At 70.5% G+C, this 115,343-nt stretch carries 108 protein-coding genes and 8 tRNA genes (2 of these 116 cut by a window edge); 30 read left to right on the top strand and 86 right to left on the bottom strand.

From position 1 onward, the window contains the following. The 5 genes in view from tkt to pgl are tightly spaced (at most 5 nt apart) and all read left to right on the top strand, a layout consistent with a single transcriptional unit that may run on beyond the window. Positions 1–1,039 carry the final stretch of a transketolase gene (gene tkt, locus HCA44_RS00260; protein WP_169646544.1) on the top strand. The gene continues 1,070 nt to the left of window position 1, outside the view, so the window shows 1,039 of its 2,109 coding nt (coding positions 1,071–2,109); its start codon lies beyond the left edge, outside the window; it ends in the stop codon at positions 1,037–1,039. A 5-nt stretch (positions 1,040–1,044) separates the two neighbouring features. Further along, positions 1,045–2,169 (top strand): transaldolase, encoded by a 1,125-nt coding sequence (gene tal, locus HCA44_RS00265; protein ID WP_169646545.1) that lies wholly within the window; start codon positions 1,045–1,047, stop codon positions 2,167–2,169. Between the two features lie 3 nt (positions 2,170–2,172). Further along, the gene (zwf, locus tag HCA44_RS00270) at positions 2,173–3,717 is read left to right on the top strand and encodes a glucose-6-phosphate dehydrogenase (protein ID WP_169646546.1); all 1,545 of its coding nucleotides are present in this window, start codon (positions 2,173–2,175) and stop codon (positions 3,715–3,717) included. Beyond that, positions 3,714–4,661: a glucose-6-phosphate dehydrogenase assembly protein OpcA gene (gene opcA / locus HCA44_RS00275; RefSeq protein ID WP_346764499.1), complete on the top strand. Its 948-nt coding sequence runs from the start codon at positions 3,714–3,716 to the stop codon at positions 4,659–4,661. The genes zwf and opcA overlap by 4 nt, the downstream gene beginning before the upstream one ends. Further along, positions 4,658–5,410 carry a 6-phosphogluconolactonase gene (gene pgl / locus HCA44_RS00280; RefSeq protein WP_169646548.1) on the top strand — a complete coding sequence of 251 codons (753 nt, stop codon included), beginning with the start codon at positions 4,658–4,660 and terminating at the stop codon, positions 5,408–5,410. The genes opcA and pgl overlap by 4 nt, the downstream gene beginning before the upstream one ends. A 10-nt stretch (positions 5,411–5,420) precedes the next feature. Here pgl and HCA44_RS00285 read toward each other — a convergent pair whose 3' ends face one another. From HCA44_RS00285 to HCA44_RS00375, 19 genes are all read right to left on the bottom strand, one after another. Further along, positions 5,421–5,594, bottom strand: a complete 174-nt coding sequence (locus HCA44_RS00285; RefSeq protein WP_169646549.1) for a hypothetical protein — start codon at positions 5,592–5,594, stop codon at positions 5,421–5,423. 136 nt (positions 5,595–5,730) lie between these two features. Further along, a complete protein-coding gene (ppc, locus tag HCA44_RS00290) occupies positions 5,731–8,487 on the bottom strand; it encodes a phosphoenolpyruvate carboxylase (protein WP_169646550.1) in 2,757 nt (918 codons plus the stop codon). Positions 8,488–8,585: 98 nt separating this feature from the next. Next, entirely contained in the window at positions 8,586–8,819 is a 234-nt protein-coding gene (gene secG, locus HCA44_RS00295; protein ID WP_169646551.1) for a preprotein translocase subunit SecG, read from the bottom strand. 199 nt (positions 8,820–9,018) lie between these two features. Next, complete coding sequence (tpiA, locus tag HCA44_RS00300; protein ID WP_169646552.1) at positions 9,019–9,804, bottom strand: triose-phosphate isomerase; 786 nt, start codon at positions 9,802–9,804, stop codon at positions 9,019–9,021. Further along, positions 9,794–11,023: a phosphoglycerate kinase gene (locus HCA44_RS00305; RefSeq protein WP_169646553.1), complete on the bottom strand. Its 1,230-nt coding sequence runs from the start codon at positions 11,021–11,023 to the stop codon at positions 9,794–9,796. The genes tpiA and HCA44_RS00305 overlap by 11 nt, the downstream gene beginning before the upstream one ends. Before the next feature lie 60 nt (positions 11,024–11,083). Beyond that, on the bottom strand, positions 11,084–12,100 hold the full coding sequence (gap, locus tag HCA44_RS00310; protein WP_169646554.1) for a type I glyceraldehyde-3-phosphate dehydrogenase: 1,017 nt from the start codon (positions 12,098–12,100) through the stop codon (positions 11,084–11,086). A 209-nt stretch (positions 12,101–12,309) separates the two neighbouring features. Continuing rightward, entirely contained in the window at positions 12,310–13,287 is a 978-nt protein-coding gene (gene whiA, locus HCA44_RS00315; RefSeq protein ID WP_206037522.1) for a DNA-binding protein WhiA, read from the bottom strand. After that, positions 13,284–14,363 carry a uridine diphosphate-N-acetylglucosamine-binding protein YvcK gene (gene yvcK / locus HCA44_RS00320; RefSeq protein WP_169646556.1) on the bottom strand — a complete coding sequence of 360 codons (1,080 nt, stop codon included), beginning with the start codon at positions 14,361–14,363 and terminating at the stop codon, positions 13,284–13,286. Before yvcK ends, whiA begins: the two co-directional genes overlap by 4 nt. Further along, on the bottom strand, positions 14,360–15,226 hold the full coding sequence (rapZ, locus tag HCA44_RS00325; protein WP_169646876.1) for an RNase adapter RapZ: 867 nt from the start codon (positions 15,224–15,226) through the stop codon (positions 14,360–14,362). Before rapZ ends, yvcK begins: the two co-directional genes overlap by 4 nt. A 44-nt stretch (positions 15,227–15,270) precedes the next feature. Beyond that, positions 15,271–17,598: an excinuclease ABC subunit UvrC gene (gene uvrC / locus HCA44_RS00330; protein ID WP_169646557.1), complete on the bottom strand. Its 2,328-nt coding sequence runs from the start codon at positions 17,596–17,598 to the stop codon at positions 15,271–15,273. Between the two features lie 80 nt (positions 17,599–17,678). After that, a complete protein-coding gene (locus tag HCA44_RS00335) occupies positions 17,679–18,146 on the bottom strand; it encodes a PH domain-containing protein (RefSeq protein WP_169646558.1) in 468 nt (155 codons plus the stop codon). A gap of 4 nt (positions 18,147–18,150) precedes the next feature. Beyond that, positions 18,151–18,645: a 6,7-dimethyl-8-ribityllumazine synthase gene (gene ribH / locus HCA44_RS00340; RefSeq protein WP_169646559.1), complete on the bottom strand. Its 495-nt coding sequence runs from the start codon at positions 18,643–18,645 to the stop codon at positions 18,151–18,153. Continuing rightward, positions 18,642–19,925 (bottom strand): bifunctional 3,4-dihydroxy-2-butanone-4-phosphate synthase/GTP cyclohydrolase II, encoded by a 1,284-nt coding sequence (locus HCA44_RS00345; RefSeq protein WP_169646560.1) that lies wholly within the window; start codon positions 19,923–19,925, stop codon positions 18,642–18,644. Before HCA44_RS00345 ends, ribH begins: the two co-directional genes overlap by 4 nt. Positions 19,926–19,988: 63 nt before the next feature. Next, a complete protein-coding gene (locus tag HCA44_RS00350; RefSeq protein ID WP_169646561.1) occupies positions 19,989–20,612 on the bottom strand; it encodes a riboflavin synthase in 624 nt (207 codons plus the stop codon). 3 nt (positions 20,613–20,615) lie between these two features. Next, complete coding sequence (gene ribD / locus HCA44_RS00355) at positions 20,616–21,665, bottom strand: bifunctional diaminohydroxyphosphoribosylaminopyrimidine deaminase/5-amino-6-(5-phosphoribosylamino)uracil reductase RibD (protein WP_169646877.1); 1,050 nt, start codon at positions 21,663–21,665, stop codon at positions 20,616–20,618. Between the two features lie 62 nt (positions 21,666–21,727). After that, on the bottom strand, positions 21,728–22,411 hold the full coding sequence (rpe, locus tag HCA44_RS00360) for a ribulose-phosphate 3-epimerase (protein ID WP_169646562.1): 684 nt from the start codon (positions 22,409–22,411) through the stop codon (positions 21,728–21,730). Between the two features lie 72 nt (positions 22,412–22,483). Further along, the gene (locus HCA44_RS00365; protein WP_169646563.1) at positions 22,484–23,533 is read right to left on the bottom strand and encodes a biotin/lipoate A/B protein ligase family protein; all 1,050 of its coding nucleotides are present in this window, start codon (positions 23,531–23,533) and stop codon (positions 22,484–22,486) included. A gap of 80 nt (positions 23,534–23,613) precedes the next feature. After that, on the bottom strand, positions 23,614–23,961 hold the full coding sequence (locus HCA44_RS00370; RefSeq protein ID WP_169646564.1) for a nitroreductase/quinone reductase family protein: 348 nt from the start codon (positions 23,959–23,961) through the stop codon (positions 23,614–23,616). Positions 23,962–24,001: 40 nt separating this feature from the next. Next, positions 24,002–24,577: a TetR/AcrR family transcriptional regulator gene (locus HCA44_RS00375; RefSeq protein ID WP_169646565.1), complete on the bottom strand. Its 576-nt coding sequence runs from the start codon at positions 24,575–24,577 to the stop codon at positions 24,002–24,004. 76 nt (positions 24,578–24,653) lie between these two features. On the opposite strand from HCA44_RS00375, the gene HCA44_RS00380 reads away from it, so the two are divergent. Then, complete coding sequence (locus tag HCA44_RS00380) at positions 24,654–25,061, top strand: VOC family protein (RefSeq protein WP_169646566.1); 408 nt, start codon at positions 24,654–24,656, stop codon at positions 25,059–25,061. Positions 25,062–25,068: 7 nt separating this feature from the next. On the opposite strand, the gene HCA44_RS00385 is transcribed toward HCA44_RS00380, so the two are convergent. From HCA44_RS00385 to HCA44_RS00480, 20 genes are all read right to left on the bottom strand, one after another. Continuing rightward, a complete protein-coding gene (locus tag HCA44_RS00385; RefSeq protein ID WP_169646567.1) occupies positions 25,069–26,496 on the bottom strand; it encodes a transcription antitermination factor NusB in 1,428 nt (475 codons plus the stop codon). Next, on the bottom strand, positions 26,493–27,416 hold the full coding sequence (gene fmt / locus HCA44_RS00390; RefSeq protein ID WP_169646568.1) for a methionyl-tRNA formyltransferase: 924 nt from the start codon (positions 27,414–27,416) through the stop codon (positions 26,493–26,495). Before fmt ends, HCA44_RS00385 begins: the two co-directional genes overlap by 4 nt. 193 nt (positions 27,417–27,609) lie before the next feature. Beyond that, the gene (locus HCA44_RS00395; RefSeq protein WP_346764530.1) at positions 27,610–28,575 is read right to left on the bottom strand and encodes an alpha/beta fold hydrolase; all 966 of its coding nucleotides are present in this window, start codon (positions 28,573–28,575) and stop codon (positions 27,610–27,612) included. Between the two features lie 124 nt (positions 28,576–28,699). Further along, positions 28,700–29,482: a PadR family transcriptional regulator gene (locus HCA44_RS00400; RefSeq protein WP_169646570.1), complete on the bottom strand. Its 783-nt coding sequence runs from the start codon at positions 29,480–29,482 to the stop codon at positions 28,700–28,702. A gap of 87 nt (positions 29,483–29,569) precedes the next feature. After that, a complete protein-coding gene (locus HCA44_RS00405) occupies positions 29,570–31,612 on the bottom strand; it encodes a primosomal protein N' (protein ID WP_346764500.1) in 2,043 nt (680 codons plus the stop codon). A 27-nt stretch (positions 31,613–31,639) separates the two neighbouring features. Beyond that, on the bottom strand, positions 31,640–32,854 hold the full coding sequence (gene metK / locus HCA44_RS00410) for a methionine adenosyltransferase (RefSeq protein WP_169646571.1): 1,215 nt from the start codon (positions 32,852–32,854) through the stop codon (positions 31,640–31,642). Positions 32,855–33,030: 176 nt separating this feature from the next. After that, a complete protein-coding gene (gene coaBC / locus HCA44_RS00415; protein ID WP_169646572.1) occupies positions 33,031–34,323 on the bottom strand; it encodes a bifunctional phosphopantothenoylcysteine decarboxylase/phosphopantothenate--cysteine ligase CoaBC in 1,293 nt (430 codons plus the stop codon). A 14-nt stretch (positions 34,324–34,337) separates the two neighbouring features. Beyond that, the gene (gene rpoZ / locus HCA44_RS00420) at positions 34,338–34,613 is read right to left on the bottom strand and encodes a DNA-directed RNA polymerase subunit omega (protein WP_346764531.1); all 276 of its coding nucleotides are present in this window, start codon (positions 34,611–34,613) and stop codon (positions 34,338–34,340) included. A 98-nt stretch (positions 34,614–34,711) separates the two neighbouring features. Beyond that, a complete protein-coding gene (gmk, locus tag HCA44_RS00425) occupies positions 34,712–35,344 on the bottom strand; it encodes a guanylate kinase (protein WP_346764501.1) in 633 nt (210 codons plus the stop codon). An 8-nt stretch (positions 35,345–35,352) separates the two neighbouring features. Further along, complete coding sequence (gene mihF, locus HCA44_RS00430) at positions 35,353–35,673, bottom strand: integration host factor, actinobacterial type (protein ID WP_169646575.1); 321 nt, start codon at positions 35,671–35,673, stop codon at positions 35,353–35,355. A 126-nt stretch (positions 35,674–35,799) separates the two neighbouring features. Beyond that, the gene (gene pyrF, locus HCA44_RS00435; RefSeq protein ID WP_169646576.1) at positions 35,800–36,621 is read right to left on the bottom strand and encodes an orotidine-5'-phosphate decarboxylase; all 822 of its coding nucleotides are present in this window, start codon (positions 36,619–36,621) and stop codon (positions 35,800–35,802) included. Continuing rightward, entirely contained in the window at positions 36,618–39,950 is a 3,333-nt protein-coding gene (carB, locus tag HCA44_RS00440) for a carbamoyl-phosphate synthase large subunit (protein WP_169646577.1), read from the bottom strand. Before carB ends, pyrF begins: the two co-directional genes overlap by 4 nt. Further along, positions 39,950–41,143 (bottom strand): glutamine-hydrolyzing carbamoyl-phosphate synthase small subunit, encoded by a 1,194-nt coding sequence (carA, locus tag HCA44_RS00445; RefSeq protein WP_169646578.1) that lies wholly within the window; start codon positions 41,141–41,143, stop codon positions 39,950–39,952. The genes carB and carA overlap by 1 nt, the downstream gene beginning before the upstream one ends. Continuing rightward, complete coding sequence (locus tag HCA44_RS00450; protein ID WP_169646579.1) at positions 41,140–41,739, bottom strand: transporter; 600 nt, start codon at positions 41,737–41,739, stop codon at positions 41,140–41,142. Before HCA44_RS00450 ends, carA begins: the two co-directional genes overlap by 4 nt. A 4-nt stretch (positions 41,740–41,743) precedes the next feature. Beyond that, positions 41,744–43,105 (bottom strand): dihydroorotase, encoded by a 1,362-nt coding sequence (locus HCA44_RS00455; protein ID WP_169646580.1) that lies wholly within the window; start codon positions 43,103–43,105, stop codon positions 41,744–41,746. Further along, entirely contained in the window at positions 43,102–44,052 is a 951-nt protein-coding gene (locus HCA44_RS00460) for an aspartate carbamoyltransferase catalytic subunit (RefSeq protein WP_169646581.1), read from the bottom strand. The genes HCA44_RS00455 and HCA44_RS00460 overlap by 4 nt, the downstream gene beginning before the upstream one ends. Beyond that, positions 44,049–44,702, bottom strand: coding sequence for a bifunctional pyr operon transcriptional regulator/uracil phosphoribosyltransferase PyrR (gene pyrR, locus HCA44_RS00465; protein ID WP_169646582.1), 654 nt, complete (start codon positions 44,700–44,702; stop codon positions 44,049–44,051). The genes HCA44_RS00460 and pyrR overlap by 4 nt, the downstream gene beginning before the upstream one ends. A gap of 173 nt (positions 44,703–44,875) precedes the next feature. Further along, on the bottom strand, positions 44,876–45,397 hold the full coding sequence (gene nusB, locus HCA44_RS00470; RefSeq protein WP_169646583.1) for a transcription antitermination factor NusB: 522 nt from the start codon (positions 45,395–45,397) through the stop codon (positions 44,876–44,878). Next, on the bottom strand, positions 45,398–45,961 hold the full coding sequence (efp, locus tag HCA44_RS00475; protein ID WP_169646584.1) for an elongation factor P: 564 nt from the start codon (positions 45,959–45,961) through the stop codon (positions 45,398–45,400). A 57-nt stretch (positions 45,962–46,018) separates the two neighbouring features. Then, complete coding sequence (locus HCA44_RS00480) at positions 46,019–47,119, bottom strand: Xaa-Pro peptidase family protein (RefSeq protein WP_169646585.1); 1,101 nt, start codon at positions 47,117–47,119, stop codon at positions 46,019–46,021. 135 nt (positions 47,120–47,254) lie between these two features. On the opposite strand from HCA44_RS00480, the gene HCA44_RS00485 reads away from it, so the two are divergent. Next, a complete protein-coding gene (locus HCA44_RS00485) occupies positions 47,255–47,923 on the top strand; it encodes a B-4DMT family transporter (protein ID WP_169646586.1) in 669 nt (222 codons plus the stop codon). Between the two features lie 48 nt (positions 47,924–47,971). Here HCA44_RS00485 and aroB read toward each other — a convergent pair whose 3' ends face one another. The 10 genes from aroB to HCA44_RS00535 form a co-directional block, all read right to left on the bottom strand. Beyond that, positions 47,972–49,081 (bottom strand): 3-dehydroquinate synthase, encoded by a 1,110-nt coding sequence (gene aroB / locus HCA44_RS00490; RefSeq protein ID WP_169646587.1) that lies wholly within the window; start codon positions 49,079–49,081, stop codon positions 47,972–47,974. Then, positions 49,078–49,686 carry a shikimate kinase gene (locus HCA44_RS00495; protein ID WP_169646588.1) on the bottom strand — a complete coding sequence of 203 codons (609 nt, stop codon included), beginning with the start codon at positions 49,684–49,686 and terminating at the stop codon, positions 49,078–49,080. The genes aroB and HCA44_RS00495 overlap by 4 nt, the downstream gene beginning before the upstream one ends. Before the next feature lie 11 nt (positions 49,687–49,697). Beyond that, a complete protein-coding gene (aroC, locus tag HCA44_RS00500) occupies positions 49,698–50,885 on the bottom strand; it encodes a chorismate synthase (protein WP_169646589.1) in 1,188 nt (395 codons plus the stop codon). A 42-nt stretch (positions 50,886–50,927) separates the two neighbouring features. Next, on the bottom strand, positions 50,928–51,554 hold the full coding sequence (locus HCA44_RS00505; protein ID WP_240945212.1) for an A24 family peptidase: 627 nt from the start codon (positions 51,552–51,554) through the stop codon (positions 50,928–50,930). Between the two features lie 88 nt (positions 51,555–51,642). Continuing rightward, a complete protein-coding gene (locus HCA44_RS00510) occupies positions 51,643–52,479 on the bottom strand; it encodes a shikimate dehydrogenase (RefSeq protein WP_206037480.1) in 837 nt (278 codons plus the stop codon). Between the two features lie 4 nt (positions 52,480–52,483). Continuing rightward, complete coding sequence (gene mltG / locus HCA44_RS20835) at positions 52,484–54,154, bottom strand: endolytic transglycosylase MltG (protein WP_169646880.1); 1,671 nt, start codon at positions 54,152–54,154, stop codon at positions 52,484–52,486. Between the two features lie 147 nt (positions 54,155–54,301). Beyond that, positions 54,302–54,838, bottom strand: coding sequence for a Holliday junction resolvase RuvX (ruvX, locus tag HCA44_RS00520; RefSeq protein WP_169646591.1), 537 nt, complete (start codon positions 54,836–54,838; stop codon positions 54,302–54,304). A 2-nt stretch (positions 54,839–54,840) separates the two neighbouring features. Then, positions 54,841–57,513, bottom strand: a complete 2,673-nt coding sequence (gene alaS / locus HCA44_RS00525; protein WP_169646592.1) for an alanine--tRNA ligase — start codon at positions 57,511–57,513, stop codon at positions 54,841–54,843. A gap of 206 nt (positions 57,514–57,719) precedes the next feature. Further along, positions 57,720–58,340, bottom strand: a complete 621-nt coding sequence (locus HCA44_RS00530; protein WP_169646593.1) for a maleylpyruvate isomerase N-terminal domain-containing protein — start codon at positions 58,338–58,340, stop codon at positions 57,720–57,722. A 52-nt stretch (positions 58,341–58,392) separates the two neighbouring features. Continuing rightward, a complete protein-coding gene (locus HCA44_RS00535) occupies positions 58,393–59,787 on the bottom strand; it encodes a replication-associated recombination protein A (protein ID WP_346764502.1) in 1,395 nt (464 codons plus the stop codon). Between the two features lie 151 nt (positions 59,788–59,938). Here HCA44_RS00535 and HCA44_RS00540 point away from each other — a divergent pair, with 151 nt between their 5' ends. Beyond that, positions 59,939–61,606 (top strand): alkaline phosphatase D family protein, encoded by a 1,668-nt coding sequence (locus tag HCA44_RS00540; RefSeq protein WP_346764503.1) that lies wholly within the window; start codon positions 59,939–59,941, stop codon positions 61,604–61,606. Positions 61,607–61,612: 6 nt separating this feature from the next. Here HCA44_RS00540 and HCA44_RS00545 read toward each other — a convergent pair whose 3' ends face one another. Together HCA44_RS00545 and aspS are read right to left on the bottom strand one after the other, a co-directional pair. Then, a complete protein-coding gene (locus HCA44_RS00545; RefSeq protein WP_169646595.1) occupies positions 61,613–62,737 on the bottom strand; it encodes a phosphotransferase in 1,125 nt (374 codons plus the stop codon). A 113-nt stretch (positions 62,738–62,850) separates the two neighbouring features. Beyond that, on the bottom strand, positions 62,851–64,671 hold the full coding sequence (gene aspS, locus HCA44_RS00550; protein WP_169646596.1) for an aspartate--tRNA ligase: 1,821 nt from the start codon (positions 64,669–64,671) through the stop codon (positions 62,851–62,853). Positions 64,672–64,820: 149 nt separating this feature from the next. On the opposite strand from aspS, the gene HCA44_RS00555 reads away from it, so the two are divergent. After that, positions 64,821–65,720 (top strand): neutral zinc metallopeptidase, encoded by a 900-nt coding sequence (locus tag HCA44_RS00555; RefSeq protein ID WP_169646597.1) that lies wholly within the window; start codon positions 64,821–64,823, stop codon positions 65,718–65,720. 6 nt (positions 65,721–65,726) lie between these two features. Here the strand turns inward: HCA44_RS00555 and HCA44_RS00560 are convergent, their stop codons facing one another. Both HCA44_RS00560 and HCA44_RS00565 read right to left on the bottom strand, forming a co-directional pair. Beyond that, positions 65,727–66,695: an ABC transporter substrate-binding protein gene (locus HCA44_RS00560; protein WP_169646598.1), complete on the bottom strand. Its 969-nt coding sequence runs from the start codon at positions 66,693–66,695 to the stop codon at positions 65,727–65,729. Between the two features lie 58 nt (positions 66,696–66,753). Next, entirely contained in the window at positions 66,754–67,782 is a 1,029-nt protein-coding gene (locus HCA44_RS00565; RefSeq protein WP_169646599.1) for an Rv2578c family radical SAM protein, read from the bottom strand. 135 nt (positions 67,783–67,917) lie between these two features. On the opposite strand from HCA44_RS00565, the gene HCA44_RS00570 reads away from it, so the two are divergent. Both HCA44_RS00570 and HCA44_RS00575 read left to right on the top strand, forming a co-directional pair. Further along, a complete protein-coding gene (locus HCA44_RS00570) occupies positions 67,918–68,247 on the top strand; it encodes a type VII secretion target (RefSeq protein ID WP_169646600.1) in 330 nt (109 codons plus the stop codon). Then, positions 68,244–69,605 (top strand): hypothetical protein, encoded by a 1,362-nt coding sequence (locus HCA44_RS00575; RefSeq protein ID WP_206037482.1) that lies wholly within the window; start codon positions 68,244–68,246, stop codon positions 69,603–69,605. Before HCA44_RS00570 ends, HCA44_RS00575 begins: the two co-directional genes overlap by 4 nt. A gap of 19 nt (positions 69,606–69,624) precedes the next feature. Here HCA44_RS00575 and HCA44_RS00580 read toward each other — a convergent pair whose 3' ends face one another. Genes HCA44_RS00580 through HCA44_RS00590 form a run of 3 tightly spaced genes read right to left on the bottom strand, consistent with a single transcriptional unit; the run spans position 69,625 to position 72,210 of the window. Beyond that, positions 69,625–70,257, bottom strand: coding sequence for a hypothetical protein (locus HCA44_RS00580; RefSeq protein ID WP_169646601.1), 633 nt, complete (start codon positions 70,255–70,257; stop codon positions 69,625–69,627). Beyond that, positions 70,247–71,518 (bottom strand): histidine--tRNA ligase, encoded by a 1,272-nt coding sequence (hisS, locus tag HCA44_RS00585; RefSeq protein WP_169646602.1) that lies wholly within the window; start codon positions 71,516–71,518, stop codon positions 70,247–70,249. Before hisS ends, HCA44_RS00580 begins: the two co-directional genes overlap by 11 nt. A gap of 14 nt (positions 71,519–71,532) precedes the next feature. Continuing rightward, positions 71,533–72,210, bottom strand: a complete 678-nt coding sequence (locus HCA44_RS00590; protein WP_169646603.1) for an MBL fold metallo-hydrolase — start codon at positions 72,208–72,210, stop codon at positions 71,533–71,535. Positions 72,211–72,406: 196 nt separating this feature from the next. On the opposite strand from HCA44_RS00590, the gene HCA44_RS00595 reads away from it, so the two are divergent. Genes HCA44_RS00595 through HCA44_RS00605 form a run of 3 tightly spaced genes read left to right on the top strand, consistent with a single transcriptional unit; the run spans position 72,407 to position 75,156 of the window. Continuing rightward, positions 72,407–73,264: a peptidylprolyl isomerase gene (locus HCA44_RS00595; protein ID WP_169646604.1), complete on the top strand. Its 858-nt coding sequence runs from the start codon at positions 72,407–72,409 to the stop codon at positions 73,262–73,264. Positions 73,265–73,312: 48 nt separating this feature from the next. Further along, entirely contained in the window at positions 73,313–74,107 is a 795-nt protein-coding gene (locus HCA44_RS00600) for a peptidylprolyl isomerase (RefSeq protein WP_169646605.1), read from the top strand. Positions 74,108–74,115: 8 nt separating this feature from the next. Further along, positions 74,116–75,156: a DUF4185 domain-containing protein gene (locus HCA44_RS00605; protein ID WP_169646606.1), complete on the top strand. Its 1,041-nt coding sequence runs from the start codon at positions 74,116–74,118 to the stop codon at positions 75,154–75,156. On the opposite strand, the gene HCA44_RS00610 is transcribed toward HCA44_RS00605, so the two are convergent. The 10 genes from HCA44_RS00610 to HCA44_RS00655 form a co-directional block, all read right to left on the bottom strand. Beyond that, a complete protein-coding gene (locus tag HCA44_RS00610; protein WP_169646607.1) occupies positions 75,132–77,546 on the bottom strand; it encodes a RelA/SpoT family protein in 2,415 nt (804 codons plus the stop codon). The genes HCA44_RS00605 and HCA44_RS00610 overlap by 25 nt on opposite strands. Before the next feature lie 97 nt (positions 77,547–77,643). Beyond that, on the bottom strand, positions 77,644–78,228 hold the full coding sequence (locus tag HCA44_RS00615) for an adenine phosphoribosyltransferase (RefSeq protein WP_240945213.1): 585 nt from the start codon (positions 78,226–78,228) through the stop codon (positions 77,644–77,646). Beyond that, on the bottom strand, positions 78,225–79,925 hold the full coding sequence (locus HCA44_RS00620) for an ABC transporter substrate-binding protein (protein ID WP_169646609.1): 1,701 nt from the start codon (positions 79,923–79,925) through the stop codon (positions 78,225–78,227). Before HCA44_RS00620 ends, HCA44_RS00615 begins: the two co-directional genes overlap by 4 nt. Positions 79,926–79,927: 2 nt before the next feature. Further along, entirely contained in the window at positions 79,928–81,127 is a 1,200-nt protein-coding gene (gene secF, locus HCA44_RS00625; protein WP_169646610.1) for a protein translocase subunit SecF, read from the bottom strand. Then, positions 81,124–82,905 (bottom strand): protein translocase subunit SecD, encoded by a 1,782-nt coding sequence (secD, locus tag HCA44_RS00630; protein ID WP_169646611.1) that lies wholly within the window; start codon positions 82,903–82,905, stop codon positions 81,124–81,126. The genes secF and secD overlap by 4 nt, the downstream gene beginning before the upstream one ends. A gap of 176 nt (positions 82,906–83,081) precedes the next feature. Next, positions 83,082–83,432 (bottom strand): preprotein translocase subunit YajC, encoded by a 351-nt coding sequence (gene yajC / locus HCA44_RS00635; RefSeq protein ID WP_169646612.1) that lies wholly within the window; start codon positions 83,430–83,432, stop codon positions 83,082–83,084. A gap of 123 nt (positions 83,433–83,555) precedes the next feature. After that, the gene (ruvB, locus tag HCA44_RS00640; RefSeq protein WP_169646613.1) at positions 83,556–84,683 is read right to left on the bottom strand and encodes a Holliday junction branch migration DNA helicase RuvB; all 1,128 of its coding nucleotides are present in this window, start codon (positions 84,681–84,683) and stop codon (positions 83,556–83,558) included. Next, entirely contained in the window at positions 84,680–85,279 is a 600-nt protein-coding gene (ruvA, locus tag HCA44_RS00645; RefSeq protein ID WP_169646614.1) for a Holliday junction branch migration protein RuvA, read from the bottom strand. Before ruvA ends, ruvB begins: the two co-directional genes overlap by 4 nt. Continuing rightward, positions 85,276–85,845 (bottom strand): crossover junction endodeoxyribonuclease RuvC, encoded by a 570-nt coding sequence (gene ruvC, locus HCA44_RS00650; RefSeq protein WP_169646615.1) that lies wholly within the window; start codon positions 85,843–85,845, stop codon positions 85,276–85,278. Before ruvC ends, ruvA begins: the two co-directional genes overlap by 4 nt. A gap of 99 nt (positions 85,846–85,944) precedes the next feature. Next, positions 85,945–86,697 carry a YebC/PmpR family DNA-binding transcriptional regulator gene (locus HCA44_RS00655; RefSeq protein WP_169646616.1) on the bottom strand — a complete coding sequence of 251 codons (753 nt, stop codon included), beginning with the start codon at positions 86,695–86,697 and terminating at the stop codon, positions 85,945–85,947. A 158-nt stretch (positions 86,698–86,855) separates the two neighbouring features. On the opposite strand from HCA44_RS00655, the gene HCA44_RS00660 reads away from it, so the two are divergent. After that, positions 86,856–87,251, top strand: a complete 396-nt coding sequence (locus tag HCA44_RS00660; RefSeq protein ID WP_169646617.1) for a GntR family transcriptional regulator — start codon at positions 86,856–86,858, stop codon at positions 87,249–87,251. Next, the gene (locus tag HCA44_RS00665) at positions 87,248–88,219 is read left to right on the top strand and encodes a hypothetical protein (RefSeq protein WP_169646618.1); all 972 of its coding nucleotides are present in this window, start codon (positions 87,248–87,250) and stop codon (positions 88,217–88,219) included. The genes HCA44_RS00660 and HCA44_RS00665 overlap by 4 nt, the downstream gene beginning before the upstream one ends. A 12-nt stretch (positions 88,220–88,231) precedes the next feature. Here HCA44_RS00665 and pdxT read toward each other — a convergent pair whose 3' ends face one another. After that, on the bottom strand, positions 88,232–88,855 hold the full coding sequence (gene pdxT / locus HCA44_RS00670; RefSeq protein WP_169646619.1) for a pyridoxal 5'-phosphate synthase glutaminase subunit PdxT: 624 nt from the start codon (positions 88,853–88,855) through the stop codon (positions 88,232–88,234). After that, a complete protein-coding gene (locus HCA44_RS00675) occupies positions 88,852–89,712 on the bottom strand; it encodes an acyl-CoA thioesterase II (RefSeq protein ID WP_169646620.1) in 861 nt (286 codons plus the stop codon). Before HCA44_RS00675 ends, pdxT begins: the two co-directional genes overlap by 4 nt. Positions 89,713–89,820: 108 nt before the next feature. On the opposite strand from HCA44_RS00675, the gene HCA44_RS00680 reads away from it, so the two are divergent. Then, entirely contained in the window at positions 89,821–90,426 is a 606-nt protein-coding gene (locus tag HCA44_RS00680; RefSeq protein ID WP_169646621.1) for a hypothetical protein, read from the top strand. 17 nt (positions 90,427–90,443) lie between these two features. Here the strand turns inward: HCA44_RS00680 and HCA44_RS00685 are convergent, their stop codons facing one another. The 11 genes from HCA44_RS00685 to HCA44_RS00735 all read right to left on the bottom strand — a co-directional run bounded on the left by HCA44_RS00685 (position 90,444) and on the right by HCA44_RS00735 (position 100,751). After that, positions 90,444–91,265 carry an acyl-CoA thioesterase II gene (locus HCA44_RS00685; protein WP_169646622.1) on the bottom strand — a complete coding sequence of 274 codons (822 nt, stop codon included), beginning with the start codon at positions 91,263–91,265 and terminating at the stop codon, positions 90,444–90,446. Positions 91,266–91,314: 49 nt separating this feature from the next. Beyond that, a complete protein-coding gene (gene pdxS / locus HCA44_RS00690; RefSeq protein ID WP_169646623.1) occupies positions 91,315–92,217 on the bottom strand; it encodes a pyridoxal 5'-phosphate synthase lyase subunit PdxS in 903 nt (300 codons plus the stop codon). A gap of 206 nt (positions 92,218–92,423) precedes the next feature. Next, positions 92,424–93,437, bottom strand: a complete 1,014-nt coding sequence (locus HCA44_RS00695; protein WP_169646624.1) for an NUDIX domain-containing protein — start codon at positions 93,435–93,437, stop codon at positions 92,424–92,426. Further along, positions 93,434–94,567: a glycosyltransferase family 4 protein gene (locus HCA44_RS00700; protein WP_169646625.1), complete on the bottom strand. Its 1,134-nt coding sequence runs from the start codon at positions 94,565–94,567 to the stop codon at positions 93,434–93,436. Before HCA44_RS00700 ends, HCA44_RS00695 begins: the two co-directional genes overlap by 4 nt. After that, positions 94,564–95,529: a phosphatidylinositol mannoside acyltransferase gene (locus HCA44_RS00705; RefSeq protein ID WP_169646626.1), complete on the bottom strand. Its 966-nt coding sequence runs from the start codon at positions 95,527–95,529 to the stop codon at positions 94,564–94,566. The genes HCA44_RS00700 and HCA44_RS00705 overlap by 4 nt, the downstream gene beginning before the upstream one ends. Further along, on the bottom strand, positions 95,526–96,239 hold the full coding sequence (gene pgsA / locus HCA44_RS00710) for a phosphatidylinositol phosphate synthase (protein WP_169646627.1): 714 nt from the start codon (positions 96,237–96,239) through the stop codon (positions 95,526–95,528). The genes HCA44_RS00705 and pgsA overlap by 4 nt, the downstream gene beginning before the upstream one ends. Before the next feature lie 43 nt (positions 96,240–96,282). After that, positions 96,283–96,906 carry an HIT domain-containing protein gene (locus HCA44_RS00715; protein WP_169646628.1) on the bottom strand — a complete coding sequence of 208 codons (624 nt, stop codon included), beginning with the start codon at positions 96,904–96,906 and terminating at the stop codon, positions 96,283–96,285. A 4-nt stretch (positions 96,907–96,910) separates the two neighbouring features. Continuing rightward, positions 96,911–98,974, bottom strand: coding sequence for a threonine--tRNA ligase (thrS, locus tag HCA44_RS00720; RefSeq protein ID WP_169646629.1), 2,064 nt, complete (start codon positions 98,972–98,974; stop codon positions 96,911–96,913). Positions 98,975–99,099: 125 nt separating this feature from the next. Further along, positions 99,100–99,852, bottom strand: a complete 753-nt coding sequence (locus HCA44_RS00725) for a DUF742 domain-containing protein (RefSeq protein ID WP_169646630.1) — start codon at positions 99,850–99,852, stop codon at positions 99,100–99,102. Positions 99,853–100,035: 183 nt separating this feature from the next. Further along, positions 100,036–100,506 (bottom strand): TIGR02611 family protein, encoded by a 471-nt coding sequence (locus HCA44_RS00730; protein WP_169646631.1) that lies wholly within the window; start codon positions 100,504–100,506, stop codon positions 100,036–100,038. 173 nt (positions 100,507–100,679) lie between these two features. Further along, positions 100,680–100,751: transfer RNA gene (locus tag HCA44_RS00735), tRNA-Val, on the bottom strand. 270 nt (positions 100,752–101,021) lie between these two features. Here HCA44_RS00735 and HCA44_RS00740 point away from each other — a divergent pair. The 7 genes from HCA44_RS00740 to HCA44_RS00770 all read left to right on the top strand — a co-directional run bounded on the left by HCA44_RS00740 (position 101,022) and on the right by HCA44_RS00770 (position 101,747). Further along, a tRNA-Gly gene (locus HCA44_RS00740) sits at positions 101,022–101,094 on the top strand. 24 nt (positions 101,095–101,118) lie between these two features. After that, positions 101,119–101,189: transfer RNA gene (locus tag HCA44_RS00745), tRNA-Cys, on the top strand. Between the two features lies 1 nt (position 101,190). Continuing rightward, positions 101,191–101,265, top strand: a tRNA-Val gene (locus HCA44_RS00750). Between the two features lie 42 nt (positions 101,266–101,307). Then, positions 101,308–101,383: transfer RNA gene (locus tag HCA44_RS00755), tRNA-Gly, on the top strand. A gap of 48 nt (positions 101,384–101,431) precedes the next feature. Next, a tRNA-Val gene (locus HCA44_RS00760) sits at positions 101,432–101,506 on the top strand. A gap of 42 nt (positions 101,507–101,548) precedes the next feature. After that, a tRNA-Gly gene (locus HCA44_RS00765) sits at positions 101,549–101,624 on the top strand. Between the two features lie 48 nt (positions 101,625–101,672). Beyond that, a tRNA-Val gene (locus tag HCA44_RS00770) sits at positions 101,673–101,747 on the top strand. A 108-nt stretch (positions 101,748–101,855) separates the two neighbouring features. Here HCA44_RS00770 and HCA44_RS00775 read toward each other — a convergent pair. Next, positions 101,856–102,446, bottom strand: coding sequence for a 2-isopropylmalate synthase (locus HCA44_RS00775; RefSeq protein ID WP_169646632.1), 591 nt, complete (start codon positions 102,444–102,446; stop codon positions 101,856–101,858). Between the two features lie 293 nt (positions 102,447–102,739). Between HCA44_RS00775 and HCA44_RS00780 the strand changes: the two genes are divergently transcribed. Then, entirely contained in the window at positions 102,740–104,026 is a 1,287-nt protein-coding gene (locus HCA44_RS00780; RefSeq protein WP_169646633.1) for an MFS transporter, read from the top strand. Continuing rightward, entirely contained in the window at positions 104,023–104,568 is a 546-nt protein-coding gene (locus HCA44_RS00785) for a GNAT family N-acetyltransferase (RefSeq protein ID WP_169646634.1), read from the top strand. The genes HCA44_RS00780 and HCA44_RS00785 overlap by 4 nt, the downstream gene beginning before the upstream one ends. Positions 104,569–104,574: 6 nt before the next feature. On the opposite strand, the gene zapE is transcribed toward HCA44_RS00785, so the two are convergent. Beyond that, the gene (zapE, locus tag HCA44_RS00790) at positions 104,575–105,591 is read right to left on the bottom strand and encodes a cell division protein ZapE (RefSeq protein WP_169646635.1); all 1,017 of its coding nucleotides are present in this window, start codon (positions 105,589–105,591) and stop codon (positions 104,575–104,577) included. Positions 105,592–105,635: 44 nt separating this feature from the next. Here zapE and HCA44_RS00795 point away from each other — a divergent pair, with 44 nt between their 5' ends. The 4 genes from HCA44_RS00795 to msrB are packed head-to-tail and all read left to right on the top strand — an operon-like array spanning position 105,636 to position 109,782. Further along, positions 105,636–106,442, top strand: coding sequence for a pyrimidine reductase family protein (locus tag HCA44_RS00795; protein ID WP_206037484.1), 807 nt, complete (start codon positions 105,636–105,638; stop codon positions 106,440–106,442). 4 nt (positions 106,443–106,446) lie between these two features. Beyond that, positions 106,447–107,988, top strand: a complete 1,542-nt coding sequence (locus HCA44_RS00800) for an alpha/beta fold hydrolase (RefSeq protein WP_169646637.1) — start codon at positions 106,447–106,449, stop codon at positions 107,986–107,988. 35 nt (positions 107,989–108,023) lie between these two features. Next, positions 108,024–109,319: a glycosyltransferase family 87 protein gene (locus HCA44_RS00805; protein ID WP_346764504.1), complete on the top strand. Its 1,296-nt coding sequence runs from the start codon at positions 108,024–108,026 to the stop codon at positions 109,317–109,319. A gap of 31 nt (positions 109,320–109,350) precedes the next feature. Beyond that, entirely contained in the window at positions 109,351–109,782 is a 432-nt protein-coding gene (msrB, locus tag HCA44_RS00810) for a peptide-methionine (R)-S-oxide reductase MsrB (RefSeq protein WP_169646638.1), read from the top strand. 45 nt (positions 109,783–109,827) lie between these two features. Here the strand turns inward: msrB and HCA44_RS00815 are convergent, their stop codons facing one another. The 5 genes from HCA44_RS00815 to hemE form a co-directional block, all read right to left on the bottom strand. After that, positions 109,828–110,289, bottom strand: a complete 462-nt coding sequence (locus HCA44_RS00815) for a MaoC family dehydratase (protein ID WP_169646639.1) — start codon at positions 110,287–110,289, stop codon at positions 109,828–109,830. Positions 110,290–110,420: 131 nt separating this feature from the next. After that, entirely contained in the window at positions 110,421–112,709 is a 2,289-nt protein-coding gene (locus tag HCA44_RS00820) for a molybdopterin-dependent oxidoreductase (protein WP_169646884.1), read from the bottom strand. A 53-nt stretch (positions 112,710–112,762) separates the two neighbouring features. Further along, positions 112,763–113,473, bottom strand: a complete 711-nt coding sequence (hemQ, locus tag HCA44_RS00825; RefSeq protein WP_169646640.1) for a hydrogen peroxide-dependent heme synthase — start codon at positions 113,471–113,473, stop codon at positions 112,763–112,765. Positions 113,474–113,532: 59 nt separating this feature from the next. Continuing rightward, positions 113,533–114,900, bottom strand: coding sequence for a protoporphyrinogen oxidase (locus HCA44_RS00830; protein WP_169646641.1), 1,368 nt, complete (start codon positions 114,898–114,900; stop codon positions 113,533–113,535). Then, on the bottom strand, positions 114,897–115,343 hold the final stretch of the coding sequence (gene hemE / locus HCA44_RS00835) for a uroporphyrinogen decarboxylase (protein WP_206037553.1). It continues 621 nt past the right edge of the window; 447 of the gene's 1,068 nt are visible here — the last part of the coding sequence; its start codon lies off the right edge, out of view; its stop codon occupies positions 114,897–114,899. Before hemE ends, HCA44_RS00830 begins: the two co-directional genes overlap by 4 nt.

The raw sequence follows: 115,343 nt of genomic DNA on the forward strand, positions 1-115,343 counted from the left end.
GCCCGACGGCTGGGCCGAGGGCCTGCCGAGCTACGAGACCGACCCGGGCGGTGTCGCGACCCGCAAGGCGTCGGGTGCGTTCCTGGCGGCCGCGGGCCAGGTGCTCCCCGAATTGTGGGGCGGCTCCGCGGATCTCGCGGAATCGAACAACACGACCATCAAGGGTGCCGACTCGTTCGGCCCCGAGTCGATCGCGACCGACATGTGGCGCGCACAGCCGTACGGCCGGACGCTGCACTTCGGCGTGCGCGAGCACGCGATGGGCTCGATCCTCAACGGCATCGCCCTGCACGGACCGACGCGTCCGTACGGCGGCACCTTCCTCGTCTTCAGCGACTACATGCGGCCCGCCGTACGCCTCGCGGCGCTGATGAAGACGCCGGTCACCTACGTGTGGACGCACGACTCGATCGGTCTCGGCGAGGACGGCCCGACGCACCAGCCGATCGAGCACCTCGCGGCGCTCCGCGGCATCCCGGGGCTGTCGGTCGTGCGTCCGGCCGACGGCAACGAGACCGTCCACGCGTGGCGCGCGGTGCTCGAGCGCGGCGCGCACGAGGCCACCCGTGGGCCTGCGGCGCTCGCGCTCACGCGGCAGAACGTGCCGGTGCTCGAGGGCACGAGCTACGAGGGCGTCACGCGCGGCGGCTACGTGCTCGCCGAGGCGTCGACCGGCGTCCCCGAGGTCGTCCTCATCGGCACCGGCTCCGAGGTCCAGCTCGCGGTGGCCGCGCGCGACACCCTCGAGCGCGACGGCATCCCGACCCGCGTCGTGTCGATGCCGTGTGTCGAGTGGTTCCAGGAACAGGAGGAGGCGTACCGCGACAGCGTGCTGCCGCCCACCGTCAAGGCCCGCGTCGCGGTCGAGGCAGGCATCTCGATGCCGTGGTACCGCTATGTCGGCGACAACGGCGAGATCGTGTCGATCGAGCACTTCGGCGCGTCCGCCGACTACAAGACCCTGTTCAGCAAGTTCGGTATCACCGCCGAGACCGTGACCGAAGCCGCGCAGCGCTCGCTCGGCCGAGTGAAGGGATGACTGACATGACCCAGAACGAGAACCTGAAGGCACTGTCCGACGCAGGGGTGTCGGTCTGGCTCGACGACCTGTCGCGCGAGCGCATCGAGTCGGGCAACCTCGCAGACCTGATCGCCACCCGATCGGTCGTCGGGGTCACCACCAATCCGGCGATCTTCCAGTCGGCGCTCAGCAAGGGGCACGCGTACGACGCGCAGGTGCGCGAGCTCGCCGCGCGAGGCGCCGACGTCGACGCCACGGTGCGCACCGTCACCACCGACGACGTGCGCGCGGCGTGCGACGTCCTCGCACCGGTGTACGAGGCGACCGGCGGCGTGGACGGTCGTGTGTCGATCGAGGTGGACCCGCGCATCGCGCACGACGCCGACAAGACGGTCGCCCAGGCCGTCGAACTGTGGAAGATCGTCGACCGACCCAATCTGTTCGTGAAGATCCCCGCCACCGAGGCGGGCGTCCCCGCGATCGCGAAGGTCCTCGGCGAGGGCGTGAGCGTCAACGTCACGCTCATCTTCTCGGTCGAGCGCTACGAGATGGTCATGTCCGCATACCTCGACGGACTGTCGGCCGCGAAGAAGGCCGGACACGATCTGTCGACGATCCACTCGGTCGCGTCGTTCTTCGTCTCGCGTGTCGACACCGAGATCGACAAGCGGCTCGACGCGATCGGCACGCCCGAAGCGCTCGCGCTGCGCGGCAAGGCGGGCCTCGCGAACGCCCGTCTCGCGTACGCGGCGTACGAGCAGGTCTTCGAGATCCAGCCGTGGTTCCCCACGCTCGCCGAGCAGGGAGCGCGACCGCAGCGTCCGTTGTGGGCGTCGACCGGCGTCAAGAACCCTGACTACCCGGACACGATGTACGTCACCGACCTCGTCGCACCGGGCACCGTCAACACGATGCCCGAGGCGACCCTCGACGCCGTCGCCGATCACGGCGCCGTCCACGGCGACACGGTGTCCGGCACGGCTGCCGCGTCGCAGGAGGTGTTCGACGCGCTGTCCGCGGTCGGCATCGACCTGCCGGACGTGTTCGACGTCCTCGAGCGGGAGGGCGTCGAGAAGTTCGAGGTGGCGTGGGGGCAGCTGCTCGACGCCACGGCGGAGCAGCTGCGCGAAGCGGCCCCGAAGGGCTGACACGTGAGCGCAACGGCATCGCCGGACGCCTACCACAACCCACTGCGCGACTCGCGGGACAAACGGCTCCCGCGGGTCGCGGGGCCGTGTGCGCTCGTCATCTTCGGGGTGACGGGCGATCTCGCGCGGCGCAAGCTGATGCCCGCGATCTACGACCTCGCGAACCGGGGGCTGCTGCCGCCCGGTTTCGCGTTGGTCGGTTTCGCGCGCCGCGAGTGGGCCGACGAGGATTTCACGCGCATCGTGCACGACGCGGTGCGCGCGAACGCTCGCACACCCTTCCGCGAGGACGTGTGGGATCGGCTCGCCGAGGGGCTGCGGTTCGTGCAGGGCACCTTCGACGATCCGGACGCGTACGACGCGCTGGCCGACACCCTGCACACGCTCGAACGCGAACGCGGCACCGGCGGCAATCACGGGTTCTACCTGGCGATTCCGCCCAATCTGTTCCCGGTCGTCCTCGAACGGCTCTCGGCGTCCGGTCTCGCACAGCACAACGACGACCACTGGGCACGCGTCGTCATCGAGAAGCCGTTCGGGCACGACCTGGAGAGCGCGCGCGAGCTGAACACACTGGTCAACACCGTCTTTCCCGAGGACACGGTCTTCCGCATCGACCACTATCTCGGCAAGGAGACGGTGCAGAACATCCTCGCGCTGCGCTTCGCGAACCAGTTCTTCGATCCGCTGTGGAACGCCCACTACGTCGACCACGTGCAGATCACGATGGCCGAGGACATCGGTCTCGGCGGGCGCGCCGGCTACTACGACGGCATCGGGGCCGCGCGCGACGTCATCCAGAACCACCTGCTGCAACTGCTCGCGTTCACCGCGATGGAGGAGCCGGTCAGCTTCGAGCCCGCCGAACTGCAGGCCGAGAAGATCAAGGTGTTCAAGTCGACGCGGCTCGTCGAACCGCTCGAACTGACCACCTCGCGCGGGCAGTACACGCGCGGCTGGCAGGGCGAGATTCCGGCCGTCGGGTTGCTCGAGGAGGAGGGTTTCGCGCACGACTCGGGCACCGAGACGTTCGCGGCGATCACCCTCGAAGTCGACACCCGCCGGTGGGCCGGGGTGCCGTTCTATCTCCGTACGGGCAAACGGCTCGGACGTCGGGTCACGGAGATCGCGGTCGTGTTCAAGAGGGTTCCGCGCTTGCCGTTCGACCAGACGATGACCGAGGAGCTCGGGCAGAACGCGCTCGTGATCCGGGTGCAGCCGGACGAGGGCGTCACGATGCGGTTCGGCTCGAAGGTGCCGGGGTCGAGTATGGAAGTGCGCGACGTCAGCATGGACTTCAGCTACGGGCAGGCGTTCACCACGTCGTCGCCCGAGGCGTACGAGCGGCTGATCCTGGACATGCTGCTCGGCGAGCCGTCGCTGTTCCCCGTCAACGACGAGGTGGAGCTCTCCTGGTCGATCCTCGATCCGGTGCTCGACTACTGGGCGTCGCACGGGCGTCCCGACGAGTACGAGGCGGGCACGTGGGGTCCCGCGTCCGCCGACGAGATGATGGCCCGCACCGGCCGCGAATGGAGGCGACCGTGATCGTCGACATGCCGGACACCACCACGCGCGACGTCAGCAAGCGGCTGGTCGCGATCCGCAAGACGGGCGGCGCGGTGACCCTCGGTCGCGTGCTCACCCTCGTCGTGTCGATCCGCGGCGAGAGCAGTGCCGTCGACGGCGGCACCGGCGACGGCGTGAGCACGGCGGAGGACGTGATCACTGCCGCCAACGAGGCGAGCCGCGAGCATCCGTGCCGCGTGATCGTGCTCGAACGCGGCGACGTCGACGCACAGCCGCGACTCGACGCGCAGATTCGGGTCGGCGGCGACGCGGGCGCGTCGGAGGTCGTCGTGCTTCGGCTGTCCGGCGAACTCGGCGAGCACGAGAGCAGCGTCGTCGTGCCGTTCCTGCTGCCCGACACCCCGGTGGTGGCATGGTGGCCGCACGACGCGCCGTCCGAGCCGGCGCGCGATCCTGTGGGCCGCCTCGCGATCCGGCGCATCACCGACGCGACGGGGCACGAGAATCCGCGCGCCGAGATCCGCAGCAGGCTTGCCGCCTACTCCCCCGGCGACACCGATCTCGCGTGGAGCCGCATCACGTCGTGGCGGGCGCTGCTGGTGTCGTCGCTCGACCAGCCGCCGCACGCGGCGATCGTCTCGGCCACGGTGTCGGGGCTCGAGGAGGAGCCCGCCGTCGACATGCTCGCGGGATGGCTCGCGAGTCGTGTCGACGTCCCGGTGCGGCGCACGAGCGGACCGTTGTTCGTCGAGCTCGTGCTGGACGACGGCTCGTCGCTCACGATCAGCAGGCCGCAGACCGGCACCACCGCGACGCTCGTGCGGAGCGGTTTCCCCGATTCGCTCGTCGCGCTCGGCCGCAGGCCCACGCACGACTGCCTCGCGGAGGAACTCCGGCGCCTGGACGCCGACGAGGTCTACGCCGCCGCCCTGGCCGGACTCGAGAAGGTGATCTACGAATGACCGTCCACATCGACGTGTACGACGACCTGGATGCGCTCACGACCGCCGCGGCGCGTCGACTCGCCGACACCCTGATCGCCGCACAGGCACAGCGCGGGTCGGCGTCGATCGTGCTCACCGGTGGCGGCGCGGGCATCGGCACATTGCGCGCGCTCCGTCGCCTCGCGGAGCACGCCGACGGCGCGGCGATCGACTGGCGCTCGATCGACATCTACTGGGGCGACGAACGTTTCGTCGCGCCCGACGATCCCGAACGCAACGAGCTGCAGGCGCGGGAGGCACTGCTCGACCATGTCGACGTCGACCCGGCACGGGTGCACCCGATCGCAGCGGTCGGCGGCGAATTCGCCGACGACGCCGACGCCGCGGCCCGCGCCTACGCCGGGGTTCTCTCCCGGCACGGACAGCCGGTTCCGGAATTCGACGTGCACCTGCTCGGCATCGGCGGCGAAGGCCACGTGAACTCGCTGTTCCCGCACACCGACGCGGTGCGCGAGCGTCACGCTCCGGTCGTCGCCGTGCTCGATTCGCCGAAGCCGCCGGCCGTGCGCGTCACCCTGACACTGCCCGCGGTGCGGGCGGCGCGCGAGGTGTGGCTGCTCGCGGCGGGAGCGGAGAAGGCCGATGCCGTCGCGGCGGCGGTGGGCGGCGCGGATCCCGACGACATCCCGGCCGCGGGCGCGGTCGGCTCGGCGGAGACTCGCTGGTTCCTCGACACGGCCGCCGCGGGCGCACTGCCCGAGAACTGAGGGCGGGCCCTCAGACGAGCGGCTGTTCGTCGTCGTCCGTCGCGTCCTCGGTGCGCACGCGGGTGGCCACGCACGGCCACATCACCCGTCCGCCCCGCGACGGTGCCCGCAGGCCTCGGCCGTAGCCACCGGGTCCGTGGTATCGGCCGCCGCCGTCGCCTGCTCGGTCTGCAGCACTGCTCATCCGTGCCTCGATTCGCCGGACCGGGCCCGTGGCCGGTCGTGGTGAACACATCTGTGCCTCTACCTTGTTCGACGCACGCGACGGCAAACGGTTCCCTTCCCGGCGAACAAATTTCGGCCGCAGTTTCGGCCGACCTTCAGCCGCTGTTACGCAGTGCGGTGGCGAGGCCGTTCATCGTGAGCAGGATTCCGCGTTGCACGCGATCGCTGTCGTCTCCCGAGCGGTACCTCCGCAGCAGCTCGACCTGCAGCAGGTTGAGCGGCTCGAGGTACGGGAAGCGATTGTGCACCGATCGTTCGAGCGCGGGATTGCCCGCGGTGAGGGTGTCGTTTCCGGTGATCCGTCGGTACATGCGCAGGGTGCGTTCGTGCTCGTGGGCGATGCGCCCGAACACGCGCGTGCGCAGCCTTTCGTCGGGCACGAGCCGCGAGTACATCTCGGCGATACCCATGTCGGACTTGGACATCACCATTGCCATGTTCGACAGCACGGTACGGAAGAACGGCCACTGCCGGTACAGCTCGCCGAGGCGCGCCAGTCGACTCTCGTCGTCGCCGACCCACTGCTCGAATGCGGTGCCTACGCCGTACCAGCCGGGGAGCATGACGCGCGACTGGGTCCACGCGAGGACCCACGGGATCGCGCGGAGGTCGGAGATCTCCTTGGTCGGCTTGCGGGAGACGGGGCGGCTGCCGATGTTGAGGTCGCCGATCTCACCGACGGGGGTGGACACCTCGAAGTACTCGACGAACCCTTCGGTGTCGTGGACGAGGTCGCTGTAGGCCCCGCGCGCGAGGGTCGCGAGTTCGTCGAACAGGGCGTACGCGTCGGCCGCGTCGTCGCCGAGCCCCTCGACGTCGAGGAGGGTGGACTCGAGTGTCGCGGCGACGAGAGTCTCGAGGTTGCGTCGCGCGAGGGCGGGGTCGGCGTACTTCGCGGCGATGATCTCACCCTGCTCGGTGATCCGGAGCGAGCCCTGAACGGCACCGGGTGGCTGCGCGAGGATCGCGTCGTAGCTGGGTCCGCCGCCGCGGCCGACCGTGCCGCCGCGGCCGTGGAACAGGCGCAGCCGCAGGTCGTTTCGGCGCGCACACTCGACGAGGTCGAGTTCCGCGCGGTAGAGCGCCCAGTTCGCGGCGAGATAGCCGCCGTCCTTGTTCGAATCGGAGTAGCCGAGCATCACCTCCTGCGAATGCCCGCGCGACGCGACGAGGTCGCGGTAGACGGGCAGCTGCAGGGCGGCGTCCAGGGTGGCCGCACCGTGACGCAGGTCGTCGATCGTCTCGAACAGGGGCACGATCCCGACGGGGCAGGTCGGGCCGGTGCCCGCTGCCGGGTCACCGGGATCGAACAGGCCGACCTCCTTGAGCAGGACGGCGACCTCGAGCAGGTCGCTGACCGAGGTGCACATGCTGATCACGTAGTTCGGCACTGCGCGTGGACCGAGCGTGCGCACGGCGTCCGCGGCGGCACGCACGATCGCGAGTTCCTTGGTGGTCTGCTCGCCGAACCGTGCCTCGGGCGAGGTCAGCGGGCGGCGGGTCGCCAGTTCGGCAGCGAGCAGCCGCACACGGTCGTCCTCCTCCAGGTCGAGATAGTCGGATGCGACGCCCGCCCACGCGAGCAACTCCGCGACCACCTGCTCGTGCACGTCGGAGTTCTGTCTCATGTCGAGGCTCGACAGGTGGAAGCCGAAGGTCGCCACCGATTCCCGCAATCGGACCGGGAGGTCGTCGGCGATGATGCCTGCCCCGCACGCACGCAAGGCGTCCTCGACGACCGCGAGGTCGGCGAGAAGGTCGTCCGGGCCGCCGTAGGCCTCACGCCCCTCGTCGAGGGCGTGTTGCGGGGCCGTTCCCAGGACCGCGATCGCCGTCGCGGTCAGCCGACCGCGGATGCCGCGCAGTGCCCGCCGGAACGGTTCGTCGCGCCGCGCTGGCGCGTCGTCCACGGCGGCGAGGGCCGCGAGGTCCGGCGGTGTCCCCACGATGCGCGCCGACATCGACAGATGCTGTTCGAGTTCGGCGAGCTGTTCGAGATGGTGTTCGAGCGCGAGACGGGCCGCGCTCCTGGTCGCCCGGTGCACGACCGCCGCCGTCACATTGGGGTTGCCGTCCCTGTCCCCGCCGATCCACGACCCCATCTGCACGATCGGCGCGGGCAGCACGTCGGTGCCGGGCCACCGTTCGAGCAGCGCGGCCCGCACCTGGGCACTCACTTCGGGAACGGCCTCGAACAGCGCGGCCGGATAGTAGCGCAGTCCGACGTCGATCTCGTCCTGGATACGGAGGCGTTCGAGCCGGATGAGCGCGGTGTCCCACAGCGTCAGGATGTGCCGTTGCAGTTTGCGCTCCACGTCGCGGGTCTCCTCCGGGGACAACGACGTGCGGTCGAGGAAGCGCATCAGATCCGAGATGCGCGCCTGGGTGTCGAAGATCGTGCGGCGACGCGTCTCGGTGGGGTGCGCGGTGATGACGGGTGCGACGAGTGCGCCCCGCAGGGCGTGTTCGACGGTGTCGGCGGTGAGCTGTGCGGCGTCGAGCTTGTCCCATGTCGCGGCGAGTGTGCTGTCCGGCGGGGCCTCGCCTGCGGCGACGTGGACGGTACGCCTGCGCTCGCGGTGTACGTCCTCCGCGACGTTCGCGAGCAGCGCGAAGTGACTGAAGGCCCGCACGATCTCGATCGCCTCGTCGCTGGGGATCTGCGTGAAGCGTGCCGCGAGTTCGTCTCGCCCCAGTTCCGAGCGGCGCACCCGGAACGATTCGACGCGCGCACGCTCGACCAGGTCGAAGACCGTCTGCCCCGCCTGGTCACGGACGATGTCGCCGAGGATTCCGCCGAGCAGTCGGATGTCGTCACGCAGCGGCTGGGTGGGATCGTCCGTGTCGTCCATGCACCCAGTATCGGTGCCGCACGCGACGCGTGCAGGGTGATGACGGCCGAGGCAGGCCTACCGGGCGGCGCCTCCCGAGTCAGGGTGTGCCTGCGGAGTCAGCCGAATTTGATCTCGAGACCGATGCCGATGATCGCGATGAGCCAGATGAGGGCGGTGAAGACGGTGAGGCGGTCGAGGTTCTTTTCGGCCACCGTCGAACCCGAGAGGTTGGACTGGACGCCGCCGCCGAACAAGCTGGACAAACCGCCGCCCTTGCCGCGGTGCAACAGCACCAGCAGGATGAGCAGCAAGCTGGTGACCACCAGCACGATATCCAGGAACAGTGACATATCCGCCTTCTGACGTCCTTTGCGCAACGAACTCCGGAGCAGCGCTCCCACTCGATCGACATGTGGGCGGCGCGGCGAGGCCGGGTACCACCCTACCGGTAGTGCGGTAGAACCCGAACCGCCCCTCCCACCGCGGGCGCGGTGGGAGGGGCGGGCTCAACGATTCCGCCGTGTCACGGCAGCGGCACGCCTGCCACGATCACGGCAGCGGCCCGCCTGCCGCGATCGCCGACAGGGTGGCGAACTCCTCCGCCTTGAGCGACGCGCCACCCACGAGCGCGCCGTCGACGTCGGCTTGCCCGACGATCTCGCCGACATTCTTCGCGTTGACGCTGCCGCCGTAGAGCACCCGCACCCCGGCCGCGACGTCGTCCGACGCGAGTTCGGCGATGGTGGCACGCACCGCGGCGCACACCTCCTGTGCGTCGGCCGCGCTCGCGACGCGGCCGGTGCCGATCGCCCACACCGGCTCGTACGCGACGACGATCTCGGCCAGCTCGTCGGCGGACAGGCCCGCGAGGGACGCGCGGAGCTGATCGACGCAGAACGACACGTGCTCGCCCGCCTCGCGGACGTCGAGACCTTCGCCGATGCACACGATGGGCGTGAGGCCGTGCTTCAGCGCGGCCTTCGCCTTCGCGAGCACGATGTCGTCGGTCTCGGCATGCAGCGAGCGGCGCTCGGAATGCCCCACGACGACATACGTGCACGACAACTTCGCGAGCATCGCGGCGCTGACCTCGCCGGTGTAGGCGCCCGACTCGTGCTGCGAGACATCCTGCGCACCGAAGGTGAGCAGCAGCTTGTCGCCCTCGACGAGCGTCTGAACGCTGCGGATGTCCGTGAACGGCGGGATGACCGTGACGTCCACCTTGTCGAAGTACTTCGCGGGCAACGCGAATGCGATCTTCTGAACCAGCGCGATGGCTTCGAGATGGTTCTGATTCATCTTCCAGTTGCCTGCGATGAGTGGCTTACGCGCCATCGACGAGCACCTCCAGTCCCGGGAGGGTCTTGCCCTCGAGATACTCGAGCGACGCGCCACCGCCGGTCGAGATGTGCGAGAACCCCTCTTCGCCGTCGGGCCCGCCCACCCCGAGCCGACGGACAGCGGCCGCGGAGTCGCCGCCGCCGACGACCGAGAACGCGCCCTTCGACGTGGCCTCGACGATCGCCTCGGCGACCCCCTTGGTGCCCTCGGAGAACTTCGCGAACTCGAACACGCCCATCGGCCCGTTCCAGAACACGGTGCGGGCACTCGTGAGAGTGGCCGCGAACCGACGCACCGACGACGGGCCGATGTCGAGACCCATCCAGCCGTCGGGAATCTCGTTGGCGGGCACCGTCTTCGAGTCGGCTTCTGCAGAGAAGGAATCGGCCACCACGACGTCCTGCGGGAGGTGGATGACGTCGGCGTACCGGTCGAGCAGGTCCTTGCAGGTGTCGATCATCGACTCCTCGCACAGCGAGTTGCCGACCGACAGCCCCTGCGCGGCGAGGAAGGTGTAGAACATGCCCCCGCCGATGACGAGAGTGTCGACCTTGGGCGCGAGCGCCTCGATCACGGCGAGCTTGTCGGACACCTTCGAGCCGCCGAGCACGACGGCATAGGGACGTGCCGGTTCCTTCGTGAGCTTCTCGAGGACCGACACCTCCTTCTCGACGAGATAGCCTGCGTAGTGCGGCAGCAGCTTCGCGACGTCGTACACCGACGCCTGCTTGCGATGCACGACACCGAAGCCGTCGGACACGAACGCGCCGTCGTCGCCGACGAGTTCGACGAATGCCTTCGCGAGCGCCTCACGCTCGGCGTCGACCTTGCTCGTCTCACGGGCGTCGAAGCGCACGTTCTCGAGCAGCAGCACGTCGCCGTCCGTCAGGCCTTCCGCACGCGCGAGCGCGTCCTGGCCGACCACATCGCCCGCGAGCTGCACATTGCGGCCGAGCACCTCGCCCAGCTTCGCCGCGACCGGCGCGAGCGAGAACTGTGGGTCCGGCTCGCCCTTCGGCCGGCCCAGGTGGGCGGTGACGACGACCTTCGCCCCCGCGTCGGCGAGCGCCGCGATGGTGGGGGCCGACGCCAGGATGCGACCCGGGTCGGTGATCGTGTCGCCGTCGAGCGGCACGTTGAGGTCGGAGCGCACGAGTACGCCCCGACCTTCGACGCCCGCCGCGAGCAGGTCTTCAATCGTGGGAACAGACACTGTTTCGGAGGTTCCTTGTCAATCGGACCACCCGGGCGGGCCGGGCGTCGGGTTACCGGATCAGAGGGACTTGCCGACGAGACCGGCGAGATCGACGAGGCGGTTCGAGTAGCCCCACTCGTTGTCGTACCACGCGACGACCTTGACCTCGCCGCCGACGACCTTGGTGAGCTTCGCGTCGAAGATCGCCGAGTGCGGATCGGTGACGATGTCGCTCGACACGATCTCGTCCTCGGTGTACTTGAGGAGGCCCTTCAGCGGACCCTCGGCGGCGGCCTTCATCGCGGCGTTGACGTCGTCGACCGAGGCCGACTTGCCGAGCGTCACGGTGAGGTCGGTGACCGAGCCGGTGGGGATCGGAACCCGCAGCGCGTAGCCGTCGAGCTTGCCCTTGAGCTGCGGGAGCACGAGCGAGACGGCCTTGGCCGCACCGGTGCCGGTCGGCACGATGTTGAGCGCGGCGGCGCGGGCGCGACGCAGATCCTTGTGCGGGCCGTCCTGCAGGTTCTGGTCGGCGGTGTACGCGTGGACCGTCGTCATCAGGCCGTGCTCGATGCCGAAGGTGTCGTCGAGGACCTTCGCGACGGGCGCGAGGCAGTTGGTGGTGCACGACGCGTTCGAGATGATGTTCTGGCTGCCGTCGTACTTGTCGTCGTTGACGCCCATCACGATCGTGATGTCCTCGTTCTTGGCGGGCGCCGAGACGACGACCTTCTTCGCGCCTGCCTCGAGGTGGCCCTTGGCCTTCTCGGCATCGGTGAAGATGCCGGTGGACTCGATCACGACATCGACGCCGAGGTCGCCCCACGGCAGCGCTGCCGGGCCTTCCTTGATCGAGAGGCCGCGGATCTTGGTGTCGCCCACGACGATGTCGTCGCCGTCGACCGAGACCTCGTACGGCAGGCGGCCGGTGATCGAGTCGTACTTGAGCAGGTGTGCCAGCGTCTTGTTGTCGGTGAGGTCGTTGACCGCGACGATCTCGAGGTCCGAGGTGCCCAGAGCCTTCTGCGCATCCAGGGCCCTGAAGAAGTTACGTCCGATACGGCCGAATCCGTTCACGCCTACCCGGATCGTCACAATTGGCTCCTTTGCGAGTTCTTGATGCTGCCCTGATGTGCAGTGGTGTGGGGTGAGCAGTGCGACGTCGGGGTCCGGCGACGCCTGCGGGTCACATCGGTGTCGATGCACCCTCCACCCTAGTGGGCGCAGTTCACGGCCGTGACGCCTACCCGAGCATCACGGCCGGGCCTCCCCGGGCAGCGGGTCGGCCTCCCCCGAGCAGCGGGTCATGCCTCGTCCAGCAGCTCCGCGGTGACGGCCGATTCGGTATCCGGGATACCGAGTTCCTTCGCCTTGCGGTCGGCCATCGAGAGCAGCCGGCGGATGCGTCCGGCGACGGCGTCCTTGGTCATCGCCGGGTCGGCGAGCTGGCCGAGTTCCTCGAGGGACGCCTGCCGGTGCTCGACCCGCAGATGGCCTGCCGCGGCGAGATGGTCGGGCACGTCCTCGCCCAGGATCTCGAGTGCCCGTGCGACCCGCGCCGCGGCTGCGACCGCCGCGCGCGCCGAGCGGCGCAGGTTCGCATCGTCGAAGTTGGCGAGGCGGTTCGCTGTGGCACGCACCTCGCGGCGCATGCGCCTTTCCTCCCACACGAGCCGGGTGTCCTGGGCCCCCATGCGGGTCAGCAGAGCGCCGATGGCCTCGCCGTCGCGGATGACGACTCGGTCGGTGCCCCGGACCTCGCGCGCCTTGGCCGTGATGGCGAGCCTGCGCGCGGCCCCCACGAGCGCGAGCGCGGCCTCCGGGCCCGGGCAGCTGACTTCGAGGGCCGACGACCGGCCGGGCTCGGTGAGCGAGCCGTGCGCGAGGAAGGCACCGCGCCACGCCGCTTCGGCGTCGGCGACCGTGCCGCCGACGACCTGGGCCGGTAGCCCGCGGACCGGCCGGCCACGCATGTCGAGCAGCCCGGTCTGCCGCGCGAGGCCCTCGCCGTCCTTCGCGACCCGCACGACATAGCGTGCCGACTTGCGCAGTCCGCCCGCGCTGAGCACGTGCACGTCGGCCGAGTAGCCGAACAGGTCGAAGACCTCCTTGCGCAGCCGCCGCGCGATCGAGCCGAGGTCGACCTCGGCTTCGACCACCACCCGGCCACCCACGATGTGCAGGCCGCCCGCGAAGCGCAGCAATGCCGCGACCTCCGCCTTGCGGCAGCTCACCTGGGTGACGACCAGCCGGCTCAGCTCGTCCTTGACCTCCGCCGTCATTGCCACGAAGCGTTCTCCCTCTCCACTGCCTTCTCGTGCCGCGCGCCGACCGTCTCCCACCCGGCGCCGACCCTGTCGTGTCCTGCCTCGCTGCTGCGCGCGAGCTCGCCGAGCACCTCTGCGAGCTTGCGCGGGTCGTGGACGTGCCGGCCCGGTTCCGCGACGTCCGCGTACACGACCCGGGCACCGAACAGGCCCGCAGCGCGCGCGAGGTGCTCGCGCTCGCGGCCCGGCGGGACCGACCCCGAGTCGACCACGACCACGTCGACACCGAAACCGGGTGCGTGCTGCGACAGTACGTGCAGGTGGCGTTCCGCCGAGAAACCCGCGGTCTCCCCCGGCTCCGGCGCCAGGTTCAGGATCAGCACCTTCTGCGCGGCCGAGGTGGACAACGTCGCGAGCAGTTCGGGCACCAGCACGTGCGGGATGACACTCGAGAACCACGAACCGGGGCCGAGGGCCACCATGTCGGCCTCGCGCACCGCGGCCAGCGCCTCCGGGGAGGCGGGCGGGTCGTCGGGCAGCAGACGCACGCGCCGCACCTTGCCGGGTGTGGTGGCGACCGCGACCTGGCCGCGGATGCAGCGGCTGACCCGCGGATCGGCTTCCAGGCCCTGCACGTCCGCCTCGATGTCGAGCGCGACGGGCGACATCGGAAGCACCCGGCCCTCGACCCGCAGCACGCGACCGAGCTCGTCGAGCGCGCGCACCGGGTCGCCGAGGACCTCCGTGAGGCCCGCGAGGATCAGGTTGCCGACCGAGTGGCCTGCGAGCGCCCCCGTGCCCCCGAACCGGTGCTGCACGGTGCGCTTCCAGTCGGCCGCGCACGGTTCGTCGCCTGCGAGGGCGGCGAGCGCCATGCGCAGGTCGCCGGGCGGGATGACACCGAGTTCGGCGCGCAGCCGCCCCGACGAGCCGCCGTCGTCGGCGACCGTGACGACGGCCGTGACGTCGCGGGTGAGCCTGCGCGCCGCGCTGAGCGTCGCGTACAGCCCGTGCCCACCGCCGAAGGCGACGATGCGCGGCGCGCCTGCGCCGTGCCCGCCGGCCGGATGGTGATCGTCGCGCGCCGTCATTCGCGCCCCAGATCCCGGTGCACGACACGGACCCCGACACCCGCGTCGCCCGCGAGCCGCGCCGCGAGCGCCTCGGCCATGGCGACGCTGCGGTGCTTTCCACCGGTACATCCGACAGCAATGGTCATGTAGCGCTTGCCCTCCCGACGGTAGCCCGCGATGGTGAGACCCAGGAGGTGATGATAGGTCGTCAGATAGTCCTGCGCGCCGTCCTGGGACAACACGTAGTCCCGGACCTCGTCGGTGAGGCCGGTGAGCGGCCGCAGCTCCGGAATCCAGTGCGGATTGGGCAGGAATCGGACGTCGCACAGCCCGTCGACGTCGATCGGCAGCCCGTACTTGAACCCGAACGACTGGACCGTGATCTTGACCGACAGATCGGAGTCGGTGCCGAAGACGTTCTCGAGCCGCTGCCGCAACTGGCCCGCACTCAGTTCGGACGTGTCGATCACGAGGTCGGCCGCAGCCTTGACCGTCGCGAGCTGGCTGCGTTCGGCGGCGATGCCCTCCGAGAGCGTGCCGTCCAGACCGTCGTACTGCAGTGGGTGGGTGCGGCGCACCTGCTCGAACCGGCGCACGAGGACGTCGTCCGCAGCGTCCAGGTACAACACGCGAGTGTGCACCGGCTTGTTCTCGAGCTCGACGAGTACCGAGCCGAGGTCGCCGGTGAACAGCCTGCTGCGCACGTCGACGACCGCGGCGAGCCTGCCGATCCGGGAGTCGGACTCGAGGCTCAGGTCGACCATGCGCGTGAGCAACTCGGGCGGGAGATTGTCGGCGACGTACCAGCCGAGGTCTTCGAGGACCTTCGCGGTGGTCTGCAGCCCGGCACCGGACAGCCCGGTGACCAACAGGAAGTCCATCGGCGGGCCGTTGCGCGCGACGCGCGGCTCTGTCTGCTGATTCGTCACTCGACTCGCTGCTCCACATCGCTGTCGGAAATGGCGGGACTACCAGGAACGCCCGACTCATCATCGCGCATGACGTCGGTGGGTGTCGCACGCGAAGGCTCCGATGCCGCCACGACTTCGTCGTTCGGCACCGTGTCGTCGGGTGCAGCGAGTCCGGGCGTGTCGGGTTCGGGTGTGTCGGCTTCGGGCACCGGCGCGCCGTTGCCTGCCGCATCCCCCGCGAGCGCGGCCAGCACGGATTGCGCCGTCGTGCGGCCGATCCCGGGGACCTCGGTGATCTCGTCGACGGACGCCTCACGGATACGCGCGACCGACCCGAAGTGCCGCACGAGTGCCTTGCGGCGGGTCTCGCCGAGCCCGCGCACCGAGTCCAGCGCGGACGCCGTCATGCGCCGCGACCGCTTGCTGCGGTGGAAACTGATCGCGAACCGGTGCGCTTCGTCGCGTACCCGCTGCAGCAGGAACAGCGCCTCGCTCGTGCGGGGCAGGATCACCGGGTCCTCCTCGCCCGGCACCCACACCTCTTCGAGCCGCTTCGCGAGGCCGACGACGGCGACGTCGGTGACCTCGAGCTCGTCGAGCACCGCGGCCGCGGCCGCCACCTGCGGGGCACCGCCGTCGACGACGTACAGATTCGGTGGGTACGCGAACCTGCGCGGCCTGCCGGTCCTGGGGTCGATCGCGGCTTCGGGCGCGAGATCGCCGCCCTCGCCGCCTGCCATGTCCCCACCCGGCAGGTCACCACCACCCTGGAGGTCGGCCGCGTCGGGCGTCGCGTCGAGGCCGGTCTCGCGACGCAAGGTGAGCAGGTCCTTGTTGTGCCGCAGGAAGCGGCGCCGGGTGACCTCGGCGATGCTCGCGACGTCGTCGGAGCGCCCGTCGCCCGCGGCTTCCTTGATCGCGTAGTGCCGGTAGTCGGACTTACGCGGAAGGCCGTCCTCGAACACGACCAGGGACGCGACGACGTCGGTGCCCTGCACGTGACTGATGTCGACGCACTCGATGCGCAGCGGCGCCGAGTCGAGGTCGAGCGCTTCCTGGATCTCCTGCAGCGCGGCCGAGCGGGACGTGAAGTCGCCCGCGCGCTTGAGCTTGTGCTGGGTGAGGGCTTCGCCGGCATTGCGCTGCACGGTGTCGGCGAGTGCCTTCTTGTCGCCGCGCTGCGGGACGCGCACACGGACCTTCGTGCCGCGCAGCGTCGACAGCCAGTCCTGGATCTGGTCGACATCGGGCGGCAGCGTCGGGACGAGCACCTCGCGCGGCACCGCTACCGAGCCACCCGCGTCGTCGCGTTCACCGCCCGCGAGCGCAGCCTGCTCGCCGTAGAACTGAGTGAGGAACTGTTCGACGAGCAGTGACAGCTCGCTGCTCGTCGCGGCGGACTCGGCTCCGCCACCCGTGCGGCCCCCCGGCCCCGACACGATGTCGGCAGGGTCGATCACGTCGCCAGCCTTCTCGACGACCCACCCGCGCTGGCCCCGCACGCGCCCGCCGCGCACGTGGAAGACCTGCACCGCCGCCTCGAGCTCGTCGGTCGCGAACGCGACGATGTCCGCGTCGGTGCCGTCGCCCAACACGACGGCCTGCTTCTCGAGCGCTCGCTTGAGGGCGCTCACGTCGTCGCGCAACCGCGCGGCGGTCTCGAAGTCGAGCTCCTCGGACGCGTGCTGCATACGGCGTTCGAGTTCGCGGATGAGCTTGTCCGTCTTGCCGGACAGGAAATCACAGAAGTCCTCGACGATCTCGCGGTGCTCGGCAGCCGACACGCGCCCGACGCACGGCGCAGAACACTTGTCGATGTAGCCGAGCAGGCACGGCCGCCCGATCTGCGAGTGCCTCTTGAACACGCCCGCCGAGCACGTGCGCGCCGGAAAGACACGCAGCAGCAGGTCCAGGGTCTCGCGGATGGCCCATGCGTGCGAGTACGGGCCGAAGTAGCGCACTCCCTTGCGGCGCGGGCCCCGGTACACGAACAGTCGTGGATACTCCTCGTTGAGCGTGACCGCGAGCACCGGATAGGTCTTGTCGTCGCGGTAGCGGACGTTGAACCGCGGGTCGAACTCCTTGATCCAGTTGTACTCGAGCTGGAGGGCCTCCACCTCGGTGGTGACGACCGTCCACTCGACGCTGCCCGCCGACGTGACCATCTGCCGTGTACGCGGGTGCAGGCCCGCGACGTCCGCGAAGTACGAGTTCAGCCGGGACCGGAGGCTCTTGGCCTTACCGACGTAGATGACCCGGCCGTGCGGATCACGGAACTTGTAGACGCCCGGTTCGGTGGGAATCGAGCCGGTGGGCGGACGATAGGTCGAGGGATCGGGCACGCCCTCCACCGTAGTAGCCTGCACCGACCGCTCCCCCGCGGCGACGCCGTGTGCAGCAGCTCCTGCGGACCGGTGTGACGTCAGTCGCGCGCGAACCGGGCCTGCGCCGCGCGGAAGCGGCGCACCGACTCGACCGCACGTTCGCGATCGTTCGCCTGCAGCGCGAGCACCGACATGTACTCGTCGTCCGGCAGTTCGATACGGGCCCACGCGGCGCCGTCCGGGAAGCCGAGCCCCCGCACGTCACTCCACGTGAACACGCGTTCGGTGAACGGATTGCGCACCATGACGCCGCGCTCGGACACCTTCAGCCGCGGCCTCGCGAGCGTGAGCACGGCGAGCGCGAGGACGAGGCCGATGCCCGCGAGCGCGAACTGGTCGGCCGCGCGGAAGTACACACCGGTGCCGTCGCCGCCCAGCAGCAGGGCCAACACGATGTGCACGACGGCCAGCACCGCCGCGACGAGCACCGCGTACCGGCCGGTCTTGTGCGGCTGCGCCACGGTCTCCCACGCGGTCGCGGTGTCGTCGCGGGACGTCTTGCTCATGGGATCAGAAACTCTCTTCGGTCCAGGGCTGGCGCAGCGAGCGCAGCGTGAGCGCGGTGTCGAGCGCGGCCGCGCACGCGTCGGCGCCCTTGTCCTCGGCCGACCCGGGCAGGCCCGCGCGGTCGAGGGCCTGCTGTTCGGTGTCGGTGGTGAGCACGCCGTTGCCGACCGGCGTGCTCTCGTCGAGCGCGACGCGGGTGAGGCCGGCGGTGACGGAGTCGCACACGTAGTCGAAATGCGGTGTGCCACCGCGGATCACAACCCCGAGCGCGACGACGGCATCGTGCGTGCGGGCGAGTTGCTGCGCGACGACCGGCAGTTCGACGGCTCCCGCGACACGCGCGACGGTGACGTCTTCGAGACCGGCCTCGGCCGCGACCCGCTGTGCGCCCGCGAGCAGGGCCTCGCAGATCTGGGTGTGCCAGCGGCCCGCGACGATCGCGAGCGTGAGGCCCTTCGCGTCGTCGACCCGCAGCGCGGGTACGCCCTCGCCGCTCACTGGGCTTCCTCGGTGGCGGCCTCGCCCGTCGCGCTGTCGCCCGCGTCGAACTCGTCGAGTCCCACGAGATCGTGACCCATGCGGTCGCGCTTGGTGCGCAGGTAGGTCAGGTTCTCGGCATTCGCGCGCAGCGGCATCGACACGCGCTCGGTGATCTCGAGGCCGTAGCCGTCGAGGCCGACGCGCTTGGCCGGGTTGTTCGTGAGCAGACGCATCGAGCTGATGCCGAGGTCGACGAGGATCTGCGCACCGGTGCCGTAGTCGCGGGCGTCGGCAGGCAGGCCCAGTTCGAGGTTCGCGTCGACGGTGTCGGAACCCGCGTCCTGCAGCTGGTACGCCTGCAGCTTGTGCATCAAGCCGATGCCGCGGCCCTCGTGGCCACGCATGTACAGCACGACGCCGCGGCCTTCCTGCGCGACCATGTCGAGCGCCGCGTCGAGCTGCGGGCCGCAGTCGCAGCGCAGCGAGCCGAACACGTCGCCGGTGAGGCACTCGGAGTGCACCCGCACGAGGACGTCGCTGCCGTCGCCATCGGGACCCGCGATGTCGCCGCGCACGAGGGCGACGTGCTCGATGTCGTCGTAGATGCTCTTGTAACCGACCGCGGTGAACTCGCCGTGCCGCGTCGGGATCCGCGCCGACGCGACCCGCACCACCTGCTTCTCGTGCTTGCGACGCCACGCGATGAGGTCGGCGATCGAGATGAGTGCGAGGCCGTGGTCGTCGGCGAACACGCGCAACTCGTCGGTCTGGGCCATCGCGCCTTCGTCCTTCTGGCTCACGATCTCGCAGATGACGCCCGCAGGCCGCAGGTCTGCCATACGCGCGAGGTCGACCGCGGCCTCGGTGTGACCGGGCCTGCGCAGCACGCCGCCCTCCTTCGCGCGCAGCGGGACGACGTGACCGGGCCGGGTGAAGTCCTGCGCACCGGTGGTGGGATCGGCCAGCTTGAGCATCGTGGTCGCGCGATCGGACGCGGAGATGCCGGTGCCGATGCCCTCTCGGGCGTCGACGGTGACGGTGTACGCGGTGCCGTGCTTGTCCTGGTTCGTCGCGTACATCGGGGGCAGCCCGAGCCGGTCGCAGTCGGCGCCGTCGAGTGGGACGCACAGATAGCCCGACGTGTAGCGGACCATGAAGGCCACCAGCTCCGGCGTCGCCTTCTCGGCGGCGAAGATGAGGTCGCCCTCGTTCTCGCGGTCCTCGTCGTCCACGACGACCACCGCTTTGCCCGCCGCGATGTCCGCGACCGCGCGCTCGATGCTGTCGAACCTTGTCACTTCGTGTGCCCTGTCACTCGGAAAATTCTCATTCGAAAACGCCTCGTCCCACAGTACGTCTCGCTAACGGAAGGACTGCAGGCGCTCCACGTACTTGGCGATCACGTCGACCTCGAGGTTGACCGGCGTGCCGACGGCGGCGCGGCCGAGTGTCGTGAGCTCGAGGGTGGTCGGGATCAGCGAGATCTCGAACCAGTGTCCGCCGTCCGGGGTGCTGTCCGTCGAGTCCTGCCCGAGCGCGGACACCGTGAGCGAGACGCCGTCGACGGTGATCGACCCCTTCTCGACGACGTAGCGCGCAATCGTGCCGGGCAGCGAGATGCGCACGACCTCCCAGTTCTCCGAGGGCGTGCGCGCCAGCACGTGGCCCGTGCCGTCGACATGGCCCTGCACGATGTGGCCGCCGAGGCGGCTCTGCACGGCCGCGGCGCGCTCGAGGTTGACGCGGGCGCCGACGTCGAGCGCGCGCAGACTCGAGCGCACGAGCGTCTCCTGCATCACGTCGGCGGTGAACCTGCCCTCGGGCAGGACGTCGACGACGGTGAGGCACACCCCGTTCACGGCGATCGAGTCGCCGTGCCGTGCGTCGGAGGTCACGACCGGGCCCTGCACGGTGAACCGTGCCGCGTCGGTCGACTCGTCCTTCGCGACGATCTCGCCGAGCTCTTCGACGATCCCCGTGAACACTGCTCAGATCTCCTTTCGGACCCGCTGCGGCGCGGCCGCCCCCGGGTCGTGGGCGACCGGCTCGTGCCGATCGCGTCCGACAAGACTCAACAAGACGTCCGGACCGATTGTTTCCACGGACTCCGTGGTGAAACGGTGCGCCGCGGCCAGGGTGTCCACGCCTGCGTCGACGGCGGTGCTCGCGCCTGCCCCCAGCACGAGCGGTGCGACGAACGCCTGGATCCGGTCGACCATGCCCGCCGCGAGGAAGGCGCCCGCGAGCCGCGGGCCGCCCTCGACGAGCACGTCGGTGAACTCGGCGAGCGCCTCCGCGACCTCGTTCATGTCGCGGGTGGGCAGCACGAGCGTGGGAGCGGAGTCGTCGAGCACGCGTGCGCTCTCCGGGATCGGTGTGAGCCCGACGACGACGCGGGTGGGCTGGTGCGCGGCGAGGGTGCCGTCCGGCACCCGCGCGGTGAGCCACGGATCGTCCGCGAGGACCGTGCCGGTACCGACGACGACCGCGTCGAGCTTCGCGCGCTCCTCGTGCACGCGCGCCCGCGCCTGCGAGCCCGTGATCCATTTGCTCGTGCCGTCGGCGGCGGCGCTGCGGCCGTCGAGCGACGCCGCGTACTTCCACGTCACGTGCGGGCGGCCGGTGCGCTGGCGGTGCAGCCATGCGCGCAGCGAACCGCGTTCGACGTCGGCGGCGCGCACGCCCGACGACACGTGGACGCCGCCACGGACGAGGGTCTCCGCTCCCCCGGCGGCCGCCGGGTTGGGGTCGCCGACCGCATAGTGCACCTCGCGGATCCCCGCGTCGAGCAGCGCCTGCGAGCACGGACCGGTGCGGCCGTGGTGATTGCACGGTTCGAGCGTGACGATCGCGGTGCCGCCACGCGCGTCTCGGCCCGCTTCCGCGAGCGCGACGACCTCCGCATGCGGGCCGCCCGGCGGCTGGGTCATGCCGACGCCCGCGATCCGGCCCTGCGCGTCGAGCACGACGGCCCCGACGGGCGGATTGGGGGACGTGAAACCACGTGCCGACTCCGCGGCACCGATCGCGATGAGCATCGCTGCGTCGATGTCCGCGGCCTCGAGCCGCGATCCGGCGGGTTGCGCGGGCACGGCCGCGCTCAGTGCGCGAGCGTGAGGTGGGGCGACACGGCAGCAGCCGCCTCGCGCAGGGCCCGCACGGCGTGCGCGGGGTCGTCCGCGCCGTACACCGCCGATCCCGCGACGAAGCAGTCGACACCGGCCTCCGCGGCGGCCTCGATCGTGTCGGCGTTGATGCCGCCGTCGATCTCGACGACGAGCGTGAGCTCGCCGGAATCGACAAGGCGGCGTACGGCTTTCGCCTTTCCGAGGACGTCGGGGATGAACTTCTGGCCACCGAAGCCCGGTTCGACGCTCATCACCAGCAGCGTGTCGAAGTCCTTCAGGATCTCGAGATACGGCTCGATCGGGGTGCCGGGCTTGACGCTCAGCCCGGCCTTCGCGCCCGCCGCGCGGATGTCCCGTGCGACGGCGCGCGGGTCGTCCGTGGCTTCCGCGTGGATCGTGACGTTGTAGGCGCCCGCCTCGGCGTAGCCCGGCGCCCAGCGGCCCGGATCGTCGATCATCAGGTGGCAGTCGAGCGGGATGTCGGTGGCGGCCAGCAGGCTCTGCACGACGGGCAGCCCGAGGGTGAGATTCGGCACGAAGTGCGCGTCCATGACGTCGACGTGCAGCCACTCGGAGCCCTCGACGGCCGAGGCCTCGTCGGCGAGCCGAGCGAAATCGGCGGACAGGATGGACGGAGCGATCATCGGGTGTGCCACAGCCGCCAGCTTAGTGCCCCGCCCCACGACAGCGGTCGTGCAGGCCACCGGTCGCACCGGTGGCACCGAGCCTCACGGCACGCGGTTCGTCCACTCCGGGTTCGTGAACTTGGTCTCGACCAGTTCCCTGGCCGCGGCCAGCTCTGCGTCCGTGTAGGTGCTGGTGCGGGTGTCGTAGCGGGCCCGGAAGTGTGCGAGGAAGGCGTCGATGACGGCGGCCCGGGACATGCCGGTCTGCGACCGCATCGGGTCGACGCGTTTGCCGGAGCTCGTGATGCCCTTGTCGGAGATCTTCTCCCGGCCGACCCGCAGGACTTCGGTCATCTTGTCGGCGTCGATGTCGTAGGACATCGTCGCGTGGTGCAGGACTGCGCCCGCGGCGAACCGCTTCTGCGCGGCGCCGCCGATCTTGCCCTGCTCGGACGTGATGTCGTTGAGCGGCACGTAGCGCGCGGTGATCCCGACGTCGGCGAGCGCCCCCATCACCCACTGGTCGAGAAACGAGTAGGACTGCTCGAAGGTGAGTCCGTCGACGAGCGAGGTGGGCACCGCAAGCGAGTAGGTGATGCAGTTGCCCGGTTCCATGAACATCGCGCCGCCGCCGGAGATGCGCCGCACGATGCCGAACCCGTGCCGGGCGGCCGCGTCCTCGTCGACCTCGTTGCGCACCGACTGGAACGACCCGATCACGACGAGCGGCGAATCCCAGTCCCAGAACCGCAAGGTCGGCGGCCGCTCGCCCGTCGCGACCTCGCGCGTGATCACCTCGTCGAGTGCGACATGCACAGCCGGGTCGAGAATCACCGGCTCGATCACGTCGAAGGTGTGGTCGTACCAGCCGGTCGCGTGCCCGAGCGCGCGGCGGATCGCGACGCCCACCGACTCCGGCGTGAACCCGATCAGCGACGCCCCGTCGTCGAGCGCACCGGTGATCGCGTGCCCGAGCTGCGCCGCGTCCGCGCTCGTCGGCATGCCCGTCACCGCAGCCGTGATGTCGCCGAGCGCCTCGTCGGGCTCGAGGAAGAAGTCGCCCGACAGCGACACCTGCGACAGCCGCCCGTCCTCGACCTCCACGTCGACGACCACGAGCTTGCCGCCCGGGACCTTGTACTCACCACGCATCAGGGCTCACCACGCATTGCGTCAGCCTATCGATCCCGTCGGCGGACGCCCTGGGCCGGACACCTCGTCGATGCCCGTGCCTATCGCTGTGCGCCGAGGGTGATGGCGACGGTGACCGCGCCCTTCTCGTCGCGGCGGGCTACCGCGTGCCCGGTGCGGGTTCCCTCCTGGAGGTGCACCTCGACCGGTCCGCCGTCGCCGGTGAAGTTGCGCCACCACGTCTTCTGGTCGGGCATCGCGACGCCGACCTGCACCTGGTCGCCTCGGCGCCGGTACGAGACGGGGAGTTCGACCCGGGTGCCGGAGCGGCGCCCCGTGTACGCGAGCACGACCATCCCTTTGCCGAGGGTTCTGCCGACGACGGGGACTCCGAGGAGTGGGACGACGGCGGCGTTGAACACTTTCGCCGTGCGTGAGAAGGCACTCATAGCCGAGAGTCTGCCCCGGATCGGCTCGTGGCGCTCGGCCTTAGGGCAGAGCGGCGGCCAAGATCCTGTCGAGTACCGCATGTGCCTGCTCGCGTGCGGCTGCGGGCTCGCGGTGCTGCGCGATCCACAGCGCGGCCTCGTTCATCGCCCCGGACAGTTGCGCCGTCGTCGCATCGACAAGGGACTCGGCCACACCCGCGTCACGCAGGGCGTCGCGCAGGTGTGCTGCCGAGTTCCGGGCGTCGAGTTCGCGCCAGCGTCGCCAGCCGACCACCGCCGGGCCGTCGACGAGCAGGACACGCACCGCGGGGGCAGCGGTGATCGCGTCGAGGAAGGCGTGCGATCCCGCGCGCAGCTGCTCCTGCGGTCCGTCCACTGCCGTGGCTGCATCCACCACGTCCGCGGCGATTCGCGCCTGCAGGCGCGCGACGACGGCGCCGAACAGGCCCTGCTTGTTGCGGTAGTGATGGTAGACCGCGCCACGCGTGACGCCCGCCTCCCGGGCCACGTCGTCGACCGAGATGTCGGCGAATCCGTTGGCGGCGAACAGGTCCGACGCGGAGTCGAGGATTCGACGAGCAGTCTCGGCGGCAGCAGCGGCGGAAGCGCGAGGCATGAATCCGTTCCTTTACGTACGCGGTGTATGTATTCTCACTCTTGATACATACGCAGTGTACGTAAAGGAGTTGTCGATGTCCCTCACCAGCTTCTATCCCGTCCTGATGTCGCGCGACGTCGGCGCGGCGGCGTCGTTCTACCGCTCCGCTCTCGACTTCGCGGTCTCCTTCGAGACCGACTGGTACGTGAGTCTCCGGCGCGGCACGTTCGAACTCGCACTACTCGCCTACGACCACCCGACCGTTCCCGAGGGGTACCGGATGCCTCCCGGCGGCGTGATCGTCAACGTGGAGGTCGACGACGTCGACGAGGTCCACGCCCGGCTGACCGGCGAAGGCGGTCTCGAACCGGTGCTCCCCCTCCGCGACGAGGACTTCGGGCAGCGTCACTTCATCGTGGCAGGCCCCGACGGCGTACTACTCGACGTCATCTCGCCCATCCCGCCCAGCGACGAATTCCGCGGTGCCTACGCGGACGACTGAAGTCGCCCTACACCGGCTTGCGCAGCGCGGCGAGGAACATCGCGTCGGTACCGTGCCGGTGCGGCCACAGCTGCGCAGCCGGCCCGTCGCCCACGTCGGGCACACCCGGGAGCAGCTCGCGCGTGTCGAGCGCGACGACGCCGTGCCGCCGCACCGCATCGGACGCGACCGCCACCGTCTCGGGCAGGTGCGGCGAGCATGTCGAGTACACGACGACCCCGCCCGGCCGCAACAGCGCGATCGCCGCGGCGAGCAGCTCGCGCTGCAGCGCCGCGAGCGGCTGGACGTCGGCGGGCGTGCGACGCCAGCGGGCTTCGGGCCTGCGCCGCAGTGCACCGAGACCCGTGCACGGTGCGTCCACGAGGATCCGGTCGTAGCCGGGCGTCAGGCCACTGTCGCGACCGTCGGTGACGTGCACGTCGACCGGCAGTCCCCGGGTGGCCGTGCGCACCAGTTCCGCGCGATGCTCGGCGGGTTCGACGGCATCGACCCGGGCGCCGTCGATGTCGGCGATCGCGCCGATCAGCGCCGACTTGCCACCCGGCCCTGCGCACAGGTCGAGCCAGCGCCCGCCGTCGGGCCCGTCGAGCGGCGCGAGAGTGAGGGCGCGGGCGACGAGCTGGCTGCCCTCGTCCTGTACTGCGGCGAGACCGTCGCGGACCGGCTCGAGCGATCCGGGGTCGCCGCTGTCGAGGTACACCGCGTACGGCGACCAGCGACCTTCCTCGCCGCCGACGACGAGTGCAAGCTCCTCGGCACTCATCTCGCCCGGCCGCGCGACGAGATGCACCACGGGCCGGGCGTCGTCGGCGCGCAGCACGTCCTCGAGTTCGCCCGCCGCGGGACCGAGTGCATCGGCGAACGCCTGCGCGATCCACTTCGGGTGCGCGTACTCGAACGCGAGGTGCCCGACCGGATCGCGGTCGGCCGGCGGCGCGAGCGCGTCGACCCACTGCACCTCGGTCTTCTCCGACACCCGGCGCAGCACGGCGTTGACGAAGCCGGCCTTGCCCTTCCCCGCTTCCGCACGGACGAGGTCGACGGAGGTCGCGACAGCCGCGTGCGGCGCGATACGGGTGCGCAGCAGCTGATAGGTGCCGAGGCGGAGCACGTCGAGCAGCGGCCCGTCGATGTCCTCGACGGGCCTGCCTGCGGCGCTCGCGACGACCGCGTCCAGCAGACCCTGCGCACGGGACGCGCCGTAGGCGAGTTCGGTGGCGAGGGCGGCGTCGCGCCCGTCGATCCGGCGTTCGCGCAGCAGCGCGGGCAGCACGAGATTCGCGTAGGCGTCCCGTTCGCGCACCGCGCGCAGCACGTCGCGTGCCGCGAGCCGCGGCTGGTCGAGGCCGGACGTGTCGGGGCGCTGGGCCTGCGGCGGTCGACGGCGGCGCGGGCCGGTGCTGCCGCGCCGGGCGGGGCGTCGGGACTCGGTCATCGTGCGCTCACCTCGTTGCCCAGTCGTGCTCCGCGGGCCCAGTCGGCCGCCGCCATGTCCTTCTTGCCTTGCGGCTGCACGCGGTCCAGCGCGACCGCAGTGGTCGCGGTACCCACGAGTACTTCCTTCTTGCCGACGTCCAGTTGCCCGGGCGCGAGAGCGCGGTCGGTCACCCGCACGGGCCCGAGTTTGACGCGGAGGTCGCCGATCTCGGTCCACGCGCCCGGCGCGGGCGTGACGGATCGGATGTGCCGGTCGACGGCATACGCGGGCTCGTCCCAGCGCACGCGAGCGGACTCGACGGTGATCTTCGGCGCATAGGACACGCCGTCGTCGGGCTGCGGGACGGCGTGCACGCTGCCGTCCTCGAGGGCGTCGAGGACCGAGTCCAGCAGGACGGCGCCGCTGTGTGCGAGCCGGTCCAGCAGCGCCCCCGCGGTGTCGGTGGCGCGAATCGTCTCGGTGGTGACGCCGTACACGGGCCCGGTGTCGAGACCGGCCTCGAGGTGGAAGACGCTGGCTCCGGTGACCTCGTCGCCCGCGGCGATCGCCGCCTGCACGGGTGCGGCACCGCGCCATGCAGGCAGCAACGAGAAGTGCAGGTTGAGCCACCCGATGCGCGGCACGTCGAGCACGTGCTGCGGCACGAGCGCGCCGTACGCGACGACAGGACAGCAGTCGGGCGAGAGCTCGGTCAGCCGGTCGACGAAGTCCGGGTCGGCCGGCCTGCCCGGCGTCAGAACCTCGATGCCGTGCTCGTCGGCGAGCGCCGCGACGGGTGAGCGGGCGGTGCGCCTGCCTCGACCGGACGCCGCGTCGGGACGCGTGAGCACCGCGACGACCTCGTGACGGGTGGAGTCGAGCAACCTGCGCAGCGACGGCACTGCGGGCTCGGGGGTTCCGGCGAACACGATCCGCACGTCAGCACAACCTCCACGCACGGACTGTCACCACGTCGATGGCCACGATCGGCACTCTCCATCCGGGCTCTCGCCCCTCGCTGCTCACGCACGACGGCGCCCGGTCCGGCCCGTCCGTCCGGCACGGTCGTGCCCGTCCCGCCCGGTCCGAGTCTAAGGATCCCCCGACGCGGCGCGCCCGGCGGGCGCGACGTCACGACGAGTTCGAATCGAGGATCACCCGCAGGATGCCGGTTCCGAGGGGAACCGGGACGCACTCGCCGTGCGGCTCCGCGTCCGGGTCCAGCGCGGTGCGCACGAGGTCGAGCGCATAGGGATCGTAGGGGGCAAGGAAGTGGCCGGACGCGTCGGCCGGGCACGCGTCCTGCACCAGCACATTGGTCGCGCCGGGATCGCGCAGTGCGATGTCCGTGTACGGCTGGATCATCTCGTCGTATCGCGATCCGACGGTCGTGTAGTGCACTCCGGGAACGGTGTCGCCACCCGCGTTGAGCTCGGTGAGGAACGGCGAGCCGCGCATCTGCTGGCGCACCGCGCGCGACGTCAACTGCTCGGCCAGGTCGAGCCCGCCCGGCAGCGCATTGAGCAGATCGACGATGCCGTACATCGTGCCGCCGTAGGTGGGCGACGCCAGCCCGACCCAGCGGTCCGTGTGCGCTGCCCCGCCCCGCTCGTTGACGTAGTAACGGCTCACCGTCGCCCCCTGCGAGTACCCGACGTAGTTCACGCGGTCGGCCCCTGTCGCGGCAAGGACGCGTCGCGTGAACTCCGCGAGCTGGTCCACGCTGTCGTACAGGTCTTCGGTGCCGAACGATCGGGCACCGGGCGGCGCATCGCCCAGCGAGCCGGAGGTGCCGGACTCGGCCTCCGCGGCGCCACCGTAGTCGAGTGCGAACACGCACCAGCCGTCGGCCGCGAGCATCGGCGACAGGGCCGCCCAGTCGTCGTAGGCGCTCGAATCCGTGCCGTGGACGAGGATCACCGGTTCCGGATGCTCTCCGGTCGGCACGCACGCGAAATCGTTCGCGCCTGCCGGTGCGGCGCCCGGATGCGCCCGCGCGTAGTGGAAGGCATCGGTCCGTGCCGCCTGCGGCGGGCCCGCCTCGGTCGGTACCCGCCACTCGGACGCGGACGCGGGCCCCGCCGATGCGGCGACCACGGCGAGGACGCAGGTCGCCACCGTGACCGACCACCGTGTCGCACGCCCGCACCTCATGGTTCCGACTGTCCGCCGATTCCCCAGAGCCCGAAGAACTTCGAGTCAAGCGGTCAGTACGAGTGCATCACGATTGTGCAGCGGGCCCCGCTCCGTCGCTGTCCCCGGCCTCACCGCTGTCCTCGGTGCCGGACTCGTCCTCCGCGAGGATCCGGTACACCGACTTACGTGCGTCGGTGAGCACCTGCGCCGCACGCGTGAGCTGGTCCTCGGAGCCGACGGCAGCGACCTGACCGACCGCGCCGGTGAGCGTACCGAGCAGCGCCCGCAGGTCGTGGTGTCGTCCGGGGACACCGCCGCGCACCTCGTCCCACGGTGTGCCCAATTCGGTGGCGTTGGTCTCGACGTACGTCTCGCCCGCCTCGGTGAGCCGCGCGGTCTTGCGGCCTGCGACCTTCTCGATCACGACGAGCCCCTCGTCCTCGAGTTGCGACAGCGCCGGGTAGATCGAGCCGGGGCTCGGCCGCCACACGCCGTCGCTGCGTTCGGTGATCTGCTGGATGAGCTCGTAACCGTGCATCGGAGATTCCGCGAGCAGCACGAGGATCGCGGCACGGACGTCACCGCGCCTGCCTCGACCGCCACGGCCTCGGCCGCGGCCGAATTCCCGCCCGAAGCGTGGCCCGAAGCGCGGGTCGACACCGGGCCCGAATTCGGGACCGAAGCCCCCGCCGCGACCGTGCGGCCGGCCCCGCCCCGGCCCGTGCGGGCCACCGTGACCCGGTCCGCGCCGCGGCGGTCCCCCGCGGCGTTGCTGTCGCGGATCGACGCCCGGACCGGACTGAGCGCCCGACGGGAAGGGTTCGTTGTGGAACGAATGTTCGTTGTGGAAGGCATGGAAGTGTTCCATGATCAGCCTCCTTTCGTGTATCGCTGATAGATCAACGATATATCGGCATTTGCAACACGGCAAGGGTGCATTCGGGTGTGCATCGACTCACCCGATGTGCAGTGGGTCCATCTGGACGCGCACCGAGCCCGCGTTCTTGCGTGCGCTGCGCACCGACTGCGCAGCCCGCAATGCGTCGGCGAGGGCGTAGCCCTCGAGCCTGGGCACACGCACGAGCATCCGCGCCGGCTCGGCGTCGTCCGAGCCCGGAACCCGCGACGACGCGGGCAGCGGCACCGGCCCGAGCACCTCGGCCGAGGCGGGCAGGTCGGCAGCGTTCACGAGATCGCCCACGGCCTCTTCCGGACCGTCGAGAGCGGCCATGTGCACCGCGGGCGGAAAACCGACCTCGTCGCGTTCGCCGAGTTGCAGTCGCGCATGCCCGACCGGATCCCAGCGGACCAGGGCCTGCACGGTGCGGACGCCCGCGTCCGCAACGACGACGACGCTGCCTCCGCCGGCCGCCGGCCGGACCAGCGCCGCCGCGCCCATCCAGCGCCGCAGCGCTTCCTCGGCCGCGCGGAGATCGGGACGGCCGAGCAACGCCCAGCCGTCGAGGAGCAGCGCGGCCCCGTACCCACCGTCGACGACCGGTTCGGCGCCGACCGTCGCGACCACGATCGCCGGGCCTGTCGGCACCGAGGTGAGGACGGCGTCGCCACTCGAACCACGCACCGGGACACCGGGAAACGCCCGGCCGAGCTCTTCGGCCGTGCGGCCCGCGCCGATCACGACCGCACGCAGCGCACGTGCACCGCACGCGTGGCAGCGGTGCGCCGCGTCGCCACTGCCGCACCAACGGCACGACGGTGCGGCAGCGGCGTCGGCGGCGGACGTCTCGGGGAGCGCGAGCGGGCCGTTGCACCGTCTGCACCGTGCGGGCGCACGGCATTTGGCGCACGCGAGGCTCGGGACGTAGCCGCGCCGGGGCACCTGGACGAGGACAGGCCGCTGCGCGGCGAGGGCGTCGCGCGCCGCCGCGAACGCGACCGCGGGTATGCGTGCGGCACGCGCGAGTGGATCGCGTGCGAGGGCCTGGTCGCTGTCGGCCAGCGCCGTCACCTTCGGCGCCCCGGCGCGCACCACGTCGCGAGGCGCCACCAGATCGTGCGCCCAGCCCGTCTCCACCAGCAGCTGCCCCTCCGCACTGCGCGCATAGCCGCCGAGCACGAAGGCGCATTCCGACGCGTACGCGCGCAGCGCCGCCACCTCACGCGCGTGCGGATACGGTGCGCGCGGCTCGGCGAGCGAGTCGTCGCCGTCGTCCCACACTGCAACGAGACCGAGATCGGGTGTCGGCGCGAAGATCGTGCTGCGTGTCCCGACCACGATCCGCGCCGTGCCGCGCAGCGCCGCGAGCCACCGGCGGTATCGCACCGCAGGGCCCAGCCCCGCGGCGAGGGCCACGACGGCCTCCGCGCCCGCAACCTCGCTGCACGCGGCGTGCAGACGATCGAGATCCTTCTGGTCGGGGACGACGAGAACCGCGCTGCGGCCACGGGCGACGACGACCGACGCGAGATCCGCGAGGCGGTGCGCCCAGTCGTCTCCCGGCGCGCACTGCCACACCGCGCGCGGCCCACGCCCGGCCTCGAGCGCGTCGACGAAGTTGCTCCCGTGTGTGTAGCGCGCCCAGCTCGACAGATCTGGCTGCGGGGCAGGATCAGGAACCGCCGCCGGCTCCGCCGGGGCCGGCGGGGGCTCGTCCTCGACGCGGGCGTGCCGCGGCGGGATCGCGAGACGCAGCACGTCGGCGCGCGTGCCCGCGTACCGCTGCGCGACCAGCTCGGTGAGCCGGACGATCTCGGGTGTGAGCACCTGCTCCGACGACACCACCCGATCGAGCCGCCCGAGCTTGCCGTCGTGATCGCTCGACGCGAGGCGGGCGAGCAGGAACCCGTCGACCAGGCGCCCCGAGAAGCGCACCCGCACCCGCACCCCCGGCTGCGCCTGATCGTCGAGCTCCGGTGGGACGAGATAGTCGAACTCGCGGTCCAGGTGCGCGACCGGCAACAGCGGCAGCACCCGGGCCACCGGGAGCTCCGGCGAGGCGGCGATCTCCGCCTCGCCGCTCAGTGCACGGTCTGTCACGGCGCGACTGCGGGCCGCGTGCGCGGCCTAGAGGCCGGCAGCGGCGCGCAGCTTGTCGGCGCGGTCGGTGTTCTCCCACGGCAGGTCGATGTCGGTGCGACCGAAGTGACCGTACGCCGCGGTCTGCGCGTAGATGGGACGCAGCAGGTCGAGATCGCGGATGATCGCGCCGGGCCGCAGGTCGAAGACCTCGGCGATGGCTCGCTGGATGCGGGCCGGATCGGTCTTCTCGGTGCCGAACGTCTCGACGAACAGACCGACCGGGGCGGCCTTGCCGATCGCGTACGCGACCTGCACCTCGAGCTTGTCGGCGAGGCCCGCCGCAACCGCATTCTTGGCGACCCACCGCATCGCGTACGCCGCGCTGCGGTCGACCTTCGACGGGTCCTTGCCGGAGAACGCGCCGCCGCCGTGCCGGGCCATGCCGCCATAGGTGTCGACGATGATCTTGCGGCCGGTCAGGCCGGCGTCGCCCATCGGGCCGCCGAGCACGAACTTGCCCGTCGGATTGACCAGGAGACGGATGTCGGAGGTGTCGAGGCCCGGCACGTCGATCTCGGCGAGCACCGAACCGAGCACCTTGTCGCGCAGGTCCGGCGCGAGCAGGTTGTCGAGATCGATGTCCGCGGCGTGCTGAGTCGAGATGACGACGGTGTCGAGACGCACCGGCGTGTCGCCGTCGTACTCGATGGTGACCTGGGTCTTGCCGTCGGGCCGCAGGTAGGGCAGGACGCCCGACTTGCGGACCTCGGTGAGCCGCCGCGACAGCCGGTGCGCGAGCGCGATCGGCAGCGGCATGAGCTCCGGCGTGTCGGTGTTGGCGTAGCCGAACATCAGGCCCTGATCGCCTGCGCCCTGCCGATCGATCTCGTCGTTCGTGAGGCCGCCGGTGCGCGCCTCGTGGGAGGTGTCGACACCCTGCGCGATCTCGGGCGACTGCGCGCCGATCGCGATGTTGACGCCGCACGAGTTGCCGTCGAAGCCCTTGGCCGACGAGTCGTACCCGATCTCGAGGACCTTCTCGCGCACGATCCTCGGGATGTCCGCGTACGCCGTGGTGGTGACCTCGCCCGCGACGTGCACCTGCCCCGTGGTGACGAGGGTTTCGACGGCGACACGCGCGCGAGGATCCTCGGTGAGCAGCGCGTCGAGAACGGAGTCGCTGATCGCATCACAGATCTTGTCCGGGTGACCTTCCGTCACGGACTCGCTGGTGAAAAGACGACTACCGGTCTGGCTCACAGAACTCCCTCTCGACATGCCCGGTGCGGACTATGACCACAGTGCGGACTCGACAATCTCGGCGGACTCGACAACCTTGCGCCCTCTTCGGGCGAGACATTAGCCCTTCTCCCCGACGACCGACACCCATCGAATCATGCGATTCGGCGCGGCGCGGCCACCGGGCATTCGGAACGCTACTCGCGTCCCGAATGCACCAGACGCGCGACCGCATCCAGGACGCGGCTCGCCATGAGCGACTTCGAACCGTGCTCGAGCGCCGACTCGGACCCGTCGGCGGCCAGCAGCCAGCCGTCGTTGTGGTCGACCTCGAACGCCTTGCCCTCCCCGACCGCATTGACGACGAGCAGGTCGCAGCCTTTGCGCTCGAGCTTCGCCCGCGCATACGTGAGGACGTCCCCCTGCGCGTCGCCCGTTTCGGCCGCGAAGCCGACCACGACGGACGAGGCGGGGATGCGCCCTGCCCGGCGCGACTCGACGATGCCCGCGAGGATGTCCGGATTCTTGGTGAGAGCGACGGAATCGGGCTCGCCCGAGCCCTTCTTGATCTTGCTCGCGACCGTGGTGGTGGGCCGGAAATCGGCAACCGCCGCGGCCATCACGATCGCGTCGCACTGCGGCGCGTGCTTCGTGACCGCCGACTGCATGTCCTCGGCGGTCTTGACGTGCACGACGTCGACGCCTGCCGGCTCCGCGAGGCCCGTGGTGTAACCCGAGACGAGCACGACATCCGCGCCTCGCTGCGCGGCCAGCCGGGCGAGCGCGTAGCCCTGTTTGCCCGAGCTGCGATTACCCAGGAAACGCACCGGGTCGAGCGGTTCGCGCGTGCCACCTGCCGACACCAGCACGCGCACGCCTTCCAGGTCGCGCGGCATCGCGTCGGCGCGCTCGAGGAGCAGCGTCGCGAGCAACCCGATCTCGTCGGGATCGGGAAGTCGGCCCGCGCCGGTGTCCTTGCCGGTGAGCCGGCCCGATGCGGGCTCGAGCACGATGGTGCCGCGGCTGCGCAGCGTCGCGACGTTCGCGACCGTCGCGGGATGCTCCCACATCTCGGTGTGCATCGCGGGCGCGAACACCACGGGACATCGTGCGGTGAGGAGGGTCGCGGTGAGCAGGTCGTCGGCGCGGCCGGACACGGCGCGCGCCATCAGGTCGGCCGTCGCGGGTGCGACCACGACGAGATCGGCGTCCTGCCCGAGCCGCACGTGCGGCACCTGCGGCACGTCGGAGAACACCCCGGTGTGCACGGGATTGCCGGACAGCGCCTCGAACGTGGCCTTGCCGACGAATTCGAGGGCCGACTCGGTGGGCACGACACGAACGTGATGGCCCGCCTCGGTGAAGTACCGGACGAGGGTGCACGCCTTGTACGCGGCGATGCCTCCCGCGACACCGACGACGATGCGCTTGTGTGGGACTGCGGGGGCAGATTGCGCCTGCGCCGACGGCGCCTGCGGCGATGCGGACACTCGCCCTCCCCCGGTCACTCGCCTTCGGTGTGTTCGAGCAGGTCGGAGTGGATCTCGCGCATCGCGATCGACAGCGGCTTCTCCTGCAGGCCCGGCTCGACCAGCGGACCGACGTACTCGAGGATGCCGTCGCCGAGCTGGTTGTAGTAGTCGTTGATCTGCCGCGCGCGCTTGGCCGCGTAGATGACCAGCGCGTACTTCGACGACGTGCGCTCGAGCAGCTCGTCGATGGGCGGGTTGGTGATTCCGAGAGGAGTGTCGTACGCCGGGGCCTCGCCCGGCGTGGGAATGGTGGACGCGGCAGTGGAGCTGCTCACTCGGTTGTCTCCTGAAGTTCGGAAAAACGGATGTGTACGTGCCGGCCCTGGTGAGGATCGGCCCGGGACGATCAGGGGGCGTCGGCCGGATGGTCGGCGTCGCCGGGATGCCCGACCAACAATCGTACCAACTCGTCGACCGTCGCATCGAGGTCCTCGTTGATCAGGACGACGTCGAACTCGTCCTGTGCCGCGAGCTCGACCCGCGCGGTGTCGAGACGGCGTTGCACGATCTCCGGCGGCTCGGTGCCGCGGCCGGTGAGCCTACCCACCAGCACGTCCCAGCTGGGCGGCGCGAGGAACACGAGCGTGGCCTCGGGCATCGCGGCACGCACGGCCCGCGCGCCCGCCAGATCGACCTCGACGAGCACCGGGTGCCCGGCGGCCAGGGCGTCCTGCACCGGCCCCGCGGGGGTGCCGGACAATTGCAGTCCGCCGTGGATCTCGGCCCACTCGAGCAGCTCGCCGTCGTCGATCATGCGCCGGAACTCGGCGGTGTCGATGAAGCGGTAGTCGCGACCGTCGACCTCACCCGGGCGTGGCGCGCGCGTGGTGGCGGACACCGAGAACATCAGGTCCGGGACCCGCTCGCGCAGCTCCCGCACGACGGTCGACTTGCCTACGGCCGAGGGGCCGGCCAATACCACGAGCCGGCCCCTCCGCACGGCGTTCGCACGCCCTGACACGTGTGCGTCAGCAGTCACCGACGCACTCAGGCGTCGAAATCGAAGCGAGCGAGCAGCGCCTTGCGCTGCCGGTCGCCCAGGCCACGGAGGCGCCGCGTCGGCGCGATCTCGAGCTCGGTCATGATCTCCTGCGCCTTGACCTTGCCCACCTTGGGCAGTGCCTCGAGCAGCGCCGAGACCTTCATCTTGCCCAGGATCTCGTCGTTCTCGGCGTCGGCGAGCACCTGCTTGAGGTCGGTGCCGCCGCGCTTGAGGCGCTCTTTGAGCTCCGCCCGGGCACGACGGGCAGCAGCCGCCTTCTCCAAAGCAGCGGCGCGCTGCTCGTCAGTCAACTGGGGAAGGGCCACGGTTCCTCCGTCTCATCGTTGGCAAACAGTCCGAACCGCCGGTCAACCAGCGGCGATAGCGACCGTACTCAGCCCCGCCGACGATTGCGAACCGACCCCCCGCAGGTGATCGCGAAATCGGATGGGTTAAGCGAGCGCGGTCTCGACCTCGTCGCGGAGCGTCGCTGCCGCGTCGCGGAGCGCCCCGACCTCGGGCCCCGCATGCAACACACTACGAGAAGCGTTCGGCAACAACAACTTCCGATCACCCTCGAACACCGAAGCGAGATCCGCCGGGGTGGCGCCCTGTGCCCCGAGGCCCGGCGCCAGGATCGGCCCCGTGAAATTCGACAAGTCGAGGCCGTGACCACGGGTCGCCCCCACCACCAACCCGGCCAGGTCGCGCTGGGCCTCGTTCCGCGCCGCCGCGGCATCGACGACTTCCTGCGCGGTGGTCCGCCCCGACTCCACTCGCGCCGTCTGCAGACCCGCACCCTCCGGGTTCGACGTGCGGGCGAGCACGAACACTCCCCCGCCCGACGCCGTCGCTGCGTCCAGCGCGGGCTCGAGCGCGCCGAAGCCGAGGTACGGGGACACCGTGACGGCATCCGCCCGCAACGGCGACGTCTCGCCGAGCCACGCGTCCGCATAGGCCGCCATCGTCGACCCGATGTCGCCGCGCTTGGCATCCGCGACGACCAGGATCCCGGCGTCCCGCAATGCCGCGAACGCACGCTCGAGTGCCGCGTAGCCCGCCGATCCGTACGCCTCGAAGAACGCGACCTGAGGCTTGACCACCGCGACCTCGCCGGCGAACGCCTCGACGCATGTCCGAGCGAATGCGTCGACGCCCGCGGCGGACACGGGCAGGCCCCACCGCTCGAGCAGGGTCGGATGAGGGTCGATGCCCACACACAGCCGGCCGCGCGCGGCTACCGCCGCGCGCAGCCGCTCGCCCCAACTGCTCACGCCGACTCGCGCAGGTGCTCGTGCAGCTCCTGCAGCGACCGCACACCGATCTCGCCGCGGATGCCCGCCTCGATGCCCTGCACCGCGGCCGACGCCCCCTGGACCGTCGTGATGCACGGGATGTTGACGGACACCGCCGCACTGCGGATCTCGTACCCGTCGACACGCGGGCCGGCATTGCCGTACGGCGTGTTGATGATCATGTCGACCTCGCCGCCGCGGATCAGGTCGACGATCGTCCGGCTGTCCGCCCCGAGCTCCTCGCCCGACGCCTTGTGCACGCGCTCGCACGTGATGCCGTTGCGCTGCAGCACGTCGGCCGTGCCCGCCGTCGCAAGGATGCGGAAACCGAGATCCGCCAGGTGCTTGACCGGGAAGATCAGGGCGCGCTTGTCCTTGTTGGCGACCGACACGAACACCGTGCCGCTCGTCGGCAGCGAACCGTACGCGGCGGTCTGACTCTTCGCGAATGCGGTACCGAAGTCCGCGTCGATGCCCATGACCTCGCCCGTCGACTTCATCTCGGGGCTCAGCAGCGTGTCGATGCCGGTGCCGTCGGCGCGGCGGAACCGGTTGAACGGCAGCACCGCCTCCTTGACCGCGACGGGTGCCGTCATCGGCGTCTCGCCGCCGTCGCCGGTCGCGGGCAGGATGCCCGCGGCCCGCAGTTCGGTGATCGTCTCGCCCAGCATGACGCGCGCGCACGCCTTCGCGAGCTGCACGGCAGTCGCCTTCGACACGAACGGCACGGTGCGGCTCGCACGCGGGTTCGCCTCGAGCACGTACAGCACGTCGTCCTTGAGCGCGTACTGCACGTTGAGCAGACCCCGCACGCCGATGCCGCGCGCGAGCGCCTCGGTGGAGCGGCGCACGTTGTCGAGGTCGGCGCGGCCGAGCGTGATCGGCGGCAGCGCACACGCCGAGTCGCCCGAGTGGATGCCCGCCTCCTCGATGTGCTCCATCACGCCGCCCAGGTACACCTGCTCGCCGTCGAACAGCGCGTCGACGTCGATCTCCACCGCGTCCTCGAGGAAACGGTCGACGAGCACCGGATGCTCGGGGGTGAGCTCGGTGGCGCGCGAGATGTAGTCCTCGAGCGACGGCTCGTCGTACACGATCTCCATGCCGCGGCCGCCGAGCACGTAGGACGGGCGCACGAGCACCGGGTACCCGATCGAGTCGGCCGTCGCGCGCGCCTCCTCGAAGGACGTCGCGGTGCCGAACTTCGGTGCGGGCAGGCCTGCCGCGGTGAGCACCTTGCCGAACTCGCCGCGATCCTCCGCGAGGTCGATCGCGGCCGGGGTGGTTCCGACGATCGGCACACCCGCCTGCTCGAGCTTGTTCGCGAGACTCAGCGGCGTCTGCCCGCCGAGTTGCACGATGACGCCCGCGACGGTGCCCGACCGGGTCTCCGAGCGGTACACCTCGAGTACGTCCTCGAACGTGAGGGGCTCGAAGTACAGGCGGTCGGCCGTGTCGTAGTCGGTCGAGACGGTCTCCGGATTGCAGTTGACCATGACGGTCTCGTAGCCGGCTTCCGACAGCGTCTGCGCGGCGTGCACGCACGAGTAGTCGAACTCGATGCCCTGGCCGATGCGGTTCGGTCCCGAACCGAGGATGAGCACCTTCGGCTTCTCGGTCTGCGGCGCGACCTCGGTCTCGGCGCCGGGATCGAGCTCGTAGGTCGAGTAGTGGTACGGCGTCTTGGCCTCGAACTCGGCGGCGCACGTGTCGACCGTCTTGTACACGGGGTGCACATTCCACTCGTCGCGCAGCGCCCGCACCGCATCCTGGTCGCCCAGTTCGGGGCGCAGCGCCGCGATCTGTCGGTCGGACAGACCGGTGTGCTTCGCGAAGCGCAGCGTCTGCTCGTCGAGCTCCGCCAGCCCGCGGAGCTTCTCGCCGAGCTCGTGGACCTGCAGGATCTGGTCGAGGAACCACGGGTCGACGCCGGTCGCGTCGTACAACTGCTCGATCGTCGCCCCGAGCGCGAACGCCTTCTCGATGCCGTACAGGCGGCCGTCGTGCGGCGTGCGCAGCTCGTCGAGCAGCGCGTCGAGGGAGTCCCCCTCGACGACGGGCCCGGTCCAGAAGCCGGCCCGCTTCGTCTCCAGCGACCGCATGACCTTGCCGAGCGCCTCGGTGAAGTTGCGGCCGATCGACATCGCCTCGCCGACCGACTTCATCGTCGTGGTCAGCGTCGCGTCGGCGCCCGGGAACTTCTCGAACGCGAACCGCGGCGCCTTGACGACGACGTAGTCGAGCGTCGGCTCGAAGCAGGCAGGCGTCTCCTTGGTGATGTCGTTGACGATCTCGTCGAGGTTGTAGCCGATCGCGAGCTTCGCGGCCATCTTCGCGATGGGATAGCCGGTCGCCTTCGATGCGAGCGCCGACGACCGCGACACGCGCGGATTCATCTCGATCACGACGAGTCGACCGGTGGCCGGGTCCTGGGCGAACTGGATGTTGCACCCGCCCGTGTCGACGCCGACCTCGCGGATGATGTCGATCGAGAGGTCGCGCATCTTCTGGTACTCGCGGTCGGTGAGCGTCATCGCGGGAGCGACGGTGACCGAGTCACCCGTGTGCACGCCGACCGGGTCGACGTTCTCGATCGAGCACACGATCACCACATTGTCGCGGCCGTCGCGCATGAGCTCGAGCTCGTACTCCTTCCAGCCGAGGATCGACTCCTCGATCAGGACGTTCGCGGTGGGCGACGCGGCGAGGCCACCGCCCGCGATGCGCTCGAGGTCGTGCTCGTCGTACGCCATGCCGGAGCCGAGGCCGCCCATCGTGAAGGACGGGCGCACGACCACGGGGAAGCCGAGCTCGGCGACGGTCGACTCGACCTCGTCCATCGTGTAACAGACCGCCGAGCGGGCCGACTCGCCACCGACCTTCGCGACGATGTCCTTGAACTTCTGGCGGTCCTCGCCGCGCTGGATCGCGTCGAAGTCGGCACCGATCAGTTCGATGCCGTACTTGTCGAGGACACCGTTCTCGTACAGGCCGACGGCGGTGTTGAGGGCCGTCTGGCCGCCGAGCGTCGCGAGTACCGCGTCGATCGGACGGCCGAGCTCGGCCTCGCGCGCGATGACCTTCTCGACGAACTCGGGCGTGATGGGCTCGACGTAGGTCGAGTCGGCGAACTCGGGGTCGGTCATGATCGTGGCCGGATTGGAGTTGACCAGCGACACGCGCAGGCCCTCCTCACGCAGCACACGGCACGCCTGTGTGCCCGAGTAGTCGAACTCGCAGGCCTGACCGATGACGATCGGGCCCGAGCCGATCACGAGGATGTGGGACAGATCTGTGCGGCGTGGCATTACTTCGTGACTCCGGTTCGTGCGGACAGCAGGCGGGTGAAACGGTCGAACAGGTACGCGGCGTCGTGCGGACCCGCGGCGGCCTCGGGGTGGTACTGCACCGAGAAGGCCGATCCGTCGAGCAGGCGTACGCCCTCGACGGTGCCGTCGTTGGCGCAGGTGTGGCTCACCACCGCGCGGCCGAACGGGGTGTCGAACTCCTCGCCGGCCTCGCCCTCGAGCGCGAACCCGTGGTTCTGCGCCGTGATCGCGATGCGCCCCGTCTCGTGTTCGACGACCGGGATGTTGATGCCCCGGTGGCCGAACTTCATCTTGTAGGTGCCACGGCCCAGCGCGCGGCCGAGGATCTGGTTGCCGAAGCAGATGCCGAACAGCGGCAGCCCCTCGCCGAGCACGTCGCGGGTGAGCTGGACGGCGCCGTCCGCGGTGGCCGGGTCGCCCGGGCCGTTGGACAGGAAGACGCCGTCGGCGCCCGCCGCGCGGATGTCGTCGAGCGTCGCGTTCGACGGCAGCACGTGCACGCGCACACCGCGCTGCGCGAACATGCGCGGCGTGTTCGTCTTGATGCCGAGGTCGATCGCCGCCACGGTGTACAGCGGGTCCCCGTCGGGGTCGATCGTGTAGCCGCTCGTGGTGGTGACTTCGCCCGCGAGGTCGGCACCGAGCATCGACGGCTGGTTGCGGACGCGGCTCACGAGCTCGTCGGTGTCGAGCGAGCCGTCCGCGGCGAACGCGAGCGCGCTGCCCGAGAAGATGCCTGCGCGCATCGAGCCGCGGGTGCGCAGGTGCCGCACGAGGGCACGGGTGTCGATGCCCGCGAGCCCCACGACGTCCTGACGCACCAGCGCATCCTGCAACGAGCCGGTGGCGCGCCAGTTCGAGGTGCGTCGCGACGGGTCGCGGACGACATAACCCGCGACCCAGATGCGTGCACCGGCACGGGCGCCGTCCGGGCCGACGGACTCGTCGTCCTCGTCGTTCCAGCCGGTGTTGCCGATCTGCGGCGCCGTCGACACCACGATCTGACGGTGGTAGCTGGGGTCGGTCAGCGTCTCCTGGTAGCCGGTCATGCCGGTGCTGAAGACGGCCTCGCCGAGAGTCTGGCCGACGGCACCGAAGCTGGTGCCGCGGAAGACCCGCCCGTCCTCGAGGACCAGGACCGCGAGGTCGTTACTGCGGTCGCTGCCGTTCATTGCTTGTCTCCGTTCTGCTGTGTGCCGGTCTCGGTGTTCGAGGGCACTGTGTTGTCGGGCGCGGTGTCGTCCGGGACAGCCGAGTCGTCGGGCTGTCCCGATCGTCGTCGCGGGTCACCCTCGACCCACCCCGGGTAGGCGCTCTTGTCGTCTGCGCGGAAGCCGGTGTCGATCTCGGTTCCGGTGGGCAACTCCCACCGGATCACGAGGACGCCGTCCTTCGTCATGACCTTGCCTGCGAGGCCCCGCTCGGTACGGATCGCGCGGATCGACTCGTCGGGAATCCAGATCGGCGACGCGCCGTCGCGATCCAGCAGGATGCCGCTCGCGAAGCGCGTGAGCTCGCCCGCCGCCCGGTACCCGAGGTCGCCCACCGCGATACGGTCCTGCCAGCTCGGGGCGAGGGTGCTGCCGACGTACAGGCCGGTGACCGGCGGGACGGTCGGTGCGCCGAGGGTTGCCGGCACCGGCGGCAAGGCACCGACGCGGTCGGCCTGGCGCTTCGCGCGGCCACGCCAGCCCCAGTACATGAGTGCGAGCGCCGCGATCCAGAAGAGCACGCAGCCAACGACCCACAGTGTGCGTTCGAGATCCACGGGTCTACCTCTCTCCCACCGTCGCCTGCCGCGGCGCGACGGCGCCGTCGCGGACCGTGACGCGTCCGCGCAGCACCGTCGTGGTCACGCGGGCCGGGAGGGTCATCGCGTCGTACGGGCTGTTGTGTGCGATCGACGCGAGATCCCCGGACACGACGGTCCACTCGGTGTCCGGGTCGACGAGCGTGAGGTTGGCGACCTCGCCCACCTCGATCGGCCGGCCCTGGTCGTCGAGCCGTGCGATCTCCGCGGGGCGTTCGCTCATGACCCGCGCGACGCCGCGCCAGTCGAGCACCCCCGGCCGGACCATCGTGTCGACCACGATCGACAGCGCCGTCTCGAGCCCGAGCATGCCGGGCCGGGCGACCGAGAACTCGCAACACTTGTCCTGCTCCGCGTGCGGTGCGTGATCGGTCGCGACGCAGTCGAGCGTGCCGTCGGCGAGCGCCGTGCGCAGCGCCTCGACGTCGCTGCGCTCGCGCAGGGGCGGGTTGACCCGATTGACGGCGTCGTACGTCTCGAGCCGCGAGTCGTCGAGCAGCAGGTGGTGCGGTGTCACCTCGGCGGTGATCGCGATGCCCTGTGCGCGGGCCCACCGCAGGATCTCGACGGTGCCCGCGGTCGAGGCGTGGCACACGTGCACCCGCGCACCCGCGTCCCGGGCGAGCAGCGCGTCGCGCGCGACGATCGACTCCTCGGCGGCGCGCGGCCAGCCGGTGAGGCCGAGCCGAGCCGCGGTGGGGCCCTCGTGGGCGACCGCGCCGACCGTGAGGCGCGGCTCCTCCGCATGCTGCGCGATCAGGACGTCGAGCGAGCGCGCGTACTCGAGTGCGCGGCGCATGACCAGCGGGTCGGCAACGCAGTGTCCGTCGTCCGAGAACATCCGGACCCGGCCCACGCCCGCAGCCATCGTGCCCATCTCGGCGAGTTGCTCGCCCGCGAGCCCGACCGTGACCGCGCCCACCGGATGCACGTCGACGAGCCCGACCTCCTGGCCGCGGCGCCACACGTGGTCCGTGACGACGACGGAGTCGGCGACCGGGGACGTGTTCGCCATCGCGAACACCGCGGTGTATCCGCCGAGCGCGGCCGCCGCCGAACCCGACTCGATGGTCTCGGTGTCCTCGCGGCCCGGCTCACGCAGGTGCGTGTGCAGGTCGACGAAGCCGGGCAACAGCACCTGGCCGGTGCCGTCGACGACTTCGGTGTCGGTGTCGGGTGCGACCACGTCGGGTCCGATCGCGGCGATCGTGTCGCCGTCGATCAGCACGTTGGTGGGTTCGCCCTCGCCGTAGACGCGGACACCGGTGATGAGCACGGTTTCTCCTGATTCGGTGGGAAGGGTGTCGCGGGACGGGACGCTCATCGCGCGCCCACTTCCTCGTCGGCGGCCGCGAGCAGGCGGAAGAGCACCGCCATGCGCACGTGCACGCCGTTCGTGACCTGCTGCAGCACCGCGCTCCGTGGCGAATCGGCGACCGCACTCGCGATCTCCATACCGCGCAGCATCGGACCCGGGTGCAGCACGACGGTGTCGTCGCCCAGTGCGGCGAGGCGCCGCTCCGACAGTCCGTACCGGATCGAGTACTCCCGCGGCGACGGGAAGTAGCCGCCGTTCATGCGTTCGGCCTGCACGCGCAGCATCATGACCGCGTCGGCGCCCGGCAGTTCGGCGTCGAGCGAGTGCGACACCCGCACGGGCCACTCGTGCACACCGATCGGCAGCAGCGTCTGCGGTGCCACGAGGACGACCTCGGCGCCGAGCATCGACAGCAGCAGCGCGTTGGACCGCGCGACCCGGCTGTGCAGGATGTCGCCGACGATCACGACGCGCCTGCCGTCCAGCGAGCCGAGTCGCTGACGCAGCGTGAGGGCGTCGAGCAGTGCCTGGGTGGGATGTTCGTGCGTGCCGTCGCCCGCGTTGACGACCGACGGGCCGCTGCCGTCGGGGCCCTGGGTCCAGTGCGCGATCCGGTGCGCAGCGCCCGACGCGGGATGCCGCACGATCAGCGCGTCGGCACCGGCCGCGTGCAGCGTGAGCGCGGTGTCGCGTAGCGACTCGCCCTTCTTGACCGACGAGCTCGACGCCGACACGTTGATCACGTCGGCGCTCATCCACTTGCCCGCGACCTCGAAGGACACGCGGGTGCGCGTCGAGTTTTCGAAGAAGACCGTCATCACGGTGCGTCCGCGCAGCGTCGGCAGCTTGCGGACTTCACGCCCGAGGAGGGCCTGTTCGAAACGTTCGGCGTCGTCGAGGATGCCGGTCGCGGTGTCGGGGTCGAGGTCGGCGATCGACAGGAGGTTCTTCACCGGTCGCCCTCCCCCGCGGTCCTGTCGCCGGCCTTTCCGCCGGAGATGACCACGGCGTCGCGCCCGTCGGTCTCGGTGAGCAGCACGCGCACGTCCTCCGACCGCGCGGTGGGAACGTTCTTGCCGACGTAGTCGGCGCGCAGCGGCAGTTCGCGATGACCGCGGTCGACGAGCACCGCGAGCTGGACCGCGCGGGGACGACCGAGATCGCGCAGGGCGTCGAGTGCCGAGCGCACCGAGCGGCCGGAGAACAGGACGTCGTCGACCAGCACGACGAGGGCGTCGTCGATCCCGCCCTCGGGAACGGACGTGCGTTCGAGCGGGCGATGCGGCTTGATGCGGAGGTCGTCGCGGTAGAGCGTGATGTCGAGCGAGCCGGTGGGCGGGCACACGCCCGTGAATTCGTCGATCTTGGCCGCGAGCCGGGACGCGAGCACGGTGCCGCGCGTCGGGATGCCGATCAGGACGACTCGCGGGGTGTCGTCGCCCGCGCCGGTCGAATCGAGCGCGGTCTTCTCGATGATCTGGTGGGCGATGCGGGCGACGGTGCGTCCGACGTCCGCGGCGGACAGCAGTTCACGCTCGGCGGACGGTGGGGGTGGCGAAGCTGCCGAACCATCGGCAGAGCGGGAGCCCTCGGGCACGCGCATACAACGACCTCCTTCTCCGCCTCACTGGACGGATCGTTAAAGGATGCCTGACGTGTGTCAGCGTATCAGCGCTGGTAGTCGCCATCGACAACGGCCCGGTGTGACATTCGCTTCGCAGGGCGAAGAGAAGATCACGCCGGGCCGTCGGTCGGAAGGTGCGTCAGGTCTCGGGCTTACTCGGAGCGCCGGGGTTCGTCGTCCTCCGGCTCGTCCGCGGGCCCCTCGGGGCGCTGCGACGTGGCGGCCGCCGCGGCGCGCACCTGCGGCGCGACGAGCACGACCTGACCGAGCACACCGTTGACGAACGCCGGCGAATCGTCGGTCGAGAGCTGCTTCGCGAGCTCGACGGCCTCGTCGACCGCGACGACCGGCGGTACGTCGGTCGCGTGGAACAGTTCCCACACCGCGAGCCGCAGGATCGCGCGGTCGACTGCGGGAAGACGTTCGAGGGTCCACTCGTGCAGGTAGGACTCGATGGTGGCGTCGAGCCGGTCGAGGTCCTCGGCGACACCCGACACGAGAGTCACCGTGTATGCGGGGACCGGCGCCACGGACTCGTCCTTCGCCGCCAGATCGCGCCTCTCCTCGGCGAGGTCGGCGACGTCGACGTCACGCGCCTCGGCTTCGAAGAGCAGGTCGACGGCGCGCTTGCGGGCCTTGTGCCGGGCGCCGAGTTTCTTGTGGGTCGCGGACACTCAGGAATTCACACGCCCGAGGTAGTTGCCGTCGCGCGAGTCGACCTTGAGCTTGTCGCCCGTGTTGATGAACAGCGGCACCTGGATCTCGGCGCCCGTCTCGAGCGTCGCAGGCTTGGTGCCACCCGTCGACCGGTCGCCCTGCAGACCGGGATCGGTGTGCTTGACCTCGAGCTCGACGGTGACCGGCAGTTCACAGAACAGCGGGGTGCCCTCGTGGGTGGCGATCTGGACCTGCATGTTCTCGAGCAGGAAACGCGCGCCGGAGCCCACCGTCTCCTCGGACAGCGGGATCTGGTCGAACGTCTCGCCGTCCATGAAGATGTAGTCGGTGCCGTCGTGGTACAGGTACGTCATGTCGCGACGGTCGACGGTGGCGGTCTCGACCTTCACACCCGCGTTGAACGTCTTGTCGACGGTCTTGCCCGACAGGACGTTCTTGATCTTGGTACGAACGAACGCCGGCCCCTTGCCAGGCTTGACGTGCTGGAACTCGATGATGGACCACAGCTGGCCGTCGATCTGCAGAACCAGGCCGTTCTTGAAATCACTGGTGGAAGCCACTTGCTTCGCGTCTCCTCGATAAGGGTCGTATCCGTTACGGGCGGTCGATCGGGCGGATCACACGACCGTGAGATCCTTCGTGGTGCGGGTCAGCAGCTCGGGCTCGTGCTCGCGAACGACGAGTGTGTCCTCGATCCGGACGCCACCACGGCCGGCGAAGTACACCCCGGGCTCCACCGTCACCGTTTCACCGACCGAAAGTGTACCGGTGCCGCGCTGACCGATTCCGGGCGCTTCGTGGATCTCGAGCCCCACCCCGTGCCCGAGACCGTGCAGGAACAGCTCGCCGTGGCCGGCGTCGTCGATCACCGCGCGTGCCGCGGCGTCGACGTCCGCGACCGCGGTGCCCGGGTTCAGCGCTCCGCGACCCGCGGCCTGGGCGCGTGCCACGAGCGCGTACACGTCGCGCTGCCACTCCGCCGCCGAACCGAGCACATAGGTGCGCGTCATGTCGGAGTGGTAACCACCGACCTGTGCGCCGAAGTCGAGTTTGACGAAATCGCCCGACGCGAGCACCGCACCGGTGGGCCGATGGTGCGGCACCGCCGAGTTCGCGCCCGCGGCGACGATCGTCTCGAACGAGATGCCGTCGGCGCCGTGGTCGAACATCAGGTTCTCGAGTTCGCGGGCGACGGCCTTCTCGGTGCGCCCCGGACGCAACCCGCCGCGGGCCACGAGGTCGGCGAGCGCGGCGTCGGCACACGCGCACGCCTCGCGCAGCAAGCCGATCTCGTACTCGTCCTTGATCATCCGCAGCGTCTCGACGAGCCGCGGCGCCGGAACGAGGTCGTGCGCCCCGAGCTGCGGACGCCAGCTCTCCCACTGCTCGACGGTGACCATGTGGCTCTCGAAACCGACTCGTCCGCCGGCACGGGCGGCGACGTCGACGAGATGTGCGGCGCTGGCGCGGTCGATGTCGGCACGCAGGTCCGGGACCTGCGCGGCGATCTGGGTCACGTACCGACCGTCGGTGCAGACGACCGTGCGATCCTCATTTCCGGGCGTGTCCGAGGCTGTGACCAGCAGCGCAGCGTTCGAGCCGGTGAATCCCGTGAGGTAGCGGATGTTGAGCAGGTCGGTGACGAGCAGTGCGTCGAGCTCACGCGCCACGAGTTCACGGCGCAGCGCGGCGCGGCGCGCGGAGTGATCGGCAGGCATGTCTCGAACCTACCGCGCAGTGCCCGCACGCCACGCCGGTACGTCCCTACCGCGCGGTAAGGACGAGGGGCGTTCTCGCGACGAAACCCGACACGGCTGTGTGCTACGACACAGCGGGGCAGTATGGTGGCCCCCATGAATGCGTGGGTGGTGCGCGGCCTCGGAATGGCCCTGATACACGTCGTCGTCCGCACGGTGCTCGGTATGGCCGTTCTGCAGTGGCCTCTGCACGGCAGCGGTATGCGGATGTTCGCGCTGGTCGTGGTGCTCGCGGCGGCCGCAGTGTGGGGCTGGCGCGACGCGCGCGGCGACCGCGCCGCGAACCCGGACCCCGAGCACGGCGCCGATCTCACCATGCGATGGCTGGCTGCCGCGGTTCTCGGCGGTGTCGTCGCGGGCCTCGCGTGCTGGATCCTCGACCTGCTCCCCGGCCTGCACGTCACCCAGAACGGCCTGTTCTTCGAGATCACGTCGGGCGCCGCGTTCACGATCCTCGCGATCTTCGTGCCTGCGGTCGTCGCGATCGCCGTCACCCGCATCCTGCTGACGCGCGCAGCGCGCAAGCGCGGCGATCTCCCGACGCACATGCACACCGCGGCGGACGAGACGCAGGACACCGAGTACGTGGACAGCGACTATCTGATGACCCACTACTCGGACGAACAGCGCCCCGAGTTGGCCCGCGCGGGCGTCACCCAGCATGCGGCAGACGCCGACAGCGACGCCGAGACGACGCGCTTCGAGGCGCTGCCGCCGCACGGCGACCACGACGGCACGCGGTGGAGCGACCCGGACGGACGCTGAGGCCCGGACCGGCCTGCGTCCGCAGGCCGGTCCCCGCCCGCGGGAGGCTCAGAGCAGGATCGCTCCGCCCCCGGCCTCCGGATCGCGGCCCACCGCGGAGTACGCGGCAGCGAGCAGCGACGGGTCGGGGCCCTCGAGCCTGCCGGGCTTCGCGAGACCTTCGAGCACGACGAACCGCAGCATCCCCGACCGGTTCTTCTTGTCGGTCTGCATGCCCTCCAACAACGCCGAGAACGCGTCTGCGTCGTAGGTGGTGGGCAACCCGATCGATTCGAGGATCGTGCGGTGCCGATCGGCGGTGGCGTCGTCGAGACGGCCCGCGAGACGGGCGAGTTCGGCCGCGAACACGAGGCCGACCGACACGGCGGCACCGTGCCGCCAACGGTAGTGCTCACGGCGCTCGATCGCGTGGCCGAGCGTGTGACCGTAGTTCAGGATCTCGCGCAGATCCGACTCCCGCAGGTCGGCCGCGACGACCGACGCCTTGACCTCGATCGAGCGGCGGATCAGCTCGGGCAGCACGCTGCCGGTGGGATCGAGTGCCGCCTCCGGGTCGGCCTCGATCAGGTCCAGGATCACCGGATCGGCGATGAAACCGGTCTTCACGATCTCTGCCATGCCTGCCACGATCTCGTTGCGCGGCAATGTTTCGAGTGTCGCGAGGTCCACGAAGACCGCGGACGGTTCGTGGAAAGCACCCACGAGATTCTTGCCCGCCTCGGTGTTGATGCCGGTCTTTCCGCCGACGGCCGCGTCGACCATCGCGAGCAGGGTCGTCGGCACGTGCACGATGCGCACGCCGCGCATCCACGTCGCAGCGACGAAGCCCGCGAGGTCGGTGGCCGCTCCGCCGCCGAGACTCACGACGGCGTCGCGACGGTTGAGCCCGATGCGGCCGAGCACCTCCCAGCAGAACCCGGCGACCGCGAGATCCTTGCCGTCTTCGGCGTCGGGGATCTCGATGCGATGCGCGTCGACGCCCCGCTCGATGAGCGCGTCACGCACCACGTCCGCGGTGGCGGCCAGCGTCGGCTGGTGGAAGATCGCGACGGTCGCGGTGCCGGCGAGGTCGTCGACGATGTCGTCGAGCAGGCCCTTGCCGATCACGACGGGGTACGGAGCCGCGGTCTGCACCTGTACTCGCACGGGTTCGGTCACTGTTTGCGCTCCACTTCGTTGCTCGTGTGCTGTGGTCGATCGCCGCTCGGTCGGCTGTTGCTCGGTGGGGTGCTGCCGGGTCGGTCGGTGTCGGAGGCGAGGGCCTCGAGCCGCGTCAGCACCTGCTGCACGACCCGGGCGGGGCTACGCGCATCGGTGCGCACCCGCACCGTCGCCACTTCCCGGTAGAGCGGTCTGCGGATGCGCATCAACTGGTGGTACTTGCGGGCGTGGTCGCCGCCCGCCAGCAGCGGACGCCCGGTGTTGCCCTTCGTACGGCGCAGTCCCTCCGCGACGCTGATCTCGAGGTACACCACGACGTGCTCGCCGAGCAGTGCGCGCGTGCGCTCCGACAGGACGGCGCCGCCGCCGAGCGACACGACCCCCGAGTGCTCGGCGAGCGCGTGTGCCACGACGTCCTCCTCCACCTCGCGGAATGCGGGTTCGCCGTGCGACGCGAAGTACTCGGGGATCGTGACGCCGAGACGCTCCTCGATCGCGACGTCGGTGTCGAAGAGCGGCACGTCGAGCGCATGCGCGAGCCGGCGACCGATCGTGGACTTCCCGGCGCCGGGAGGCCCGATGAGCACCGCGCGGGGCGCCACGACGCAGCCCGTCAGCGCGGCGGCCGAGACGCGATCGTCTCGGCGTACCGACGGAAGTTGGACGTGGTCTCGGCCAGCGAGTCACCGCCGAACTTCTCGAGCGCGGCCTGCGCCACGACGAGGGCGACCATCGCTTCCGCAACGACGCCCGCGGCGGGAACCGCGCACACGTCGGAACGCTGATGGATCGCGACGGCTTCCTCACCCGTCGTCATGTCGACGGTCGACAATGCGCGCGGCACGGTCGAGATCGGCTTCATCGCGGCGCGCACGCGCAGCGCCTCGCCGTTGGTCATGCCTCCCTCGAGACCGCCCGCACGATTGGTCGAGCGCAACACGCCGTCGCTGCCGGGGACCATCTCGTCGTGCGCGAGGCTGCCGCGCCTGCGCGCAGTCTCGAAACCGTCGCCCACCTCGACGCCCTTGATCGCCTGGATACCCATCAGGGCGGCAGCGAGACGCGAGTCGAGACGCTCCGCGCCGCTGACGAAGGACCCGAGACCGACCGGCAGTCCGTGCACGACGACCTCGACGACACCGCCGAGCGTGTCGCCGTCCTTCTTGGCCGCGTCGATCTCCGCGATCATCTCGGCACCTGCCGCGGCGTCGAAGGCGCGGACCGGGCTCGCGTCGACGGTCTCCATGTCGCCGATGCCCGGGACCGGTCCGGTATACGGCGCGGAACCGCCGATCGACACGACATGCGAGAGCACCTCGACGCCGAACAGCTGCCGCAGGAAGTTGCGGGCCACGGTGCCGACCGCGACACGGGCCGCCGTCTCGCGCGCGCTCGCCCGCTCGAGCACGGGGCGCGCGTCGTCGAAGCCGTACTTGAGCATGCCCGAGAAGTCGGCGTGGCCGGGACGCGGCCGCGTGAGCGGCGCATTGCGCGCCTGGTCCGCCAGCAGCGCCGGGTCGACCGGGTCGGCGGCCATGATGGTCTCCCACTTGGGCCACTCGGTGTTGCCGATCTCGATCGCGACGGGGCCGCCGAGGGTCGTGCCGTGACGGACACCGCCGACGACGGTGACCTTGTCGGCCTCGAACTTCATCCGCGCGCCGCGCCCGTAGCCGAGCCGGCGCCGCGCGAGTTGAGTCGAGATGTCGTCGCTCGTGACGTCCACGCCCGCGACCATGCCCTCGAGCAGGGCGACGAGGGCAGGACCGTGGGATTCTCCGGCAGTAGTCCAGCGCAGCACGTCTTCATCTTTCCATGCTCGGCCGTGCGTGTCGGAAGCCGGTCACCACCACGCGGCCGCGACCGCGATCGCGGTCGCCCCGCACATCGCGGGCCCGTGCGGGACGTGCCGTGCGGGTTCGCGGCGCACATGCCACGCCCGGACCGCGGACGCGACGCCGACGAGCGCGGTGACGAGTGGCGCGGCAGCTGCCGCGGCGAGCCAACCGTGCGCTCCCGCCGCGGTCGCCGCAGCACCGACGCCGAGCGCGAGTTTGACGTCGCCCGCGCCCATCGCGGCGGGTACCGCGAGGTGCACGACGAGATACGGGACCGCGAGCATCGCGGCCCCCGCGAGGGCCGTCGCCGTCCGGTCGAACGCGGCCGCGGCGGCGACCACCGCTCCGAAGCCGCCGAGAGTGAGCGCGTTCGGTAGTCGGCGCGTCCGGGCGTCGACGACGGACAGGCACACACACCACCAACCGAGCAGTGCACCGCATGCCGCGAGCGCGACCGTGTCGGCGCACCACCACGCAGCGGCGGCAACCGCCGCGCACAGCGCTTCGCCCGGCCCCGCAGGCGACGAACCCGCCCAGCGGGCCACGATCATGCGCACGCCGTACCCGGCTGCGACGCCGACGGCGAGCCATCCACCCAGCGCACCTGCTGCCGCCCAGAATTCCCCGTCCATCGCATGAGCATGACCGCCGGGGTCACGCCGTCAGGCCATGCCGGGCGGCCGCCGGAACAAGCTGTGGAACACCACGCTCCTGTGGAGATCAGGCCGGTGGAGGCCGGACATCGCCCAGGGCGGCGCGCATCGCGTCGCGGGGTGCCTGCAGGCCGGTGAACTGTTCGACCTGCCCGTACGCCTGGTTGAGCAGCATCTCGAGGCCCCCGATCACGGTGCCGCGTGCGGCCGTGACGGCCTCGGCGAGCGGGGTGGGCCACGGATCGTAGATCGCGTCCAGCACGGTGGGTGCATGCGCGAGCGCGGCGGCCACCGGCGTCGCCGCGGCAGCGGGCACCGTGCTGACGACGACAGCCGCCGAGTCCGCGGCCCGGGCGACACCCACCGCCTCGAACGGAACGAAATCGATGGCGAGGCCGACCGACTCACCGCAGTCGAGCGTGGCCCGCGCGCGGCCTTCGTCGCGCGCGACGACCGAGACGGCGCGCACGCCGAGACCGGCGAGCGCGACGAGTGCCGGGCGCGCGGTGCCGCCCGCACCGACGACGATCGCGGACGTGCCGGCCAGCCCGGCCGCGACACCCGCGTCGGCGAGCGCGCCCGCGACACCGTCGACGTCGGTGCAGTCGGCGCGCCACCCACCATCGACGCGCACGAGCGTGTTCGCGGAGCCGATCAGCACCGCACGCTCGGTGCGTTCGGTGGCGTAGTCGAGCGCGGCGACCTTGCCGGGCATGGTGACCGACAGGCCTACCCATTCGGGGCCGAGTCCGTCGACAAGGCTCGGCAACCGGTCGCCGGTGCACTCGATGCGCTCGTACGTCCACTCGTCCAGACCCAGCGCGCGGTACGCGGCGAGATGCAGCTGCGGCGACCGCGAGTGCGCGATGGGACTGCCGAGCACGGCGGCCTTGCGGGCTGTCATCACCTCACCTGCCACTACGCAGAATGCCTGCGTCGAGCGCGAACTCGATGTTCGACAGGTGTTCCTGGTAGTCGCGCGTGAACAGCGTCGTGCCCTTGTCGTCGATCGTCACGAAGTACAGCCAGTCGCCCGGCTCGGGCGCTTCGACGGCCTGCAGCGCCGCGATGCTGGGCGACGAGATCGGTGTCGCGGGCAGCCCGGGGCTCGCATAGGTGTTCCACGGCGTGACCTCCGCGCGGTCGGCGTCGGTGGTCGCGAGTTCGGTGGTGTCGAGCGCGTAGTTGACCGTCGAATCGAACTGCAGCGCCTGACCGACCTCGAGCCGGTTGACGATGACCCGCGCGACCTTCGCGAAATCGCCCGGCAGCGCTTCGCGTTCGACGAGCGAGGCGGCGACGAGGATCTCGTAGGGCGACATCCCCACCGCCGCACCCGCGGTGCGGATCCCGGTCTTCTCGTAGCTCGCAGCACTCTCGGTGACGAGCTTGCGAAGGATCTCGAGGGGGGTGGCGGTGGGATCGAAATCCCAACTGCCCGCGGCGATCAGCCCCTCGAGCTGGCGGTCCCGGTCGGGGACGGAGGCGACCCGGTCGAGGGCCCAGTCGGGGACACCGAGTGCACTCATGTCGCCCGCGCCCGCGGCGTCGAGATCCTGATAGGTGATGCAGGACTGCGCGCCGGGCTCGCCGATACAACTCGCTTCCGAGATGAGCGTGTAGATGCCCTTCTTCGTGGCACCGGTGTTGACGTCCACCGTGTCGTGCAGCTGGCGACCCTCCGACACCACCATCTGACCGACCCGCGAACCGGGGTCGACCAGCGCCGCGACAGCGTCGGTGCCCGAGATCTCCGTGGGCACACTGTAGAAGCCGGGCTGCATGCTGTTCATGCCGTCACTGGCCAGGGCCGCGTTGTAGAACGCGGCGCTGCTCGCCACGACATTGCGTTCGGCCATCGCCTCGGCGATCTGCTCCGCGGTGTCGCCGGGCCGCACCTCGACCACGACCTCGGGCCCACCCGGGCCCGCGTAATCGGGTGCGCTGCCGCCGCCGAGCAATGCCCGACCACCCACGAGCGCGCCCACCGCGAGAACCACGAGCACCGCGAGCGCGGCGAGGATCCTCCCCCGCCGACGGCGCGGACGCTTCTCCGGGGCCCGGCGTCGACGTCCCACGCGAGTCGGGGCAGGCCGTTCGTCGCCTGCCGCGACCGCCGGGATCACCGTCGTCTCGTAGGCGTCCTCGTCCGCCGCAAATCCGGACCGATCGCCGAAAGTCGCGTCAGCACTGTCGAATTCGTCGTCGACCTCGCGGTAGTGAGCGTCGTAGGCGAATTCGTCGTCGTAGCGGTCGTATCCGTCGTATCCCGGTTCGTCGTACCGGGCATCGGGGTAGCGGGGATCGTCCTGCGCGCCACGCGCGCTGCGGGCGTCGCCCGGATATGCCTCGAAGCCCGAGAACTCGTGCCGGCCCGCCGACACCACGTCCTCGTACCGACCGTCGTCGTAGCGACCGTCCTCGTAGCGCGCGTCGTCGTAGCGCGCGTCCCCGTAATCGATGTTCTCGTCACGGGCGTTGCGTGTCGTCTCGACCGGGTAGTGCCGCCACCCTCCCGTGTCCGTGACGTCACGGCGGCCGGCAGGGCGCACCGGCTCCCACGCCGCGGCACCGTCCACCCGATCGTCTCGATCCCGGCGGGCCCGCCGTCCGCGAGCCCGGCCGCCGTCTCCCCCGTCGCGTCGGGTGTGATCACCCACGGGCGGCTCCCGCTCGGGGAACCCGGACTTCGACAGTTCGGTCTCCGACGCCTGCTGCCACCGCGTTCACCGATCCGCTCCCGACTGCCCCATCGACTCGCTCCGCTCGTCTTCCGACTTCCCCGTCGACTCGCTTCGCTCGTCGAGCCAACCTTGCAAGATGGCCACCGCAGCGGCTTGATCTATCACCGCCCGCTGGCCTTTCGCCGCGACGCCGCTCTCTCGCAACGCACGCGACGCGGTCACCGTAGTGAACCGTTCGTCGGCCAACCGTACCGGTACCGGGTCGATCGCTCGCGACAGCCGTTTGGCGAAGGCCGCGGCGGTGCTGGCGGCCTTGCCGCGCTCACCGGTGAGAGTGCGAGGTAGACCCACGACGACCTCGACAGCCTCGTATTCGTGCACGAGTGCGACGATGCGCCGCAGATCGGGCGCGTCGGGGCCCCGGTCCTTCGCACGCGGCACCGTTTCGACGGGCGTCGCGAGAATGCCGTCCGGGTCGGACGAGGCGATGCCGATCCGGACGCTGCCGACGTCGACAGCGAGCCTGCGGCCACGCCCCGGGTCGTTCTCGCCGGGGCGGTCGACCTCGGCGTGCGCCACGATCAGCGGCCCTCGGCGATCTCGGCGACCCGCGCGCGCACCGCGTCGAGCGCGGCGTCGACGCCGCCGAGGTCGGACCCGGCGCCCTGCGCCATGTCGCCCTTGCCGCCGCCGCGGCCACCGATCTTGGGCCCGAATGCGGACACGAGCTCCCCGGCCTCGACCCCGAGATCCTGTGCGGCCTTGTTCGCGGCGACGACGAACGGCACCTTGCCGTCCGCGTCACCGAGCAGCACCACGACGGCCGGGTCGGTACCGAGCCTGCCGCGCACGTCCGCGACGAGCGAACGAAGGTCGCCCACACCGACGCCGGCGGGTGCCTTGTCGGCGACGAGCCGCACCGCACCCACGCGCTGCGCCTTGCTCGCGAACTCGCTCGCCGCCGCCAGGACGGCCTTCGCGCGGGTCTGTTCGAGTTCCTTCTCGGCGACCCGGAGCCGGTCGACGAGCGCCTCGACGCGCGCGGGAACCTCGTCGGCGGGGACCTTGAGCGACGACGACAGGCCGGCGAGCAGTGCGCGTTCCTTCGCGAGGTGCTTGTACGAGTCGAGACCGACGTAGGCCTCGACACGGCGCACACCCGAGCCGACCGACTGCTCGCCGAGGAGAGTCACCTGACCGATCTGTGCGGACGACCCGACGTGCGTACCGCCGCACAACTCCATCGAGAACGGGCCGCCGATCTCGACGACACGGACCTCGTCGCCGTAGTTCTCCCCGAACAGGGCCATCGCGCCCATCTTCTTGGCCTTGTCGAGGTCGGTGACGAAGGTGTTGACCGCGTAGTCCGCGGCGACGGCCTCGTTGGCGACGACCTCGATGTCCTGCTTCTGCTGCTCGGTGAGCGCGCCCTGCCACGAGAAGTCGAAGCGCAGGTAGCCGGGCTTGTTGAGCGAACCCGCCTGGACCGCATTGGGTCCGAGCACCTGACGCAGGGCAGCGTGCACCATGTGGGTGCCCGAGTGGCCCTGTGTCGCGCCCTTGCGCCAGTCGGCGTCGACCGAAGCGAGGACGGTGTCGCCCTCGGTGATCTGCCCCTCGGCGACGGTCACCTTGTGCACCCACAGCTTCCTGGCGATCTTCTGCACATCGCCCACCCGCGCGCGCATGCCTGCCGCAGTGATCGTGCCGGTGTCGGCGATCTGGCCACCCGCCTCGGCGTAGAGGGGGCTGCGGTCGAGGATGACCTCGACGTCCTCGCCCGCTGCGGCGGTGGGCACCCGCACGCCCCCCTTGACGAGCGCCAGCACGGTGGCTTCGCTCACGAACTCTTCGAAACCGGTGAACTCGGTGGGGCCGCGGTCGACGAGTTCCTTGTAGATGCTGAGGTCGGCGTGCGCGTGCTTGCGGGCCTGCGCGTCTTCCTTCGCACGCTTGCGCTGCTCGGCCATGAGCGTTCGGAATCCCGCTTCGTCGACCGTGAGCCCCGCCTCGGCTGCCATCTCGAGGGTGAGGTCGATCGGGAACCCGTAGGTGTCGTGCAGAGTGAACGCCTCGGTGCCGCCGATGACCGTGGCACCCGACGCCTTGACCGCGTCGGCCGCGCCCTCGAACAGCTTCGACCCCGACGCCAGGGTTTTGAGGAAGGCGGTCTCCTCGCCGACCGCGACATTCGAGATGCGCGCGAAATCGGTGTCGAGGACCGGATACGACTGCGCCATCGTGTCGCGCACGACGGTCATGAACTCGAGCATGCTGGGCCGATCGGCGCCGAGGAGCTTCGCGGACCGCACGATGCGGCGCAGCAGGCGCCGCAGCACGTACCCGCGGCCGTCGTTGCCGGGGTTGACGCCGTCGGCGATGAGCATCGCGGCGGTGCGCGCGTGATCGGCGATGACACGGAATCGCACGTCGTCCTCGTGCTTCGCGCCGTACGCGCGGCCGGACAGTTCCTCGGCCTTCGCGATCACGGGACGCACGAGGTCCGTCTCGTACACATTGTCGACGCCCTGCAACAGGAACGCGACACGCTCGATGCCGAGTCCGGTGTCGATGTTCTGCTTCGGCAGGGGGCCGAGGATCTCGAAGCTGTCCTTGCCGGTGCCCTCGCCGCGCTCGTTCTGCATGAAGACGAGATTCCAGATCTCCAGGTAGCGGTCCTCGTCCGCCTCGGGGCCGCCGTCGACGCCGTACTCGGGGCCGCGGTCGTAGTAGATCTCGGAGCACGGACCGCACGGACCGGGGATGCCCATCGACCAGTAGTTGTCGGCCATGCCGCGGCGCTGGATGCGCTCCTCGGGGATGCCGATCTCGTCGTGCCAGATGGCGTGCGCCTCGTCGTCGTCGAGGTACACGGTCACCCACAGCCGCTCCGGGTCGAAGCCGTAGCCGCCGTCGTCCTGGGACGACGTCAGCAGCGTCCAGGCGTGCTCGATCGCGCCCTGCTTGAAGTAGTCGCCGAAGCTGAAGTTGCCCGCCATCTGGAAGAACGTGTTGTGACGGGTCGTGACGCCGACGTTTTCGATGTCACCGGTGCGCACACACTTCTGCACGCTCGTCGCGGTGTCGTAGGGCGGGGTCTGCTGGCCGAGGAAGTACGGCTTGAACTGGACCATGCCCGCGTTGACGAACAGCAGGTTCGGATCGTCGAGGATCAGCGACGCGCTCGGCACCTCGGTGTGCCCCGACTTGACGAAGTGGTCGAGGAAGCGCCTGCGAATCTCGTGGGTCTGCACGTCGATGATCCTTATTGTCTGTCTCGTGGGTGGCTGTTCTGTCTCGCGGGTGGCCGGCAGGCGTCGTGAACGGCGACCCGCGGGGCGGGTCGGCTCGCGGCGGACTCCGTGCGTGCAGCCGCCTGTCCGCATTGTGGGCACGGCACGACACGCCGTAGTCAAGCTTAACCGTCCGGCCGGCGTGCGACCGGAGCCGGTCGCCGGGCTCACACGACCGAGAAGCCTGCGGGCAGCGGCGCACGCCCCGTGAGCGCTCGGAGCAGCGAGTTCGTGTGACCGCCGAGCGCGGCGACCCGGACCGCGAGGTTCGTCGCGGTGTCCGCGACAGGTTCAGGGAGGGTGATCTCGACGCCGATCGCCGCACCGAGGTCGAGCGAGTGCACCGCGAGCTCGAACGTGCGGGTCGGCAGGTACCGGGACAGCCGCATCCCGCCCGCGGGGGTGTGCACGATGCGGTCGCCGTCGAGTTCGGTGACGAGGGTCGCCGCGCGGCGCGCATACTCCTCGAGCGTGCGTACGGGATCGGCGCCGAGCGCGACCCCCGCCTCGACCCCCCGCTCGGTGGCGGCCGCGCTGTGGGCCACCGTGGCGATCGCCCGGTAGTAGGCGGCGGCCGAGCCGACGTCCACCTCGAGCGCGGCCGTCGCAGCGTAGTCGACGACGGTCGTGAGCGACCGTCCCGCGTGGCCGACGAGCGAGCGCACGCTCCACTCCCCCAGTCCGGGGCGTTCCCACGCGTCGTCGGGCACCCGTCGCGCCGTGGCGAGCAGCAGGTCCGCGCCCGCCACGAACGCCGCGACGGGATCGGCGAGCTCGGGCGAGGTCATCGCACACCCCCGTACAGTCGCGCCCGACACCGTCGGGCTCCTGGTGGCGACGCTACCGCCGGCCCCGCACGATGGCGCGCAGTTTGCCGAGCCGTTCGCGGATACCACGCTCGGCGCCGTGGTTCGTGGGCTCGTAGTAGTCGATGCCGACGAGCTCGTCGGGCGGGTACTGCTGCGGCAGCACGCCGTCGGGATGGTCGTGCGGGTATCGGTAGCCGACGGCGTTGCCGAGTTGCTGCGCGCCCGAGTAGTGGCCGTCGCGCAGATGCGGAGGAACCAGTCCGGCCTTGCCCGCTGCGACGTCGGCCATCGCGGCACCGATCGCCGACACGACGCCGGGCGATTTGGGTGCGGTCGCGAGATGGATCGTCGCCTGTGCGAGCGCGAGCCGCGCTTCGGGCATTCCGATCAGCTGCACGGCCTGCGCCGCGGCCGTCGCCGTCTGCAATGCGGTGGGATCGGCCATGCCGATGTCCTCGCTCGCGTGGACGACGAGCCTGCGCGCGATGAACCGCGGATCCTCGCCCGCGGTGATCATGCGGGCGAGGTAGTGCAGCGCGGCGTCGACATCCGAGCCGCGGATCGACTTGATGAACGCACTGATGACGTCGTAGTGCTGGTCGCCGTCGCGGTCGTAGCGGACCGCGGCCTTGTCGACGCTCGCCTCGACCGTTTCGAGATCGATCGTGACCGGCCGGTCCGGGGCGTCGTGGTCGCCCTGCGCGGCGTCTGCCGCCGCCTCGAGCGCGGTGAGCGCACGTCGCGCGTCGCCCGCCGCGAGCCGGACGAGGTGTTCACGGGCGTCGTCGGCGAGTACGACGGTGCCGGCAAGGCCCCGTTCGTCCGTGCACGCGCGGCCCAGCAGTTCGCGGATGTCGTCGCTCGTGAGCGACTGCAACTGCAGCACGAGCGAACGCGACAGCAACGGGGACACCACGGAGAAGGACGGGTTCTCGGTGGTGGCCGCGACGAGCAGCACGATCCGGTTCTCGACGGCCGCGAGCAGCGCGTCCTGCTGAGTCTTGGAGAACCGGTGGACCTCGTCGATGAACAACACGGTCTGTTCGCCGCCGAGCAGACGGCGCCGAGCGAGCTCGATGACGCCGCGCACTTCCTTGACGCCCGCCGACAGCGCCGACAGCGCCTCGAACCGTCTGCCCGTGGCACCCGAGATCAGCGAGGCGAGGGTCGTCTTGCCGGTGCCGGGCGGGCCGTACAGCAGCACCGACGCGGCGCCCGAACCCTCGACGAGGCGGCGCAGCGGCGCACCCGGCCCGAGCAGATGCGACTGGCCCAGCACCTCGCCGAGCGTGCGCGGCCGCATCCGTACCGCGAGCGGCGCACGGGGGTCGACACGGTCGGGGGCGGCGGGCGGCGCCGACGACGCCGGCTCGGCCGATTCGGTCTCGAACAGGCCCGCCGACTCGGTTTCGAACAACTCGCTCACCGGTCCGACGGTACCCGCAGGCCGCGACACGTCCCGCCGCGGTGACACGCACCCCATCGACGGGTACGGCACCGGCGAACGGTGCATGAACAGTACGAAGCTCGCGGCGTGGACGCTTGAACAGAAGACCGGTACACGGTCGGATCGACACGTGCCCGCATCGCAGCCCCGCTCACCGTCTCCCGTCCGCGCACGCACCGCCGTGTCCCGCCGCACACTGCTGCGTTCGGCGACTCTGACCGGTGCCCTCGTGTGGGCCGCCCCCGCACTCGCGCATGCCGCCGAACCGGTGTTCGCGCACGGTGTCGCGTCGGGCGATCCCCTGCCCGACGCGGTGGTGCTGTGGACGCGCGTGACACCGTCGCCCGACGCCACCCCCGGCTCGGGCCGCGGCGACGCGGTCGACGTCGAGTGGGCGGTCTCGCGGGACGAGGCGTTCACCGAGGTCGTCGCGAACGGCCGCGTCACGGCGGGTCCGTCACGCGATCACACCGTCTCGGTGGACGTCGACGGGCTCGCACCGGCCACCACGTACTTCTACCGGTTCGCGTGCCGCGGCACGGTCAGTGCGGTCGGACGGACCAGGACGACGGCCGCGCCGGGCACGACTCCGGAACGACTGCGATTCGGAGTCGCATCGTGTTCGAACTGGGAAGCCGGATTCTTCGCCGCCTACCGGCATCTCGCGGCGCGCGACGACCTCGACGCCGTCGTCCACCTGGGCGACTACCTGTACGAGTACGCGCGCGGCGGCTACGCGGGCAGGCACGGTGCCGTGCGTCCACACGAGCCGGCCCACGAGATCGTGAGCCTGGCCGACTACCGCATCCGGCACGCGCAGTACAAGACCGATCCGGACCTGCAGGCACTGCACGCACGGGTGCCGTGGATCGTGACGTGGGACGACCACGAGAGCGCGAACGACGCCTACGCGGGTGGAGCGGAGAACCACGATCCGGCGACCGAGGGCGCGTGGGCGGACCGCCGGGCGGCCGCACTGCAGGCATATCTCGAGTGGATGCCCGTGCGGACCGCGGGCAGCGCGGGCGACGTGCATCTGTACCGGCGGTTCCGGTTCGGCGACCTCGCGGAACTGTCGATGCTCGACCTGCGCAGCTACCGCGACCGGCAGGTGCCCGCCCTCGCGGGCGCATTCGTCGACGCGCCGGACCGGTCGATCACGGGCCCCGCGCAGATGGAATGGCTGATCGGCACCGTCACGACCACGTCCGCGCTGTGGAACCTGATCGGCAATCCGGTGATGATCGCACCGCTCGCGCTGCCTCCGCTCGAGCCCGACGAGACACGTGCCCTGACCGAACTGACCGGGATCCCGGAGCACGGCGTACCGGTCAACGCCGACCAGTGGGATGGCTACGCCGCGGACCGCGCCCGCTTGTTCGACGCCCTCGCGGGCGCCGGGCGCGCCGACACCGTGTTCCTCACGGGCGACATCCATTCGAGCTGGTGCGCGGACCTGCCCCTGGATCCCGCGGCCTATCCCGCGAGCCCGGTGGTCGGCACCGAGATGGTGGTGACGTCGGTGACGTCGAAGAATTTCGACGAGATCCTCGGCACACCACCGCGCAGCACCTCGGTGGGTATCGAGGCCGCCGTGACCGCGGTCAACCGGCACATCCGCTGGACCGAACTCGACTCGCACGGCTACGGGGTGTTCGAGGTGACCGCGCAGGCCGCGCAGATGGACTGGTTCTTCGTCGACGACCCGACCGACCCCGCGGCGGGCGTGCGGGTAGGGGCGAGCATGCGCGTGCCCCGCGGCGCGGGACGCGTCGAGCCTGCCGCTCCCCTCGGCTGACGCCGGTCAGTCCGCCAGCCGCGCCGCCACCTCGGTGGCGTGATGCGCCACGGCGGCGTTGCCCGCACGCTCGGCCGACATCGCGACCTGCGCCCAGCGGCGCTGCAGCGCCTCGATGCGCGGAACCGACAACGTGTGGTCGCGCACCGCGGCGACTCGCTCCCCCTCACCGGGCAGGAACATCCACGTGCTGAACCACACCCAGATGAGCTCGGCTTCGGCCAGGCGCGCCGCGAGCACGTCGTCGTCGGCGAGCGCGGGCCACATACCGACGACCTCCGCGCGCCACGCGTCGGCCATCGCGTCCGCCCGCTCCTGCGACAGCTCGATGCTGCACAGACACCCGGGGAACGAGACACGCGCGTACGCGATGTCGAGCAGCGCATCGCGGAAGCCGCCCCACTCGTAGTCGAGGAACCGGACACCCTCGTCGTTGACGATGATGTTGTCCGGGCACAGGTCGGCCGAACTGAACGCACGGAAGCCGCCGCTGCGGAAGAGCTTCGCCGCGCGCGACGCGACCGCGCGCACCTCGTCCGACACCGTCACGCCGAGCATGTCGGACAGCAGCTGCGGCACCGACTCGACTGCGGCGTCCACCTGCGACGCGATCGCGTCGTCGTAGTGCGCGACCTCGGCGCGGCGCAGCAGCGCCGTGAAGTCCTCCTCACGCCCCACGGTGGCTGCGTGCATACGGCCGAGCGCCTGCGCCATCGCCATCAGCGTGTTGGTGACCGTGTCGTGGTCGGACTTGCCGACGAGCTCCGCGAACGGAGTCGAGTCGCCGAGGTCGGTGAGCACCAGCAGCCGCGACGGCAGATCGGATGCGAGCAACTCGGCTCCCGGCCTGCTCTCGGTGGCGAGCGCGGTAGCGAACTGGTAGCTCACGACCTCGCGGAGGAAAGCGTTCTCGGACCCCTGCGCTTCGACGGCCCCGTACTGCTTGAGCACGAGGGTGCGTGGCAGCGAGAAAGGATTCTCCGCGACACGCACGCGCAGCACGATCGTGCGGCCGCTCCCCCCGAGGTCGATCGGATCCACCAATGTCACCGTTGCCCCGGTTCGGCGCGTGAGCAACCTCTCGGCTGCGGCGACTACCTCTGAAACGGGGTCTGCCAGTATCGCGGTCATCACGATCCAACCTACCTGCAGATCGCCGTGAACAGGCGCTCACATGCCGAGTCTTGTCGATTCCGAGACCATGGACGAGCTCCCGGTCACGACCCGAACCGACGCGGGCTACGTCACTCGGCAGGCTTGGCGTCGGCTGTGCCCTTGTCGCCCTTCTCGCCCTTCTCACCCTTGTCGACCGGCTTCGCGTCGATGCCCGATTCCTTGCGCTGCTGCGGCGTGATCGGCGCGGGCGCGTCGGTCAGTGGATCGACACCGCCGCCCGACTTCGGGAAGGCAATGACCTCGCGGATCGAATCGACGCCCGCGAGCAGCGCGGTGATGCGGTCCCAGCCGAAGGCGATGCCGCCGTGCGGCGGCGCGCCGTAGGAGAACGCGTCGAGCAGGAAGCCGAACTTCTCCTGCGCCTCGTCCTCGGCGATACCCATCACCTTGAACACCCGCTCCTGGATGTCCTTGCGGTGGATGCGGATGCTGCCGCCGCCGATCTCGTTGCCGTTGCACACGATGTCGTAGGCGTACGCGAGAGCCGAACCGGGATCGGTGTCGAAGGTGTCCATCGACTCCGGCTTGGGCGAGGTGAACGCGTGATGCACCGCGGTCCACGCACTGTGCCCGAGAGCGACGTCACCGCTCGCGGTCGCCTCCTCGGCAGGCTCGAACAGCGGGGCGTCGACGACCCACACGAATGCCCACGCGTCCGGATCGATGAGGTCCTGCTTGCGGGCGATCTCGCCGCGAGCCGCACCGAGCAGGGCGCGCGAACTCTTGACTCCGCCCGCCGCGAAGAAGATGCAGTCGCCCGGCTGCGCGCCGACGTGCGCGGCGATACCCGCCCGCTCGGCGTCGCTGATGTTCTTCGCGACCGGGCCGGTGAGCGTGCCGTCCTCGCCGACGAGCACGTAGGCGAGCCCCTTGGCTCCGCGCTGCTTCGCCCACTCCTGCCACGCGTCGAGTTGGCGACGCGGCTGGCTCGCGCCGCCCGGCATGACGACCGCACCGACGTACGGCGCCTGGAACACACGGAAGGGCGTATCGGCGAAGAACTCGGTGCACTCGACGAGCTCGAGACCGAACCGCAGGTCGGGCTTGTCGGTGCCGAACCGCCGCATCGCGTCGGCGTACGTCATCTGCGGGATCGGCGTGGTGATCTCGTGACCGATCAGGCGCCACAACGAGACGAGGATCTCCTCGGCGAGGAGGATCACGTCCTCCTGCGTGACGAACGACATCTCGATGTCGAGCTGAGTGAACTCCGGCTGCCGATCGGCGCGGAAGTCCTCGTCTCGGTAGCACCGGGCGATCTGGTAGTAGCGCTCGACGCCCGACACCATGAGCAGCTGCTTGAACAGCTGCGGGCTTTGCGGCAGTGCGTAGAACTCGCCCGGATGCAGGCGGGCCGGCACGAGGAAGTCGCGCGCGCCCTCCGGCGTCGACCGCGTCAGCGTCGGCGTCTCGACCTCGACGAACTCGTGCGTCGACAGCACGTCACGGGCCGCCGCGTTGACCCTGGACCGCAACCGCAGCGCGTGGCCCGGTCCCGGGCGGCGCAGATCCAGGTAGCGGTACTTCAGGCGCGCTTCCTCGCCCGGCTGGTCGTCGAGCTGGAAGGGCAGCGGCGCGCTCTCCGACAGGACCTCGAGCTCGGTCGCGTTGACCTCGATCGCACCGGTCGGGATGTCGAAGTTCTGGTTGCCCTCCGGACGCACCTCGACCACTCCGGTGACCTTCACGCAGTACTCGGCGCGCAGACGGTGCGACTGCTCGGCCGCCTCGCCTTCGCGGAAGACCACCTGCGCGACGCCGGACGCGTCGCGCAGATCGATGAAGATCACCCCGCCGTGATCACGGCGCCTCGCGACCCACCCGGTGAGGGTGACGGTCTGCTCGACGTTCTCGGCTCGCAACGAGCCGGCGAGATGGGTGCGCAGCACGGGATTCCTTTCGGGGAAAGTCGGGCGGGATAGTCCGTTGCCTGCGATATTACGGAGCGGGCCGGTGTGAGACGAAACGCATGCCCGCATCCGGGCTCGTGGCTCCGCCACACGGCACGGGATGCACGCGCAGAAGGGACTCCGCCGCAATGACGTTCGACGAAGGTGCGAGGCTCGATCCGGGCCGGGTCCGTTCCGGCGGCGGCCCGGGCCGGGGCGGCAAGCTCGCGCTCGGCGGCGGCGCGGGCGGACTGCTCGTACTCGTCGTCGCGCTGCTGCTGGGCGGCGACCCGGGCAGCCTGCTCGGCGACTTCACCGGAACCACCGGAGACGGCGGCGGCGCCGATCTCGCGCACTGCACCAGTGGCGCGTCCGCGAACACCGACGTCGACTGCCGCATCGTCGGCACGGCCACGAGCCTCGACGACGTGTGGGCCGCTCAACTCCCCGCCCAGACGGGCGTCGAGTACGTGCCACCCGAGGTCGTGCTGTTCTCCGGGTCCGTCGCGACCGGCTGCGGCAATGCGACCAGCGACGTCGGCCCCTTCTACTGCCCCGCGGACCAGGTCGCGTACTTCGACACGAGCTTCTTCCAGGTGCTGGTCGACCGGTTCGGGTCGAGCGGCGGCCCCCTCGCGCAGGAGTACGTCGTTGCCCACGAGGTGGGTCATCACATCCAGAATCGGCTCGGCGACCTCGGGCGTGCCCAGTCCGACCCGCACGGCGCCGAATCGGGTTCGGTGCGCACCGAACTGCAGGCCGACTGCTACGCCGGCCTGTGGGCGCACTATGCCGCCACGACCCCCGCACCGGGCGGCGGTGAGCCGCTGCTCGAACCGCTGACCGACGCGGACGTGCAGGACGCGCTGTCCGCCGCGTCGGCGGTGGGCGACGACCGGATCCAGGGCTCCGCCACCGGACGCGTCGACCCGGAGAGCTGGACGCACGGCTCGTCGGCGCAACGTCGGTCGTGGTTCCAGGCGGGCTACCGCACGGGCGACGTGGCTGCATGCGACACCTATACGGCGGCCGACCTCGACCGGCCGTGAGCGGACTCAGCTCGCGGCGGCGAGCGCGTCGTCGAAGCGGTCGAGGAGGTAGCCGGCCTGCCCGTAGTTGCTGACGAGCGCGTAGCCGCCGGGATGCACCCGGCCGGCCTGCCCGGCGGGCGACCCGGTCAGCAGCGGCGACGCGACGAGCGAGCCCACCTGACCGAACGGCTGCACCGGGTCGCTCATGGTGGAGCTGTAGAGCACGAGCGACCCGTCGACGTAGTCGCCGAGATCCTCACGCGACATCTGTCGCTCGCCCGGCCCGCGGGTGGGCGTCATGTCGCGCGTCGACGGCGCGAACCGCGCACCCGCCGAGGTCAGGATCTCGCCGACCATCGACTCGGGGCCGTACGCCCAGAACTCCTGCGCGTCGTACGAATCGAGAAAGCTGACGGTCTCGCGCGCGAGCACGTCCGCGTGACGGGTGGCGACGTCGCGCGCGTGCCGCTCGAGGTCCGCGTCCAGATCCGCCTTGCGGTCGGTGCGGCCGACCGCGTCCGCGACGACGTCGATGCGGCGCTGCCAATCACTGCGCAACTCGCCTTCGATGGGCACCAGCACGACCGGGGCGAGCGCCCGCAGTTGTGCCAGCACCGCCGGATCGGTGCCGCTGTGCGAGAAGATCAGGTCGGGCTCGAGGGCAGCGATCTCCTCGACGTCGACGGATTCGCCGTCGGTGACGACCGGAACGTCGGCGATCTGCCTCATGTACTCGGGCACGACGATCGACGGCGGCACCGACGCAGCGCCTACCGGCACGATGCCGAGATCGAGCAGCGGCTGGGTACCGATGTTGTGGGTCGTGACGATGCGTTGCGGGTCCACCGGCACGTCGACCACGCCACCGGGCGTCTCGACGGCGCGCGTCTCGGTTCCGCGCGTTGCGCCTGCGCCCTCGCTCGACGAGCAGCCGACGACGGTCACTGCCGTCAGCGACATCACCAGCGCGGCAATCGTCTTCGATATGTGCACGACAGTCCTTTCCGCGGCGTCGCCGTGTCCTCCGGCGTGTGCATCGTAGGGGCCGCCGTCAGAACAGTGTGGGCTCCGGCGAGCGTCGGATCGGCGGCGCGGCAGCCACCTGCTCGGCGGGCGCGGCGTCGCGGTGGCCCGACGCATGATCGAAACCGTGTCTCGTGCGCAGCGGCGCGATCCGCTCGGCCAGCATCCGCCGGTACTCGGGTGGCACGTACGCACCGCGGCCGTAGAGCTCGCGGTAGCGCCGCACGAGGGCGGGATGTTCGCGCGCGAGCCACCCGAGGAACCACCCCTTGGTACTTCCTCGCAGATGCATCGGGAACGCGGTGACCCCCGCGGCACCGGCAGCGGAGAGCGCACCGAACAGCGCGTCGAGGTGGTCGACCGAGTCGGTGAGGAAGGGGATGACAGGTGCGACCATGACGTGGCAGTCGAACCCCGCGTCGGCGACGGCGCGGACGAGGTCGAGCCGCGCCCGCGGCGACGGGGTGCCCGGCTCGAGCTGCTTCTGCAATTCCTCGTCGAACACTGCGAGCGAGATGCCGATCGACACCGGCACACTCTCGGCAGCACCGCGTAGCAGCGGGAGGTCGCGTCGCAGCAGTGTGCCCTTGGTGAGGATCGAGAAGGGTGTACGGGATTCGGCGAGCGCCCCGATGATGCCGGGCATGAGCCGGTATCTGCCCTCGGCACGCTGGTAGGGGTCGGTATTCGTGCCGAGCGCGACGGCTTCGCGGCGCCAGGACGCGCGGCGAAGTTCCTTGCGCAGTACCGCCGCGATGTTGAGCTTGACCACCACCTGCGAGTCGAAGTCGGCGCCCGCGTCGAGTTCCAGGTACTCGTGCGAGGGGCGCGCGAAGCAGTAGCGGCACGCGTGGCTACAGCCCCGGAAGGCGTTGACGGTGTATCGGAACGGCAGCGCCGATTCCTCCGGGACCTTGTTGAGCGCGCTCTTGCACAACACCTCGTGGAAGGTGACACCGTCGAACTCCGGTGTGCGTACCGACCGCAGCACACCCGATCGCTCGAGCCCCGGCAGCGCACCGTCGTCGACGTCGAGCCGCTGACCGTTCCATCGCATACCGAGAGTCGAACACAGGTTCGAACCGGTGTCAATCGCTCCCCCGCGGCGCCACGCGGCCGTGTCGGTCGTGCACGCCCGAGCGCGTGCGCTAAGGTTCCGTGCGAACGTCACGTCATCCGGGGGGAGTCCATCATGAGCGACGTCTCGGTCGTCACCGACGGCATCCGCGCCTACGGCGCCACGACAGCGCAGGCCGCCGAACAGGTCGCCGCCGCAGGCGCTTTCGATCTCGCAGCGAACATCGCGGCACTCACGCCGGTCCTCGGCCCCATCGGCGCCGATTTCCTGGCCGCGTTCGCGCACGCACAGGGCACGCACGCCGAAGCGGTCGCCTCGCTCGCGAACTTCTACACGCAGACCGCGCTCGCCGCGAACGCCAGCGCGGACGGGTACGACGACACCGACGCCGGTACCGGTTCCGCACTGGGCGGTCTCGGGCCGGACATGGGAGGCCTCGCGTGAGCGCGTTCGAACCCGCGAACATCGATCTCGGCACCGGCCCCGCACCCGAGCCCGCCGCACCCGCGACCGTCGGGGACGCGCTCGCCGGCGGTCCGGTCGGCGACTTCCTGGCCGCCCCGCTGCCCGCCAGCCCGATGGAGGCGCTGGAGAGTTCGCCGCTCGGTTCACTGCTGGACACTCCGCTCGGCGAACTGCCACCGCTCCCGCAGCTGCCTCCCCTCCCGCCCAACCCGATCGAGGCGCTCTTCTCCGGGCAGGGCCTCGCCGGTCTGCCCGGCATCGACCAGCTCCTCGCGCCGCTCACGCAGCTGGGCGGACTGTTCGGGTCGGGCACGCTGGGCGGCGGCGGGTTCGATCCCACCGCGATCCTCGAATCGTCCTCCAAGGTCCTCGACCAGGTCATGTCGATGAGCATGAGCGGGCTCCAGGCACTCGACCAGGTGTGGCAGAGCAACGCGGCCCAGGCCGCACAGGATCAGGGCCGCCAGGCCCAGACCAGCGGTGGCGAACTGAGCGATCAGGGCAAGCAGATCGGTGCCACGACGCAGACGGCCGCGGCGGCCGTCGCGCGGGGCAATGCGAACCTCGAGACCGTCGCGCAGTCGTTCGCGGCCACCGCGGTTGCCGCGGCACCCGTCGCGCTCACCCCGCCCGGCCAGTCGATGCTCCTCGCGTCGGCCGCCGAGCATCTCAAGGCTGCCGTCGCCATCGTCACCGGCACGCGCACCGAACTCAACGAGCACACGCTCACCATGAACGGCCTCGCCTCACCGGTCCCCGTGCCGACGGCGCCCGGTGGGGCCGCGGGCGGCACCTCGCCGTTCGCGGTCGCGAGCGAGCTCGTCGAGGGTGTCGGCAAGCCACTCGTCTCGACGGTGACCGACGGTGTGGGTCAGCTCGCGTCGAGTCAGTCGTCGCTCTCCGACATCTCGTCCGGTGGATCCGGCTCCGGCGCGGCCGCACACACGAGTGCCGCATCCGCGGCGGGCGGTGCAAGCGGCATCGGCGGCGGTGGCGCAGGCGGCGTTGCGGGCGGCGGCGCCTCGGCGAGCGCACCACTCGCTCCGGCTCCCCCGGGCCCGGCCCCGGCCCCGGCCGCAGGCGCCGCGGCGCCCGTCGCGGGTTTCGCGGCCGGTGCCGCGCCCGCCGCCGCGGCAGGCACGCCGATGGCAGGCGGCATGGGCGGCGCGGGCATGGCAGGCGCCGGCCGTGGGCAGGGTTCGGACACCGAGCACACCCCGTCCACGCCGTCGTATCTGCAGGGAACCGGCTCGTCCGACACCTTCGGCACCGACCTGCCGATGGTCGCGCCCGCCGTCATCGGCGCGGACGAACTGGCCGACGACGCGTTCGACTGACCGATCGGTCGTCCACCGCTCAGTCGTCCACCAGGTCCGCGACTTCCTGATCGGACAGCACACTGCGTCCGGGCCGCCCCCTGCCCTTGACGAGCTCGGCCGCACGATAGAGCGGACGCTGCACGAGGCCCGCTCCCCGTGCCTCGGCCCGCAACTGTTCGACGAGAACCGACACGATCGCCGCGGACGAGGGCAGGCTGCCCGCCGCGAGTGCGTCGGCGAGGCGGCGCAACGCGAGCACGTCGAGTTCGCGTCCGCCGCCCTCGGCATACAGGGCGACCGGCACGGACACGGTCGTGCGGCCGTCGGTGATCTCGACCGACACCTCGCCGATCCGCATGGTGCGCACCACCAGGTCGACGCCGGTCGCGTCCGTGACGTCGAGCGTGCGCGAGCGCAGCCCCGACACCACGTGCACCGTGGTGCCGGTCAGCGTGATGCCGCGACGCAGACCCGCGAGGGCACCGCCCGCGACCGGCACCGCGACGACGGCCGCGACCACCGCACCGACGACGGGCGAGCCGAACAGTGCGGCGAGCACACCGAGGAGCGCGCCGATCACGACGGCTCCCGCCGCGAGCCTCTTCAGCCGGGGCGCGATCAGTTCCGACGGAACCAGGTCGAGCGCGACCTGCTCCGCGTCAGCTCCCAAGGAGCACCCCGACGCGCGCGAGGACGTCGGCGAGGGGCACGGTCTCCTGCTCGCCCGTCGAGAGCTGCTTGACGACGACCGTGCCTTCGTCGAGTTCGCGCTCGCCGACGACGAGCGCGAGGCGCGCGCCCGACCGGTCGGCTGCCTTCATCGCGCCCTTCATGCCGCGGTCGCCGAACACGAGGTCGACGCTCACGCCCGCACCGCGCAGTTGTTGCGCGAGCACCAGCAGGCGCGTCTTCGCCTCCGCGCCCATCGGTACCCCGAACACCTGGACTCGCCCCTCGCCCGCGACGGACTTTCCCTCCGCCGCGAGCGCGAGGATCGTGCGGTCGACGCCGAGGCCGTAGCCGATGCCCGACACGGGCTGGCCACCCAGCTGCTCCATGAGACCGTCGTACCGGCCGCCGCCACCGATACCGGACTGGGCGCCGAGCCCGTCGTGCACGAACTCGAAGGTCGTCTTCGTGTAGTAGTCGAGCCCGCGGACCATGCGCGGGTTGATCACGTACGGCACCCCCAGCGCGTCGAGATGCGCGAGGACCGAGTCGAAGTGCGCCTTCGCCGACTCGGACAGGTGATCGAGCATGAGCGGCGCGTCGGCGGTCATCTCACGCACGTCGGGGCGCTTGTCGTCCAGCACACGCAGCGGGTTGATGTCGGCCCGGTGCCGGGTCGCCTCGTCGAGGGGCAGCGCCTTCAGGAAGTCCTGCAGGAGTTCGCGATACTGCGGGCGGCAGGTGTCGTCGCCGAGCGAGGTGATCTCGAGCCGGAATCCTTCGAGTCCGAGACTGCGGAAGCCGGCATCCGCGGTGGCGATCACCTCCGCGTCGAGCGCCGGATCGTCGACACCGATCGCCTCGACACCCACCTGTTGCAGCTGACGATAGCGGCCGGCCTGCGGGCGTTCGTAGCGGAAGAACGGGCCGCTGTAGGCGAGCTTGACCGGCAGTTGCCCGCGGTCGAGGCCGTGTTCGATGACCGCGCGGATGACCCCGGCGGTGCCCTCCGGGCGCAGCGTCACCGAGCGGTCGCCTCGGTCGGCGAAGGTGTACATCTCCTTGCTGACGACGTCGGTCGATTCGCCGACGCCGCGCGCGAACAGCCCGGTGTCCTCGAAGATCGGCAGCTCGACGTGGCCGTATCCGGCCAGCCGCGCCGCGCGCAGCAGGCCGTCGCGGACGGCGACGAAGTCGGCGGACTGCGGCGGAACGTAGTCGGGGACGCCTTTGGGGGCGGAGAAGGTACTGGCTTTGCTCACGGTTCTACTTTTCCCTATCGCGTTCCGGACAGTCCAACCAGGAAGGGGTTGGCGCGCCGCTCGTCTCCGATCGTGGACGTGCCGCCGTGCCCCGGGAGCACGACGGTGTCGTCCGGCAGCGGCAGCAGGCGCGCGGCGATCGACTCGAGGAGCTGTTCGTGATCGCCGCCGGGCAGGTCGGTGCGTCCGATCGAGCCCTGGAACAGGGTGTCGCCGGTGAACGCGAGCCGCATCGGCTCCGCGGAGGCGACAACCGTGCCGAACACGACGGACCCCTGCGTGTGGCCGGGGGTGTGGTCGACGGTGAACTCGATCCCCGCCTCGGTCACGACGTCGCCGTGGTGCAACTCGATCACCCGGTCGGGCTCGGTGAACTCGGCGCCTTCGAGGAACGGCTGCAGCGTGGGCCCGATGCCGCGCCCGGGGTCGGTGAGCATGTACCGGTCCTCGGGGTGGATGTACGCGGGGATCGCGTACCGCTCGCACACCTGCCGCGCGTTCCACACGTGGTCGAGGTGCCCGTGGGTGAGCAGAACCGCGGTCGGGGTCAGGCCCTTGTCGGCGAGGAATGCGGCGAGTGGCTCGGCGGCGTCCTGGCCGGGATCGACGACGACACACTCGGTCGCGTCGTCGCGGGCGACGACATAGCAGTTGGTCTGGAACATTCCTGCCGGGAAGCCGGTGACGAGCACGTCCGTCGCTCCTGTCGTAGGTGTGAGCTGTCGCCGAACAGCCTAGTTGTCGTTCCCGCGGAGCCGATGGGCGCGGACCCGTGGCCCGCTTCTCAGGTTCTCGTGCAAGACTCGCATTCCGAAGGATCGTGCCCGAGGCATCTCGGGTGCACGGGAACACGACGGATGCACGGGAAGACACGGGAGGGTCATCGCAGTGCCGAGCAACCAGCAGCGACGGGAAGCAGCCAAGCGGAAGCTGGAGCGTCAGCTCGAGCGGCGCGCTCAGCGTGCCCGCAAGCGCAAGCAGCTCACCATCGCGGGGTCCGTGATCGGTGTCGTGGTGGTCGTCGCCGCTGTGGGTGTCGTGGTGAGCCTCACCCGTGGGGACGACCCCGAGCAGGCCGCGTCGCCCGAGACGACGGCGGGCGTGCTGCCTGCGAGCCGGGCCGAGCCGCTCCCCGACACCGTCTCGTGCACGTACGCACCGGACGGCCAGCCGCCTGCCCGTGAGGTGCAGGCACCGCGCACCGAGGGCATCGAGACGACCCTCGAGACGGTCAGTGTGAGCATGACCACCTCGCAGGGCAATGTCGGGCTCACGCTGCAGAATTCCGACTCGCCGTGCACGGTCAACAACTTCCTGAGCCTCGCGTCCCAGCACTACTTCGACGGCACGCCGTGCCATCGCCTCACGACGGGTGACGCGCTGCGCGTGCTGCAGTGCGGCGACCCCACCGGAACCGGCACCGGCGGACCCGGCTACGGCTTCGCCAACGAGTTCCCGACCGACCAGTACGACCCGTCGGATCCGGCCGCGCAGAGCCCGGTCACCTACCCGAGGGGCACGATCGCGATGGCGAACACGGGCCAGCCGAACAGCAACGGCAGCCAGTTCTTCCTCGTCTACGGCGACTCGCAGTTGCCGCCGCAGTACACCGTGTTCGGCACCGTCGACGAGACCGGGCTCGAGACGCTCGACAAGATCGCGGCGGGCGGCAGCGACAACGCGAACGGCCCCGGCGACGGCAAGCCGAACACGCCGGTGGACCTCACCACCGTGCTGATGGACTGATCCAGTACCCATTTCGCCCAGCAGCGGCGTCCAGCAAGAGGAGTACCCATGAAGCGCAGTTCCGTCGCCGTCGCCGCGATCGGGCTCGCCCTCGTCGTGTCGGGTTGTTCCGACGACGGCGACACCGGTTCGGCCGCGACCACCTCCGCGAACACGTCCGCGACCACCGCGAGCGCCACCGCCGCCCCGATCGACCTGTCGGGCTACCCGGCGCTGCCCGACGTGCCCGCCGCCGCAGCGCCCACGGTCGACTGCGGATATCGCGACGCGCGCACGCCCGCGAAGGAGGTCGAACGCCCCGCGGGCACCGGGGTGTCGACCGAGGGCACCACGCCGGTCACGCTGACGACGAACCAGGGCCCCGTCGGGCTCGAACTCGATCGCGCGCAGGCGCCGTGCACCGTGGAGAGCTTCGTGACCCTCGCGCGGCAACAGTATTTCGACGACACGCCGTGCCACCGCCTCACCGCCGGCCGCGGGCTGGACGTCCTGCAGTGCGGCGATCCGAGCGGACGCGGCACGGGCGGGCCGGGTTACGAGTTCGACAACGAGTACCCCGAAAATGCCTACGCGCCGGGCGATCCCGCACTCGACCAGCCCGTGGTGTATCCGCGCGGCACGGTGGCGATGGCGAACGCGGGCCCGGGCACCAACGGCAGCCAGTTCTTCCTCGTGTACTCCGATTCCGCGTTGCCGCCCGCCTACACGGTGTTCGGGCGGATGACCGACGAGGGCCTCGCGACCGTCGAGAAGATCGCCGCGGCGGGCACCGACAACTCGAACGGCAACGGCGACGGCCGGCCGAACAGCGACGTGACGATCGAGTCCGCGACGGTCGCCTGACAGGTCTCGTGGCAGCACGCATCGTCGGACAGGTCACGGGCGACGCGACTCGCCGGTGGGGTGTGCGGGGCACCGACCTCGGAGTCCCCGTCGAACTCGCGGACGGCCGCATCGGGTACTTCTTCGGCGACACCTTCGCGTCCGCCCACGCGGGCGGACGCGGCTGGCGCTCGCCGGTGATGCTGCGCACCGACCGGGTACCGCCGGCAGCGGGCATCGCGTTCACGTCGGCAGCGGGCGGCAGACGCGCCGCACAGATCCTGCCGAATCAGCGCGACACCCGCGAGGTACCGGCAGTCGAGGCGCCGGGCAGCGAGTTCACCGTGATCCCGTCCGATGCGATCACGATCGGCGCGCGTACCTACCTGTCGGTGGTGAGCGTGCATTCGTGGCGTGCGGCCGACTGGATGTCGAATTTCACCTATCTCGCGTGGTCCGACGACTGCGGCGAGACGTGGGCTCGCAGCCCGGCTCGGTGGGACAACACGCCGGGAGCGCTCGATCAGCACTGGACGATGGAGCGCCGCGACGGCTACGTGTACGTGATGTCGTCGGCATTCGGCCGCCGGGAGCGCGACGGCGTGATCCTGCGGCGGGTGCGCGAGGACGCTCTGCTCGACCCCGCCGCCTACGAGCCGTGGGGCTGGACGCGCGAGCACGGCTGGCGGTGGGGCACTCCCGCGACGCCGATCCTGCCGGGGCCGGTGGGCGAGATGAGCCTGCGTCTGGTCGACGGCGTGTGGGTACTCGCGTACTTCGATCCGGCGGCGTACGCGATCGTCACCCGGGTCGCCGACCGCGTCGACGGCGTGTGGAGCCCGCCCGCGGTGCAGGTACACGGCGGCGCGTGGGACGACCACGGCGGCGCGGGAGGGCGCGACGGCACCGGCCCGGTCGCGCAACTCTACGGCGGGTACGTGCACCCGCTGTCGACGCTCGACGACCTGCACCTGCTGGTGTCGCAGTGGAACACCACGCGCGGCGCGCCGTACCGCGTGCTGCATGCGCGCGGCTCGGTGGCGGATCAGGCCGCGGAGGTCATCCGGTAGACGTCGTACACGCCCTCGACGTTGCGCACCACGTTGAGGACGTGGCCGAGGTGACGTGGATCGCTCATCTCGAAGGTGAACTTGCTGATCGCGACGCGGTCGCCCGATGTGGTGACCGACGCCGACAGGATGTTGACCTTCTCGTCGGCCAGCGCCTTCGTGACGTCGGACAGCAACCGGTGCCGGTCGAGGGCCTCGATCTGGATCGCGACGAGGAATACCGACGACGGCGACGGCGCCCATTCGACGTCGATGATGCGCTCGGATTGTGCCTGCAGCGACGCCGCATTGGTGCAGTCGGTGCGGTGCACACTGACCGCACCGCCGCGCGTGACGAAGCCCATGATCTCGTCGCCCGGCACCGGAGTACAGCACTTCGCGAGCTTCGCGACCGTGCCCTCCGCGCCCGGCACCAGGATGCCCGCGTCGCCGGTGCTGCGCGGCCGCATGGGCACGGTCGACGGCGTCGCCCGTTCGGCGAGCTCCTCCTCGACGTCGCCGACGCCTCCGAAGTGCGCGACGAGCCGCTGCACCACGTGGTGCGCGGACACCTGGTTCTCCCCCACCGCCGAGTACAGCATCGACACGTCGGCGTACCGGAGTTCGTGGGCGATCGCCGACATCGACTCGGCGTTCATGAGCCGCTGCAACGGCAGCCCGACGCGGCGCACTTCCTTCGCGATCGCATCCTTGCCGGTTTCGAGTGCCTCCTCGCGGCGTTCCTTCGCGAACCACTGCCGGATCTTGGTCTTCGCGCGCGGCGAGACCACGAACGTCTGCCAGTCGCGGCTCGGGCCCGCATTGACGGCCTTGGACGTGAAGACCTCGACGACCTCGCCGTTCTCGAGGGTGCGTTCGAGCGCGACCAGTCGGCCGTTGACGCGGGCGCCGATACACCGGTGCCCGACCTCGGTGTGCACCGCGTACGCGAAGTCGACGGGCGTCGACCCCGCGGGCAGCGTGATGACGTCGCCCTTCGGGGTGAAGACGAAGATCTCCTTCGCGGCGAGGTCGAAGCGCAGCGATTCGAGGAACTCGCCGGGGTCGGCGGCCTCACGCTGCCAGTCGAGCAACTGGCGCATCCAGGCCATGTCGTCGATCTCGGCGATGTCCGACGAGTGCCTGCCCTTGGTCTCCTTGTACCGCCAGTGCGCGGCGATGCCGAACTCGGCGGTGCGGTGCATGTCGTGCGTGCGGATCTGCACCTCGAGCGGTTTGCCCTCGGGGCCGACGACGGTGGTGTGCAGCGACTGGTACACGCCGTACCGCGGCTGCGCGATGTAGTCCTTGAACCTGCCCGCCATCGGCTGCCACAGGGAGTGCACGACGCCGACGGCGGCGTAACAGTCGCGGACCTCGTCGCACAGGATGCGCACGCCCACCAGATCGTGGATGTCGTCGAAGTCGCGGCCCTTGACGATCATCTTCTGGTAGATCGACCAGTAGTGCTTCGGCCTGCCTTCGACGACCGCGTTGATACGCGACGCCGACAGCGTGTTGTTGATCTGGGCGCGAACCTTCGCGAGATAGGTGTCGCGTGAGGGGGCGCGGTCGGCGACCAGGCGGACGATCTCGTCGTACTTCTTCGGGTGCAGGATCGCGAACGACAGGTCCTCGAGCTCCCACTTGACGGTCGCCATGCCGAGCCGGTGCGCGAGCGGCGCGATGACCTCGAGGGTTTCCTTCGCCTTGCGCGCCTGCTTCTCCGGTGGCAGGAACCGCATCGTGCGCATGTTGTGCAGACGGTCGGCAACCTTGATCACGAGCACGCGGGGGTCGCGCGCCATCGCGATGATCATCTTGCGGATCGTCTCGCCCTCGGCGGCATTGCCGAGCACGACCTTGTCGAGTTTCGTGACACCGTCGACCAGGTGTGCCACCTCGCCGCCGAACTCGGCGGTGAGCTGTTCGAGCGAGTACCCGGTGTCCTCGACCGTGTCGTGCAGCAGCGCCGCCACCAGGGTGGTCGTGTCCATGCCCAGTTCGGCGAGGATGCTCGCCACCGCGAGCGGGTGTGTGATGTACGGGTCGCCCGACTTGCGACGCTGCCCCTCGTGGCGTTCCTCGGCGACGTCGTATGCGCGCTGCAGCAGCGCCAGGTCGGCTTTCGGGTACAGCTCCCGATGCAGGCTGACGAGCGGCTCGAGAACCGGCCGGACCGTGGCACTGCGGCCGCCCGTGATGCGCCGCGCGAGGCGGGCACGGACGCGACGCGACGCCGACGTGGGCACCGGGGCCGGCTGGGCCGGACGCGCGGGCGCCGGCCGTTCGGGGACGGCGCGGTCGGCCACTGCCTGCTCGGACCCGGCGTGCTCGGAGGCAGCGGAGGACTGCGCCGGGCTCCGGCGCGTGTCGTTCGTGTCCCGCGACCGATCCAGGTTCTGGGTCACCGCGTCACCTCCCACTCCGTCGCGTCGGTCTCGCCGCCGCCGGTTCGCATCCACTGCGCGGGCGCCCTCAGGGTGCCGCCACGACGAGCGTAATGCTTCACACGGTGATCAACGACGTCACGGGGTACCTTCCGAGCCTGTCGCGGCCGCCGAGTTCGCCGATTTCGAGGACGACGGCGATGCCGGCCACCACGGCACCCGCGCCTTCGACCAACCGTGCCGTCGCATCCAGCGTGCCACCCGTGGCCAGCACGTCGTCGACGATCAGCACCCGCTTGTCTGTCAACACCACGCCCTCGGCAGGAATTTCCAGCGACGCCTCGCCGTACTCGAGGGCGTAGGTGGCCGAACGCACCGGCGGCGGCAACTTGCCCGCCTTGCGGACCGCGAGCAGACCGCTGCCGAGCTGCCGCGCCACCCCGCCGCCCACCAGGAATCCACGCGCGTCGACGGCGGCGATGACATCGGCGTCGCCCGCGCAGTCGGCGACCTCGGACACGATCCGCCCGAATGCCTCGGCATCGGCGAACACCGGTGTCAGATCGGCGAACAGCACCCCCGCGACGGGGAAGTCGTCGACCCAGTGCGTCAGCCTTTCGAGGTACTCACGCGCGGAGGTGGGCGCCGGCTCCGGCAGGACGCCCGTCGCGAGGTCGGTCGTCCCGATCGTGTCCGTACTCATCTGCGCATTACCCACCTGTCCATGTTCCATCCTGTTCCTGCGCGGTTCGGGCCGGGCACGACGCCCTCCATCCCGTCCGCGTACATCACTGCGCGCACCTGGTCGTACAACGGCAGGGTCGGCATCGCGCCCCACAGCAGCGTCTCGGCCTCCTGCACGAGCCCGAGCCGCACCGACGTCGACGACTCGACCGCGAGCTGGTCGGCGATCGCGTCGTACCTGCCGTTCGAGAATCCGCCGGCATTGGCGGCGACACGCGAGTGCAGCGCGTACAGCCGTTCGGCGGGTTCGGTGGCGCCGGTCGCGCCCTGCTTGCCGCCGGTACCGCCCAGCACCGCGTCGACCGCACCGGTGCGCAGGGCGTCGGGCGTGAAGTCGGCGCTGCCCGCGTCTTCGACGGTGATCCCGGCGGGCGCGCACGCCTCGGCGACGGCCGCGACCACTGCTGCGCGCGCGTCGTTCGGCGTCAGATAGCCGACCCGCACGGTCGCGGACTGGACACCCGCCTCGGCGAGCGCGCTGCGCGCCGCCGCGGTGTCCGCACTGCGATATCCGCCGCCCGCGGTTCCCGCGGCCTGTGCGTACAGCAGCGAGTTGGAGGCCACGATCCGGCTGTCGACGACTCCCGAGCCGAGCCCGGTCGCGGGCGGGGCACCACCGTCGGAGGCGCTGCCGAACTCGCCGAACAGGTCTTCGCGCGGAATGCACGCCGCGAACGCGCGGCGCACCGCGTCGCTGCCGAGGGTGCCCTGCGTCGCGAGCACGAACTGCTCGACCGCGGGCGACACCGCGTGCGTCGTGGTCAGGCCGTCGAGGTCGGTACGCGCGCCTGCACCCGCGTCGACCACCTCGATGTCGCCGGACGACACGAGGTCGCCGATGTCGCTGGTCGACGGGTAGACGACGATCTGCTCGGTCGCGGGCCGGTTGCCCCACCACTTGTCGTTGGCGGTGAGGACCACGCCGCCGTCGTCGTCGATCGAGTCGAGCCGGTACGGCCCTGCCGACGGGAACAGTGCCTCGTCGACGTCGCCTTCCTCCGGAAGGTTCCAGCCGGTGTTCCAGAACTCGGCGATCCGGTCGACGTCGGCGGGATTGCCGTCCTGCAGCGCAGTGGTGACGTCGACTCCGGTGGCCTGACGGACGACATGCGACGGCATGAGCGTGGTGGCGCCGAACAGCGACCGCCAGTCGAGTACGCCGCGGCCGGCGCGGAACACGACGGTCGCATCCTTGCCGCCGGGTGTGCAGTCGATGCGGTCGATGTCGGAGTACCCGGCCGTGTCGCCTGCCCGGAACTGCGGGAACTCGCCGCTGCGTGCCGCCCAGGCGAGGACCAGGTCGTCGCACGTGAGGGGTGTGCCGTCGGAGTAGACGGCATTCGGGTTGAACGAGTAGGCGATCGTGAGCGGGTCGCCCGGAACCTGCTGCGCCGTGCCGACGTCGGTGTCGGACACCGCGCCGCCTTCCGGTCCGATGTACCCGAAACCGGGCAGCACGCGGCCGAACGCCGCGAGGGCGCCGGAATCGGCGCCCTCGACGGTGCCCGCGTTGTAGGTGCCCAGCACGTTGTCGATCGCGTAGCCGATCGACGGCACCTGTTCGCCTTCGGACTGCGCACAGCCCGCGGCCGTACCTGCGGCGACGGCGATCGCCGTGGCCGCTGCCACGGCTGCGGGGCGGGCGCGCACGCTCATGATCAGTGCCTCTTCCGCTGTCGCTTCCCGGTCGGTCGCGCACCCGGGGCGGGTGCCGCGCCGCCGCGGCGCTGCTCGGCGCCTGCCGTGACCGGACGGGCCGCCGAGCGTGCGGCGCCGGTGGTGTCCGTCGCGCCCGCGGGAACCCCCTGCGCCGCGGCTTCGCGCTTGGCGAGCACCTTGCGGGTGTGCTTCGCGACGGGGCCCCACTTCTCCTTGAGCGTCACGAGCAGTGGAGTCGCGAAGAAGATCGACGAGTAGCAGCCGACGAGGATGCCGACGAACTGCACGAGCGCGAGGTCCTTGAGCGTGCCGACGCCGAGCATCCACACGGCGACGACCATCAGCGCGACGACGGGCAGCACGCTGATCAGCGACGTGTTGATCGATCTCATGAGGGTCTGGTTGACCGCGAGGTTCGCCTGTTCCGCGTAGGTGCGGCGGTTGAGGTGCAGGATGCCGCGGGTGTTCTCCTCGACCTTGTCGAACACGACCACCGAGTCGTAGAGCGAGAACCCGAGGATCGTGAGCAGGCCGATCACCGTGGCAGGCGTGACCTCGAACCCGACGAGCGCGTACACGCCCGCGGTGACGATCATGTCGAAGAACAGCGCGGCCAGCGCGGCCAGCGCCATGTCGCGTTCGTATCGGATCGTGATGTACACGCTGACCAGGACGAGGAACACGAGGAGCGCGATGATCGCCTTCTGCGTGATCTGGCCGCCCCAGGTCTCGCTCACGTCGGCGACGCTGATCGCCGTCGGACTCGCGACGCCGTCGGACCCGGTGGGCTCGAAGGCGTCGAACAGCGCGTTCTGCAGCGCCGTCACCTGGTTCTGGTCGAGTGCCTCGGACCGGATCTGCACCGTGGCGCCCGCGCCCGACCCGACCGTCTGCACGGCCTCCGGTTCGGTGCCGATCGCCTGCGCGTACACGTCTTCGACCTGGCTGGTGTCGATGTCGCTGCTCGCCGGGAACTGGATGCGCGAGCCGCCCTCGAAGTCGATACCGAGCGTGAATCCGCGGATCGCGATGCCCGCAATCGCGATGAGCACGATTGCGCCCGTCACGAGGTACCACATGCGCCGTCGGCCGACGATCTCGAACGCTCCGGTGCCCGTGTAGAGCCGCGACAGCAGACCGTGCTGCGGCGTGGTGGCGGTGTCGTCGTGTCGCGCCGTCGGCGCGCTCGAGCCGCTCATGCCCTGTTCTCCTTCGTGGCCGAGTTCTCCTGCGTTGCCGATGCACTCGCCGCGGCTCCGGTGCCCGCCGCGACCTTGCGCTCGCGCGCCACCTGCTGAATGGCGCCGAGCCCGTTGACGCTCGGCTTGCCCCAGAACGGCGACCGGGACGCGAGGAGCACGAGCGGCGCGGTGACGAGGAACACGACGACGACGTCGAGGATGGTGGTGAGGCCGAGGGTGAACGCGAACCCGCGCACCTGACCGACCGCCAGGACGTACAGCACCGCCGCAGCGATGAAGCTGACCGCATTGCCGGACAGGATCGTGCGGCGTGCACGCTGCCAGCCGCGGGGAACGGCGGAGCGGAAACTTCGGCCCTCACGGATCTCGTCCTTGATGCGTTCGAAGAACACGACGAACGAGTCGGCGGTCATACCGATACCGATGATCAGACCCGCGACGCCCGCCAGGTCGAGGGTGAAGCCGATCCAGCGCCCGAGCAGCACCATGATCGCGTAGACCGCGACGCCGGAGAAGATGATCGAAATCATCGTCAGGACGCCGAGGAGCCGGTAGTAGAGGAAGCAGTACAGCCACACCAGCACGAGACCGACGGCACCCGCGACGAGGCCCGCCTGCAGCGACGCCAGGCCGAGGGTCGCCGACACCGTCTCGGCCTCCGACGACGCGAACGAGAGCGGCAACGAGCCGTACTTGAGGGTGTTGGCGAGTTCGGACGCCTGGTCGGCGCTGAAGTTGCCGGTGATCGAGGTGGCGCTGCCCGCGGGCGTCGCACCCTGGACGACGGGTGCGCTCACGACCTTCGAGTCGAGGGTGAAGGCGGCCTGCTTGCCGATGTTCTGGGCCGTGAACGCGGCCCACGTGTCGCTGCCCTCGGACTTGAACTCGAGGCTCACCTCGTGCTGCGAGGACTGCGAGTTGAAGCCGGACGTCGCGTTCGCGATCTGCTGGCCGTCGATGATCGACGGTTCGAGCAGGTACACGGTGCTGCCGTCGGTCGAGCACGCGACGAGCGGCAGCGCCGGGTCGTCGTTGCCGCGCAGCGGGTCCGGAGCCGAACAGTCGATCGTGGCCATCGCCTGCTGGAGCACGACGGGGTCGGTGCTCTGCCGTGTCTCCCGCGCCGCCGCGATCTCCTGGGCCGCCTGGTCGCTGTCGGCGCTGTCGGAGTCGGTGTCACCGGCGTCGACGGGCGAGCCTGCCGGGGCCTGCTCGGTGGGCGCTGCCGGTTCACCGGGTGGCACCGGTCCGCCGGACGGATCCTGCGCCAGGAACGGCCGATTCTGCGGCTGCGGGGCCTCGGCCGGAGTCTCCTCCGCAGGCGCCTGTTCGGTCGGCGACTGCTCGGCGGGTGCACCGTCGGCCGGCGCCTGCTGCGCGGCACCGGGAGCGGGTGCGGCCTGCATGTTGGCGACCGGGCGGATGTACAGGCGTGCGGTCTGCCCCAGCGAGCGCGCCTGTGCGCCGTCGTCGCCGGGCACCGTGATCACCAGGTTGTCGCCGTCGATGACGACCTCGGAGCCGGAGACGCCGAGACCGTTGACACGCGTCTCGATGATCTCCTGCGCCTGCCGCAGGCTGTCCTCGGACGGCGTGCTGCCGTCGGGAGTGCGGGCGGTGAGGGTGACACGCGTGCCGCCCTGCAGGTCGATACCGAGCTTCGCTTCGGGCGACTTGTCGCCGGTGAAGAACACCAGTGCGTACAGCGCTGCCACGATCACCGCGAATAGGGTGAGCAGGCGACCTGGACGCACCGTTCCAGAAGAAGGTGCCACGGTCTGCTTTTCTCCTCGTTACATCTGGACGGACGCGGGACGGTCACCGGCCTGGCGCGACCGGCAGCCGACGACGCGGCGGCGAAACGAATGCCCGACCCGCAGCGGGCGGTGACACACGCATTCCCCGCACGACGACACCGTGCCACGGATGCGGCACGGTGTCGCGGACGGGTTCAGTTCTTGTCGGGTTCGGGACGCGGCTGCACTTCGCCGTCGAGCACGACCTCGCCTGCCGACGCCCGGTCCTGCTCGGCGTTCTCCTGCTCGACGTCGTCGCTCACCCGCTCGCGCACGACGAGCCGCGACCACGTGGTGATCACGCCTGGCGCGATCTCGAGGTCGACGGTGTCGTCCGCGAGGCCGGCGACCGTGGCATGCAATCCGGCGGTGGTGACGACGCGGTCGCCCACCGACAGCGAGTCCTGCAGCGACGCGGTCTTCGCCATCTCCTTCTTCTGCCGCCGGATGCCGAGGAACATCGGCACCAACAGCACGAGAATCAGAAGCGGAAACAATAAGTCCATCGGAAAGTCAACCTCGGGATCGTCTCGAGTTTTCGGCTACGCCGATTCAGGTTTGAACCCACGCAATACACCAGTGTGCCATTACCCGCAGGTGAGGCGGAGCCCTCGCCCGGGTTCGGCCGGTTAACCGGCAGGCCCGCGCCGCTGCGATTCGTCCGGTTCGAACAGCGGATCCTGCTCGCCGGGGGCGGTGTCCTCGTGCACGCGCACGCCGACCGCGGTGCCCGCGTCCCGCGGCGGGGAGAGCCCAAGCCGGGTCCACGCCGCGGCCGTCGCGACACGCCCGCGCGGTGTGCGGGCGACCAGCCCGGCCCGCACCAGGAAGGGCTCGCACACCTCCTCGACCGTCGACGACTCCTCGCCCACGGCGACGGCGAGCGTCGACACACCGACGGGGCCCCCGCCGAAGCTGCGGACCAAGGCGCCGAGCACGGCGCGGTCGAGCCGGTCGAGGCCCAGGTCGTCGACGTCGTAGACCGCGAGCGCGGCGCGGGCGACGGCGACCGTCACGACGCCGTCCGCACGTACGTCGGCGTAGTCGCGGACGCGGCGCAGCAAGCGGTTGGCGATGCGGGGTGTGCCGCGCGAGCGGCCCGCGATCTCGTGCGCGGCGTCGCCGTCGAGCGCGACACCGAGGATGCCCGCCGAGCGCACCAGGATGCGCTGCAACTCGTCGGGCTCGTAGAAGTCCATGTGCGCGGTGAACCCGAACCGGTCGCGCAGCGGACCGGTGAGAGCGCCCGAGCGGGTGGTGGCGCCGACGAGAGTGAACGGCGCGACCTCGAGCGGAATGGACGTCGCGCCCGGGCCCTTGCCGACCACGACGTCGACCCGGAAGTCCTCCATCGCGAGATAGAGCATCTCCTCGGCAGGCCGCGCGATGCGATGGATCTCGTCGATGAACAGGACGTCGCCCTCCACGAGATTGCTGAGCATCGCGGCGAGATCGCCCGCACGCTCGAGCGCCGGGCCCGACGTGAGCCGCAACGACGACCCGAGTTCGGCGGCGATGATCATCGCCATGCTGGTCTTGCCGAGGCCGGGTGGCCCCGACAGCAGAATATGGTCGGGAGACGTGCCGCGCATGCGTGCCCCACCGAGCACGAGTTGCAGTTGCTCGCGCACCCGCGGCTGCCCGACGAAGTCGTCGAGCGAGCGCGGCCGCAGACTCGTCTCGAGGTCGCCGTCGCCGGACACGAGCTCGGCGCTCATCGGCGACGACTCGAACGCGTCGTGCTCCTCGGCGGTCATCGCGTCTTCCCGAGCAGCGACAGCGCCGAGCGCAGCGCCGCCGCGGTCTCGGCGTCGGGATTCTCCGCGAGCACCGTGTCGGTGGCCTGCTCGCCCTGCTTGAGCGTGAAGCCGAGCCCGGTCAGGGCGTCGACGATCTGCTCGCGTACCGCCCCGGACGTGCCTGCCGCGGGCACCTGGTCGGCGGGCGCCACCACCGCGTCGACCTTGTCGCGCAACTCGACGACGAGCCGCTCGGCACCGCGCTTGCCGATGCCGGGCACCCGAGTGAGCGCGGTGACATTGCTCTCGGCGAGTGCGGTGCGCAGCGCGTGCGGTTCGAGGACCGCGAGGATCGCCATCGCGAGCCGCGGCCCGACTCCGGACACGGTCTGCAGCAGACCGAACAGGTCGCGCGACTCGGCGTCGGCGAAGCCGTACAGCGTCATCGAATCCTCGCGCACGATCATCGACGTGACGAGCCGGACGTCGGCCCCGCGCGAGAGAGTGCCGAGCGTCGCGGGCGTCGCGTTGACGCGATATCCGACCCCGGACGCCTCGATCACCACGTGGTCGAGGCCGATGTCGAGCACCTCGCCCCGCACGGACGCGATCATCGTGAACCTGCCTTCCTGGTCGCAGCCAGGCGAGCCTGGTAGCGGCGTTTCTGCTCGGCCGCGGCGGCCTCGGCACGGGCCATCCGTTCGAGCATCGGAGCACGCCAACAGTGGCAGATCGCGAGCGCGAGCGCATCGGCCGCGTCGGCCGGGCGCGGCGCACGTTCCAGCTTCAGGATGCGGGTGATCATGGCGGTGACCTGAGGCTTGTCTGCCGAGCCGTTGCCCGTGACGGCGGCCTTGACCTCACTCGGCGTGTGGAAGGCGACCGGAATGTTGCGACGCGCCGCGGCCAGCGCGACGACACCGCCCGCCTGCGCGGTGCCCATCGCGGTGCGCACATTGTGTTGCGCGAACACGCGCTCGACGGCCACCACGTCGGGGTGGAACTCGTCGAGCCACTGCTCGGCCGCGTCGGCGACGAGCACGAGTCGACGGGCGAGATCGAGGTCGGTGGGCGTGCGCACGACGCCCACGTCGACCGGAGCCACCGCGCGGCCCGAACCGCCGTCGACGACGCCCCATCCGCATCGGGTCAGACCGGGATCGACCCCGAGCACTCGCACCGTGACACCTTCCGCCGCCGAACAACTGTTCGACACCCTAGCGGCCGGTGCGGACACGCGAGCGCATCGACACGCAGCCGCGACACGGTTCGAGCTCTGCTAGTCGTCGAGTTCTGCCAGAACCTCGTCGGACACGTCGACATTGGTGTAGACGTTCTGGACGTCGTCCGAGTCCTCGAGTGCGTCGACGAGCTTGAACACCTTGCGCGCGCCGTCCGCGTCCACCGGCACCTCGACCGAGGCACGGAAGTCGGCATCCGCCGAGTCGTAGTCGATGCCGGCCTCCTGCAGCGCGGTGCGCACCGCGACGAGGTCGGTGGGCTCGCTCACGATCTCGAACGACTCACCCAGATCGGTGACCTCCTCGGCGCCTGCGTCGAGCACCGCGGCGAGCACGTCGTCCTCGCTCTGCCCGTTCTTGTCGAGCGTGACGACGCCCTTTCGAGTGAAGAGGTAGGCGACGGATCCGGGGTCGGCCATGTTGCCGCCGTTGCGCGTCATCGCGGTGCGCACCTCGCCCGCCGCACGGTTGCGGTTGTCGGTGAGGCACTCGATGAGCACGGCGACGCCGTTGGGCCCGTAGCCCTCGTACATGATCGTCTGGTAGTCGGCGCCGCCTGCTTCCTCGCCGCCGCCGCGCTTGCGCGCGCGCTCGATGTTGTCGTTCGGAACCGACGACTTCTTGGCCTTCTGGATCGCGTCGTACAGCGTGGGGTTACCCGCCGGGTCGCCACCGCCCGTCCGAGCCGCCACCTCGATGTTCTTGATCAGCTTCGCGAAGGCCTTGCCGCGCTTGGCGTCGATCACAGCCTTCTTGTGCTTGGTGGTGGCCCATTTGGAGTGGCCGCTCATGCGATTGGTGCCCCTTTCTGGTGCGTACGGCAAGCCGAATGCACTTGATTACCAGCTTGTGCGATGTTACCCGCCGACGTAGCGACTGCCACACACGTCCTGGGCACTCCCGTCGCCCACAGTTTCCACTGTGACGGTTGTTCGCATACAATGCGAACATGTTGATACGCGTCGACCCCGGCTCCGCGACTCCGCTCGCGGCGCAGATCGCGGCATCCATCCGCGGCGACCTCGCCCGCGGCGCGCTCGCACCGGGCGATCGGTTGCCGTCGGCGCGCGCGCTCGCCGACTCGATCGACGTCAACCTGCACACGGTGCTGCGCGCGTACGCCGCATTGCGCGACGAGGGCGTGATCGACCTGCGGCGAGGCCGCGGCGCCGTCGTCCGTGCGGACGTCACCGCGGAGCGCGTCGCGCTCGCCGACGCGGCCGACCGCTTCGTCGCACGAGCGCGCCGGCTCGGGCTCAGCCCCGACGACATGGCCGACCTGGTGCGCGACGCCGCACGCCACGCCCCACTCCCGTCCGATATCGAAACCGAGGAACCGACATGACCCCTCCCCCCGTCGCATCCCGCCTCGTGGCCGCGGCCGCGATGACCGGCCTGCCCCTCGTCGCGCTCGTGGTCGCTCGTGTCGTGGCGGGCGACCGCGTCCCCGGCACGCTCGCGGTGCACTGGAGCGGCACGCGACCCGACCGCTTCACGGCGGCCACCACGATGTTCTGGACGTGTCTCGGCATCGCCCTGGTGGCCACCGCGGCCTCGGTGCTCGTCGCGGCGTCTGCCGCCCGCCCCTGCACCGGGCGGCGCCGTCCCGATGCGGCGTTGTGGATGCCCGGCGCGGCCCTGGTGTCGTGGCTGTCGGCCACCGTGTGGATCATGAGCGCGATCGTCACGGCGCGCGCGTCCGCTCCCGAGGATGCCCGCATGTCGGCGTGGATCGTGTTGCCGCTCCTCGCTTTCGCCTGGGCGGGCGCGGTGTACGCGCTGCTGCCCCGCACCGCGATGCCGGACTCGGCAGGCGCCGACGTTCCCACTCTCGATCGTCCGCTGCAGCCGGGCGAACGCGCGTCGTGGCTCGCCCGGGCAGGCTCACCGTGGGCGCTCGGGGGTGCGGCGGTCCTGACCGCCGCCGCAGTCGCCGCAGCCCTGCTCGGCCAGTGGTGGGTCGCCGCTCCGCTACTCGTGATCGCGCTGGTCGGCACCGCGTTCTCGTCGGTCACGGTGCGCGTCGACCGCGCGGGGCTGTCGTTGTCGTCGTGGGGTGTGCGCTGGCGCCGGATCCCGCTCGACGACATCTCGTCGGCCGACGTGATCGCGATCGTGCCGGTGCAGTGGGGCGGGTGGGGTTACCGGTGGACGCCGCGTGGCACGGCCGTGGTCCTGCGCGGCGGCGACGCGCTGGCCGTGCACCGGTTCAGCACCGGCCGGCTGTTCGCGGTCACTGTCGATGCGCCGGAGGGCGGCGCGGCCCTGCTCAACGCACTCGCCGCGGCCCGGGACAGCGGCACCCGGCAGTAGCCGCCCACAGGACTACTGTGCGTCGCGCACCATGTCGACGAAGAGTTCGTGGACGCGGCGGTCGCCGGTCACCTCGGGGTGAAAGGACGTCGCGAGGACGTTGCCCTGACGTACCGCGACGATCCGACCCGCGGCCTCGCCTGCGGTGTCGGGGACGGTCGCGAGCACCTCGACGGCGTCGCCGACGCGTTCGACCCACGGCGCGCGGATGAAGACGGCGCGCACCGGGTCGCCGACGATGCCGTCGAAGTCGAGGTCCGTCTCGAAGGAGTCGACCTGACGGCCGAATGCGTTGCGGCGCACCGTCATGTCGACGGCGTCGAGGTGTTCGGCGTCGGGCCGGGTGTCCAGGATGCCACTCGCGAGCAGGATCATGCCCGCACACGAGCCGTACGCGGGCATGCCGTCGGCGAGACGCGCGCGCAGCGGGGTGAGCAGGTCGAAGATGCGCAGCAACCGGCTCATCGTGGTGGATTCGCCACCGGGGAGCACGAGCCCGTCGACCTTGTCGAGTTCCTCGGGTCTGCGGACCCCGATCGCGTCCGCACCCGAGTCCTGCACCGCGGCGACGTGTTCGCGGACGTCGCCCTGCAGCGACAGCACCCCGATCAGGGGGCGTGGGTGCGATCGGGTCATGCGGAGGGTCCTGTCTGCTCGGGGGCGGGCCGCTCGCCGGGGTCTCGCGCGAGACGCTGCAGTCCTTCCTGGACGACCGCGGCCACCATGTTTCCGTCGGCATCGAACATACGCCCCTGGGTGAGGGCACGACCGAAGCCGGCCGAGGGCGACGTCTGGTCGTAGAGCAGCCACTCGTCGGCACGGAACGGGCGCAGGAACCACATCGCGTGGTCGAGTGACGCGGTCTGTGTCTCGATGTCGCCGTGCGGCACCTTCGACGCGCCGAGCAGCGTCATGTCGCTCAGGTACGCGAGCGTGCAGATGTGCAGCACCGGATCGTCGGGCAGCCGGTCGCGATACCGGATCCACACGCGCTGCTGCGCCGCGAGCCCGGGAAGTTTCACGGTGTCCTCGTCGGGCACCTTCCGCAGGTCCCAGTTCTTCCATTCCTGGTACATCGGCAGTTGCGAGAGTTCGGGGACGTCGCGCGCATCGGGCAGCGCGTCGGCGGGCGGGACCGCGGGCATGCGGTCCTGGTGCTCGATGCCCGCGTCGCCGACATGGAAGGACGCAGACATCGTGAAGATCGCCTCGCCGTCCTGCACACCCGTGACGCGGCGGGTCGCGAACGAGCGGCCGTCGCGGACCCGGTCGACGAGGAACACCGCGGGAATGCCGGGGTTTCCGGGACGCAGAAAATATCCGTGCAGCGAGTGCACGGCGAAGCGCTCGTCGACGGTGCGTACCGCCGACACCAGCGCCTGCCCGGCGACCTGGCCGCCGAACGTGCGTTGCAGCATCGTCGGATGCACCGAACCGCGGTAGATGTCGCGTTCGAGTCGCTCGAGCTCGAGGATCTCTTCGATACCGGCCACTCGGCCCTCCTGCTTCGATGTTCGCCGTACGTACGGCTGCCCTGCTCGGTTGCCGCGGTGGTGCAGGCAGCCTATCGAGCGGCCGGGTGCTGCGGGCACGATGACGGCATGGCGTCGTTCACCGCGGTCACCCCCACTCGTCTCGTCGACGCCGTCGTGCGCCGCTGCGACGCCGTTGCCGGTCGCGTGATCATGACGGTCGACGGTGCGGACGCTGCGCACCCGGTGGCGTTCGCCACCGAGGTCGTCCGCGGGGTGCGCGAACGCGGGCGACCGGCTGACGTCGTCGACCTGCACGACTTCGTGCGCCCGGCCTCGCTCCGCCTCGAGCACGGCCGCGAGGACGAGATCAGTTACCGCACAGCGTGGTTCGACTATGCCGCGCTCGCGCGCGAGGTGATCGACGCGCTGCACGTGCACGGGCGGTGGCTGCCGCGGCTGTGGGACGAGCGACGCGACCGCTCGGCGCGCGCACGCGTGCAGTCCGCCGCGGACGACCACCTACTCGTGGTCGCCGGGCCGATGCTCGCGGGCCGCGGACTCGACGTCGACGTGTCGGTCGTGCTGCGCATGAGCGAAGGCGCACTGCGCAGACGCACCTCAGCCGAGGATGCATGGACGATCCCGGCGCTGCTCGCGCACGTCCCGGCCGAAGCCGCCGACATCCTGGTGCGCTACGACCATCCGGATCGGCCCGCCATGGCGTCCCGCTGAGGTCCCTCGCGCACGCGTCAGGATCGTGGCGTGCGGGTGAGCCCTTCCTGCACGACTGCGGCCACGAGCGTGCCGTCGCGCGTGAAGAGGCGGCCCTGGGTGAGGGCACGACCGAACCCGGCCGACGGCGACAGCTGGTCGTAGAGCAGCCACTCGTCGGCACGGAACGGCCGCAGGAACCACATCGCGTGGTCGAGCGAAGCCATCTGTACCGGGTCCTCGAGATGCGGCACACGCGACGTGCCGAGCAACGTCATGTCACTCATGTACGCGAGGGTGCACACGTGGAAGACCGGATCGTCGGGCAGGTCCTCGCGCGAACGGAACCACACCTGCTGGTGAGCCGCCGACCCACCGAGCGGCGGCACGTCGCGGCGGGGCACGACCCGCAGGTCCCAGTCGGCCCACTCCGACGCGAGCCAAGCGTCCTCGGGATCGGTCGACTCGTGGACCGGGACGACGTCCTCGGGCACCGGCGCCTGCGGCATCCGGTCCTGGTGTTCGATGCCCGAGTCGCCGACGTGGAAGGACGCCGACATCGTGAAGATGGCCTTGCCGTCCTGGATCGCACTGACACGGCGGGTGGCGAACGACCGACCGTCGCGGATGCGGTCGACGAGATACACGATCGGCATCGCCGGATTGCCCGGCCGGAGGAAGTAGCCGTGCAGCGAATGCACCCGATACTGCGTGTCGACCGTGCGCACCGCGGCACCGAGGGACTGGGCGGCGACCTGACCACCGAAGGTGCGCTGCAGCGTGGTCGCCGTCGCGCGGCCCCGATAGATGTCCTTCTCGAGTCGCTCGAGTTCGAGGATCTCGGTGATCGTGGTCGCCACTACCGTCCTTTCCTGCCCCCGTCCCGTCGCACCCGTCGGTCGCCGGCTGTCACCAGCCGCGTTCGGCGAGACGGTGCGGCTGCGGGATGTCGTCGACGTTGATGCCGACCATCGCCTCGCCGAGACCGCGCGAGACCTTCGCGAGGACGTCGGGATCGTCGTGGAAAGTCGTGGCCTTGACGATCGCGGCCGCGCGCTCGGCCGGATTGCCCGACTTGAAGATGCCGGAGCCGACGAACACGCCCTCGGCGCCGAGCTGCATCATCATCGCCGCGTCGGCGGGCGTCGCGATGCCGCCTGCGGTGAACAGCGTGACGGGAAGCTTGCCCGCCTTGGCGACCTCGACGACGAGGTCGTACGGCGCCTGCAGCTCCTTCGCCGCGACGTACAGCTCGTCCTCGGGCAGTGACGTGAGGCGGCGGATCTCCTGGCGGATCTTGCGCATGTGCGTCGTGGCGTTCGACACGTCGCCGGTGCCCGCCTCGCCCTTCGATCGGATCATCGCCGCGCCCTCGTTGATGCGACGCAGGGCCTCGCCCAGGTTGGTGGCACCGCACACGAACGGCACGGTGAACGCGAACTTGTCGATGTGGTTGTCGTAGTCGGCGGGCGTGAGCACCTCCGACTCGTCGACGTAGTCGACACCCAGGCTCTGCAGAATCTGCGCCTCGACGAAGTGGCCGATACGGGCCTTCGCCATCACGGGGATCGAGACGGCGGAGATGATCCCGTCGATCATGTCCGGATCGCTCATGCGGGACACGCCGCCCTGTGCGCGGATGTCCGCGGGCACGCGCTCGAGCGCCATGACGGCCACGGCACCCGCGTCCTCGGCGATCTTCGCCTGCTCCGGGGTGACGACGTCCATGATGACCCCGCCCTTGAGCATCTCGGCCATGCCGCGCTTGACGCGGGCGGTGCCGGTGGTGGACGTGGACTCTGGGGTGCTCACAGCAAACTCCTGATGGGATGTCGTACGGGGTTCGTGACCCCGCTGGACGGGATGCGGGCCCCGCGGGATCGAGGTGCGGACGTGACCGTGCACGTACACGCCGCACGTCCGATTCTAGGCCGACCGCGCCGAGCGAGCCGTAACCAGTCCGCACGTGCCGGACTGGACCGGTCCGCACCCGAGGCGACCGACCCGAGCGCGCACACTCATGCGACCGGGCGCACCTCGGGCGTGCGCGTGCCGTCCGCGACCGCGACAGCCTCGTCCAGACAGTCGGCGAGGTCGCGCGGGTACACGGTCTCGCCTGCCGCGGCGAACGCACGCATGGTCTCGGCGTCGCACCAGCGCACGTCGCTGATCGCGCTCTTCTCGACCTCGGTGTAGCCGTCCGCACTCGGCTCGAAGCCCGCGGTGCGCAGCGCGAAGAACAGTTCCTCCGACCGGATCAGCGTGCCGTTCCACGAGAACACCGCGACACGACGCCACATCGGCCCGGCGAGATCCCGCGCGGCCACGACCTGCCCGGTCTCCTCGGCGATCTCGCGCACCGCGGCCTCGCGCAGGCTCTCGCCCTTCTCCACCGCACCGCCGACGGTGAACCAGAACGGTGGGCTCGCACCTGCCGGGTCGGCACCACGCAGCAGCAACACCCGGTCGTCCGTGTCGAGCACGACGACGCGCGCCGACGTGCGCGTCACATCCGGGGTCGATGCGGTGGTGGGCGCGGTGCGCTCGGCTATCTCGAAGTAGGTGGGCAGCGGCGCCGTGCCGCCGAGATGCAGCCATCGGACGAGGCGGCGGGTGCGCAGCGCGAGGGTGTCGCGGACCGCGTCGTTGTGGAAGCGTCGCGCGATCAGCACGCGCGCTTCCGCATCCGCGAGCTCGGCGACGAGCTGAGGACGCAATCGTTCGACGTCGACCCCGGACAACGCCGCCGACAGGGCGTTCTCGGCGCGTTCGCGATCGACGCGGTCCGCACGCTCTGCGGTGTCGGCGAGGGTCGCGAGGGGTTTGCCGTCGTGTGCCGGGAGGGTCGCGGCGAGCGCACGGACCACCGCCGCCCGCCGCGCGAGCGCCGAGTCGAGCGACTGCCACGACAGATCCGAACGCACGTGCAGGCGGTCGAGGCGGTTCGCGGTGCCGTACGCCCACAGACCGACCGCGAGCACGACCGCCGCGACCAGCGACAGGACGAGGATCGTGAGCGCGGACAGGGTCACGTGCGCACCTCGCGGATGCGTACCGCGCGGCCGCCGACGGTGACGGTCTCGTACACGCGCAGGATCTGCTCGGCGACGACCGGCCAGTCGTACTCGCCGACGACCGCCTGTGCGCCCGCCTCGAGCTCACCGCGCCACTGGGCGTCGGACAGCACCCGATCGAGTGCGGCTGCGAGCGCGGCGGCGTCGCCGACCGGGACGAGCGCACCCGCCTTGCCGTCGCGCAGCACCCGGCGAAAGGCGTCGAGCTCGCTGGCGACGACGCAGGTGTGCGCGGCCATCGCCTCGACGAGCACGATGCCGAAGCTCTCCCCGCCCAGGTTCGGCGCGCAGTACACGTCGGCGCTGCGCAGCGCCGACGCCTTCTCCCGGTCGGTCACCTGGCCGAGCAGTCGCAGGTGTCCGCGCAGGCTGCCCGCCTCGCGCAACAGCCGGTCCTCGTCGCCGCGGCCGATCACGAGCACCTCGAGGTCCGGATGGCGTCGCACGAGCTCCGGCAGCGCCCGCAGCAGTACCGCCATCCCCTTGCGTGGCTCGTCGTAGCGGCCGAGGAACGCGATGGTGCCGCCCGCGCGGGGATATCCCGGCAGCGGCGGCGCGTCGGCGAAGGACGGCACGTCGACGCCGTTGGGGATCTCGACGGCGTCGGAGCCGAGCGATTCGACCTGCCAGCGGCGCGCGAGTTCGGATACCGCGATGCGTCCGCTGATCTTCTCGAGATACGGCTGCAGCACGTTCTGGAACGTGCTGAGCACGAGCGACTTCGTGGTCGACGTGTGGAAGGTCGCGACGATCGGGCCGTCGGCGAGGCGCAACGCGAGCATCGACAGGCTCGGTGCGTTCGGTTCGTGGATGTGCAGGACGTCGAAATCGCCCGACGAGATCCAGCGGCGCACGCGGTTGCTCGCGGCGGGCGTGAAGCTCAGTCGCGCGACCGACCCGTTGTACGGGATCGGGACGGCGCGGCCCGCGGACACGACGAACTCGGGGAGCAGGGTGTCCTCGGAGGCGGGTGCGAGAACGCTCACGTGGTGACCGCGTTCGATCAGCACGCGTGCGAGGTCGACGACATGGGCCTGCACTCCTCCCGGCACGTCGAGCGAGTACGGGCAGATCATCCCGATCCTCATCGCTCACCTGCTCGCTGCTCGCCGGTCCCCTGTTCGCCGGTCCCCTGTTCGCCGCGGCGCGACTCTCCCATGCGTTCGAGCCGCGCGTCGGAGAGGTCCGAAAGCCACAACGGTTGCAGCATGTGCCAATCCTGCGGGTGCGCAGCGATGTTCGTGGCGAATCGGTCGGCGAGTGCCTGCGTCGCGACGTCCACGCCGTGCGCGACGTCGACGGGAGCGTCGACCGAGAATCCCCAGCCGTCGTCGGTGAACCAGCAGTGCACGGGCAGCAGGGCCGCACCGGTGTCGACGGCAAGTTTCGCGGGCCCCGCGGGCATCCGGGTCGGTTCACCGAAGAAGGTGACGGGCACGCCCTTGCGCGCCAGATCGCGTTCGCCGAGCAGGCACACGATGCGCCCGGCGCGCAGCCGGTCGGCGAGCTGCGGGAACGGCGGCGCCTCGCCGCCGGAGAGCGGGAAGATCTCGAAGCCGAGGCTTTCGCGGTAACGGACGAACCGCTGGTAGAGCGACTCGGGCTTCAGCCTCTCGGCGACGGTGGTGAACCCGCCCCACCGCTGGGCGCACCACACGCCCGCCATGTCCCAGTTGCCGCTGTGCGGCAGCGCGAGAATCGCCCCGCGGCCCTCCGCCATCGCTTTCTCGAGGTGATGTTTGCCCTCGATGCGGTCGTCGAGAGCGCGTGCGGTGGCCACGAGATCCATCGACGGCAGCCGGAAGGCTTCGCGCCAGTACCGCGCGTACGAGCGCACCGAGTCGCGGATCAACTCGTCGGGCACGTCCGCGGGGGTGGTGCCGAGCACCCGCGCGAGGTTCTTGCGCAGCTGCTCGGGTCCGCCGCCGCGCACCGCCAGGTCGGCGCCCCGATCGAACAGGGACACCGCGAGCTGCTCGGGCAGCGCCCGGACGACCCGCCAGCCGGCCGCGTACCCGAGATCGGTCGCACGGTCGGTCAACGCACTCATCGCCCGGTCTCCCCGCTTCCCTCGTCCGGTCCACCGTCCTGCGGTCCGTCGTCTTCCGGCCGCTCCGAGTCTGGCTCGGGTGCGGCGGCCGTCATCGGCAACAACTCCCGCGCGCCCGGCGCGCGGCGCACCGCGACGACCCGCTGGAAGACCGTCACGATGCTGCCGACCGCGAGGATCCACATCGCGACGTGGATCGCCCAGTCGACGCCGAGACCCGTGAATCCGGCTCCGACGAGCACGATGATCAGCCGGTCCGGCCGCTCGATCCATCCGCCGTCGGCCGAAAGGCCGCTCGCTTCGGCACGGGCCTTGGCGTACGAGATCACCTGCGAGGTGACGAGACACACGAGCGTCGCCACGAGCAGCAGCTTGCTGTCCTCGTGGTACACGGCCCACCACGCGAGACCCGCGAAGATCGCGCCGTCGGCGACCCGGTCACACGTCGCGTCGAGCACCGCCCCGTACTTGGTGCCGCCACCCCGCGCCCGCGCCATCGCGCCGTCGAGCATGTCGAACATGACGAACAGCCAGATCCACATCGTGCCCCAGAACAGGTGCCCGCTGGGGAACAGCGTGACCGCACCGGCGACCGACGCGACGGTGCCGATCACGGTGACGGCGTCCGGCGTCAGCCCCGTCTTGACCAGCGCCCGACCCAGCGGCGCGGTCACCTTGGACACCGACGCGCGCCCGAAGAAACTCAGCACCCCGCGCCCCCCGTGTCGCCGCACACGGCGCCCGGACCGCGCCTCACTCGGTGCTCGCGTCCGCGTCGCGCGCCCGAACACCGCCGGCCGGCGCACCCGAGACTTCCGTCCACGCGGTCGACAGCAGTCGCCACGTGTCGCGCAACAACTGCGGCATGACCTTCGTGCCGCCGAGGACGGTGATGAAGTTGGCGTCACCCTGCCAGCGCGGCACGACGTGCTGGTGCAGGTGCTCGGCGAGCGACCCACCCGCCGCCGAACCGAGGTTGAGACCCACGTTGAACGCGTCCGGGTGCGACACTGACTTCACGACGCGCAGCGCGTGCTGCGTGAACGCCATGAGTTCACCGCTCTCGCCCGGGGTGAGGTCCTCGAGGTTCGCGACCTTGCGGTACGGCACCACCATCAGATGGCCCGGGTTGTACGGGTACAGGTTGAGCACCGCGTACACGTGCTCGCCGCGCGCGACGACGAGACCGTCCTCGTCGTTCATCTTCGGGATGTCGCTGAACGGCTCGCCCGTGCCGCCCTCGGGCTTGGGCACCTCGGTGATGTAGGACATCCGGTGCGGCGACCAGATCCGCTGCAACCGGTCGCCGTCACCCGCACCGATGCCGCGGTCGACGATGCCGCCCGTCGCGGTGTCCGCTCCGTCGTGCGCACTCATCGGCTCACTCCCCCGGCTCGACGTGCGGCTGCAACAGTTCGGCTGTGGGAGAAGCATTCTCGCGCCGCTCGATCCACTCGACGATCACCCGCACCGCCTCGTCGACCGGTACACCGTTGACCTGGGTGCCGTCGCGGAACCGGAAGCTGACCGCGCCCGCCTCGGCATCCCGCTCGCCGGCGAGCAGCATGAACGGCACCTTCTGCGTGGTGTGGTTGCGGATCTTCTTCTGCATGCGGTCGTCGCTCACGTCGACCTCGGCCCGCACGCCCGCCGCCTTCAGCTTCGCGGTGACCGTGAAGAGGTGGTCCTCGAACGCCTCGGCGACCGGGATCCCGACGACCTGCACGGGCGCGAGCCATGCCGGGAACGCGCCCGCGTAGTGCTCGGTGAGGACGCCGAAGAACCGCTCGAGGGAACCGAACAGCGCGCGGTGGATCATGACCGGACGCTTCTTCGTGCCGTCGCTCGCGGTGTACTCGAGCTCGAACCGCTCGGGCTGGTTGAAGTCGAGCTGAATCGTCGACATCTGCCAGTTCCGCCCGAGCGCATCCTTGACCTGGACCGAGATCTTGGGGCCGTAGAACGCGGCGCCGCCCGGATCGGGTACCAGCGTGAGACCGGACGCCTCGGCAACCTCCGCGAGCGTCGCCGTCGCTTCCTCCCACGTCGCGTCGTCGCCGACGAACTTGTCGGGATTCTTCGTCGACAGCTCGAGGTAGAAGTCGTCGAGCCCGTAGTCCTTCAGCAGTTCGAGCACGAACTCGAGCAGGCGGGTCAGCTCGGCGCGCATGTCCTCGCGCGTCGTGTAGATGTGCGCGTCGTCCTGCGTCATGCCGCGCACCCGCGTCAGCCCGTGCACCACGCCGGACTTCTCGTAGCGGTAGACACTGCCGAACTCGAACAGGCGCAGCGGCAACTCGCGGTAGGACCGGCCACGGGCACGGAAGATCAGATTGTGCATCGGGCAGTTCATCGGCTTGAGGAAGTAGTCCTGGCCGGGCTTGCGCACCGTGCCGTCCTCGGCGAGCTCCTCGTCGACGTGCATCGCCGGGAACATCCCGTCGCGATACCAGTCGAGATGCCCCGACACCTCGTAGAGATGTCCCTTGGTGATGTGCGGCGTGTTGACGAACTCGTAGCCGGCCTCGATGTGCCGCGCCCGCGAATAGTTCTCCATCTCGGTGCGGATGATGCCGCCCTTGGGGTGGAACACCGGCAGGCCCGAGCCGAGCTCGTCGGGGAAGCTGAACAGGTCCAGTTCGACACCGAGCTTGCGGTGGTCGCGACGCTCGGCCTCGGCGAGCAGCTCGAGGTACTCGTCCTGCGCGTCCTTCGACTCCCACGCGGTGCCGTAGATGCGCTGCAGGTCGGCGTTGTTCTGATCGCCGCGCCAGTACGCGGCCGAGCTGCGGGTGAGCTTGAACGCCGGGATGAACTTGGTGGTCGGGATGTGCGGACCCCGGCACAGATCGCCCCACACCCGCTCGCCCGTGCGGGGGTCGAGGTTGTCGTAGATCGTGAGCTCCTTGCCGCCCACCTCCATGACCTCAGGATCGTCGATGCCCGACTTGTCGTCGATGAGCTCGAGCTTGAACGGCTCGTTCGCGAGCTCGACGCGCGCGTCCTCGACCGAGTCGACGACGCGGCGCGAAAACCGCTGCGCGCCCTTGACGATCTGCTTCATGCGCTTCTCGAGCTTGGCGAGGTCCTCGGGGGTGAACGGCCGGTCGACCTGGAAGTCGTAGTAGAAGCCGTTCGTGATCGGCGGGCCGATGCCCAGCTTCGCGTCCGGGAACTCCTGCTGCACCGCCTGCGCGAGGACGTGCGCCGCCGAGTGTCGGATGACGCTGCGACCGTCCTCGGTGTCGGCCGCGACCGGCTCGACGTCGACGTCGGTGTCCGGCGTCCACGACAGGTCGCGCAGTGCGCCCTCGGCGTCGCGGACGACGACGATCGTCTGCGGGCCCTTCGTCGGGAAACCGGCCTCCCGTACCGCGCTGCCCGCGGTCGTCCCTGCTGCAACCCGGACGTGGGTGGCAAGGGTGTCGGGTGCAGGCGTGGTCACGGCGCGTTCTCCTCGATCGAAGACGAATGTTGTGGATGTGTCGTCCATGCTATCGGCAGCACAGGCACACGAAATCGTGCACCTCGTCCACGCCTGCGCCGCGGGCGGCTACCCCGAGGGCGTCGTCACAGACGCCGGATACCGTCGAGTACCCGCTGGATGAGCACGGTGTCGGGGCCGTCCTTACCTGCGGAACGGTGGACGACCAGGGTGCCCGCGCCCGCCAGGTCGCCCACCAGGACGCGCGCGACCCCGATCGGCAACTGCGTGAGGGACGCGATCTCGGCGATCGAGCGCGGCCGATCACATGCCTCGAGCACACGCCGGTACTCGTCGAGCGAGTCGCGGTCGTCGAGCGTGCCACTCACCGACACGAGCGTCTCGAGTTGCAGGTCGATGTCCGAATCCGTGCGTCCCCCACTGCGCACGAAGGGGCGCACCAGGGAGAACGACTCGGCAGGCTTGGACTCGGTGGCAGGGACGGGCTCGGTCGGGGCCGGCTCGGCCGGGGCCGGCTCGGTCGGGGCGGGCTCGGTCGGGATCGGGCCGGTCCATGCCGGCTCGGCCACCTGCACGTCCGCTTTCTGCACGGACGCGTCCGGACTCGGCGGCGCCGCGACCGGGGCCGATCCCGGTGTGCGGGCGCCGGTCCGCGCCGCGGCGTCGTCCTGCACGGACCCACCCGACACAACGGCCGCCGTGCGCCGGACCGCGGCGCGCGCGGCTGCACGCCACGACCGTTCCCTCTTCTCGCGACGACCCGCCGAGCCGAACCGCGCCCCCGTGGCGCCGACGGCAGGCCAGTCGCCTGCCGCCTCGTGCGAGGGCACCCGCTCGTCCGGCTCCCGCTCGTCCGACCCCTGATAGACATCGGACATTCGCGCCGCACTCCTCTCCCTCACACAACGACAGTTTTCCGCCGACCCGTCTCACCCGAGCGGTCGCGCAGCGCACTCGACTCCGCACGCGTCCGCGCATCGTGTCATCACGGGACGACGAACCCCACGCAGCCACGCCGACCGTGACGTACGCCACGACTCGCTGCGCTCACGGAATCACGCTCACAGGGGGCTGTCGAGCCAGGTGTAGTCCACACCAACCCACGAACCCACCAGGCCGAACGTACCGAGCACCCAGAGAGTCAGCACGACGACGGCTCCCGTAGCCAATGCGCCCGCGCCGCGCACCATGAAGGACTGCTGCGCGAACCACCCCATGAATCGGTCGTATCGACCGCGCACGAAGCCGAGCAGGCGGTGCGCCCATCCGAACTCGGACGCAAGGATCCCGAGACCCGCGAACACGATGAGCCAACCGGGTCCGGGATACGGAATCGCGACGATGCCGAGCGCAAGCACGGCGCTGCCCAGCACGCCGATCACGATGCGGTAGCTGAGATCGAGAGAGCGATGCGCCGCGAGCGACTCGCGCTTGCGCATCCACGCCTGGGCCGCCCGGCGCACCTTCGACGGTGACGGCGTGTCGGTGTCGTCGTCGGGAGTGTGCGCGGTGTCGGTCTCGCCGCCGCTCATCAGTCACCTCCGGATCCGCGCGTTCGTGTCGTGTCGAGGATACCGAGGACGACCGGCACGCCACGTCCGCGCGCCGTTCACCGCACCACCTCGGATCGGCGCGGCGCCGAAGACGAGCGGCGTGCCCGAAACGACGAAAAGGCCGGATCCGTGAGGATCCGGCCTGTCATCGGTGGTCCCGGCTGGGATCGAACCAGCGACCTCCCCGGTGTGAACGGGACGCTCTTCCACTGAGCCACGGGACCGGAGCGCGATGTGCTCGCGCCCGAACGAGTTGGAACACTAACACGGACTTCGCCGGGACCGGAAATCGCCTCGTCGAGTCTCCAGGGGGCACCACGATCGCCGGCAGCGAGCCGCGCACAGCAGACTCGGATCGGGCACGCGGCGGGCGCCTCGCCGAGCTGCTCGGCCCGTTCCGCCTCGCTGAACAGGTGATTTGTGGTTGTCTCGGTTGGTCGGCTAATGTTCACAACCGCACCAGGGAGTACCTACTCCCGCTTTCGCGGTGCAGTGCGGATGTAGCGCAGCTGGTAGCGCATCACCTTGCCAAGGTGAGGGTCGCGGGTTCGAATCCCGTCATCCGCTCGAGAGGTTGGGCTCAACCTTCACGGTGGAGTGGCCGAGTGGTGAGGCAACGGCCTGCAAAGCCGTGCACACGGGTTCGATTCCCGTCTCCACCTCGCGCGATTAGCTCAGCGGGAGAGCGCTTCCCTGACACGGAAGAGGTCACTGGTTCAATCCCAGTATCGCGCACCATGATCGAGGCACGACCGCCTGCATCATTCGATGCGGGCACATGCGGATGTAGCGCAGCTGGTAGCGCATCACCTTGCCAAGGTGAGGGTCGCGGGGTCGAATCCCGTCATCCGCTCCATTTCACCGCCGCCGGCCGGTTCCCCCCCCGGAACCGGCCGGCGGTCCCGCGCGATTAGCTCAGCGGGAGAGCGCTTCCCTGACACGGAAGAGGTCACTGGTTCAATCCCAGTATCGCGCACCATGATCGAGGCACGACCGCCTGCATCATTCGATGCGGGCACATGCGGATGTAGCGCAGCTGGTAGCGCATCACCTTGCCAAGGTGAGGGTCGCGGGTTCGAATCCCGTCATCCGCTCCATTTCACCGCCGCCGGCCGGTTCCCCACCCGGAACCGGCCGGCGGTCCCGCGCGATTAGCTCAGCGGGAGAGCGCTTCCCTGACACGGAAGAGGTCACTGGTTCAATCCCAGTATCGCGCACCACCTACAGGTCGGCCCCGGCAGTTCATGCCGGGGCCGACTTCGTTCATCCACCACCCCTCGTGAGCACTTTGCGAGTCCAGGCACGCCTTTTTCGCGCACAGTGGGCGCTCACGCGGCGGCGGCGAGATCCCGACCGGGACGCAGGCGGTTCACCGCGGAGATCAAGGCGCGTGCAGCCGAGAGTTCCCCGCTGCCCGCGAGGCCCATCGACCAGCCCCGGCGGCCGTCCATGTCGCAGAACAGGAAGGTGACGAAGCCGTCGGTCGTCTCGTAGCGGTGGAACTCGAGGATCTCGATCGCCGATCCCGCGTCGTACAGCATCGAGGTCAGGGCGGCGAGCGGGCCGAAGGCCGTCGCGCTCACGGTGCGGCGGGTGCCACCGAATGCGAGGGTCGCCGAGTACTCGCTGCGGCCCGCGCCGCGTGCGCGCGACTGCCAGTCGGCGATCCGCACGAAACCCGGCGCCGCGAAGCGGTTGCAGAACTCCGCCCAGTCTCCCCCGATGTTCTCCGAGCGCATACCGCGCGGCAGTTCGATGCCGAAACGCGATGTGAACGAGTCGGCTTCACGCCCGGACGCCGTGCCTGGTCGACGGGCCGCACCGCAGCACTGGCGAGGGCCCTGAGCAGTCGAGGAGTCGAGCGCAGCGGAGAAATCGGTGGCGGAGGAACGAGTGATGTTCGAAGAAGTGGCATTCATGGGAGTTGGTCTTCCTGATCCGAAACGGAGGACCAACACGCAGCTCGACGACCCGCAGCGGGGGGTCGGTCCGAATCAGACCCCGCTACGGCGGCGAACTACGAGAATGCGCGTCATGGTCGGTCAGCTTAGCTACGCGGCCGCTGACCCGCAAGCACGATCCGCGCCGCATCGTTGTCCGGGCGAAACCGGATGTTCCTCGCACACCACACTCCTGGCGTGCGAAAGCCCGCACGGCAGCGAAGACTCGTCCCCAGATCGTGATGCGGTAGGAGCCGGCGACAGGAGAGCGCGTGACGCGACCATCCCCTCCGTCACGTGCCCGGCGGCCTACCGTCCCGCGCACCGCACGACGGTCCGCCGCCGTGGCCTTCGGCTTGCAGGGATTCCTGCTCGCCGTGGTACTCACCCAGTTGCCGCAGTATCAGGAGCGTTTCGGACTGAGCGACACCCTGATCGTCGTCTCTGTCGTGACGCTGTCGGTCGTCGCGGGCACTGGCAGCGTCCTCGCCGAAGCGCTCGCACGCCGCGTGGGCAGTGCCGGGACGCTGCGCCTCGGACTCGCCCTCATCGCGATCACCGCCGTCGGTGTGGCCGCGAGCCCCGGCGCGACGGCGGTGCTCGTGGTGCTCGCCGCGTACGGCCTCGGCCTCGGGATCGTCGACGCGGCGGCCAACATGCAAGCGGTGGCGATCCAACACGAGTACGGCCGCTTCATCCTGTCGTCGTTCCACGCGGTCTGGAGCGTCGGCTCGATCGTGGGCGCGCTCTTCGTCGCCGCAACCAACGCACTGGATGCACCGTTCGTGACGATCCAGATGGGCGCGGCGCTGGTCGTCGCCGCCGGCCTGGCATGGGCGGCGCCGCGGCTGTTGCCCCGCGACCCGTCGCGGGCGACGCGCCGCGGGACCGACTCCGGCACAGGTGCTTTCCCGCCGGAAGTGCGGCGAGCGCTGATCGCGCTCGGCGTGGCCCTCGCCCTGTTCTACGCGGTCGATTTCGGGATCGGGAACTGGTCGGCACTGTTTCTCACCAATGTGCTCCACTCCGACGGCGGTACCGCAGCGCTCGGCCTCGCGGCGTACCAGTGCGCCGCGCTCGTCGCCCGGGGGTGCGGCGACCGCGCGGTCGCACGTATCGGCGAACTCGCCGTCGTGCGCGCGGCGACCGTCGTCGGCGTGATCGGACTGCTGCTGGTCGCCACCGCACCGTCGCCTGCCGTCGCGATCACCGGTTTCCTCGTCACCGGTCTCGGTCTTCCGGTCGTCGCGCCGCTGTGCTTCGGGATCGTGGGCCGGCTCGCGCCCGCCGGCCGTCTCGACTCGGTGATCGCGCGCGTGAACATCTTCAACTACGTCGGCACGCTGTGCGGCGCCGCGATCATCGGCAGCGTCGCCGCAGGCGCGGGATTGCGGATCGGTTTCGCCGTCGCCGTGGGGTTCGTCGCCGCGCTCACGGTCCTGGCGTCCGCGTTCGCAGCGCCGCGTCGCAGCCGAACGGGGCCCGCAGCCGATCCGACGCAAGGAATATCCTTCGTCGAGGGCACCGACGCGGGCCCGGACGGAGGAGAACGACGGTGACGATCGAGGTCGACGCGGCGGGCATCTGGGATTCGGAAGCGATCGCGGACGTCGCGGCAGCCACCTTTCCGCTCGCATGCCCGCCCGGCACCACCGCCGACGACGTGTCTGCGTTCGTCGAATCCGTGCTGTCGTCGGAGCGTTTCGCCGAGTACCTCACCGACCCGACGCGCACGGTACTCAAGGTGACCGAGAACGACGTGATTCTCGGATACGCGATGCTCGTGGACGGGGAGCCCGCCGATCCCGACGTCGCCCGCGCGGCGACGCTTCGACCCACCACCGAGGTGAGCAAGTTCTACGTGTTACCCGGCGGGCACGGCACGGGCATCGCCACCACGCTGATGGCCGCGGTCGTCGAGCGTGCCCGCGCCGCCGGCCGGGACGCCCTGTGGCTCGGCGTCAACCAGCAGAACGTGCGCGCGCAACGGTTCTACGCGAAGCACGGATTCGCCCGCGTGGGGACGAAGACGTTCCGTGTCGGCAGCCAGGTGCACGCCGACTTCGTCCTCGAACGCGACCTGCGTGGCGCCGTGCGCTGACGGCCGTCAGCCCGCGGCGACCTCGAAACGCGACAGCGCCAGCAGACGGGACGTCGCGCGCAGGTACTTCTTGCGGTAGCCGCCCGCCAGCATTTCGGCCGTGAAGATCTGATCGAGCTTCTCGCCCGACACCGTGACGGGAATGCTCGCGTCGTACAAACGGTCGGCGAGCACGACGAGCCGCAACGCGACCGACTGGTCGGGCGCCGCGTGCACGCCGTCGAGGTACACGGCCGAGACGTCGTCGACGAGCAGCTTGTACCGCGAGGGGTGCAGCGTGCTCAGATGCGTGCACAGCTCGTCGAAGCTGTCGAGCGTGGATCCGGGCGTCGCCTCGGCGAGCGCGACGAGTTCGTCCGACGAGACCGGGTCCGGGGCAGGCGGCAGGTCGCGGTGACGGTAGTCGGGGCCGTCGACGCGGATCGTCTCGAAGATCGAGCCGAGCTTCTTGATCTCGCGCAGGAAGTCCTGGGCCGCGAAGCGGCCCTCGCCGAGCTGGCCGGGCAGGGTGTTCGACGTCGCGACGATGGACACGCCGCGCGCGGACAGCTCGCTGAGCAGGCGCGAGACGAGCATCGTGTCGCCCGGGTCGTCGAGTTCGAACTCGTCGATACACAGCACGCTGTGCTGCGAGAGCTGCTCGACCGCCTGGTTGAAGCCGAGCGCCCCCACGACGTGCGTCAGTTCGACGAACGTGCCGAACGCCTTGGGCGACGGCGAGCTGTGGTAGATCGACGCGAGCAGGTGGGTCTTGCCGACACCGAACCCGCCGTCGAGGTACAGACCCGCGCCGGTGGCCTGGGTCTTCTTGCCGAACAGGCCGCGCTTGCCACCGCTGCGGATCTTGCCGACCTTCTCGGCGAACTTCTCGGCCGTCTCGACCGCGGCCTTCTGCGACGGTTCGTTCGGGTCCGGAATGTAGGACGCGAAGCTCACCTCGTCGAACATGGCCGGCGGGACCATCTGCGCCGTCAGCTGATCGGCTGGTACCACAGGACTGCGATCGACGAGACGTGAATGCATAACTTCCACAATATCGGCGTGGTGTGATTTGTTCCGTGCTCCGAATGACATATGCGACCTACCTCACACCTGACAGCCCCGAAACACCGCACGACGCAGAGCCGTCGCCGCGCGGCCTGTCCGACGACGAGTTGCGCGCCGTCTACGCGTATCCCGCGGTCGACCGCCCGTGGGTGCGCGTCAATTTCGTCGCGAGCGTCGACGGCGCGATCGCGGTCGACGGGGCGAGCGGCGCCCTCGGCACCCCGGCCGACAAGAAGATCTTCGGTCTGCTGCGTCAGCTGTCCGACGCCGTCGTCGTGGGTGCGGGCACGGTACGGACCGAGAACTACGGAGGTGTCCGCACGAGCGACGCCGCGCGCGCATTGCGGACCGCGCGCGGACAGACACCGGTACCGCCGATCGTCGTGGTGTCGTCGCAGGCGATGGTCGATCCGGCGTCACGGTTGCTGACCGACACCTCGACGCCGCCGATCGTCGCCACGACGGCGGCGGCGGACGCCGTCCGCGTGGCAGACCTCCGAGCCGCGGGCGCCGAGGTGGTGGTACTCGGCGACAGCGTCGTCGACAGTGCACGACTCGTCGACCATCTCGCCCGGCGCGGCATGACCCGCATCCTGTGCGAGGGCGGGCCGAGTCTGTTCGGCGCCATGATCGCCGAGAACGTCGTCGACGAACTGTGCCTCACGACGTCCCCGCTGCTCGTCGGCGGGGCAGGCGCACGGATCGCGGTGTCGACCGAGTCGGTGCGCACCCCGATGCGCCCGGCCGCGATGCTCGTCGACGACGACGGCACGGTGCTGACGCGGTGGGTCCGTGCCGACACCGAGGACGCACACCTGGCAGGCTGACCCCATGCGCAGACTGGGGTTGATCGCCGCCGTCCTCGCGACCTGCTGTGCGTGCAGCGCGGGCCCGTCCACCCGCCCGCACGTCGCCGTCGAGCAGGAACCCGGTGCGGGACCCGCACCGAGCGCTCCCACCAGTACCGAACCGGCGGGCCCTCCCCCGCTGAGCGCGCCGAAGAGCGACCTCCGGTGGACCGACTGCACGGCGGGCACGGCCACCGCGGCCGGTCGGCAGGCGCCGGCGGGCGTCGTGTTCGAATGCGCGACTCTCCCCGCCGAAATCGACCGCGAGCGCCAGGTTCCCGGCACGTTCACGGTCGGTGTGGTGCGTGCCCGGGCGCAGGACACGCCGCCCGACGCGGCGCCGCTCGTGTACACGTCGGGGGCCGACCGGCCATCCGGCCCGGCGCTCGCGTCCCTCGTGTCGGGCGGCGGTACCGAGCTCCTCGGTGCGCACCCGCTCGTCGCGATCGACAGGCGCGGCATCGGCGCGTCGTCGTCGATCGATTGTCTGTCTCCGATCGACCGGCGGGCACTCGTCGATCGCGAACAGTTCGCCCGCGGCGGCGATCCGGTCGACGACATGACCGCCGCGAGCCGCGACGCGACCATCGCGTGCACCGACTATCTGCAACCGCAGGAGCTCGCGTTCGACGCCGCACACGCGGCCGACGACCTCGAGGCGCTCCGGCGCGCGTGGGACAGCGACACCCTCGGCGTCGTCGGCTCGGGCGCCGGGTCGACCGTCGCCCTCGCCTACGCGGCGAAGCATCCGGACCGGCTCGCCCGCCTGGTACTGGACGGCCCGGCGCCGACGGCCGCCGACGCCGCCACCGCGACCGAGCAACGCGTGCAGGGCCAGGAAGGCGCGCTCGACGCCTTCGCGGGCCAGTGCACCGCGCTCGGCTGCCCACTGGGCCCCGATCCTCGTGCCACCGTGCGCGAGGTCGTCGACCGCGCCCGCACCGGCGCACTCGGTCCCCTGTCGGCGGGTGCCGTCGTCCGGGCGGTGTCCTTCGCGCTCACCGAACCCGACCCGAAGCGCCGCGTCGACACGCTGGCCGGTCCGATCGCTTCCGCCGCCGCGGGCGACCCGGTTCCGCTCACGCGGCTGGTGACGGCCGCCGAATCGGCCACCTCGTCCGACGGCCAGTGGGTCGCTCGGTGCAGCGACGGCCAGCAGTGGCCGTCGCCCGACCGGGTCCGTGACCTCGAGCGCGGATGGAACGACCTGTATCCCGTGTTCGGCGCGGACGCGGCCCTGGGTCTGCTCGCGTGCAACGCGTGGCCGAGCGCCGCGCCGCCGCCGGTCCCGGCGGAGCTGCCGATGCCGGTCCTCGTCCTCGCCGGTGTCGCCGATCCGCTCGTCGGCAACGGCGGCACGTCGTCGGTCACCGGGCTGCTCTCGGCAGCGGGCGCGCAGGTGTCGACGTCGACATGGCACGGCAGCGGTCACCCGTCGTTGTTCTCGTCGTGCGTCCAACGCTCGACCGTCACGTACGTCGCCGAGGGCACGTTGCCCGCCGACGGCGGTGCGTGCCCCGCCTGACGGCAGGGCGGATGCGGTGATCCCGGGGGTTGTCGGTGTACCGTGCCGTAGTGTTCCTTCGCCAGGTCGAGCCCCGCACCGGTCGCACTGTCCACGAGGTCGTGAACTTCGTCATGTGGCCGATAGCCGGCATGACGATGTTGCATCGCGTCGTCGTGCTCGCCGTCAACGGGAACATCACCGACGACTTCCGGCCCGTCTACAACGCGGCACTCGCGTTCCTCAACCGCAAGCCCGTGTACACGGCCGATTTCGGATCGGTCGATCCGCACTATCTGTATCCGCCGTCGGGCACGCTGCTGATGGCGCCGATCGCGGTGCTCGATCCCGAACGTTCGCGCTGGCTGTTCATCCTCGCCAACGCGGCCGCGATCCTGATCGCGCTGTACCTGCTGCTCAAGTTGTTCGACCTGAGTGTGCGCTCGATCGCCGCGCCCATCCTGCTGTTCGCGACGTTCGCGTCGGAAACCGTCACCAACACTTTGGTGTTCACCAACATCAACGGTCTCGTGCTGCTCGGCGAGGTCGCATTCCTGATGCTGTTGCTGCGCAGGCGCGACTATTGGTCGGGTGCCGCGATCGGCCTCACGTTCGCGGTCAAACCCGTGCTCGCGCCGTTGTTGCTGTTGCCGCTCGTGCGTGGGCAGTGGAAGGTCTTCGTCACCGCACTCGGCATCCCGCTCGTGCTCAACGCCCTCGCGTGGCCGCTGTCGAACGATCCGCTCGACTTCATTCGGCGCACGCTCCCCTATCTCGGCGAGTCGCGCGACTACTTCAACAGTTCGATCGCGGGCAACGGCCTCTACTACGGTCTGCCCGATCCGCTGATCTGGGTGATGCGGATCGGCTTCGGCATCCTGGTGCTGGTGTCGCTGTGGCTGCTGTACCGCTACTACCGGCACGACGAGCTGTTCTTCGTCACCACGGCGACGGGCCTGCTGTTGACGGCGTCGTGGCTGCTCATGTCGCTCGGACAGATGTACTACTCGATGCTGCTGTTCCCGCTGCTGATGACCGTCGTGCTGAAGAACTCGGTGATGCGCAACTGGCCGGCGTGGCTCGCGGTGTACGGCTTCATGAGTTACGACAACTGGTTGTCCGGGCGATTCGTCGAAGTCGGCCGCGCCGCGCAGTACCTCAAGACCACCTTCGGGTGGAGTCTGCTGATCGTCGTGATCTTCGGGGTCCTGTTGACGCGCTATCTCGTCGCCCGCAAGGAAGGCCGGCTGGACCAGGGCATCGATCCGTCGTTCCTGGTACCTACCGAGCGTGCCGCCTCCGAACCTCCTCCGGTCGACGAGCCGCCCGCCCGCGAATCCGCACGCACCTGACGAAAGGCCGCGCGCGTATTAGCGTGGACGCATGAGTTCTGCGCAGGAACACCCCGACACGTCGGCACCCGAGATCGAACACACCGACGACGAGTGGCGCCGCCGCCTCAGCCCCGCCGAGTACGCGGTACTGCGGCAGGCGGGCACCGAACGTCCGTTCACCGGCGAATACACCGACACCACCACCGAGGGCGTCTACCGGTGCCGCGCGTGCGGAGCCGAGCTGTTCCGCAGCACCGAGAAGTTCGAGTCGCACTGCGGGTGGCCGTCGTTCTACGATCCCGCCGATTCCGACGCGGTGATCCTCCGGCCCGACGACTCGCTCGGCATGCGCCGCGTCGAGGTGCTGTGCCGCACGTGCCACAGCCACCTGGGGCACGTGTTCGAGGGCGAGGGCTATCCGACACCGACCGATCAGCGGTACTGCATCAACTCGATCTCCCTCACACTCGAGCCCCAGTAGTAGTCCAGGCACCCCAGTTGTCCGGGCGCCGAGCGAGCGGGAGTCTCACTCCTCCGGCGGCGGGCCCACGACCACCGTCGACACCACCTCGACGCGCTCGTTGCCGTCGGCGCCCACGATGTGGCAGCGCAGTGTGAGGAATGCCGCGGGCCCACGCCGCGTGATCTCCGCGACCACCAGACGCGCCGTCAGCCGGTCGCCCGCGGTGACGGGTTCGGTGACGGTCATCGTCTCGGACGTGTGCACGGCGACCAGCGACGTCGGGTCGGGCGTGATGCCCATCTCGGCGAACATCTGCTCGATGATCCCGGCCTGCACGACCGCCGTGAACGTCGGCGGCGCGATGACATCACGGTAGCCGGCCGCCCGCGCCGCATCGGCGTCGTAGTGGTACGGATGAGCGGCGTGGATCGCGGTCGCGAACTCGATGATCTTCGCGCGCTCGACGACATACGGCTCGGAGGTGCCGAAGGTCTTGCCTTCGAGGTCGGGGACCGTCGCTGTCACGTGCTGCACTTTCCGGCCGGGGATCCGCGGATCCATCGAGCTGAGGACCCGTCCAGTTTAGTGAGCTGTCACAAATCCCGAAGGCGAAAGCTCACACTCGTGAGCACTCTGCGAGTCTCCGTACGCTCTTTTCACGCACGAGGGTGGTCACCGCGGACCACCGGCGGGTCGTAGGCCCGGATCGGCGGCAGCGGCGCGTCCCACTTCTCGATCTCGACGAGCGCGTGCTGCCCGGTGCAGCCGCGGGCGAGGCGTGAGCTGCCGACGTCGGCGGTCAACACGTTCGGATTGCCGTGCACGCACAGCGAACCCGGGTCTTCCGGGTCCAGGGGGTCGTACCACGCTCCGGTCGACAGTTGCACCACCGAACGCCGCACCGCGTCGTCGACGACCACGCCCGCGAGACAGGCACCGCGGTCGTTGAAGACCCGCACGACGTCACCGTCGGCGAGGTTGCGCGCGGCGGCATCGGCGGGATGGATCCGAATCGGTTCGCGGCCGTGGACCTTCGACGCCTGACTCGTCGCCCCGTGGTCGAGCTGACTGTGCAGGCGCGTCTTCGGCTGGTTCGCCACCAGGTGCAAGGGGAACTGCGACGCGCGCGGGCCGCCGAGCCACTCGTCGGGCTCGTACCACCGCGCGTGGCCCGCGCAGTCCTCGTAGCCGAAGCTGTCGATCTCGGCCGAGAACAGCTCGAAGCGGCCGCTGGGCGTCGCGAGTGGGTGCGCCTCCGGGTCGGCGCGGAAGTCGCCGAACGCGATCAGGTCGTCCTCGGTGCGCATGCGCACCGACCCACGGGCCCAGAACTCGTCGAACTCGGGCGCCTCTCCCCCGTCGCGCAGAACCCAGTCGCGCCACTGGTCGTACAGGTGCTCGAGCCAGTCGTGCGACGTACGCCCTTCGGTGAACCGTTCGGCGACACCGAGTTTCGACGCCACCGCGGCGAAGGTGTCGTAGTCGTCGCGCGCGTCGGCATGACGCGGGGCGACGCGGTGCATCGCGACCAGGAGCGGGTCGTTGCGCGTGCAGCTGAGATCGTCGCGCTCGAGCGAGGTGGTCGACGGCACCACGATGTCGGCATGCTTGGCCATCGGGGTCCAGTACGGATCGTGCACGACGATCGTGTCCGGACGCGCGAGCGCACGGCGCAGCCGCCCGAGATCCTGATGATGATGGAACGGATTGCCGCCCGCCCAGTACACGAGTCGGATGTCCGGGTAGGTCATGCGTGTGCCGTCGTAGTCGAACTCCTCGCCGGGATGCAGCAGCATGTCCGAGATCGCGGCGACCGGGATGAACGTCTTGGTCGGGTTGATGCCCTGCGGCAGGGTCGGCAGCGGATACGGCACCGGCGCGAGTCCGGGCTCGTTCATCGACCCGTAGCCGTGCCCGAAACCGCCTCCGGGCAAGCCGATCTGACCGAGCATCGCCGCGAGTGTGAGGCCCATCCACGGGGCCTGTTCGCCGAATCGGGTGCGCTGCAACGACCACGTGACCGTCACGAGCGTGCGATGGGCGGCCATCTCGCGCGCGAGAGCCTCGAGGACGTCGGCATCGACGCCGGTGATGCGCGCCGCCCACTGCGCCGACTTCGGTTCGCCGTCGACGCGGCCGAGCAGGTAGTCCTCGAACCGGTCGTAGCCGACACAGTAGGTGCTCAGGAACTCCTTGTCGTGCAAGCCTTCCGACGCGAGGGTGTGGGCGAGGCCCAGCATGAGCGCGACGTCGGTGCCGGGCAGCGGGGCGAGCCAGCGGTGTTCGCCGTGCACGTCGTCGCGCAGCGGCGTGAGCGACACGATCCGGCCGCCGCGGCCGCGCAGGGCGTCGAGTGCGCCTCGTGTCGGATGGTCGCTCGTGCCACCGTGATTGGTGCCGGTGTTCTTGAGCGGGACGCCGCCGAAGCTCACCAGAAGTTCGGTGTTCTCGGCGATGTTCGACCACGACGTCGCGCGCGCGAACAGCTTCCAGTGGGTGCCGACGACATGCGGCATGACGACGCCCGTCGCGCCGAGCGAATAGCTGTGCACCGACCGCGTGTAGCCGCCGAGCGTGTTGAGGAACCGGTGTACCTGGCTCTGCGCGTGGTGGAATCGGCCTGCGCTCGCCCACCCGTACGAGCCGCCGTAGATCGCCGAGTTGCCGTGCCGGTCGATCACGCGGCGCAGCTCGCGGGCGAGCAGCGTCGTCAGTTCGTCCCACGAGACGGCCACGTACTCGTCGGCGCCGCGCCGGTCCGACGGGCCCGGGCCGTGCTCGAGCCAGCCGCGGCGCACCATCGGCCCGGTGACCCGCGAGCGGTGCCGCACGGAGCCGGGAATGTTGCCGAGCACGGGCGACGGGTCCGCGTCGCCGTGATAGGGGCGCACGGCGACGACGTCGCCGTCCCCCGGCACCGCGTCGAACATCCCCCAGTGCGCCATGTGCGGCCGACCGGCCGCGGCGGCACCGGCGGACGCGGCGTCGGGGGCGTGCGTCACGGAAGGGCGGCGACGAGCTTGTCGACGTCCACGCGCGGTCCCGAGAAGAACGGAACCTCTTCACGCACGTGCCGACGCGCGTCGGTGGCACGCAGATCGCGCATGAGGTCGACGATGCGATGCATCTCGGGTGCCTCGAAGGTGAGGATCCACTCGTAGTCGCCCAGCGCGAACGCAGGCACCGTGTTGGCCCGCACGTCCGGGTAGCCGCGCGCGGCCATGCCGTGGTCGACGAGCATTGTGCGACGCTCCTCGTCGGGCAACAGGTACCACTCGTACGAGCGCACGAACGGGTACACGCAGATGTAGGCGCCGGGCTCCTCGCCCGCGACGAAGGCGGGGATGTGGCTCTTGTTGAACTCGGCCGGGCGGTGCAGCGCGACGGTGCTCCACACCGGGGTGCTCGCCTTGCCGACGTTCGTGGTGCGACGGAAGTCGGCGTACGCGGCCTGCAGCGCCTCGAGGCTCAGCGAGTGCGTCCAGATCATGAAGTCGGCGTCGGCACGCAGGCCCGCGACGTCGTAGAGACCGCGCACGACGACACCCTTGTCGGCGAGCCCTTCGAAGAAGACGCGGGCGTCCTTGATCGCGGCTTCGCGATCGTCGCCGAGGGCGCCGGGGGTGGCGCGGAAGACCGAGATCATCGAGTAGCGGATCTCGGAGTTGAGGGCCTCGTAGTCGAGTTTGCCAGTGTGCGCGCGTGCCATGCGGTCCAGTGTAGAACCGCTCCCCCGGTCGTCCGCTACGCCCTGCCGTCCGGCCGCGATCAGGCGTCGAGCGCGTCGGCGAGACGCTGCGCGGCGGCGCCTGCCGTCGCGATGCACGCCGGCACGCCGACGCCGCGCAGCAGCGCACCGCACACCTCGAGCCGTGGCAGCGGCGCCACGCCGTCCTCGATCTCCGCGACGCGATCGAGGTGCCCCGGCAGGTACTGCGGCAGCCCGCCGTGCCAGCGGTGCACGGCGACGTCGACGGGGGTGACGGTGACGCCGGTGACGGTGCCGAAGTCGCGGATCGCGGCGTGGATCAGTTCGGTGTCCGACGCGTCGACGATCGACGCGTCGCCGAACCTGCCGTACGACGCGCGCACGAGGGTGACGTCGCGTTCGGCGAGGTGCGGCCACTTGCGGCTCGACATCGTGAACGCCTTCGCGGCGCCGCTCGGGGCGAGCGGCGAGTCGGAGGCCACGAGGATGCCAGTGTTGCGGGGCACCCCGGCGTCGGTGGGCAACGCGAGCGCGACGACCGCGGAGGACGCGAGCGGGATCGACGCCGCACCGGACGCGGCGCCGGGTGCGATCGGGACGAGCAGCGCGGCGAGTTCGGTGGACGGGACGGCGAGCATGACGCCGTCGACGGGACCGATCGGGTCGACGTCCCACCCGCCGGGCAGCCGGCGCAGGCCGGTGGTTTCGGCGTGCACGACGTGCACCTTCGCTTCGCGTTCGAGGGCCGCGAGCAGCGTGCCGTAGCCGTCGCGCAGCGCCCCGAACACGGGGCCCGGCTTCGGCGTCGGCAGCGCCGAGCGCACGGCGTCGGTGAGCGACGGGGCGCCGGCGTCGAGCGCGTCGGCGAGCGTGGGCAGTGCCGCCCGCACGCCGATCGAGTCGGCCAGGCCCGAGTAGACGCCGCCGAGCATCGGGTCGACGCTGCGTTCGACGACCTGGCGTCCGAAGCGGTCGCCGACGAGGCGCGCGACGTCGACATCGCTGCCGGGCTCCCAGCGCAACGGACGCGTCGGTTCGTCGGCCATCCAGCGCACGGTCGCGTCGTCGACGAGGCCGTGCAGCGGCTCGGGACCGGCCGGGATGCCCATGAGCGTCGGCTTCGGCACCGGGTGCAGCGCCCCCTGCGACCACAGCAGCGGCCCGAGGTCGCCGGGGTGCACGATCTCGTCGGCCAGGCCGAGCTCGGCGAGCAGCTCGGGAACCTCGGGGCGGCGGGCGATGAACGCCTCGGCGCCCACGTCGACCGGCTCGTCCGCGAGCATCGCGGTGTGCAGTTTGCCGCCGAGCAGCGGCGAGCGCTCGATGACCGTGATGTCGGCGTCGGGGCCGAGACGGGTACGCAACCGGTAGGCCGCGACGAGACCGGAGATCCCGCCGCCGACGACGGCGATGCGGGGAGCGATCACAGCGAGTGCACCAGGTCGACGAGGGCCGTGAGGATGCCGGGATCGGTGTCCGGGAGGACGCCGTGCCCGAGGTTGAAGATGTGGCCGGTCGCTCCCGCCGCGACCGCCGCGTCGGCTTCGCGCGCGATGCGCCGGGCGTGTGCGGCGACCGCGTCGTCGCCCGCGAACAGTACGGCCGGATCGAGATTGCCCTGCAGTGCCTTGCCCGCGCCGACGCGGCGCTGCGCCTCGTCGAGCGGAACCCGCCAGTCGACGCCGACGACGTCGGCGCCTGCCTCGCCCATCATCCCGAGCAGCTCGCCGGTGCCGACGCCGAAGTGGATGCGCGGCACGCCGGCGTCCTCGATCTCGGCGAACACCCGCTCGGAGTGGGGCAGCACGAACTCGCGGTAGTCGGCGGGCGAGAGGGCACCCGCCCACGAGTCGAACAGCTGGATCGCGTC

Source organism: Rhodococcus sp. HNM0569, from assembly GCF_012726205.1.
Taxonomy (GTDB): Bacteria; Actinomycetota; Actinomycetes; order Mycobacteriales; family Mycobacteriaceae; genus Rhodococcus_F.

Bases quoted from the DNA above. Each gene is read 5' to 3' on its own strand.
- pgl (WP_169646548.1), top strand. From the start codon at position 4,658: ATGACCGTCCACATCGACGTGTACGACGACCTGGATGCGCTCACGACC.
- HCA44_RS00665 (WP_169646618.1), top strand. From the start codon at position 87,248: ATGACCCCTCCCCCCGTCGCATCCCGCCTCGTGGCCGCGGCCGCGATG.
- pdxT (WP_169646619.1), bottom strand. From the start codon at position 88,855: ATGACCCGATCGCACCCACGCCCCCTGATCGGGGTGCTGTCGCTGCAG.
- ppc (WP_169646550.1), bottom strand. From the start codon at position 8,487: ATGGACGACACGGACGATCCCACCCAGCCGCTGCGTGACGACATCCGA.
- HCA44_RS00775 (WP_169646632.1), bottom strand. From the start codon at position 102,446: ATGAATGCCACTTCTTCGAACATCACTCGTTCCTCCGCCACCGATTTC.
- ribD (WP_169646877.1), bottom strand. From the start codon at position 21,665: ATGCTCATCGCGATCGGTGCCGCGGAGTCGGCACGTGGTTTCACGTCC.
- HCA44_RS00285 (WP_169646549.1), bottom strand. From the start codon at position 5,594: ATGAGCAGTGCTGCAGACCGAGCAGGCGACGGCGGCGGCCGATACCAC.
- carB (WP_169646577.1), bottom strand. From the start codon at position 39,950: ATGCCACGCCGCACAGATCTGTCCCACATCCTCGTGATCGGCTCGGGC.
- HCA44_RS00545 (WP_169646595.1), bottom strand. From the start codon at position 62,737: ATGACCGCGATACTGGCAGACCCCGTTTCAGAGGTAGTCGCCGCAGCC.
- HCA44_RS00505 (WP_240945212.1), bottom strand. From the start codon at position 51,554: ATGGACGGGGAATTCTGGGCGGCAGCAGGTGCGCTGGGTGGATGGCTC.
- whiA (WP_206037522.1), bottom strand. From the start codon at position 13,287: ATGACGGCGGAGGTCAAGGACGAGCTGAGCCGGCTGGTCGTCACCCAG.
- tal (WP_169646545.1), top strand. From the start codon at position 1,045: ATGACCCAGAACGAGAACCTGAAGGCACTGTCCGACGCAGGGGTGTCG.
- HCA44_RS00385 (WP_169646567.1), bottom strand. From the start codon at position 26,496: ATGACCGAGTCCCGACGCCCCGCCCGGCGCGGCAGCACCGGCCCGCGC.
- yvcK (WP_169646556.1), bottom strand. From the start codon at position 14,363: ATGACGGCGCGCGACGATCACCATCCGGCCGGCGGGCACGGCGCAGGC.
- secF (WP_169646610.1), bottom strand. From the start codon at position 81,127: ATGAGCGGCTCGAGCGCGCCGACGGCGCGACACGACGACACCGCCACC.
- HCA44_RS00715 (WP_169646628.1), bottom strand. From the start codon at position 96,906: ATGAGTGCGCACGACGGAGCGGACACCGCGACGGGCGGCATCGTCGAC.
- HCA44_RS00600 (WP_169646605.1), top strand. From the start codon at position 73,313: ATGAAGCGCAGTTCCGTCGCCGTCGCCGCGATCGGGCTCGCCCTCGTC.
- HCA44_RS00725 (WP_169646630.1), bottom strand. From the start codon at position 99,852: ATGTCCGATGTCTATCAGGGGTCGGACGAGCGGGAGCCGGACGAGCGG.
- HCA44_RS00700 (WP_169646625.1), bottom strand. From the start codon at position 94,567: ATGAGGATCGGGATGATCTGCCCGTACTCGCTCGACGTGCCGGGAGGA.
- secG (WP_169646551.1), bottom strand. From the start codon at position 8,819: ATGTCACTGTTCCTGGATATCGTGCTGGTGGTCACCAGCTTGCTGCTC.
- rapZ (WP_169646876.1), bottom strand. From the start codon at position 15,226: ATGGACTTCCTGTTGGTCACCGGGCTGTCCGGTGCCGGGCTGCAGACC.
- HCA44_RS00400 (WP_169646570.1), bottom strand. From the start codon at position 29,482: ATGGAACACTTCCATGCCTTCCACAACGAACATTCGTTCCACAACGAA.
- HCA44_RS00455 (WP_169646580.1), bottom strand. From the start codon at position 43,105: ATGAGCGTCCCGTCCCGCGACACCCTTCCCACCGAATCAGGAGAAACC.
- HCA44_RS00570 (WP_169646600.1), top strand. From the start codon at position 67,918: ATGAGCGACGTCTCGGTCGTCACCGACGGCATCCGCGCCTACGGCGCC.
- HCA44_RS00820 (WP_169646884.1), bottom strand. From the start codon at position 112,709: ATGGCGCACTGGGGGATGTTCGACGCGGTGCCGGGGGACGGCGACGTC.
- pyrR (WP_169646582.1), bottom strand. From the start codon at position 44,702: ATGCGCGTGCCCGAGGGCTCCCGCTCTGCCGATGGTTCGGCAGCTTCG.
- HCA44_RS00795 (WP_206037484.1), top strand. From the start codon at position 105,636: ATGACATATGCGACCTACCTCACACCTGACAGCCCCGAAACACCGCAC.
- HCA44_RS00480 (WP_169646585.1), bottom strand. From the start codon at position 47,119: ATGCCTGCCGATCACTCCGCGCGCCGCGCCGCGCTGCGCCGTGAACTC.
- zapE (WP_169646635.1), bottom strand. From the start codon at position 105,591: ATGCATTCACGTCTCGTCGATCGCAGTCCTGTGGTACCAGCCGATCAG.
- carA (WP_169646578.1), bottom strand. From the start codon at position 41,143: ATGAACGGCAGCGACCGCAGTAACGACCTCGCGGTCCTGGTCCTCGAG.
- HCA44_RS00620 (WP_169646609.1), bottom strand. From the start codon at position 79,925: ATGAGCGTGCGCGCCCGCCCCGCAGCCGTGGCAGCGGCCACGGCGATC.
- tpiA (WP_169646552.1), bottom strand. From the start codon at position 9,804: ATGGCGCGTAAGCCACTCATCGCAGGCAACTGGAAGATGAATCAGAAC.
- HCA44_RS00705 (WP_169646626.1), bottom strand. From the start codon at position 95,529: ATGAGTGCGTTGACCGACCGTGCGACCGATCTCGGGTACGCGGCCGGC.
- HCA44_RS00380 (WP_169646566.1), top strand. From the start codon at position 24,654: ATGTCCCTCACCAGCTTCTATCCCGTCCTGATGTCGCGCGACGTCGGC.
- HCA44_RS00370 (WP_169646564.1), bottom strand. From the start codon at position 23,961: ATGAGTGCCTTCTCACGCACGGCGAAAGTGTTCAACGCCGCCGTCGTC.
- ruvB (WP_169646613.1), bottom strand. From the start codon at position 84,683: ATGACCGCCGAGGAGCACGACGCGTTCGAGTCGTCGCCGATGAGCGCC.
- HCA44_RS00510 (WP_206037480.1), bottom strand. From the start codon at position 52,479: ATGACAGCCCGCAAGGCCGCCGTGCTCGGCAGTCCCATCGCGCACTCG.
- HCA44_RS00680 (WP_169646621.1), top strand. From the start codon at position 89,821: ATGGCGTCGTTCACCGCGGTCACCCCCACTCGTCTCGTCGACGCCGTC.
- HCA44_RS00800 (WP_169646637.1), top strand. From the start codon at position 106,447: ATGCGCAGACTGGGGTTGATCGCCGCCGTCCTCGCGACCTGCTGTGCG.
- yajC (WP_169646612.1), bottom strand. From the start codon at position 83,432: ATGGACTTATTGTTTCCGCTTCTGATTCTCGTGCTGTTGGTGCCGATG.
- msrB (WP_169646638.1), top strand. From the start codon at position 109,351: ATGAGTTCTGCGCAGGAACACCCCGACACGTCGGCACCCGAGATCGAA.
- HCA44_RS00365 (WP_169646563.1), bottom strand. From the start codon at position 23,533: ATGCGTGGTGAGTACAAGGTCCCGGGCGGCAAGCTCGTGGTCGTCGAC.
- HCA44_RS00530 (WP_169646593.1), bottom strand. From the start codon at position 58,340: ATGACCTCGCCCGAGCTCGCCGATCCCGTCGCGGCGTTCGTGGCGGGC.
- HCA44_RS00485 (WP_169646586.1), top strand. From the start codon at position 47,255: ATGAATGCGTGGGTGGTGCGCGGCCTCGGAATGGCCCTGATACACGTC.
- HCA44_RS00730 (WP_169646631.1), bottom strand. From the start codon at position 100,506: ATGAGCGGCGGCGAGACCGACACCGCGCACACTCCCGACGACGACACC.
- HCA44_RS00660 (WP_169646617.1), top strand. From the start codon at position 86,856: ATGTTGATACGCGTCGACCCCGGCTCCGCGACTCCGCTCGCGGCGCAG.
- HCA44_RS00335 (WP_169646558.1), bottom strand. From the start codon at position 18,146: ATGAGCAAGACGTCCCGCGACGACACCGCGACCGCGTGGGAGACCGTG.
- HCA44_RS00555 (WP_169646597.1), top strand. From the start codon at position 64,821: ATGACGTTCGACGAAGGTGCGAGGCTCGATCCGGGCCGGGTCCGTTCC.
- ruvA (WP_169646614.1), bottom strand. From the start codon at position 85,279: ATGATCGCGTCCGTGCGGGGCGAGGTGCTCGACATCGGCCTCGACCAC.
- HCA44_RS00375 (WP_169646565.1), bottom strand. From the start codon at position 24,577: ATGCCTCGCGCTTCCGCCGCTGCTGCCGCCGAGACTGCTCGTCGAATC.
- HCA44_RS00615 (WP_240945213.1), bottom strand. From the start codon at position 78,228: ATGAGTACGGACACGATCGGGACGACCGACCTCGCGACGGGCGTCCTG.
- HCA44_RS00565 (WP_169646599.1), bottom strand. From the start codon at position 67,782: ATGCGATGGAACGGTCAGCGGCTCGACGTCGACGACGGTGCGCTGCCG.
- hemQ (WP_169646640.1), bottom strand. From the start codon at position 113,473: ATGGCACGCGCGCACACTGGCAAACTCGACTACGAGGCCCTCAACTCC.
- HCA44_RS00655 (WP_169646616.1), bottom strand. From the start codon at position 86,697: ATGAGCGGCCACTCCAAATGGGCCACCACCAAGCACAAGAAGGCTGTG.